The organism is Lichenicoccus sp. (assembly GCF_965277665.1).
Lineage (GTDB): Bacteria > Pseudomonadota > Alphaproteobacteria > Acetobacterales > Acetobacteraceae > Lichenicoccus.
Genome location: NZ_OZ255835.1, coordinates 1033710 through 1149052, shown reverse-complemented (window position 1 = coordinate 1149052; position 115343 = coordinate 1033710). Strand labels below are relative to the sequence as shown.

Sequence of the window (115343 nt, the reverse complement as noted above, 5' to 3'; positions counted from 1 at the left end):
TCGATGCCGGTCGCCTCCGCCAGGCCGCGCCCATGCTCGCCGAGCACCCCCAGCGAGTGCGCCTCGTCCACCAGCAGCCAGGCGCCGGTCTCGCGCTTGACGGCGGCGATCTCCTGCAGCGGCGCGGTGTCGCCGAGCATGCTGTAGATGCCCTCCACGACGATCAGCTTGTCGCCGGGGCGGTCGGCCAGGAAGCGCAGGCGGCGATACAGGTCGTCCGGATCGTTGTGGCGGAAGCGGGTGACGGCGGCGTCGCTGAGCTTGGCGCCGTCATAGATGCTGGCGTGGCTGTCGGCGTCGAGCAGCAGGTAGTCATCGGCGCCGGCGAGTGCGGGCAGGATGCCGACATTGGCCTGGTAGCCGGTGGTGAAGAGCATCACCTCGCGGCGTCCGAGGAAGCGGGCGAGACGCCGCTCGAGCAGGGCATGGCCGCCATAGGTCCCGTTGGCGATCCGCGAGCCGGTGGTGCCGGTGCCGTCGGCGCGCAAGGCGGCGACGGCGGCGTCGACACAGAGCGCATCGAAGGTCAGGCCGAGGTAATTGTTGGTGCCGAACAGCAGGACCTTGCGACCATCGAGGATCGCCTCGGTCGGGCCCAGGATGGTCTCGAAGCGGACATCGAAGGGATCGACCGCGGATTGCAGCAGTTGCGCACGTGCTTGTTTCAGCGCGCCGTATTTTTGCAGCACTATCGATCAGACCTGCGCAAGATTGCGAACCAGTATATCTGCCAGATCGCCGACGGTCTGCACATCCGCGATGGCATCGAGCGGCACAACGGTGTTGAACTTCGTCTCCAGCTCCATGATGAAATCCATCACCGCGATCGAGTCGAGCTTGAGGTCCCGGACGATATTGGTATCGCGCCCGATGCTGTCGCAAAGCTCCGGCGACACGTCCCCGAGCGACCTGACGACGCTGACAATTTCCGCAATCACTTCTTCTTGAGGTGTAACCAACCCCAATCCCCCGGGTCACGCCGATCGACAGAGCGACGACGATAGCGCGATGGCGCTGTCCCGGCAATTCGAGCCGGGCATGCAGGCTACCCGCGATAAACCTTCGTGATCCAGGCATGCGGCTCGACAGGAACTTGTCGCTCGTGCCGCGCGAAAACCATGTGCTAAATTGGACCTTCAGCCATGCGCCGCACGAAAACGCAACGGGTCTCGCTCGTGTCGAAGCGAGCCTTGTAGGCGCCGCCGCCGCTCACTATACCAATCGGTACGGAATCTTGCAGTTCGTGCGGTCAGGTCGGAGCAGCGATGAGTGAAGCGAGCAATCGTCTGGGCAGATCGGTGCCGCGCCGCGGGCGGGGAGCCCTGACGACATCGGCCACGATCGTCGCGCTGGTCGCCGCCGCCATTCTGCTCGTCGCCTGGTGGGAAACGCCGCATGTCAAGGCCAGCGCCTTTGCGCCGCCGCCGCCCGCGGTAACGGTCAGCGTGCCGCTGCAGCGTTCTGTCGCGGGACGCCAGGGTTTCCTCGGCCAGTTCTCTCCGGTCGATCGGGTCGAACTGCGCGCGCAGGTCGGCGGCATCCTGACCGACATCGATTTCAAGGACGGCCAGATCGTCAAGAAGGGCGACCTGCTGTTCGTGATCGATCCGCGTCCCTACGAAATCAAGCTTGCCCAGGCGAAGGCGCAATACAAGACGGCATTGGCCCGGCTCGCGCTGGCGAACAGCGAGTTCTGGCGCGCGCAGCAGCTCAAGCGCACGGATTTCGGCACCGCGGAGAATGTGGATCAGCGCAGTGCGGACCAGCAATCGGCGCAGGCGGCGCTCGACCAGGCCGCGGCCGCGGTCCAGGATGCCGGCCTCGACCTCTCCTATTGCCGGGTGGTCGCGCCGTTCACCGGCAAGATCGGCGACCATCAGATTTCGGTCGGCAACCTGATCAGCGGCAGCCGGGCGGGCAGCAGTGCCACCAGCCTGCTCGCCACCATCGTCTCGCTCGATCCGATCCATCTCGACTTCGACATGAGCGAGTCTGACTTCCTGACCTTCAGCCACGCCCGCGAGCACGAGTCCGCGGCACTCGCCGACCGGGTCGAGATCAGCCTGAGCGACGAAGGCCGCTACACCCGCCTCGGCACCCTCGACTTCGTCGATAACAGCCTCAACCGGGCAAGCGGCACCATCCATGCCCGTGCCACCGTGCCGAACCCGGATTTGTTCCTGACCCCGGGCGAGTTCGCCCGGCTGCGCCTGACCATCTCGGCGCCGCGACCCGAGCTTCTGGTCCCTGCGGCCGCCGTGGTGCCGGACCAGTCCCAGCACATGCTGCTGGTCGCCGCGGCAAACGGCACCGTCGTGCCGCGTCCGGTGCAGACGGGCGAGCTGCGCGGCGGCCTGCGCGTCATCACCGCCGGGCTCAAGCCGACCGACCGGGTCATCATCGAGGGGCTGATGCACGCCATGCCGGGCACCAGGATCTCGCCGCAGGACGGCACGATCCGGTTCAATGACGCCGCCGACGCCGAGAATTAGGCCGGCATCAGATCATGCGTCTCACGCACCTCTTCATCGACCGGCCGATCCTGGCGACCGTGTTCAGCGTCTTCATCACGCTGATCGGCCTGGGTGCGCTGATGACGCTGCCGATCGCGCAGTTCCCCGAGATCGTGCCGCCGACGGTGCAGATCACCACCACCTATCCGGGCGCCTCGGCCGAGACGGTCGCGCGGACGGTCGCAACGCCGCTCGAGCAGGAGGTCAACGGCGTCGAGAACATGCTCTACATGAGCAGCCAGTCGACCGGCGACGGCAAGCTCACCCTGACGGTCACGTTCCAGATCGGCACCGACCTCAACGTGGCGCAGATGCTGACGCAGAACCGCGTCCAGGATGCGCTGCCGCGTCTGCCGCAGGATGTGCAGCAACTCGGCGTCCAGGTCAGGAAGTCGACGCCGAACATCCTGCTCGCGGTGCACCTGGTCTCGCCGGACGGCTCGCGAGATGCGCTCTACATCTCGAACTACGCCACCCTGCACGTGAAGGATGCGCTCGCCCGCCTGCCCGGCGTCGGCGACGTGCAGGTGTTCGGCAGTCGTGACTATGCCATGCGAATCTGGCTCGATCCCGACAAGGTCGCCGCCTACAACCTCAATGCGAGCGAGGTCCTCGCGGCACTCCGCGCGCAGAACGTCCAGGTTTCCGCGGGCATCCTCAACCAGCCGCCGATCCCGTCGCACGAAGCCTTCCAGCTCAACGTGCAGACACTCGGCCGCCTGTCGACGCCGGCGGAGTTCGGCGACATCGTGGTGAAGTCGGACGGCGGCGGCCGCGTCACCCGCATACGCGATGTCGGTCGCGTCGAGGTCGGCGCGCAGGATTACGGCTCGGCCGGCTTCGTCGATCATGGCGAGGCGACGGCGCTGCTGATTTTTGCCCAGCCGGGTGCGAATTCCCTCGCCGTCGAGCACGCGGTGCTGTCCACCACCGACGCGCTCTCCAAGGATTTTCCGCCCGGCCTGGGCTACAAGATCGTCTATGACCCGACCATCTTCGTGGCGAAGTCGGTGCACGAGGTCATCAAGACGATCTTCGTGGCGATCCTGCTGGTGGTCGGCGTCGTCATCATGTTCCTGCAGAACTGGCGCGCCTCGATCATTCCGGTGATCGCGATTCCGGTCTCGCTGATCGGCACCTTCCTGGTGCTCGCGGTCCTGGGCATCTCGCTCAACAACCTGTCCCTGTTCGGACTGGTGCTGGCGGTCGGCATCGTCGTCGATGACGCGATCGTCGTGGTCGAGAATGTCGAACGCAACCTCCGGCTGGGCATGAGCCCGTCCGAGGCCGCGCACCGGACGATGGATGAGGTCGGCGGGGCGCTGATCGCCATCGCCCTGACCCTGTGCGCGGTGTTTGTGCCGTCGGCGTTCCTCTCCGGGATTTCCGGGCAGTTCTTCCGGCAGTTCGCGGTCACCATCGCCGCCTCCACCGTCATCTCCTGCCTGGTCTCGCTGACCCTGAGCCCGGCGCTCTGCGCGGTCCTGTTCAAGCCACACGACGAATATTCCGTGCCGCGTCCCAACCTCGCCACACGTTTCGCCAGGGTGATCTTCGGCGGCTTCAACTGGGCATTCTCGCGTCTGTCCGAAGGCTACGCCCGGCTCACCGCGCGTCTCGTCAGGATGCTCGGCCTGGTGATGGTGATCTACGTGCTGCTGATCGCCTTTGCCGGCTTCCAGTTCTCGCGCGCGCCGACCGGGTTCATCCCGGAGCAGGACCAGGGCTACCTGATCACTGTCCTGCAGTTGCCCGCCGGCGCCACGCTCGATCGCACCGAGGCCGCGGTGCGCGAGGCCAGCAAGATCATCCTGGCCACCCCCGGCATCGAGCATGTCGTGCCGTTCGCCGGCCTGGATGCGACGACCTTCACCGTCGCCTCGAACGACGGCACGATCTTCTCCGGCCTGCCGTCGCTCTACAACCACTCCACGGCGCATGGCCTGAACGCCCAGGCCGTGCTCGCAAGCCTGCGCGCCCGGCTGTCGCACATCCAGGATGCCTACGTGCTGACCATCCCGCCGCCGCCGGTGCAGGGGCTCGGCAGCGCCGGCGGCTTCAAGATGATGCTGCAGGACCGCAGCGGCCTGGGCTCCGAGGTGCTGTCGAAGGCGGCGCAGACGCTGGTGGGTGCGGCCAACCGCGATCCCGACTTCGCCGGCGTGTTCACGCTGTTCAGCACCGGAACCCCATCCGTGTATGCCAGCATCGACCGCGAGAAGGCCGAGAAGGTCGGGCTGACGCCCAGCGACGTGTTCAACACGCTGGAGGTCTATCTCGGCTCGCAATACGTCAACGACTTCAACTATCTCGGCCGCACCTACGAGGTCGTGGTGCAGGCGGACGGACAATTCCGCCGCGGCGTCGGCGATATCGGCCGGCTGCGGGTGCGCAATGTCGGCGGCCTGATGGTGCCGATCGGCACCGTCGCGCGCTTCACCGATATCACCTCGCCCTACCGCGTCCCGCGCTACGACCTGTTCCCGGCGGCCGAGGTCATGGGGGCGGCAGCGCCCGGTATTGCCAGCGGCACCGCGCTGCACCGCATGGAAGAGCTGGCCCACCAGGTGCTGCCGAAGGGCATCGGCTTCGAGTGGACCGAGATCGCCTTCCAGCAGCAGGAACGCGGCACGCCCACGCTGCTGGTGTTCGGCGCCGCCGCGTTGTTCGTCTTCCTGGTGCTGGCGGCACAATATGAAAGCTGGAAGCTTCCGCTCTCCATCATCCTGATCGTGCCGATGTGCCTGCTGGCCTCGGTCACCGGCCTGCTCGCGCGCGGCATGTCGATCGACATCCTGGCGCAGATCGGCTTCGTGGTGCTGGTCGGGCTGGCCGCGAAGAACGCGATCCTGATCGTGGAGTTCGCGCGCCAGGCCGAGGATGCAGGCGCGACCCCGGCGGATGCCGCGGTGCATGCCGCCCGGACCCGGCTGCGGCCGATCCTGATGACGTCGTTCGCCTTCATCCTCGGTGTGGCACCACTGGCGGTGGCGACCGGCGCCGGCTCGGAGATGCGCCAGTCGCTGGGCACCGCGGTGTTCTTCGGCATGCTCGGCGTCACCGGGTTCGGCCTGCTGTTCACGCCGGCCTTCTATACCGTGGTGCGCAAGCTCGGCGGCCGCGCGGTGACGCGCCAGGAGCGCACCCGCCAGGTCCGCTCGACCGTGCCCGAGTGACATCCCGCGGCGAGGCCGTCTTCTCCTATGGCACGCTGCAGGATCCGGCCGTGCAGCAGGCCTGCTTCGGGCGGCGGCTGCCGGGAGACGCCGACGCCATCGCCGGCTACCGGCAATCGGCCATCGCGGTGGCCGAGCCGGATCGGGCGGGCACCCGGTCCTACCCGATCCTGGATCCATCCTCCGACGCGTCCGACCTGATTGCCGGCATGGTGCTGCTGCTGACCGAGGCCGAACTGGCCCAGGCCGACGAGTACGAGGGACCGGACTATCGGCGGGTGTGGGTTCGGACCCGGGCCGGCCGGGACGCCTGGGTCTATATCCGGGCCTGAGCGGCTCCCTTGTCGGCGCCGGATCGGCGCGCCATGCTCGATCCTTCAAGAGCTGCTCCAGCCGAAAGGATCCCGTTGTCCCCAGGAGCCACGCTCGCGGCCGACGGCCTCGGCAAGTCCTATGGCGGGGTTGCGGTGCTGTCCGAGGTCAGCCTGTCGGTCCGGCCAGGCGAACTGCGCGCCGTGCTGGGCGAGAACGGCGCCGGCAAGTCGACCCTGATGCAGCTGCTGTCCGGCCACCGGCAGCCCGACCACGGCCGCGTGCTGCTGGACGGCCAGCCCGTGCACCTCGCCAGCCCGATGCAGGCGGAGCGGCTCGGCATCGTCCTGGTGCACCAGGAACAGCTTCTCGCCGAGCAGCTCACGGTGGCGGAGAACCTGTTCCTGGGCCGCGAGCTGCGTCGTGGGCCGTTCCTGGACCGGGCCCGCATGCACGAGCTGGCGGCCGAGCGGCTGCAGGCGCTCGGCTGCCACGCCGCGCCAGGCGCGCCGGTCGGAAGTCTCTCCATCGCCGAACGCCAGATGGTGCAGATCGCGCGCGCTTTGCTGGTGCCGCGCCGCGTGGTGATCCTGGACGAGCCGACCGCGGTGCTGACGCCGCACGAGGTGGGCGCGCTGTTCGCCGCGATCCTGTCGCTCAAGGCCTCGGGGGTCGCGCTGCTGTACATCTCGCACCGGCTGGCCGAGGTGGCGATGATCGCCGACAGCGTCACCGTGCTGCGCGACGGCCGGCTGGTCACCTCGCGCCCGGCAGCCGGCCTCGGCGAGCTCGAGATGGCCCGCCTGATGGTCGGCCGCGACATGTCGACGCTGTTCCCGCCGAAGCCTCCCCTACCGGAACCATCCGACGCTCCTATCCTGCAGGTGCGGCGCGCCCGCGTGCCCGGCCATGTCGTCGAAGCCAGCTTCAGCCTGCAGCGAACAGAAATCCTCGGCTTCGGCGGCCTGGTCGGGGCCGGCCGCACCGAGCTGTTCGAGGGCCTGATCGGCCTGCGTCCGGCGTACATCGAGGCGGTCGCGGTGCATGGCGAGCCTTTCGCGCACCTGACGCCGCGTGGCGCGCTGCGGGCCGGGATCGCCTACCTGACCGAGGACCGCAAGGGCCGCGGGCTGCTGCGGCACCTGCCGCTGGCCACCAACCTCACCCTGGTCGCACCCTTCCAGCGCTTCGGACTGCTCGACGCGGCGCGCGAGTCCGCCGCCATGCAGCAGGCGCGCGACGAGTTCGACATACGCGCCGGCCGCAGCAGTGCGCTGGCCGGCCAGCTCTCCGGCGGCAACCAGCAGAAGCTGATGCTGGCCAAGACCATGCTGACCCGGCCGCGCATCCTGGTGATCGACGAGCCGACCCGCGGCATCGATATCGGCACCAAGGCGCAGATCTACCGCTTCATCGCGGCCCTCGCCGCGGCCGGCACGGCGGTGGTGGTGATCTCGTCCGAGATGCAGGAGCTGATCGGCCTGTGCCACCGGGTGCTGGTGATGCGCCACGGTCGCATCGTGGCCGAGCTCGAGGGCGATGCGATGACCGAGGATGCGATCGTGGTGCATGCGACCGGTGTCGGCGAGCGGGCCGCGTGAGCACCATGCCCGCGCGCGGCTGGCGCATGCGCCGCATCGATCCCGCCTCGCTGGCGCCGTTCGCCGCGCTGGCCTTTCTCGTCATCATCGGCACGCTGCTGAACGGGCGCTTCCTGGCGCCTGACAACCTCGCCAACGTGGTGACCCGCGCCTCCTTCATCGCGGTGATCGGCATCGGCGCCACCTTCGTCATTGCCGCCGGCGGGCTGGATCTCTCCGTCGGTTCGATGTCCGCCTTCATCGGCGGCAGCGCCATCCTGCTTGCCAATGCCAGCGCCTCGCATGGCTACGGCACCGCGCTGGCGGTCGGTGCGGCGGTGGCGATCGGCGGCGGCGCGCTGTGCGGTCTCGCCAACGGCCTCGTCATCACGGTCGGCCGGCTGGAGGCGTTCATCGTCACCCTCGGCTCGATGGGCATCTTCCGGGCGCTGACCACATACCTCGCCCAGGGCGGCTCGCTCTCGCTCACCCCGGACGACCTGCAGGACCTGGTGCGACCGGTGTATTTCGGCACCGCGCTGGGCATCCCGGTGCCGGTGCTGGTGTTCCTGGCTCTCGGCGCGCTGGCGTGGGTGGTGCTGCATCGGACGCCATTCGGCCGCCACGTGGTGGCGATCGGCGCCAACGAGGAGGTCGCCCGCTACTCGTCGGTCGCGATCGGCCGGGTGCGCACGATCACCTACGTCATCCAGGGCGCCTGCGTCGGCATCGCCACCATCCTGTACGTGCCGAGGCTGTCCTCGGTGACGCCGACCTCGGGCCTGCTGTGGGAACTGCAGGCGATCACCGCGGTGGTGATCGGCGGCACCTCGCTGCGCGGCGGCAACGGCCGGATCTGGGGCACCATCGCCGGCGCCCTGGTGCTCGAGTCGGTTGCGAACATCATGGTGCTGTCGAATATCGTCAGCGAATATCTGATCGGCGCCGTGCAGGGCGCGATCATCATCGTGGCGATGCTGGTGCAACGAGGCCTCAGGCGAAACTGAGGCGCGCGAGGAGGGGACGACTCATGACGCACAGGTTTATCGGGATAGTGGCCGCGGCAGCGCTAGCCGGAGGAATAGCCGCGGCATCCGCGCATGCCCAGGCCGGGAAATTTACCATCGCGGTCTCGCTGCCGACCGCCGACCATGGCTGGACCGGCGGCCTGCTGTACGACGCCAAGCAGGAGGCAGCGCTGCTCGAGCACGCCTATCCGGGGCTGACGGTGATCGTGAAGCCCTCGTCCAGCGCCGCCGACCAGGCCAGCGCACTCGAGGATCTGACCGCCGGCACCAGGCCTGATGCGCTGGTGGTGCTGCCGTATGATTCGAGCCAGCTCACCGGCGCAGTGCGCCGGGTCAAGGCGAAGGGCGTATTCATCACGGTGGTGGATCGCGGGCTGACCGACCCCGCGATCCAGGATGTCTATGTCGCCGGCGACAATCCCGAATTCGGCCGCGTGGCTGGCAAGTATTTCGTGCACGCACTCGGCGGCCACGGCGACGTGGTGGTGATGCGCGGCATCCCGACCGTGGTCGACACCCAGCGCGTCACCGGCTTCCAGCAGGCGATCGCCGGGTCGGGCGTCAAGATCATGGACATGCAGTTCGCCAACTGGAGCCGCGACGAGGGCTTCAAGGTGATGCAGGACTTCCTCGCCAAGCACGGGCATATCGACGCGGTCTGGGCCGCCGACGACGACGTGGCGCAGGGCGCGCTGCGCGCCATCGCGCAGGCCAAGCGCACCGACATCAAGTTCGTCGTCGGTGGCGCCGGCATGCGCGAGGTCATCAAGGGGGTGATGGACGGCAATTCCCTGATGCCGGTCGACGTGTCCTATCCGCCCTCGATGATGAAGACGGCGATGGATGTGACCGCAGCCCATCTGATCTCGAAGGCGGCGGTGCGCGGGACCTTCCTGCTCTCGACGGTGCTGATCACCAAGCAGAACGCCGCGGAGTATTACGACCCGAACTCGCCATTCTGACGATGGCCCTTACTCGTCGGCGTGCAGTTCCAGCACGCCGCCCGGCCGGATGACGACCGAGAGACCCCGGTAGTCCGGGATTGTCACATGCCGGGTCGCGATCGGGTGCGGATGGGTCGCGGTCACGACCACCACCGCGGCGGCGGCGGCGTCGGCAGCAGCGATGCCCGCCGGCGCGTCCTCGAACACCAGGCAATTCGCCGCCGGAAAGCCGAGCCGGCCGGCGGCCAGCAGGAAGCATTCCGGCGCCGGCTTGCCGTGCGTCACATCCTCGGCCGCAATCAGCAGCCTCGGTGGCGCGAGGCCCGCCGCCTGCAGCCGCCGGAGCGCCAGGGCGCGCGGCGCCGAGGTCACGATCGCGTGGCGTTGCGGCGGGATCGAAGCCAGGAACCCGGCCGCACCTTGGATCGGCACCACACCCTCGACATCGGCCATCTCGGCGCGCGTGATGGCGAGCGCTTCCGCTTCGGGATCCACACCCGGCAGTGCGAGCCGGCGGATCGTCTCGACAGAGCGCACGCCGTGGATGGTCGGCAGAAAGCTTGCGACATCGAGACCATGACGCTGCGCCCACGCCGTCCAGACCCGTTCGGCGGCTGCGATCGAACTCAGCAGCGTACCATCCATGTCGAACAGGAAGGCCGCGAAACCTTGTCCCGGGAACAGCGTCTGGGTCATTACGTGGCGGCCTCCGTGTTGCGATGCGGCAGCGGCAATGCACCGCAGGTGACGGCCTACTTCTAAGGCAGCATCCGATTATAGGGTATCGCTTCGCGTCGCCACGCCGATCCAGGGCAACACAGGCTTCGATCGAGGGCAGCCGACATGACCGAAATGCGTATCGAGACCGACAGCCTCGGACCCATCGAGGTCGCTGCCGACCGGCTGTGGGGAGCGCAGACCCAGCGCTCGATCCTCTACTTCAGCATCGGGCACGACCTCATGCCGCGCGAAATGATCGACGCCTACGCGATCCTGAAGCGGGCGGCGGCACTGTCCAACCGCGACAGCGGCCGGCTGGACGACACGATAAGCGGCCTGATCGGGACCGCCTGCGACGAACTGCTCGAAGGCCGGCACCGGGACATGTTTCCGCTGCATGTCTGGATGACCGGCAGCGGCACGCAGTTCAACATGAACGTCAACGAGGTGGTCTCGAACCGGTGCTGCCAGCTGGCCGGAACGCCGCTCGGCAGCAAGCGGCCGGTGCATCCGAACGACCATGTCAACATGTCGCAATCCTCGAACGACAGCTTTCCCTCGGCGATGTACATGGCGGCCGCGATCGGCGTCACCGGGCGCCTGATCCCGTCGGTCGCGGCCCTGCGGGATGCGATCACGGCCAAGGCGCGCGCGTGGGACGATATCGTCAAGATCGGCCGCACCCACATGCAGGATGCCACGCCGATCACCCTGGGCCAGGAATGGTCCGGATTCGCCGGCCTGCTCGAGGACGGCCTCGAGCGGCTGGCCGACGCGCTGCGCGGCGTCTACCGGCTTGCTCTGGGCGGCACAGCGGTCGGCACCGGCATCAACGCGGCGCCCGGCTTTGCCGAGGCGGTGACGGCGGAGGTCGCGCGTGCGACCGGGCTGGCGTTCGTCAGTGCCTCGAACAAGTTCACCGTGCAGGGCTCGCACGATGCCCTGGTGCAGCTTTCCGGCACGCTGCGGACCCTGGCAGCCTCGCTGTTCAAGATCGCCAACGACATCCGGCTGCTGTCCTGCGGGCCGCGTGCCGGACTCGCCGAATTGCTGATCCCGGAGAACGAGCCGGGCTCCTCGATCATGCCGGGCAAGGTCAACCCGACCCAGGTCGAGGCGATGACGATGCTGGCGGTGCAGGTGATGTCCAACGACGTGGCGGTCGGCTTCGGCGGCGCCGGCGGCCTGCTGCAGATGAACGTGTACAAGCCGCTGATGATCGCCAACATCATGCAGTCGATCACGCTGCTTGCCGACGGCTGCACGAACTTCCGGAAATTCCTCATCGAGGGCACCGAGCCGAACCGCAGGAAGCTCGCAGCCTATGTCGAGCAGTCGCTGATGCTGGTCACCGCCCTGGCCCCGGTGATCGGCTACGACCGCGCCTCGGCAATCGCGCACCATGCCATGCAGCACGACCTGACCCTGCGCGACGCCGCCCTCGGCCTCGGCTATGTCAGCGCCGAGGATTTCGACCGCATCGTCGTCCCGATCAGGATGACGCAGCCGTACGTGGCGTCAGCCGTCTGACGTCACGGTTTCAGTCCCCGTCATAGCCATACACTTCCGGCAGCAGGAAGATCGCCGCCAGCAGGCCGATCAGCGGGAAGATCGCCACGAACAGGGTGGCGTTGCCGTGGCCGATCGCGCTGAACAGCACCGGGAACAGGAAGATGGCGAGGAACGACGGCAGCTTGACGAAGATGTAGGCAACACCGGACGCGACGCCGCGATATTCCGGGCGCGCCATCATCGAGGCGATGGTGATGCCGTTCTCGGCGTCCCAGTAATGGCCCCAGAGCATGACCGCGGCGGCGAACGGCAGGATCAGCGTGTGCCCGGACTTGATCGCGTAGCCGGCGACCAGCAGCGACACCAGCACGATCCCGAAGCCGGAGATGCTCAGGCCGCGCTGCCCGATGCGCGGCGTGATCAAGGGGCCGACCCAGCCGGAGATCGCGGCAACCATGTAGAGCAGCATGGTCACGAGATCGGTGCCGAGCACGCTCGACACGCCGACCAGCACGAACAGCACCGGAATGTAGAACGCGAAGGTGGAGAACTCGCTGCCCTGCGCGAAGCACGAGATCCAGCCGAACAACGTGGCCCGCCTGCGGATCGGGTCGCGCCAGATATGCTTGAAGAAGTCGCGCGCGCGCGGCTGCGCAATCACGATGTCCTGGTCGGGCAGGAAGTCGAGCGGATCGTGGTACATCTGTGCCGAGACCTGCTTGGCCTCGCGGAACCGTCCGCGCCGGATCAGCCAGATCGCGGTTTCCGGCAGGTTGTAGCGCAGCGCGAAGATGATCGCGGCCGGCACCGCGCCGAAGCCCAGGGTCAGCCGCCAGACCAGCCAGTGCGGCAGGGCGAAGGCGAGCAGCACCGCGATCAACGCCAGCGCGAACACCTCGCCGACCGCGAACATGAACTGCCAGCGGTTGCCCATCACCTCGCGTTCGCCCTTCGGCAGGAACTCCATGATGTAGGTGTAGCCGTTCGAGATATCGCTGCCGAGCGGGATGCCCAGGATCAGCCGGACCACCACGAGCCAGATCATCCCCGGGACGAAGGCCTGGGCCAGCGCGAACACCACGAACATGACCATGGTGGTGAGAAAGATCGCCCGCCGCCCGATCCGGTCGGACAGCCAGCCGCCGAGCAGCGAGCCGACGATGGCGCCGCCCTGGGTGCCGGCGCCGGCCAGGCCGAGCAGCGCCGGAGACGGATGGAACTGCTCGCGCAGGAAGATCAGCACGAAGGCGATCGAGTACAGGTCCCAGGCCTCAACCAGGATCGAGGCGATCATCAGCCAGCCGACCCGCGTGCCGTTCGGGCTGTGATGGGCCACCAGGTGCTTCACCGCCCGATCCATCAGCGCCTGCTGCTGCGCATCGACCGGCGCGGTGATCGGTATATCCATCCGAGTGCCCCTTCTCGAGTCGGCGCCGCCCGACGGCCTGTCAGACCCGACGACGCTCGACTGCAGCGCAGATCGGGGCGCCCGGCAACCTCTGGCCCGACAAAGAGTGGCCTGCGGTTTGCAAAGCCCGACCGGGTTTCGGAGGCTCCGGATGAAGCGCCAGGTCTGTCTCGCCGTCCTGCTGCATGGCGGCCGCTTTTCGTGGAAATACCCGGCGGCGAAGGCCGAGGGCGACCACGACATCGAGATGTACAAGGCCTTGGCGCAGACCGCCGAGCGCGGTCGCTTCGACATCATCTTCATGGCGGACGGCTACTCCACCAAGGATGACGGGCTCGCCCCGGACGCGCTGCGCTCGATGAGCACCCTGGTGCATTTCGACCCGCTGAGCCTGCTGGCGGTGCTGTCCACCGTCACCACCCGGATCGGCCTCGTCTGCACCGGCTCGACCACCTACAACGAGCCCTACGACCTCGCCCGGCGCCTGGCCACGCTGGACCATATGAGCGGCGGCCGCATCGGCTGGAACGTGATCACCTCGCAGATGACCAGCGAGGCGCTCAATTTCGGCTATGATGGGCCGCTCTCGACCGAGGCGCGCTACGCCCGAGCGCGCGAATTCCTCGATGTGTGCCTGGGGCTCTGGGACAGCTGGGAGGACGACGCCTTCCCGCGCGACAAGGCCTCCGGCACCTATGCCGATCCCGCGAAGATGCATGTGCTGAACCACAAGGGCCGGTTCTTCAAGGTGCGCGGGCCGCTCAACGTCGCGCGCATGCCGCAAGGCTATCCGGTGATCTGCCAGGCGGGCGAATCCGAGGAAGGCCGCGAGTTCGCGGCGCAGTCCGCCGACATGATGTACGGCAAGGCCACGTCGCTCGCGCACGGCCAGGCCTTCTACGGGCCGATGAAGGCGCGCCTCGCCAAGTACGGCCGCTCGCCCGACAGCCTCAAGATCATGCCGGGCCTGTGCTGCGTGGTCGGCCGCACCCTGCAGGAGGCGCGCGACAAATTCGACGCCGTGCAGGCGACCATCAGCACGGTCGAGGCGCGCGCCTTCGCCGTGCAGTTCATGGGGCCGGAGTTCGATCTGGACATGGATCCGACGCAGCCGATGCCGGACCTGCCGCCGCTGACCGCGATCGCCGCGCGCAAGCGCATCGGGATCGACCGCGACGGCAGGCGCCTGTCCCTGGTCGAGCTTGGACGCTGGATCGCCGCCTGCATGGGACATCTGACGCTGATCGGCACGCCCGCCAGCATCGTCGACGAGATGGAGCGCTACATCGACGAGGGCGGCTCCGACGGCTTCGCGCTGATGCCGCACTATCTGCCGGGCAATCTCGATGACTTCGTGGCGCTGGTGGTGCCGGAACTGCAACGTCGCGGGCGCCTGCGCACGGACTATACCGGAACCACGCTGCGCGACACGCTCGGCCTGCCGCGTCCGCCCAACCGCCACGCCGCCGGCGCCGGAGCGCACGCCGCGGAATGAGCCCCGTGCTGGGCCGCCCCGTGCTCGGCCGTCGCGCGCTGGGCATGGGTCTCGCTACCCTGGCGATGCCGGCGGTGCTGCGTGCTCAGGCGGGGGCAGCGCAGGCGGCGCGTCCGCCCGATCTCGGCCCCTACGCCATACGCCTGACCTGGATCCGCAATGCCCAGTTCGCCGGCGAGTATTTCGCCGACAGCCGCGGCTACTATCGCGACGAGGGCTTCTCCGCGGTGGACCTGCAGAGCGGCGGCCCCGGCGCCCCGCCGACCGAGATCGACCTGTCCCAGGGCAAGTGCCTGATCGGCATCTCGGCGATCGACCTGACCGCGGCGGCCATCGCGCAGGGAGCAGGCCTGCGCACGATCGGCTGCCTGTTCCAGAAGAGCGCCTTCTGCCTGCTGTCGCTCGCCGGCCGGCCGATCGAGGGTCCGAAGGCGATGATCGGCAAGCGCATCGGCGTGCAGGGCGGCAACCAGGTCATCTTCGCGACCTTCCTGCAGCTGAACGGCATCGATCCCGACCGCGTGACCACCGTGCCGGTGCAGTTCGATCCGACGCCCCTGGTGGCCGGCGAGGTGGATGGCTGGGTCGGCTACATCGCCAACGAGCCGAACCAGCTGAAGCGGCGCGGCATCGCCGCCACCAGCTTCCTGTTCGCCGACCACAACTATCCGCTGCTGATGGAGACCTACGTCGTCCGCGCGGACTCTGCCCTGCACGACCGCGAGCGGCTGAAGGCGGCGCTGCGGGCGGAGCTGCGCGGCTGGAAGGACAATCTCCGCGACCCCGTGGGCGGTGCGGCACTGGCACTCGATCGCTACGGCCAGCGCCTCGGCCTGAACCGCGATTCCGAGATCATGCAGTCCAGAACGGAGAACACCCTGATCACGTCGCCGGAGACCGAGGCGAACGGCCTGTTCACGCTGACCCCGGAGCGCATGGAGCGCAACGTGAAGGTGCTGCGCGATCTCGGCAACGAGGTCAGCCAGGAGAGCCTGTTCGACATGTCGTTGCTTGCCGAGATCTACCACGAAGACCCCACCCTTATCCGTGTCTAGCGTCGCCTCCGTGGTCGCGGCGCGATTCGAGGCCGGCCTGCGCCCGGCTGGATCCGGGATCGACATGACCGGCGTGTCCAAGGGCTTCCGGGTCGGACGACGTTCGCTGCCGGCGCTGGACCGGCTCGACCTGCAGACGTCCGAGAACAGCTTCGTGTCGCTGCTGGGCCCGTCGGGCTGCGGCAAGTCGACGGCGCTGCGCATCCTGGCCGGGCTCGAGCAGGCCGATGCCGGACAGGCGCTGGTGCATGGCGAGACACCGGCCGAGCTGGTCTCGCAGCACCATCTCGGCATCGCCTTCCAGGACAGCGCACTGCTGCCCTGGCGCTCGGTGGAAGCGAACATCCGGCTGCCGCTGGAGGTCGCGGGCCAGCGGCCGGCGCCGGGCCTGATCGCCGATCTGGTGGCCCTCGTCGGGCTGGTCGGCTTCGAGCGGGCACGCCCGGCGCAGCTCTCGGGCGGCATGCGCCAGCGCGTCGCCATCGCGCGCGCGCTGGTGCTGCAGCCGCGTGTGCTGCTGCTCGACGAGCCGTTCGGGGCGCTGGACGACATGACGCGGCAGCGGCTCAATCTGGAGCTGCAGCGGATCTGGACCGAGCGTCCGGCCACCACCCTGATGGTGACGCACGGGATCGCGGAGGCCGTGCTGCTGTCCGACCAGGTGGCGGTGATGAGTGCCCGACCCGGCCGCATCATCGCCCTGGTGCCGATCGGGCTGAAGCGGCCGCGCACCGCTGCCATGATGCGCAGCCCGGAATTCCACGCCTACCACGACCGGCTAAGCGAGCGGCTGTTCGGGACAGAGGGCGAAGCCGAATGATGCGGGCAGTCCGGCTGCTGGCCGCCCCCCTCGTCCTGCTGGCGTTCTGGAGCGTGGCTGCCCTGTTCGATGCCGGGCCGGCCGGTCTGGTGCCGGCGCCATGGGTCGTCCTGGCGCAGATCATGCGCGACGGCTGGGCATTCTACGGCCCCAATATCTGGCCCACCCTCGGCGAGGCCGCGCGCGGCTTTCTCTGGGGCAACGGGCTGGCGATCGGCATCGCCCTGCTGGTGCTGCTGCTGCCGGCCCTGCAGCGCGTCGTGCTGCAGCTTGCTGCGGTGAGCTACTGCATTCCGGTGATCGCGGTCGGTCCGTTGCTGACCCTGGTATTCGGCGGACGCACCCCGATGGTGGCGCTCTCGGCGCTGTCGGTGTTCTTCACGACGCTCGTCGGCCTGCTGATGGGCGTGCGTGCCACCGACCCGACCAGCCTGGAGCTGGTGCGCGCCTGTGGCGGCGGCCGCTGGCACTGTTTCCGACGGGTGCAGCTGCCATCCTGCCTGCCGGCGCTGTTCGCGGCGCTGGGCATCGCGGCACCCGCCTCGCTGCTGGGCGCCATCCTCGGCGAGTGGCTGGGCGCGGTGCAGAGCGGCCTCGGGGTGGCGATGGTGGTCTCGATGCAGCAGATGGCGGCGCCGCGCTCCTGGGGCATCGCCCTGGTCAGTGGCGCGCTCGCCAGCCTGGCCTATGGGCTGGTGGCGCGGATCGGTCGCTGGCTGACGCCCTGGCGACAGGAGGGCCGCGCGTGAGTCGCCTGCTGTCGCCGCTGCTGGCGCTGGCCATCGTGCTGCTGGCCTGGACCCTGTTCCTGCACATCTTCCAGGTCAGCCCGCTGATGGGCAAGTCTCCCGCCGCCGTCGCGCACTACCTGTTCGGCATGCCGGCCTCGGGCCGCAACCGCGCCGCCCTGTTGGCGGCCCTCGAGATCACGCTGGCGCATGCCGCTTCGGGGTTCCTGCTCGGCCTTGTCCTCGGCCTCGGCAGCGCGATCCTGTTCGTGCTGTCGCCGTCGCTGGCGCGCAGCCTGCTGCCGCTCGCGACGATCCTGCGCGCGATCCCGCTGGTCGCGATGACGCCGCTCATCGTGCTGGTGTTCGGCCGCGGTCCGGCTGCGGTCGCGGTGATCGGCGGCCTCATCGTGTATTTCCCGACCCTGGTGAACAGCGTGATGGGCCTGCGCGCAGCACCCCGTTCGTCCGCGGAGCTGATCCGGGCCTACGGCGGCGGCAGCCTCGCGATGCTGCGCAAGGTGGGCCTCCCAAGCGCCCTGCCGGCGATCCTGGCCTCGATGCGGCTCTCCGCACCGGCCGCCCTGGTCGGCGCGCTGCTGGCGGAATGGCTCGCGACCGGCGACGGCATCGGCTACCGCATGCAGCGCGACATCACGTCGTTCCGGGCCGCCGACCTGTGGAGCGCGCTCGTGCTGGTGACGCTGTGTTCGCTGCTGCTGTACGCCGCGATCGCAGCGATCGAGACCGCGGTGATCAGGCGGTATGGGACCCTGGAAAGAGGCTGAGCCGCGTTGGCCGCCTGACTATGCCTGCGATGATGGAGGCCTGCGACCGGCACGTGTGCGCACGGCTTTTGCCGCAGCGGCGTTTAATCCGGCTCGTCCCAGGCTAAGGTTGCGCTTGAGGCTGGCGATCCGCCGTCGCTGAAGGAGCAACGCCTTCCCCGAAAGCGTTAGGGAAATCGTTTCCGCCGCGGCAAGGCGCTCGCGCTGCGCAGATAGCCAGGTGTCCGCGGGCTCTGCATCCTTTCGCAACGGGTATCCGATCCTATCGGCAGCGCGCCTCGACGAAACTGGATGATCGGCCCTATTGCTGCGTTCGACGGCGGCACGCGCAAACGTCAGGTAGAGTTCCTCACCCCACTGGCCCATGCCGAAATTGACGGCGATGCAAACCAGCCGGACGTTGCCGGGAATATATCCACGGAGCGATGAAATGCGATCGAGGCTTGGCGCGAAGGGGTGCTTTACCAGCACGCCCGCAAACTCATCCAGCCTGAACCGCACTCCCGAGACAGCGCAAAGCCCGTCCTGCGCCTGGAATAGTCGTTCGCCTTCGTCGTTCGGGAGATCGTGCGCGAACTGCGCCCGCTCCGCTCGAAGACGGCTGCGCGGAACCAGGGCACGGAGCCACCTGGTCATGGTCGGATCGCAGGGTGCGGCTTCCACCATATCGAAACGGCGAGGCTGCTCGACCGTCAAAACCCGAACATGTGGTCCAGCGAGACGCGACCGCCGTCCTGCATCAGCCCGTGATAGCCGAACAGCCGGCAGGTGGTGTCGCGGATCAGCACGTAGCCGCGCGGACCGGCCTGCTGCAGCAAGGCGTCACCGAAAACCAGGTGCGGCCAGACCATCATCGAGCCGCAGCAGGCGATCTCGATCGGGCGTTCCGCCACCACCTCGCCCTCGCCGTCATGCAGCACCAGCCGCGTGCTCGACCGTGGGCGCCAGGGCGCCGAGGCCGGATAGATCAGCGCCGAGAAGCTGCGCTTCTCACCGGAGCCGAGCTTGAGGAACAGTCGCGTCGACAGGCCGGGCGGCGGCCCGGAATAGGATTGCGGCTCGTCGCGATAGGTCATCGCGGTGTTGAAGATATGCGCCCCGAAACTGGTCTCGGCGACATGCCCGCTTGCCACGTGCTCGTAACGGACCAGGGCGTGCATCCAGCCATCCGCCTCGCCGCCGTCGCGAAAGTCATAGACCAGCTCGGCATGGCCTTCGGGTGCCGCCAGCGTGCCGAGATCCAGTGCGATGTCATGGTCGCGCGGCAGGCAGCCGAGGAAATGCTCGCCGGATTTGTGGCCCTCGGCATCGAACAGGTCGATGCGCAGCGGCAGCGTGCGCTGGCTCGGCGCCATCGGCGCCGGCTGCACGATGGAGCGGAAGTTCCGAGGATCCAGCACCGGGAACGGCAGGATGTAGCCGCGCCCCAGCAGCGAAGCCAGGGTGGGGATGCCGGAATCGGGCACGAGGTCGGCGCGCTCGACATTCATGTGCGCGATCCGGGTGCGGCCGGCGCGCACCACCTCGTAGCGCGGCCGCACCATGTGCCGCCCGCAGCGCAGCTCGATCTGTGCCGGCCAGCGCAGCCCGGGCAGCAGGCCCGCGACATCCACGGCGACGCTCGCGTACGGCGCCACCTCGAACGGGAGTGCTGCCGGCCGCTCGCGCCCCATGCGGTCAAGCTGGATCGCACCGGGTGGGATCGGCGCCGCGTGGCTGTTCTGCACCCAAAGCAGCACCCGCTCGTCGAGGCGCGGCGCCGGCAGGTTGGCGTAGCGGTCGGACGGCCAGGCATTGGCGTCGTGCGTCACCGACAGGCTCTGGTTGCCGTCATGGCCGTAGGTATCGAGCGCGTACTTCACCACGTCATGGCCGGCGACCCCGATGGCGTGCACGAACAGCTGGCCGCTGAACGCCGGCAGGCCGAACCGCTCGCGCACCTCGCGACTGTCGATCCCGATGCCGGCCGCCCCTTGCGGCACCGCCTGCTCCCAGGTCGCCAGTGCGTGGCCGGCGCCGTCATAGAGGCGCAGCCAGAGCCGCACGGTGGTGGCACCGTAGGCTTGCCAGTAGTTCGCGGTGACCAGGCTCGTCGAGAGGCCGCCCGCGTCGCGGAAGAAGGCGAAGTTGGTGGCGAAGTTCAGCCGGTCGAGATAGCGCCTCGGATTGGTCAGCATGCCGTCGGGCAGCCGCGCCGCGTCCAGCGTCAGCACCTCGATATGGGCCGGCACCATGTGGGCGATGCGGGCCAGGATCCGGTCCGCGTCGAAGGCAGCGACCAGCAGCACCGACGCCTCGGAGCGCGTGATCCCGGTCAGCGCGCGGGCCGCGACCCCGAGCGTTTCCCTCCCGACCAGCGTCACGTCGTGCACGTAGAGTTCGCGCGGCGCCGGCACGTCCGGATGCAGCGCATAGAGCATCGCGCAGGCGCCGTCCGGATCATAGACCGCGAGACGGCCCCTCTCCTGCAGGTGCTGCGCGAGACGCGCCACCGCCTCCGCCGCCAACGGGTGCGCCAGCGCCTTGTAGAGCACGTTGCCCCCCTGGCGGGCGTCATAGGTCTGGATGTCCAGCATCTCGTCTCACTCGTGTCCAAGGCCGCGCGGAGCAACCGGGTCGGCCATCCCCAGCCGCCGCCGCATCTCGTGCGCCACCGCGGGGGTATCGTCCAGCGGCTCGGTCGGCCAGTGCTGCAGGCGGCCATCGAACATGCGTATGCGGCCGGCCTGCTGCAACGTGCGCAGGAACAGGCCGATCCTGCGTGACCGGCCCGGCAGTGGCGCCACCAGCACCGGAACGGTGGTCGCCGCCGCCTCGGACACCATCGACACGCTGTCGGCGGTGACCACGATGGCATCCGCGCAGGCCAGCAGGCCGAAATAGGGATTGTCGCCCTGCATGTCCCAGATCCAGGCGCCCAGCGGCGACAGCGCCGCGGCCAAAGCCGCCCGCACCTCGGGCGCGGTGCGCCGCGACGGCGTCAGGGCAAGCCCGACCCGTTCGCTGCGCATGATGCCGGCGAGCTGCGCCGCCAGCGCCTGTCCGGTGGGCAAATCGAGCCGGAACCGGCCGTTGGAGCCGCCGACCAGCACCGCCACCAGCGGCCGCGGCAGATGCGCGAGGTGCTGCGCCCAGACCTCGCGCGCCGCCGCCAACACCGTTGGGCCGACGCGGTGCAGCGCGTTGCGCGACAGCAGCACGTTCGCGCCCACGATCTCGTCATGCGTGTTGGCAACCACCAGGTCGAAGCGGTCGAAGCGCATGCGCGGGTTCTGGATCTGCACCACCTGCCGCCCCTGCCGTCGCAGCGCGGCACCCACCGCGGCCGCCACGCCACCGACCCCGAGCACGAGCCCCTCCGGCAGCTGGCCGAGCGGTGCGATGGCATGCAGCGGCGCCGGCCAGCGCGCCGCCGGCAGCCAATGCCACGGACGCCGCGCCACCAGCGCATGCACGCTCGGCACCAGCCCGGCCCGCTCGGCAAGGCCGCGCGCCTGCGCCTCCAGCCCGGCATAGGGCTGTGCCAGGATCACTGCATGATCAACGTCCATGCGGATGCATGTGCGAGCCGGTCCCCGTGCGCGTCAACGTCCGCTTGACCGCGTTTGCCGCCGTCTGCGAAGAGCGGGCCTCAGAAAGGCCTCTCCCATGAGCAGCTTTGCAGAGCTTGGCCTCGCGGCGCCGATCCTGGCGGCGCTGCGCCAGCAGGACTATGCCGAACCCACGCCGATCCAGGCGCAGGCGATCCCGCCGATCCTGCGCGGACGCGACGTGCAGGGACTGGCGCAGACCGGCACCGGCAAGACCGCGGCCTTCGCCCTGCCGATCCTGCATCGGCTGCTGGCCTCAGCCCTACCGGCCCCGCCACGCTGCTGCCGCGCTTTGCTGCTGGCGCCGACACGCGAACTCGCCAGCCAGATCGCGGGCAGCCTGCGCGCCTACGGCCGCGGCACCGGCCTGCGCGTGGCCTTGCTCTATGGCGGCGTGCCGAAGCAGCGGCAGACCCGCACGCTGGCTGCCGGCATCGACATCGTCGTCGCCACTCCGGGACGCCTGCTCGACCATCTCGGGGACCGCACGCTCAACCTCGACGCCACCGGCATCTTCGTGCTGGACGAGGCCGACCACATGCTCGCTCTCGGCTTCATCGCCGACATCCGCCGGATCGTGGCGCTCCTGCCGCCCGATCGGCAGAACCTGTTCTTTTCCGCCACCATGCCGGCGGAGATCGCGGCCCTCGCCCGTGACCTGCTGCGCGATCCGGTGCAGGTGGCGGCGGCAGCCGCGGCGATCACCGCGGACGGCATCGAGCAGCGCGTGATGTTCACCGACACCCAGCGCAAGCGGCCGCTGCTGGTCGAGATCCTCAGCCGGCTACAGCGCGGCCGGCGGCAGCACAGCCGGATCCTGGTGTTCACCCGCACCAAGCAGGGAGCGGACCAGGTCGTGGCGTTCCTGGACCGCGCGCGGCTGCCGGCGACCGCGATCCACGGCGACAAGAGCCAGGCGGCCCGCGAGCGGGCGCTGGCCGCCTTCCGCGACGGCGAGGTCATGGTGCTCGTCGCCACCGACGTCGCCGCGCGCGGCATCGACATCGACGACGTCACCCACGTGATCAATTTCGACATGCCGAACCTGCCGGAGACCTACGTGCACCGGGTCGGCCGCACGGCCCGGGCCGGTCAGCGCGGGGTCGCGATCTCGCTGTGCGATCCCTCCGAGCGCGCCTTCCTGCGCGCCATCGAGAAGCTCACCCGCATTCGCATGATCGTCTCCGAACCGTTCCAGCTCGCGGCCTGATTTCAGACCGGCGCCGGGTCGGATCGCGCAGCATCCTGCGCCCTGGGCCGCTCGTGCGTCACGCCGGGGAGCAGCAACTCGATCTGGCGGCTGAGGCTGCGCGCCATCTCCAGCCACAGCCCGAGCGGATCAGGCGCCATCGCCGGCAGCGCGGGCGGGTCGTCCAGCAGCCGCGCCAGGCAGGCCCCGATGCTGCCGGCATCCGGCTCACACAGCAGCGCCATCGCCTCGCCACGGAACTGCTCGACCAGGCCGCCGACCCGGGTCGCCACCACCCAGCGTCCGGCCGCGAGCGCGATCGCCGCCACCCCGCTCTGGCTGGCCTCGCGATAGGGCAGCACCACCGTGTCGGCCCACGCCACCAGGCGGCCGACCTCGTCCTCCGGCACCCAGCGATTCTCGACCTGCACGCCCGGCAGCCGTGCCAGCGCGTCGAGCGTCGGGGTATGCGGCCCCTCGCCGACCACGCGCACCTCGAGCCGCCCGCGCCCGAGACCGGCGGCCTCCAGCCCGCGCAGCGCGGCCTCGAACAGATCGAGCCCCTTGTACGGCAGCAGGCGGCCGAAGCAGAGCAGACGCATCGGGCCGTCGTGCGAAAGCGGCGGCGGCGGCCGGCTTGCCTGGAACACCAGGGGCGGCAGCCTGGCCTCGAGCAACGGCCGGCCGCGCGCCGCCGGCTGCTGCCGCAGCCGGGCGGCGACGTGACCGGTCAGGGCCACCAGGGCGGCGGCACGGCGGATCAGGGCGCGCTGCAGCGCCATCTGCAGCGGCAGCCCGTCCCCCGGATGCAGCTCGGCATCATGCACCGTGACCACCATCGGGATGCGAAGCCGGCGCAAGGCCAGGGCCATCGGCAGGTCGAGCGGTCCCGGCATCGCACAAATGGCGACATCGGGTGCGAGGGCACGCAGCCGCCGCACCAGCCACGGGATCGAGACCGGCGCCAGCAGCAGGCGCCAGGCATAGCCCGCGGCGCCGGCGTAGGTTGCGACCGGCAAGGCGCAGGCGGGCGCGTCGGACGCCGCGAGGATCTCGGCGCGGTTCGAGAGCGACAGGAACACCGTGTGGCCGGGCAACGCGCGCAGGGCGGCGGCAAGCTCGGCGGCCATGCGCGGGCCGGCCCCACGACGTCCCCATTGCCACACCAGGACGCGCATCTCAGTCCGAACCAGGCCCGGAGTGCTGATACCCGGAGAGCTGGGGCTCGGAGAGCTGGGGCCCGGAGAGCTGGGGCCCGGCATAGCCGATCGCCGCCAGGGCCCGCCGCAGACCCTCGGCGCCGAAGCGTTCACCGGCCACCAGGCGGGCGCGCTCGCCGAGCGCCTTCCGCCACTCCGGCGCGTCCGCCAGCCGGCGCAGCGCCTGCGCCGCCGCGTCGGTATCGGCGTCCGCCCAGACGGCGCCGGGCGCCTGGAACACGCCGCGCGGATCCCGCGCCTCGACCAGGCGGCAGGCGACCGGGACGCCACAGCTCTCGTCGAGGAACTCGGCGGTGGCCGACCAGTCGGTGGCAACCACCGCGCGGCCGAGCAGCATCGCCTGCGCCGGTACCAGTCCGAACCCCTCGCTGCGATGCAGCGACAGCACGATGTCGGCGCTGCGGGTCAGGGCGTGCATGTCCGCCTCGGCCAGCATCCGTGTCTCGATCCTGATATTGTCGCAGCCATCGATCGCCTCGCGCAGCCGGTCCATGTCGCCGGGATAGTGACCTGCATGCCCAGCCTTGATTAGCAGTATGCGGTCAGGCCGGTCACCGAAGGCTTTACGAAACGCAACGATGGCGGCGAGCGGGTTCTTGCGCTCGAAGGCCGAGGCAACGCTGAACGAGACCAGCACCACCAGCGCCGCCTCGGGCAGCCCGAAGGCGGCGCGTCCGAGGGGCGCCGGCGCCGGCGGGCTGAGCGCCAGCGGGATCGGCACCACCCGCACGCGTCCCGGCAGCAGCGTCTCCAGTGCCGCGGCGGTGAATGCCGACGGCGCCCACACCTCGTGCACGCAGGAAGCGGCCGGGCGCCAGCTCGGCGGCACCGACTGCAGCTCCCACGCCCAGTAGCCGATCACGCGCCGGCCGCGCACCAGGCCGCGTGGCAGCCGCAGCAGGGCCGCCGGCAGCACCGGCGCATTGACGTGCAGCAGCAACGCCAAGCCGTCCGGAAGATCGGGCGCCACCGGGGCCGAGGCGCTACCCGGCGCCTTCTCCCCGGGCACGTCGAGACCGGCTTGTAATGCCGCCGTCGGCACGCCGATCCGGTCCAGGGCGCGATGCATGATGCGTGCGGCCTCGCCGAGCCCGGAGGCGCGCCCGACCTCGCCACCGACGATCACACCGCGGCAATGCTCCGGCGGCCGCCGGTCCGGCTTCGGCGCCAGCCGGGCGCCCAGACGTGCCAGCAGCAGGCGCCGGCCCTCGGGCGGGAACCGGCGCCAGAGCCGGTGCAGCGGATGCAGGCCAGTCTGGTTCGGGCCAGTCTGGTGCGGGCCAGTCTGGTGCGGGCCAGTCTGATGCGGGGCATTCGGAGAGGCAGGCATCGTGACCCTTGATCGGCAGGGTGCCGGCTTGCCGGCATCCACGGCCACCCGCACAGACACCATTGCCGCGCCGGTCGCCCCGTATAGACTGCCGCGATGGCTGTTACAGACCAAATGAGCACGCCGGAAATCCTGGAGGCGCTGGTCGGCTTCGATACGACGAGCCGCCGGTCCAACCTGCCGCTGATCGACTGGGTGCGGACGTATCTCGACCGGCAAGGCGTCTCCTATCGCCTGACCCATGACGAGACCGGCGAAAAGGCGAACCTGCACGCCATCATCGGCCCCCAGGTCGAAGGCGGCCTCGCCCTCTCCGGCCATGTCGATACGGTGCCGGTCGATGGCCAGGCCTGGAGCACCGACCCGTTCCGGCTGACCGGCAAGGACGGAAAGCTGTATGCGCGCGGCGCCGTCGACATGAAGGGCTTCGTCGCCTCCTGCCTCGCCGCCGTGCCCGACCTGAAGGCGCTGCCGCTGCAGCGGCCGGTGCACCTGTTCATCTCCTACAACGAGGAGGTCGATTGCGCAGGTGCCAGGGTTCTGGTGCGCGACCTCGAGGCCGGTCGCCTCAGGCCCGCTGTCTGCGTGGTCGGCGAACCCTCCGGCATGAAGCCGATCACGGCGCACAAGGGACGGCTGTCCGTGCGGGTCACGGTGCGCGGGCGGCCCGGCCATTCCAGCGTGCCCGCGAACGGGGTCAATGCGATCCATGCCGGCGCCGAGGCGATCGCCTGGATCGCCGCCGAAGCCCGCCGCCTGCAGGCCGAGGGCCGGCGCGAGGACGGCTTCGATCCGCCGCACAGCACCATCCATACCGGGCTCGTCGAGGGCGGCTCGATCCTGAACATCATTCCCGGGCGCGCCAGCTTCGAGATGGAATGGCGCACCATTCCCGGCGATGACGCCGAGGTGGAACTCGCCCGCCTGCAGCGCCATGCGCGCGAGGCCATCGAAAGCTGGATGCATCGCGTCGATCCGGCGACCGGCTTCACCTTCGAGCCGCTCGACACGCTGCCGCCGCTGTCGCTCTCGCCGGAGCACGCGCTGGTGGCGCTGGTCAAGCAGGCCTCCGGCGCCAACCATCACGGCAAGGTCTCCTACGGCACCGAGGCCGGCATCTTCCAGAATGCGGGGATCGCCAGCATCGTCTGCGGCCCGGGCGACATCGCCCAGGCGCATCAGCCCGACGAGTGGATCGCGCGTGACCAGCTGGTGGCCTGCGACAGCTTCATCCGCCGCCTCGGCTCCAGCCTCACACGGGACGCCAGCCTTACGCCGGAAGCCAGCCTGGCACGGGACACATGAGTGGCGACCTGCCTCCGTATCCGCTGCCCGGCATAACGGCGTCCGGGCTGGCCGCCGCCGGCCTGCCCCGCTTCGAGGTTCGCCTGGCCGCCCCGGATCTCTCGGACTGGCTGCCAGGCAATTGCGGCGTCGCCGGCTTCATGCATTTCGAGTCGGTCCGCCCGGGCCCGCATGTCGCCATCACCGCGCTGATGCACGGCAACGAGATCGCCGGTGCGATCGCGCTGGACGGGCTGCTGCGCAGCGGCATCCGCCCGCGGCTGGGCAGGCTGACGCTGGGCTTCCTCAACCTCGCCGCCTTCGGGCGCTTCGATCCGGCGCACCCGACGGCGTCGCGCTTCGTCGAGGAGGACATGAACCGGCTCTGGGACCGCGACGTGTTGGCCAGCAGCCGCGAGTCGCTCGAACTCACGCGGGCCCGCGCGGTGCAGCCGATCATCGACAGCGCCGACATCCTGCTCGACCTGCACTCCATGCTGTGGCCGTCCGATCCGCTCATCCTCAGCGGCCCGACGCAGAAGGGCCGCCGGCTCGCCCGCAGCGTCGGCGTGCCGGCGCTGGTGGTGGCCGACCGCGGCCATAGCAGCGGCCCGCGCCTGATCGACTATGCGGGCTTCGCGGACGAACGCGACCCGCGCATCGCCTGCCTGGTCGAGGCCGGGCCGCACTGGGAAGCGGCCACGGTCCGCACCGCGCGCCTCTCGGTGGCAAGCCTGCTGCGCCAGACCGGCCTGAGCGACGAGGCGCCCACGCCGGCGCCCCCCGACCTGGAGTTGGCAACCCCAGACTTGGAAACGCCAGACTTGGAAACGCCAGACTTGGAAACCCCAGACTTGGTATCCGACGCGGCCTCGGTCCCGACCGGGCGGTGCGCCGAGGTGACCCACGCGGTGACCGCCGCCACCAGCAATTTCAGCTTCGTGCGGCCCTATCGCGGCGGCGAGGTGATCGCGCGGCAGGGCACCCTGATCGCCCATGACGGCACCGTGCCGATCTACACCCCATACGATGACTGCCTGCTGGTCATGCCGAGCCTGCGCCCGACACGCGGGCATACCGCCATGCGGCTCGCCCGTTTCCTGGCCGAATAGTGCAGCAACCCAAACAGACCGAACCGGTCTGTTTGGGTTAAAGCTGCACTATATCAATATTCTAGTGCAGCTTTAACCCAGACAAAGCTGCTCGCTTTGTCTGGGTTGGTGCACTAGCCCGACCTCAGCGCGGATAGATCGGGTACCGCCCGCACAACGCCTTGACCTGCTCGTGCACCGCCGCCTCAACCGTCGCGTTGGCGCCGTCATTGGAGCCGCTCAGGCCATCCAGCACGTCATTGATCATCAGCCCGACGGCGCGGAACTCGTCCGGTCCGAACCCACGGCTGGTCGCCGCCGGGCTGCCGAGCCGGATCCCCGAGGTGATCGCCGGCTTCTCCGGATCATACGGGATGGCGTTCTTGTTGGCGGTGATGCCGGCCCGCTCCAGGCTCGCCTCCGCCGCCTTGCCGGTGACCCGCTTCGGCCGCAGATCGACCAGCAGCAGGTGGCTGTCGGTGCCCCCGGTCACGATCGCCAGCCCCTGCTCGATCAGCGTCTCGGCCAGCACCTGCGCGTTCTCCACCACCGCTTGCTGGTAGAGCTTGAACTCCGGCTGCAGGGCCTCCCCGAACGCCACCGCCTTGGCGGCGATCACGTGCATCAGCGGACCCCCCTGGAGGCCCGGGAACACCGCCGAGTTGAACTTGCGGCCGAGCTCGAGGTCGTTCGACAGTATCAGGCCGCCACGCGGGCCGCGCAGGGTCTTGTGCGTGGTGCTGGTCACCACATGCGCGTGCGGCAGCGGACTCGGATACAGGCCGGCCGCCACCAGGCCGGCGAAATGCGCCATGTCGACCATGAAGCAGGCGCTGACCTCGTCCGCCACCCGACGGATGCGGGCGAAGTCGATGATGCGCGGGTAGGCCGAGCCGCCGGCGATGATCAGTCGCGGCTTCTCCTCGCGGGCCAGCCGCTCCAGCTCCTCGTAATCGAGCAGCCCGTCATCGCGCCGCACGCCATATTGCACCGCGCGGAACCACTTGCCGGAGAGGTTGGGTGCCGCGCCATGCGTCAGGTGGCCGCCGGAGGCCAGGCTCATGCCCAGGATGGTGTCGCCGGCATTCAGCAGCGCAAGGAACACCGCCTGGTTGGCCTGCGCGCCGGAATGCGGCTGCACGTTGGCGTACTGGGCCGAGAACAGACGCTTCACGCGGTCGAGCGCCAGCGTCTCGGCGCGATCGACCTCGACGCAGCCGCCATAGTAGCGCCGGCCCGGATAGCCCTCGGCATACTTGTTGGTCAGCACGCTGCCCTGCGCCTCGAGCACCGCCCTGGAGACCAGGTTCTCGCTGGCGATCAGCTCGATGCCGTCCTGCTGGCGGACCATCTCGGCGTCGAGTGCCGCCGCCAGTTCGGGGTCCGCCTGGTGCAGCGAGGCCGAGAAGAACCGTTGCAGATCCGGGTGTCGCGCGGCGTCGGTCGGGTGGCCAGGCAGGGAATGATCGGGCATCGGACGGCTCCTGGCTGCCGGGGGCTGGCATGCGGGGTGCAAGTGCGTTCAACTAGTGCGTTCAACTGATGCCGCCATCCTAGCGCGGCAAGGCTGCCGGCGGAACCGCCCGGGCCCGCCCGGCCCGGCAAAACACGAAACGTCCGGCGTCCACGCCGGGGGATCAGGGAGACAGGTCGAATGTCGCAGGCCACCGCAACCAACGGCTCGCTCTGGCGACGCAAATCGATCGAGAGCCTGCAGGCGACCGACGACAGCCACGCGCTGCGCCGGGTGCTCGGACCGGTAAACCTGATCCTGCTCGGCATCGGCTGCACCATCGGCGCCGGCCTGTTCTCGCTCACCGGGATCGCCGCGTCGGAGAATGCCGGTCCGGCGGTGGTGATCTCCTACCTGGTCGCCGCCGTCGGCTGCGGCTTCGCCGGGCTCTGCTACAGCGAGCTGTCCAGCATGATCCCGATCGCCGGCAGCGCCTACACCTATGCCTACGCCACCCTGGGCGAGCTGGTTGCCTGGATCATCGGCTGGGACCTGGTGCTGGAATATGCGGTCGGTGCCGCGACGGTGGCGGTGAGCTGGTCGCGCTACGTGAATTCGCTGCTGCGCGACTTCGGCCTGTACCTGCCGCCGCGCCTGCTCGCATCGCCATTCGAGACCGTGAAGCTCGCCGACGGCAGCACCGCCGCCGGCCTGATCAACCTGCCCGCCGTGTTCGTCATCGTCGCCATCTCGTTTCTGCTGATGCGCGGCATCTCGGAAAGTGCCCGCGTGAATGCGGTGATCGTGGTGATCAAGGTCGCCGTCATCCTCGCGGTGATCGGCTTCGGCATCCCGTACATCAACACCGCCAACTACACCCCGTTCATCCCGCCGAACGACGGCACCTTCGGGCATTTCGGCTATTCCGGCATCATGCGCGCCGCCGGCACGATCTTCTTCGCCTATGTCGGCTTCGACGCGGTCTCCACCGCGGCCCAGGAGACCCGCAATCCCTCGCGCGACATGCCGATCGGCATTCTCGGCAGCCTGGTGGTGTGCTCGCTGGCCTATGTCGCCTTCTCGTTGGTGCTGACCGGGCTGGTCAACTACAAGGCGATGCTGAACGACGCCGCCCCGGTCGCCAGCGCCATCGACATGACGCCGTACCACTGGCTCAAGGAGCTGGTGAAGTTCGGCATCATCTGCGGCTTCACCTCGGTGATGCTGGTGCTGCTGCTGGGCCAGAGCCGGGTGTTCTACGCGATGTCGCGCGACGGGCTGCTGCCGGGCTTCTTCTCCGACATCCACCCGACTTGGCGCACGCCCTGGCGCTCCAACCTACTGTTCATGGGCCTGACCGGCGTGCTGTGCGCCTTCCTGCCGATCAGCGAGCTTGGCCACATGACCTCGATCGGCACCCTGCTCGCCTTCGTCATCGTCTGCGGCGGCGTGCTGGTGCTGCGCCGGCGCGACCCCGACCGCCCGCGCGCTTTCAAGGTTGCGGGGGGACCGATCATCCCGATCCTGGGCATCCTGTCCTGTCTTGCCCTGATGGTGTCGCTCGACGGGCTGACCTGGGTGCGGCTGTTCGTCTGGCTGGCGATCGGCTTCGTGATCTACTTCGGCTACAGCCGGCAGCACGCCCGCATCATCCAGTGAGCCTCGGTGTCCCGCATGCGATCGGCGCCGGCACGGTCTCGAACGGATCGAGCGCCGGCACGCCGAGCCTGCCGAAATGCCGCAGGTTGCGGGTCAGGATGGTGTAGCCACGCGCCTCGGCCGTGCCGGCGATGGCGAGGTCGGCGAACCCGGGCGCCTGCCCCGCGGCGCGCGCCCGGTCGGCAAGCGCTCCGGTGAGCCGCGCGACGTCCAGGTCGACGGGAAGCACCCGGGCACCGTAGAGATGCAGCAGGGTCTGCAGCCACTCCGCGAGCCGGTCGGCCTTGCGGGTCGCTCCCAGCCTGCGGCTCTTGGCAATTCCGTCTTCCAGCTCGGCCACCGTGATCACCGATAGATACAGGCCGAGGCTGTTGCGATCCATCCAGGCCGACAAGGCCGGCGAGGCAACCGCCTTGGTCGGCGCGCCGGCCGACAGCACGTCGGTATCGACGAGATACACAAGCTCAGAGCTCGACCTGTCGCAACCCGTCCTGGCGGGGCGGCACGTCGTCCGCATCGAGGGGGGCCGCCATCAGCAAGCGGCCGAACGACGGCACCTGCGAGAGACGCTGCCACTCGTCGAAACCGAGCACGACCGCCTCCGGCCTGCCATGCCGGGTGATGATGCAGGGCTCGCCCTGCCGCGCCTGGTCGATCACCGCCGACAACGTCGCCTTGGCATCCCGAAGCTGGATCTGCTGCATCACCTGTCCCCTGCGACCACTGTAGTCACCATATTCGCTTCCATTCGGCGCAGCAAGCAGTCAGTGCGGCAGTCGGAGCGCATCCGCTAGAGCATGATCCGATCGATCATGCTCTGCTTGTCGTTTGATAGAGCAGCGTCCGATCAATTGGCATCGCGAGGCGATCCCAATTGATCGGACGCTGCTCTAGGTCATGTGGACGGAATCGGCCAGGGATTCACAAGACGGTCGATCAGTGATTCATAGCGGGTCGGCAGAAGTGGACCTGTTTGATGCTGACGCGGATGAGCGAGGAGGATTGGGAGATCGTTCTGGAGGTCTTCCGGGGCTGTCTTCCGAGGCGGGGCGAGAAGGCTCGTGATGACAGACGCTTTCTCGAGGCGCTGCATTTCTTCACGCTGCAGAACGTCTCGTGGCGGGCGCTGCCAGCCGAATACGGGCTCTGGAACACGGTCTGGAAGCGGTTCTCGCGGCTGAGCAACAGCGGTGTCTTCGAGGCATTCTTTCAGTCGCTGGCCGAACTCAGCCCCAGAGCGCACCTCGTGCAGATGTTCGACAGCACTACGGTTCGCGCTCATGTCTCGGCCGCAGGTGCAAAAGGGGGCAGCAAAATCAGGCGCTTGGCCGGTCGCGCGGCGGCTTCTCGACCAAAATCCACCTCAAGACCGACTTCGATGGGCAGCCACTCGCCTTCCATCTGACCGGCGGCGAGGCCAACGACAGCCCGCAGTTCCCCCTGTTGCTCGGCATCGGTCCCGACATCAAGCCGCGTGCCGTGCTGACTGACAAAGGCTACGACGCCAAGAGCAACCGAAGCGCAGCACGAAAGCTTGGCATCGTCCCACTGATTCCGGTCCGCAAGATCACCGTCCACAGCCCCAGGCACTTCCCGAGGCTGCTCTACAAAACTCGCGCCCGTATCGAGCAGGCAGTCGGCAAGCTCAAGCGCTTCAAGCGAGTAACATTGCGATGCGAGAAAACCCGGCAGAACTACGAGTCAATCGTGGCCTTCGCCTGCGGCCTCATCTTGTCCAAATCCGTCCACATGACCTAGAGCAAGACCGGCTCAAGTTGAGCCGGTAAACTTGCTCTACCAGATTGATCTAGAGACTGCTTCACGTCTCAGGCTGGTTCAGCCTGAGACGATCAGGCTCTAGTGTCCTGCCTTTGAAATTCGCACGCGAATTTTGGAGACAAGGAGGCCACTATCTTGTTGATAAGCCTAGTGTCCACTGAGAACCAGAAGTCCTACGAACTTCTGGTTCGGGACACTAGGTGGGGGGTCGCTTTGCGTCGTCGGCTGACGGATAAAGCGGCTTCATCAGACGACCAGTCAGGGCACCGCATGACCATCGGCCGCTATCCGAGCACCCGCCTGCGACGCAACCGCCATGACGGCTTCACCCGCCGGCTGGTCGCCGAGACCCGGCTCTCGGTGGACGACCTGATCTGGCCGATCTTCGTCACCGAAGGCAGCAATACCGAAACCGAGGTGTCCTCGATGCCGGGCGTGAAGCGGGTGACGCTGGACCGGCTGGCGGCGCATGTCGCACCGGCCGCAAGGCTCGGCATTCCGGCGATCGCGCTGTTCCCGATGACGCCGCTGGACAAGCGCGACGACGAGGGCACCGAAAGTGGCAATCCGGACAACCTGATCTGCCGCAGCGCCCGGCTGCTGAAGTCCGAGTTCCCCGAGATGGGCCTGATCGGCGACGTCGCACTCGACCCCTATACAAGCCACGGCCATGACGGCGTGCTGCGCGAGGACCCCGTGCTGCGTGAAGCCTACGTGGCCAACGACGCCTCCGTCGCCGTGCTGGTCCGGCAGGCGCTGAACCAGGCGCACAGCGGCATCGACATCCTCGCCCCCTCGGACATGATGGACGGCCGCATCGGCGCGATCCGCGCAGCACTCGATGCCGAGGACCTGATCCACACCCGCCTGATGTCGTATGCGGCCAAGTATGCGAGTGCGTTCTACGGCCCGTTCCGCGACGCGCTCGGCTCCGGCGGCCTGCTGCGCGGCGACAAGAAGACCTACCAGATGGACCCGGCGAACAGCGACGAGGCGTTGCGCGAGGTCGAGCTCGACCTGCTCGAAGGTGCGGACATGGTGATGGTCAAGCCGGGCATGCCGTATCTCGACATCGTCCGCCGGGTGCGCGACCGCTTCTCGGTGCCGACCTTCGCCTACCAGGTCTCGGGCGAGTACGCGATGATCATGGCCGCCGCCGGCCGCGGCTGGCTCGATCGCGACCGCGCGATGATGGAGAGCCTGCTGGCGTTCAAGCGCGCCGGCGCCAGCGGCGTGCTGACCTACTTTGCCGTCGACGCCGCGGAGCGGCTCGCCTGAAAACGATTCCTCACGCCGCGGAGCGGCTCGCCTGAGGACGTCCCTCGCGAGACCGGTGCTGCGTCTCGCCGGCGCGGCAGCGTCAGTCGTGGTCCTGCTGCTCTGCGGCGTGGCAGGCGCGCTCTGGTGGACGCTGCCGCCGACCCGCCAGACCCTGCGCATCGCCGGCCTGTCGCATCCGGTGAGCATCAGCCTCGACGGCTACGGCATTCCGCGCATCACCGCCGCCAGCGCCGAGGATGCCGCCGCCGCCCTCGGCTTCCTGCATGCCCGCGACCGCATGTTCCAGATGGAGCTGATGCGCCGGGTCGGCTCCGGGCGCGTCGCCGAGATCGCCGGGCCAGCCGCACTCCCGATCGACCGCATGATGCGGGTGCTGGGCGTGCGCCGGCGGGCCGCGGCCGCCTATCCGGCGCTGCCCGCCGCCACACGGGCGCTGCTCGACGCCTATGCGCGGGGCGTGAATGCCGAGATCGCCGCACGCGGCCGCCTCATCGCGCCCGAGTTCCTGCTGCTCGGCGCGCCCGAGCCGTGGACGCCGGTGGACAGCCTGCTCTGGGGCCGGCTGCTGGCGCTGACGCTGGCCGGCAACTGGCGCACCGAGCTGGCGCGCCTGGCGCTCTCCGACCGCATTCCGCTGCAGCGCCAGCTTGCCCTGCAGCCGGTGCAGGACGCGGCATTGCCGCCGCAGTCGTCGCTCCCGGACCCGGCGCTGTCTCGCCTGGCGGCAGACCTCGACCGAAGCCTGCCGCGTTATCCGGCTGCCTACACCCTGCCCGCGGACGCCTCCGACGAGTGGGCGGTGGATGGCGCGCACAGCGCCACCGGCGCGCCGCTGCTGGCCGGCGACCCGCACCTCGCCCTGGGCTTTCCCGGGATCTGGTACCTCGCCCGGATCGCCCGGCCCGGCGGCGTGCTGACCGGCGCCACCGCGCCCGGGGTGCCGTTCCTGGTGCTCGGCCAGAACACCCACATCGCCTGGAGCTTCACCAGCAACGAGGCCGACTGCCAGGACCTGTTCATCGAGCGGCCGGCGCCCGGAGGCCCTCAAGGCCCGGGCGGCGGCTACCTCACCCCTGACGGCCCGCGCCCGTTCCTCACCCGCACCGAGCGCATCCGGGTGCGCGGCGGCCCGGACGTGGTGATGACGGTGCGCGAGACCCGGCACGGCCCGGTGATCAGCGACGCGCTGAGTGACGCACTCCCCGGCCGGCATGGCCGGCTGCTGGCGGTCGCGATGGAGGCGCTGGCCCCGACAACGCCGGAGCATGAGGACATCGCCGCCGGCCTCGCTGCCCTCGACGATGCCACGAGCATCGAGCAGGCCGGACGGGCCGCCGCCGCCAGCGCCGCCCCGGTGCAGAACCTGCTGGTCGCCGACCGCAGCCGGATCGCGCTGTTCACCACCGGGATGGTGCCGCTGCGTCGCGCCGGCGACGGCAGCTTTCCCCAGGATGGCGCCGATGGTGCGCATGACTGGGTCGGTGCCGCCTCCGGAGAGGCGCTCCCACACATCGTGGCGCCCGCCAGCGGCCACCTGCTCAACGGCAACGAGCGCACCGCCGGGTCCGATTTTCCGGTCTATATGGGGCGCGACTGGCCGGGCGACTGGCGGGCGCGACGCATACGTGCGCTGCTCGCGCAGACGCCTCGGCACGACGTGGACGATTTCGTGCGCATGCAGACCGACATCGCCAGCGCCTTTGCCGCGGCAACGCTGCCGGGACTGCTCGAGCGCCGCCTGCAGCCGGCCAGGGCAAGCCGCGCCGCCGCGGCGCTCGGCCTGCTCGCCGGCTGGGACGGGCGCATGACCCAGGGTGCGCCGCAGCCGCTGATCTTCAATGCCTGGATGCAGCGCTTTGTCGCCGACCGGCTGCGCGAGGGCGGCATCGACCAGGCCGTCATCGGACCCTGGCCGGATTTCGCGACATTCCTGCTCTCGGATGCCGGCCGCGCCGCCTGCCCCGACTGCGACCGGGCCCTGCTGCGCGCTCTCGAGGACGCCACCGCCGCCATCGCGGCAAGCCAGGGCGACGCCCCGCGATCGTGGCGCTGGTCCGGGCCGCATGCGGCGGTGTTCGAGAACGCCTTCCTGCACGCCCTGCCGCTGGCCGGCCGCGTGGCACGGCGCAGGATCGCGATCCCCGGCGACGACACCACCTTGTTTCGTTCCGGAAATGGCATGCTCGGCGACTTCACCGCGAGCCACGGTGCGGCGTATCGCGGTGTCTATGACCTCGCCGCCCCGGAGCGCAGCCGCTACGTCGCAACACCCGGACAATCGGGAAACTGGCTGTCCGGCGACGCGTGGAATTTGATGCACCGATGGGCAAGTGGCGATAGCATGCTGATCCCCGAGCAGCCCGGCACCCTATCGGCTGCGGCGACACTGCTTCCGTAAGTTCGAGTTCAACGCGTCAACGAGGTTTTGCCAGACCTATGAGCCCCAGACACTTGAAGTGGGCCCGAGCATGATCCCGGTTGCTGCATGACCTATACGGCGCCGCGGCGCCCGCAATTCTTCTACACGACGGCGCCGCTGCCCTGCCCCTATGTCGCCGGCCGCACCGAGCGCAAGGTGGTGACCGAGATCACCGGGCCGGACGCGGAAAACCTGCATGACCGGCTGTCGCGCGCCGGATTCAGGCGCAGCCACAACATCGCCTATGCGCCGGTCTGTCCGGCCTGCAACGCCTGCGTGCCGATACGCATTCCGGTGGCGCTGTTCACGCCCGGCCGGACGCTGAAGCGCATCATGCGGCGCAATGCCGGCGTCGAGGGCTTCGAGGTCCCGGCGCGCGCCACCACCGAGCAGTACGCGCTGTTCCAGCGCTACCAGCAGGCGCGGCATGGCGACGGCGACATGGCCGGCATGAGCTTCTACGACTACCGGGCGATGATCGAGGACACCCCGATCGAGACCTTCCTGGTCGAGTTCCGCGAGCCCGACGACAGCCTGATCGGCGTGTGCCTGACTGACCGGCTCGGCGACGGCCTGTCCGCAGTGTACAGCTTCTTTGCCGCCGACCGCGCCAGCCGCTCGCTCGGCAGCTTCGCGATCACCTGGCTGATCGAACGCGGCCGCCTGCTCGACCTGCCCTACGTCTATCTCGGCTACTGGGTCGCGGACAGCCGCAAGATGGCCTACAAGGCGCGCTTCCGCCCGACCGAGATCCTGGCCGGCGGGGCCTGGCGCCTGCTGGAGCAGCCTCCCGGCAGCTAGCCGGCCGCAACCTTCGTCACGCTGCTGGCCCAAGCGACTCGAGGGCGGCCATCGCCTCCGCCAGCGTCCCTGCATCCGACGCGCGGCCGACATAGCCGAGCCAGGCGATCACCGGCGGGTAGTATGCGATCTCGATCGGAAACAACATGATCGCGCGCTCGCCCCAGCAAATGGCCTGCGCGACATCGCCGTTGGCCCCGAGATAGCGTGCGAAATTGAAGCACAGCGTGTGGTCGCCGGGCTGCGCCTGCAGCGCCGCGACGCTGGCCAGCACCAGATCGGCGTGCAGCCTCGCCGGCGGCGGGGGCACGGCGAGGTCCGCCTCGGTGAACACCATCAAGGCAAGCCGCAGCATGATGATGTCGGTCGGGTCCACATACAGCGCCTGCGCCAGGATCTCGCCGGCCACGATGCGGTGCCCGTGGTCCATGAACAGCCGGGCGGCGGCGCGCGACACCGCCGTGCCGGGTGTGCCGGCCTGTGCCAAGGCCTCGAACAGCCCCTTCGCGGAGGGCAGGTCGCCGACCAGCAGCAGGCATTCGATGCATTTGAGCGTCAGCGGCACCGAGCCCGGCCGCAGCCGCAGCACCATGCGCAGCAGGTCGATGCTGCGGCCGAGGTCGCCGTCATTCTGGTGGATCTCGGCAAGCGCCAGCACATCGTCGTCGCGCGGCGCCGGCACCGCGACCACACGCTCGTAGTATGAACGGACCGGCGTGAAATCCATCTCCGGCCGGGTCAGCCGCCCGGCCCAGACATCGAACACGCTGCCGATGTCGATCGCGATCCCGCCGCGCCGCTTGATCACGTCGCAATAAATCTTCCCGCACGGGCCGGCGCCGACCAGGAACACCGCGCCCTGGAACGGCACCTCGATGGAAGCGCAGAGGAAATCGAACATTTCCGGAAAATGCCGCGGCAGGTGCGGCTCGTAGCAGAACAGCGCCTGCTCCGGCACGCGGCACCATGCGCTGCGGCGTGGCTCCAGCATGTGCCGCACCACGCCGCGCACGTCGCGCGAGGTCACCAGGCCGAGGAAGTCGATGCCGGTCAGCGTCTTCTGCAGGAACCCGTCCAGGATCATCGCCTGCGGGAAGTTCACCAGCACGGTGGCGAGCGGATGCCCGGCGGCGAGCGACGCCAGCACCGCATTGGCCCGCGCGAACTCGGCCGGCCAGTCGGCATCGGGACAGCCGACCACGTCGGCATTGCGGATCGCCGCCGCCAGGCCGGCGCGCAGCCGTTCGAGCTGATCGAGGCTCAACCGGTTGTCGCGAAACCAGCGCTCCAGCATGCGGGTGAGCTGGCTCTGTGCATAGAAGGCGGGCGTGCCGAGCAGCTTGGCCTCGCCGTCGTTGAAACGGACGATCGAAGCCGGGCGCCGGCGCGCGATGCGCTCGAGCAGCAGCATCTCCAGCTCCGGCACGCTCATTCGCCGGCCGATGGACGCCAGCGTGCGCTCGTTCATCCTGCACCCGCCATCCTGCACCCGGCCGTGACGGCCGCGCTTGTCCGCCGGCTGCTGAAACCTATCCCGGCACGGCGCCCCCAGGTGGGTAATTCGGCGCGCTACCGAAACTTCTACGGCGGGTCACGCCTTGCGCGTCACCCAGACCGGCGCTGCGCGGCCCGCATCGCCACGCTTGCCGACCCAGTCTGCAAGATCGGCCATGCCGCGTGGCCGCACACCCTCGTGCCAGACCAGGCCCGAAGCGCGGTCGAAGGTGCGCATGTCCTTCAGGCTGCCTTCCTTGTACTTCTGTAACGCAACGCCGGTACCGCGCGCCAGCTCCGGCACCTCGCCCGTCGGAAAGATCAGCAGCCGGCGGTTGCTGCCGAGCAATGCGACGTGATCGCCGGCTGCGCGCACGCACAGCGCCGCGCGTTCGCCCGGCTTGAGGTTCAGCACCTGCCGCCCGGTGCGGCGCTCCGCCAGCAGGTCCTCGGACTTCACCATCAGGCCGCGGCCGGCGGCGGAGGCGACCAGCCAGCGCTCGCCGTCGGCAGCCACGAAGAGGGCGATCAGCTGCTCCTCGTTGGACAGTTCGACCATCAGCCGGATCGGCTGGCCGTCGCCGCGCCCGCGCGGCAGGTCAGAGGCACGCAGCGTGAAGGCGCGGCCGTCGCTGGCGAACCCGCACAGCCGGTCGGTGGTCCAGCATTCCAGGCTGCGACCCGGCGCGTCGCCCTCCTTGAACTTCTGCCCCGCGAGATCGACCGCGTGGCCGCGCACCGCCCGGATCCAGCCCTTCTCGGACAGGATCACCGTCACCGGCTCGCGCTCGACGGCGCTGATCTGCGAGATGTCCACCGGCGCCGGCGGCTCGGCTAGCGTGCTGCGGCGGGTGCCGAGCGGGCCCGAGCCGAACTTCTTGCGGGTCGCCTCGAGTTCGGTCGCGATCCGCTTCCAGCGCAGCGGCGGGCACTCCAGCAGGGTGGCGAGTTCGCCGCGCTCGCGGGTCAGCGCGGCATGCTCGCGTTGGATCTCGATCTCCTCCAGGCGCCGCAGCGAGCGCAGCCGCATGTTGAGGATCGCCTCCGCCTGGGTCTCGGTCAGCGCGAAGGCGGCGATCAGGGCGGCCTTGGCATCGTCCGCCTCGCGCACGATGCGGATCACCTCGTCGAGGTTAAGATAGACCGCGAGGAACCCGTCCAGCACCTCCAGGCGCCGGTCCAGCGCCGCCAGGCGATGCCGCGAACGGCGCAGCAGCACCTCGTGGCGATGGTCGAGCCAGGCGCGCAGCACTTCTGGCAGGCCCATCACGCGCGGCACCCGGTCGGCGCCGAGCACATTCATGTTGAGCCCGAAGCGCGTCTCCAGCTGCGTTGCACGGAACAGCGTCTCCATCAGCACTTCGGGCTCGACGCCGCGAGTCTTCGGCTCCAGCACGAGGCGCACCTCGGTGGTGCTCTCGTCGCGGACGTCGCCCAACAGCGGCAGCTTCTTCTGTTCCAGCAGCTCGGCGATCTGCTCGATCAGCCGGGATTTCTGCACCTGGTACGGGATCTCGGTGACCACCACGGTCCAGGTCCCGAACCGGCCCTGCTCGACGCTCCAGCGCGCCCGCAGCCGGAAGCCACCGCGCCCGGTCTCGTACGCCTGCCGCATCGCGCGGGCGTCCTCGACGATGACGCCGCCGGTCGGGAAATCCGGACCCGGCATCGCCGCCAGCAGCGCATCGAGTGCGACCGCGGGGTCGCGCACCATCAGCAGGGCGGCGGCACATACCTCGCCGGCATTGTGCGGCGGGATGCTGGTCGCCATGCCGACCGCGATTCCGGCGGCGCCGTTCGCCAGCAGGTTGGGGAAGGCGCCGGGCAGCACCACCGGCTCCCGCTCCTCGCCATCGTAGGTCGGGCGCAAATCGACCGCGTCGTCCTCGATGCCGTCGAGCAGCGCGCGCGCGACCTCGGTGAGACGGGCCTCGGTGTAGCGCATGGCCGCCGCGTTATCGCCGTCGATGGAGCCGAAATTGCCCTGCCCCTCGACCAGCGGGAACCGCTGGGCAAATTCCTGCGCGAGCCGCACCAGCGCCTCGTACACGGAGGCATCGCCGTGCGGATGGTACTTGCCGATCACGTCACCGACGACGCGGGCGCATTTCTTGAAGCCGGCGGTGGGGTCGAGGCGGAGCTGCTGCATGGCGTACAGCAGCCGGCGATGCACCGGCTTGAGTCCGTCGCGCACATCCGGCAGCGAGCGCGACATGATGGTGGACATCGCGTAGGCGAGGTAGCGCTCGCTCAGCGCGTCGGCGAGCCTGGTATCCTCGATATGCCCTGCCAGCGGATCGGCCATCTGCGCTCCCTGCTCCACGATCAGTCCCAGGAACAAACCATGAAAGCCAACCCGCCGGCAACTTCGGGCCCGGCGGCCGACTTCGATGCCTCGCGCGCGGGGCCTCCGGTCCGCGCCGAACCTGCCGACCTGGAGCCCTCGCCGATGTCCATGAAGTTCGTCCCGGGCGTCATCGCCGCGCTGTCGATGGCGCTCGCGCTCGCCGCCTGCACCACCCCGCAGGAGCGCGTCCAGCAGCGCGAGGACCTGCTCGCCGCCGCCGGCTTTGCCGTCCGCCCGGCCAACACGGCGGCGCGCCAGCAGGCCTTGGGCCGCCTGCCGCCGCACCATTTCGTCCAGCGGACGCATGGCGACACGGTGGTCTATCTCTATGCCGACCCGCTGGTCTGCGACTGCCTCTATCTCGGCAGCCAGGAAGCCTACGGGCGCTACCGCCAGGAGCGGCTGCAACAGCGCCTGCTCGACCAGCAGCAGCAGATCGCCGACGAGCAGCAGATGAATGCGGACCGCTTCGAGGACGGCGCCTGGGACTGGGGCCTGTGGGGCCCCGGCTTCTACCGGTGAGGGCTTGGCGGCCGGTCGCGCCAGGTGGCCGCGCGCGATGACGCTGTCGCCCCGCGTGCGCCGCATGCGTGTGACCGCCCTGATCCTGCTGATGGTCGCGGGCACTGTGAACTACCTCGACCGCTCGGCACTCTCGATCGGCAACTCGGCGATCCGCACCGACCTGCATCTGTCCGATACGCAGATGGGGCTGCTGCTGTCGGTGTTCGCGCTGGCCTACGGCCTGGCGCAGTTGCCGATCGGCATCCTGATCGACCGCTTCGGACCGCGCCGCCTGCTCGGCGGCGGCCTGGTGCTGTGGTCGCTGGCCCAGGCGGCCAGCGGCTTCGTCGGCAGCCTCGGCCAGTTCGTGGGCGCGCGCGCGGCGCTCGGGATCGGCGAGTCGCCGATGTACCTCGCCGGCACCAAGGTCTTCACCAACTGGTATCCGCCGGCCGAGCGCTCCTGGCCGATCGGGCTGTTCAACGCCTCCTCGGCGCTCGGTCCGACGATCGCGCCCGGCCTGCTGACGCTGCTGCTGCTGGCGTATGGCTGGCGCCCGATGTTCATCCTGATCGGCATCGGCGGCATCGCGATCGCGCTGCTGTGGGAACTGCTCTACCGCGATCCGGCGCATGCCGGTCTTGACGCGCGCGAACTGGCGTCGATCAAGGCCTGGGACGACGAGGCGGCAGCCGGCCAGGCCGCCGGCTCCTGGCCGGTGCTGTTCCGCCAGCCCACCACCTGGGGCATGGCGATCGGCTTCTTCGGGGTGATCTACCTGACCTGGCTCTACGGCACCTGGCTGCCGGACTACCTCGAGCGCGAACGGCATCTCAGCGTGCGCGCCGCCGGGCTGTGGACCGCGGTGCCGCAGGCCTGCGGCTTCCTGGGCGCGGTGCTGGGCGGCCTCGCCTCGCGGCAGCTGGCGCGGCGCGGCATGGCGCCGGTGGCGTCCTGCAAAGCGCCGCTGATCGCCGGCATGCTGGTCACCGCCGCCTGCACCGCGGGCGCCGCCGTGGTGCAGGGTGCGGCACCCGCCATCGCGCTGATCAGCTTTGCCCTGTTCGCAGCCACCCTCGCCTCCTCCTGCGGCTGGGCGATGGCAGCGGTCGCCACCAGCCCGGACAAGGTGGCAACCCTGGAGGCGATCCAGAATATCGGCGGCTCGCTCGGCGGCGCCTGCGCGCCGGCCATCACCGGCGGCGTGGTGCAGGCCACCGGCTCTTTCACCCCGGCGCTGCTGCTGGCCGCCGCGATCGCCGTGCTGTCGGCCGTCATCTACGGCGTCGCGGTACGCGAACCCCGCCTGCACCAAGGCGCCCCGACACCCGAAAGGAGATAAGCTGATGAAGATCGGTTTCGTGGGCCTCGGCCCGATGGGAACGCCGATGGCCGGGCGTCTGCTCGCAGCCGGCCACAGCCTTGCGGTGTTCAACCGCACGCAGGCCAGGGCCGACGACCTGGTGGCGCGTGGCGCACGGCGGGCCGGCAGTCCCGCGGAGGCAGCACGGGACGCCGACATCGTGTTCTCGATGCTGGCGAACGACGCCGTGGTCGAAAGCCTGAGCTTCGGCGAAGCCGGCATCCTCGCCGGGCTGCCGAAGGATGCGGTGCATGTCTCGACCAGCACGATCTCGCCGGATCTCTCCACCCGGCTGCAGCGGGCGCATGACCAACGCGGCCAGCTCTACGCGGCGGCGACCGTGCTCGGGCGTCCGCCGGCCGCCGAGGCCGGCGAGCTGTTCATCGTGCTCGCCGGCGCCGAGACGGCGCGCAGCAAGATATCAGGACCGCTGGCAGCGCTCGGCCAGCGCGTGTTCGATATCGGCGAGGATCCGGCGCAGGCAAACCTCGTGAAGCTGTCGCTGAACTTCATGATATTCTCGACCATCGAGCAGATGTCGGAGATGTTCGCGCTGAACGACAAGGGCGGGATCGCGCCCGCCACCCTGTTCGAGATCATGACCAGCAGTTTCTTCACGGCGCCCGTGCACAAGAACTACGGCCGCATCATCGTCGAGCAGCGTTTCGAGCCGCCGGGCGCCGCGGTGCCGCTGGCGCTGAAGGACAACCGGTTGCTGCTGGAGGCGGCAGCCGATCTGGCGGTCCCGTTGCCGATGGCGTCGCTGCTGCGCGACCGCTTCCTGGCGATGACCGCCAAGGGGGAAGCCGGCCTCGACTTCGCCGCCCTCTCCCGGCGCTCCCGCGACGATGGCGGCCTGCCCTTCTGAGGACGGCCCGGACGCGCTACGCGATCTCCGCCAGCCGTTCGAACAGCCGCGCCACTGCCTCGGCGCCCGGGTCGGTGACACCGTCGAGATTGCTTTGCGGCACGTAGGCGGCGCGTCCGGCGCGGGCGGCCATGGCCTGGGTAGCCTGCGCGCCGGCCCGCGCCGCACGGGCTGCGTCCTGCAGGCTGCCACTATCGTGCAGGGCCCTCAGCGCCGGCTCGAGCGCGTCGATCAGCGTCCTGTCACCGGCGGCGGCCCCGCCGTCGCGCTGCACGCGGACCAGGCCGGCCTCGAACGCCGCCGTCCAGTCCGCATCCGCGACCAGCGCGTTGCCGGCGGCGGTGAACAGCGTCGCCATCAGCACCCCGCTCGAGCCGCCGGCGCGACGCTGCAGCAGCGCACCGATCCGGCGCAGCAGCGCGGCTCCATCCGCATAGGGCAATACCTCCAGATGCCGACGAACGCTGTCCGCCGCCTGTGCGAAGGTAGTGCCGGTATCGCCGTCGCCGACCCGGGCGTCGAGCGCGTTGAGGTCGCCTTCGATCGCGATGAAGAGCGCGGTGCCGGCTTCGACAAGCGCTTGCACCCGCGGCGCGCGCGACGGCGACGGCACCTGATCCTCGAGACCCGCGGGGACCGGCACGATGGCCGCCGACGGGCCAGGCCGCGCCTGCTGCCAGGCGACCAGGGCGGTCGGCGCCAGCAGCAGCGCCTCGCGCGCCGCATCCAGTTCCAGCAGCGAGAGCGAGAAGCCGGCCATGTCCAGGGAGGTCATGAACGAGCCGGGCCCGATCACCAGCGCCAGCTGCGACGGCGGCACCACGCGCACCACGCTGCCCATCAGGATCGCCATCTCGAGCGGCGGCGTGCTGCCCAGGTTGTTCAGCAGCAGGGCATAGCGCGCGTCGGGATCGTGCCCACGCCCTCGCAGCCGATCGAACGCCTGCGCGACCAGTGCGTCGGCGCTGCCCATCGGGATCACCGCGGCACCCGGCTCGCCATGGATGCCGAGGCCGAGCTCGGCGTCCTCCGCGCCCAGCCGGTCCGACGGCTCCGAGCCGGGCGGCGTGCAATCGGACAGCGACAGACCGATTGAACGCACATGCAGCGCCGCGTCGCGGGCCACCGCGGCCACCGCCTCGAGTGACTGGCCGGCCTGCGCCGCGGCGCCTGCCAGCTTGTGCACGAACAGCGTGCCGGCGAGCCCGCGAGCACTGATGCCGTCCGCCAGTGCCACGTCGTCGGCCGCGATCACGGTCTCGACCGCGAGCCCTGCTGCACGCGCCCGCTCGGCGGCCAGGCCGAAATTCAGCCGGTCGCCGGTATAGTTCTTCACGATCAGCAGGCAGCCGGCACCGCCTGTCACGGCCAGGATCGCCGCCAGCACCGCATCCACGCTGGGGGACGCGAAGATGTCGCCACAGACCGCCGCGGTCAGCATGCCGGGGCCCACGAAGCCGGCATGCGCCGGCTCATGGCCCGACCCGCCGCCCGAGACCAGGGCGACCCGGTCGCGTTTCCAGTCCCGCCGCAGCACGACATTGATGTCGGGGTCGTCGAGGCGGCAGAGCCCGGCGCCGGCGGAACCCAGCAACAGCCCGTCGATGGCATCCCGCACCACCGCCTGGCGGCTGTTGATGAAGCGCTTCATGGCCTGCTCCGATAGACCCGCAGGCGCGCCACGTCACGCCCCCAGTGCCCGAGGTTGGCCGTATGCCTCAGGACGGCATGGCCTCGATCAGTTCCTGCAGGCGCGACCGGGCGGCCGGCAGCGGCTGGTGCCGGGCGCCGAAGGCATCGCGCGCCAGGAAATGCCCGGTCAGCCGCAGCCCCTGGCTCCAGGAGACCGGATCGCCCGACTCCTGCTCGTCGACCAGCAGGCGTGGCAGCGGCAGCAGGCGGTCGCGCCACGCGCCCGCGCCGGCCTCGGACACGCCGCGGCCGCTGCGTGGCGAGACGAAGCGAAGTTCTGCCGCCTCCCCGGTCACCGCACAGGCGGAGAGGTCGAGGCCGTAGCCAAGATCGGCGAGCAGCACCGCCTCCCACCGGATCAACGCCGCCGGACCGGTCCGGGCCGCGTCCTCCGCATCCAGGCTGAGCAGGGTCAGCAGCCCGAGCAGCCCGTCGAACACACGCGGATGCGGCTCGCGCTCCGGCAGGGCGCCGTCCGCGACGGCGCAGCAGGCCGACAGCAAGGCCAGCGGCAGACGGCTCTGAAGGATGCGGGCCGCCGATGGATGCACCAGTTCGGCGCTGAGGTTGCCGAGCTGCTCGGGCAGCCGTGCGAACCAGCGCGCCGACACCAGGTTGCCGGCCTGCCATAGGGCAATGTGCTTGCGTGAGGCCCCGCCGCGCACCAGGCCACGATACGCGCCATGCTCCCCGGTCAGGACATGCGCCACCACGGCGCTTTCGCCGTACGGGGCGGCCGACAGGACGAGGGCGGGAGCCTCCCATTCCATGGATGCTCCCGCCCTCTAGCTGGGTTGCGGCCCGGTCAGGCCGGCTCCAGGTCCGGATCGGGGTCCTTCCTGACCCCGGACGCGGCAGCGACCTCGGCCGCGAAGTCGCTGCTTTCCTTCTCGATACCCTCGCCCAGCTTGAAGCGGTCGAAGGCGACCAGCTTGCCGCCGGCCTTCTGCACCACCGCCTTCACCCGGCTCTCGCCGTCATGCACCCAGACCTGCTCGAGCAGCACCACTTCCTCGTAGTACTTGCGCACCCGGCCCTCGACCATCTTCTCGATGATCGCCTCCGGCTTGCCGGACGCGCGCGCCTGCTCCGTCAGCACGGCCCGCTCGCGCTCCAGCGCCGCCGGATCGACGGCATTGACATCGAGCGCGCTCGGGCTGGTCGCCGCGACATGCATGCCGACCTGGCGGCCGAGCAGCTCGAGCGCCTCGCTCTCGCTCGGTGCCTCGATCGCCGCCAGCACGCCGATCTTGCCCAGGCCGGGACGCAGCGCACCATGCACATAGGTCGCCACCACGCCGGACGGCACCCGCAGCACACGCGCCCGGCGCAGCGACATGTTCTCGCCGATGGTCGCGATCAGATGGGTGATCTCGTCGGCGACGCTGCGGCCGGTCGGCAGCACCGCGGTCTTGATCGCCTCGACGTCGTCGCCGATCTGCAAAGCGATCTGGGCCACGCTGTTCACGAACTCCTGGAAGCTCTCGTTGCGGGCCACGAAGTCGGTCTCGGCATTCACCTCGACCATGGCGGCGATGCGCGGCCCCGAGGCGACACCGATCAGGCCCTCGGCGGCCACACGCCCTGACTTCTTGGCGGCGGCCGCCAGGCCCTTCTTGCGCAGCCAGTCGATCGCCTGCTCGACGTCGCCGCCGGTCTCGTTCAGCGCCTTCTTGCAATCCATCATGCCCGCGCCGGTCTTCTCGCGCAGATCCTTCACCAGGGCAGCGGTGATCTCGGCCATCGGCCTCTCTCCTCAAGCAGGGATCACGCCCCTGCCGACGAGGCGGCCGGGCGTGACGTCAGCTTCGAAACAGTAGGACCGGAACGCGTGTTCGCATGCCGGCCCCGGTTCAGGTCCGGCTCACTGCGCCGGAGCGGCGTGCGCCTCGGCCGCCGGAGCGGCGTGCGCCTCCGCCACGGGGGGCGACGCATCGCCCTGGCCGGGCACGTCACCCTGCAGCTCGGACGCCGACACCTCGGGCGCCATCTCGATCGGCAGTTCCTCGGCGGCACCGTAATCCTGGCCCGACGCCCCGAGCTCGGCGCTGATGCCGTCCAGCACCGCGGAGGCGATCAGGTCGCAATACATGGTGATGGCGCGGATCGCGTCGTCGTTGCCCGGGATCGGGTAGGTCACGCCGACCGGATCGGAGTTGCTGTCGAGCACCGCGATCACCGGAATGCCGAGCTTGGTGGCTTCCTCGACCGCCAGCTTCTCCTTGTTGGTATCGATGATGAACAGGATGTCAGGCAGCCCGCCCATCTCCTTGATGCCGCCAAGCGAGCGCTCCAGCTTCTCCTGGTCGCGGGTGATCTCCAGGATCTCCTTCTTGGTCAGGCCCTGGGTGTCGCCGGAGAGCATCTCCTCGATCTGGCGCAGCCGCTTGATCGAGCCGGTGATGGTCTTCCAGTTGGTCAGCATGCCGCCGAGCCAGCGATGGTTGACATAGTACTGGCCGCAGCGCTTGGCCGCATCCGCGACATGCTCGGAGGCGGCGCGCTTGGTGCCGACGAACAGCACGCGGCCGCCATTGGCGACCGTGTCGCGCACCGCGCGCAGCGCACGGTCGAGCATCGGCACGGTCTGCTGCAGGTCGATGATGTGGACCTGGTTGCGTATGCCGAACAGATACGGCGCCATACGGGGATTCCAGCGGCGCGTATGGTGGCCGAAATGGACACCGGCTTCGAGCAGTTGACGGAGCGTATAGTCGGGCATCGCCATCGGCGTGTCCTTTCCTTCTGGTTGTGCCTCCGCGGGGCCGTTGTCCGTGTGGACACCAGAGGCGCTCCTGTCCATCCGGACACCAGAGCCGCCCCGCGTGCGAATTTTCCGACATGCCATGCCTTGACGGCACGGCCTGACCGGATGGCGCCATATGGCCAGGTTGCGCGCCGAAAGCAAGCGCGGGCAGGTGCGAACCGAAGCCGATCTGGTATGCTCCGCGCATGAGCCAGACCACCGTGATCCCCGTCCCGCCCGCCATCCTGTTGCCGACCGCCCTCGGCGCCGCCTTCCCGGTCCGGCGCGTCTATTGCGTCGGCCGCAACTATGCCGAGCATGCGCGCGAGATGGGCGCCGACCCCGACCGCGAGCCGCCGTTCTTCTTCAGCAAGCCGGCCGACGCGCTGCTGGCGGCAGGGGCCGACATGCCCTATCCGCCCGGCACCGACGAGTTGCACCACGAGATCGAGCTGGTCGCCGCCCTACGCTCCGGCGGCAGCGACATCGCCGTCGAGGATGCCCCCCGCCATGTCTGGGGCTACGGCGTCGGCCTCGACATGACCCGGCGCGACATCCAGGCCGCCGCCAAGAAGCAGGGCCGCCCCTGGGACATGGCCAAGGGGTTCGACCACTCCGCCCCGATCGGGCTGCTGGTCCCGGCGGCGGATATCGAGGAAGCCGGACGCGGCGCGATCACCCTGCGGGTGAATGGCGGCATCCGCCAGCAGGGTGAACTCGGCGACATGATCTGGCCGCTCGCCGAGACCATCATGTTTCTCTCGCGCCTGGTCCGGCTCGAGGCGGGCGACCTGATCTTCACCGGAACCCCGTCGGGAGTCGGACCGGTCAAACGCGGCGACCTGCTGGAAGGCCACATCCACGGTGTCGGCGAGGTGAAGGTCCGGATCGTCGACATCCAGAGCAGCATCCGATCAGACGGAACCGGCTGATCGGATCGAGCGCTCGCGAGGCTCGACAAGGGGGTTGAGCTGCCCACACCTGCGGTGGCCGCCGCACGTGGGAGTGACACCTCAAGGCTATTGCCTCAGCTCTTCAAGCCGCGCCTCGGCTCCCCAGCCATAGGCCGTAGGCTTGATATGGCCATCCGCCCCTAGCCATGTGTTGCCGACCGCAAGCACGATATCGTTCGCGCCTTGCCGCAGGGCGATCGGCACGGACGCGTTGTCCGCTTCGAGGCGACCGTTCGGCGACAGGCGGCGGTCCTCGGGGCGATACGGGTTGTCTCCCGCAAACACCGCCTTGCCGTTGAGAAAGACGGTGATCTGACGGGCCCAGCCGATCCGGAGCACCCGGTGCATAGCTGTTCCGGCGGTTATGGTGGTCTTGAGCCAGCCGACCGACAGGCGCCGCACATTGAAGTTGCGGCTCAGGTTGACGAGGCCGGTCTGTTCCGCCGCGATCGCGTGCCAACTGCGCGAAGCCGGGATATCCGCCGCTCCCACGGGACGGTCGACGGGAAGCGCAGACGGTGTTGCGGCGAGCCAGGTCATGACGGTGTCGGCAGCAGGCACGCCTTCGTGCACATCCGGCAATGCGGATGCCGGACCGGGCCGGATGACGAGGTTTGCGTAGATCGCCGGCCCCTTGAAAGCTATGCCACCCTCTGTCGTTGTGCCCTGCAGCCTTGGCACGACGAGGGTTGGGTCGGCTGCGTGATTGACCGTCACGGTCAGCTTCTCGCCAGCGACGACGAGATGCACATGGTTCCATCCGGCGGGGTTGATCGGTGCCTGCCCCTGGTAATTCGAGTAGGTGTCCCATTGCATCCGCTGATGAGTGATCGGGGCGTACTGGATGCAGTCATCGGCAGCGGGACAGTCCGGGTTTGCGCGGAGATACACCATCTCGCCCGCATCCTCGCCGTGCCGACGAAAGATGATACCGGTATCGTCGTAGGCGAGCGGCTTGATGTCGAAGTCGATCGTGCCGCTCGAAAAACGCGCCTGGCGCGACACCGCGATGCCCGGGGACACGGTCATCGCGCCATCCGGCATGCCCTCGTAGCGAGCGAAGCGCAGTGGCTCGCTCGTCTCGGGAATCCAGTCGACGTGCGGGCCGAGCTGCCAAGCTCCAGGATCCATGGGGTACGACGCAACCTGAGTCACTGGATCCGCAGCTGCGCGATCCACCCTCATCGCGAACGGCGCCATGAGCAGGACGATGACAGCAGCAAAAAGCGGCGGCCGGACCGGGCGAACATGTCGGGCCGGAGAGACGGGGCGTAGAGGCGACATGCTCGTGAGCATGCTGCGAACGGGAAGCAAGGACAAGGCACCGGATGCGGACTTCCGGTTCGGGAAATTGGTGGGTAAAATCTGACGCTTCATACCCGCTGAGTTGGGCCGCTCTCGACCCAAAGCTGACTCAATCTGCAGACAGTATTACCAGACAGTTGGCACGCTGATGCGGCGGGCTCGGTTCAAGCCTTGCGATCTAGCTAGCTGTGGAACACTGCTCGGGATTAGAGGCTTGATGACCCGTCGACTATTGCTCACCATTGCGGGAGCCACGCTTTGTTCAGTGGTGATGACTGCCGCTGCCGCTCCGATGAAGAGCAATGCGCTGCTTCGTACGCAGGAGGGCCCGATGCAGGCCCTGCTCGTCCATAGCCCGTTCCTAGGCCCGAGCGGTATGGACACCGCTGCGGTCGGTCCTAATCCAGCGCGGCTACAAAGTTGTCGTTCCCGACCTGCGTGGAAGCCTGCAGGATGCCTCGAACCCGTATGCGGCCATCGCAAAACATATTGCGGCTTCCGCGCCGTCCTTAAATACGCACGTTGTCCTACATAGCGGTGCCGGTGCATTGGCGCCCTAGATCTGGTCGGCCGACAAGCGCCTGACCAGGATGGTCTTCCTCGACGCATTAATGCCGCACCCGAACCTGAGTTGGCTAGACACTCTGCCGCAAGACATGAAGCATCAGCTCTTGGCGGCCGCGGTCGACAGACGGCTCCCTCCTTGGCCAACTTGGTCACCTAAGGGACTTCTTGAGCAGCTAGTTCCCGACACCTACCTGCGGCGTTCGATTGAGGCAGAAGCCGGCGCCGTCCCACTCTCCTACGTGGAGGCAAACGCCCCGGAGATTCCAAATTGGGAAGAGTTCACAATGTCCCGCTACATCCAGCTCAGCGACGCCTATGCCGACCAGGCTCAAAGAGCTGTCCAGGCGGGTCTCCCCGTGGACCGATTTAGAGGTAATCACCTAAGTATGGCAACGGCGGCTCCAGCAGTCGCAGATCTCTTGGTCGCCTGAACGTGCTCAAGGCCATGGCGGCTGTAGATGTCGCGGCGGTTAGCCATCAGGACCATGAAAGCTACCCCAGCCTTCCGCGCCTGCCCCTCTCCCTCCTCTAGAAGTCTTGATCCGATACCTCGCCCACGGCAGTGCTTGCGAACGCAGAGGTCGATTAGGCCACATATGCAAACCCCTTCTGCGCCGACCCTAATCACTCGGTAATCCAACTCAACCCGCGTGATGAGATTACCCCGCTGGTGCGTGACGATACGAAAGTGCGGCTGCTGCTTGATATGGGTCCGACCGTTGAAGAAGCCAGGGAACGCCTCGTCGAGCAGGATTCGAAGCTCGTCTTGCACTGCGGCTGGAAGCGTCGGCTCGGCGAAGATATGGATCATCTTATCGGCGTCCAGTCCATGTATTTGGACGGGTTTAAGAAACGCCATAGGTCCCAGAAAGCTCGGCCCCGAGAACCGTGCCGCAAACGGTCGATTTCGGACCCCTATGACGTCATCGCGTACCCTGGTGGGCAATCGGCCTGACCGCTCAACCGTTCCATCAACACCGTCTTGATGACAAGCCCCGATTTTCGCCGCATTTCTCCCTCCCCGATCCTCTGGAAGCCAAACCTCTCGTAGAACGGGACCGCGTTGAGCAGAGCCTCAAGACTGATGCGACCTTTCTCGCCTGGCATCTCGGACAGCGCGAACTGCAGCCGCCGCCGCCCTATGCCTTGGCCTGCGTAGCGGCTATCGACATACAGCATCGAAATCGTCTTGGTGAAGAACTCTATAAATCCGACCGGCTCCTGGTCCAGGTAAGCGATCCAGTCTCCGCCCCACTCTATTGCCCCCGTGTAATCGTTGAGCGATCGGCCTTCGAACCATCCCGCAAGCTGCTCCTTCGAGTAGTGCGTTCCGCACAGCGCCGTCGTGGAGTCGACGTGGATGCGATAGATCGTCTCGCGGTCGGCAAGTGTAGCTTTGCGGAGTGAAAGCCCATCACACATCATCACCCCTCCCTCCAATCACTGTCGTCCAGCATCAGTTGCCGCAGTAAAAACGGCAAATGGCTTCCTTACCTCCGGTCGATCCTGGGATTCCTGCAGCGGCCCCGAGAACCGCTTTCGACCCCAAAGCGGCCATACGGCTGTGCTACGCTCACCCTATGTTTGAACCATACTTGAGCTACTGGAACCTAACCCCTGACGGTGATCCCATCGCGACGCGTGCCGCCCGCCTGCTGCCGGTACTGTGGGACGGCCAGAAGGCCATGCTCAAGCTTGCCGTCGAGGAGGAAGAGCGCGCAGGCGGCGTGCTGCTGGTCTGGTGGGATGGGGTCGGCGCCGCACGGGTTCTGGCAAATGAGGGTGGTGCCCTGCTAATGGAGCGCGCCGCGGGGCTGGGCTGTCTTTCCGACATGGCCCGTACCGGGCGGGACGACGAGGCCTGTGACATTCTCTGCGCCACGGCCGCTCGACTACACGCGCCGCGCGCCAAGCCGTTTCCGGAGCTGATCCCCCTGACGCATTGGTTCCGCACGCTAAGCCCGGTGGCGGCAGCCCGCGGCGGACTCCTGAGGCGCTGCGACATGGCCAGCCGTAAACTGTTGGCCACGCCGCAGGAGGTCATCCCGCTGCACGGGGACCTGCACCACGGCAATGTGCTGGACTTCGGCTCCCGCGGTTGGCTGACTGTCGACCCTAAGTGCCTCATGGGCGAGCGGGGCTTCGACTTCGCCAACATCTTCTGCAATCCTGACTTGTTGGTGGCCGCCGAGCCCTACCGCTTCTTGCGCCGCCTCACAGTCGTCGCCGAAGCGGCACGGCTGGAGCGGAGGCTCCTGCTGCTCTGGATCCTCGCCTGGTGCGGTCTGTCCGCGGCTTTTTCCCTGGAGGACGGTGATGCACCGCCGCTCGACTTGTTGCGGGTGGCCGAACTAGCAGCAGCGGGACTGGACCGATGATCCCCGCGGCGTGCGATCCCGGGGAGTCCGAACTCCGCTAGCCCCGACGGTAGGTCTGGCCGGGAGACTGTCGCTGAGAACGACCCAAAGCTTATCTTCCGTTGAAGCAACAACGGATTTAGGCAACTATGGCATTGCACCTAAAAAGCCGACCGATAATGATCCAGACCTTCACTGAGCCGACGCTTCCAGCTGCAGTGCAAGATCAGCTTCGCCCCTTGCTCGATCAGGCGTTCCCCGGCTTCTTCAATGGCCGAACCTATGTCAAGCAGCAGCCTCACTTTCGTATCATCATGCACGCCGGGAGCGACGTCGTCGGACACGTGGCCTTGGATTATCGAGTGATCAGGATCGGCGCAGAAGTCGTCCGGATATGCTTCGTCATCGATCTTTGTGTCCGGAAGGATCGTCGCGGGCAAGGAATAGGGTCTAAACTTCTGGAAGAAGCGGAGGTGCAGGCGCGCGAAGCTAATGTATGCTTCATGGTCCTGATGGCAGACCTTCACGACTTCTATGGCCGCCACGGCTTTCTCCGCATTCAAGGCGTCTGGACTAAGTGGCTTGCGATCAGCGATCGCGCTTCACACTCGCTGATTGAGGAAGACCTATCAGACCAGCTCATGGCAAAGCCTCTGGCCGAGTTCGGCTGGCCGGACGGTCCTATCGACATGTTGGGCTACTTGCCGTGAGGACCTCATCCATCGAAATGTCTGCTTTCCACCACAAGCCGATCTACAGGACGACGGGTATCAAGCGTCAGACTTTATTCACGAGATGAGCGCGAGGACGGCGTCGGCGAACGCCCGCGGCGCCTCCTGCGGAACGTTATGACCGATCCCGCTCAGGATCCTGTGTCGAACGCCACCCCCGAAGTGCGCAGCATCGGTCTTGAAGGGTTGCGGCGGATCAACGCCGTCATCGCCTCCCTGCAGCACCGAGGTTGGAACATTTATGACCGGCTGTTCCGCCAGACGCTGTTCGATGTGGTCGAGGCGCGTATCGCCGATCACTTCGCCGATGCGATGACGGTATGAGTGGATCACGACAGCGGCGAAATCCGGATTATCGAAGCTTGCGGCTGTCCGCTCGAAAAGCGCATCGGTGAACTTCCAGCCCGGCGACCACTGCGTCCACAGGAATCCGCAAAGCCGCCGCCTGTCCTCGACGAGCGCAGTCCGGCCGCGCTCGGCATTCAGGAAATACCAGTACCAGTGCCGGCTCTCCTGATCGAGCGCAGACGGCCTGCGCGCGGTCCGGACATTATGCAGGTTGTACGCCGTGCCGCAGCTCACCAGGCCGCGCACGCGCTCGGGCCAGAGGGCCGCGACGAGACAGGCCGCGCGACCGCCCCAGTCATAACCGGCCAGCACCGCCGTCGGCAGGTCGAGCGCGTCCATCAATGCCTTGAGATCCGCGCCAAGAGCGGCTTGCTGGCCCGACCGCACGCTGTCCTCGTTCAGGAAACGGGTCGGCCCGTAGCCACGCAGGAACGGCACGATGCAGCGCTTCCCGGCCGCCGCCAGCAGGACGGAGACTTCGTCATACGCGTGCGCGTCGTACGGAAAGCCGTGCAGGAGGATAACCGGTTCTCCGTCGGCGGGGCCGACCTCGAAATAGGCGACGTCGAGCGCGCCCGCAGAAACATGCTTCATCCTGTCACCGCTCCTCGATGCGCGCGACACCCGCCACCAGCTTCAGCGCCTGGGCCAGCCGCGGGGTCACCATGTACGGCTCCGGCAGCGAGACCTCGAGGTCCTGGGTCTCGTCGAGACAGGGCAGCAGGATCACCCGTCCCTTGCCGCCCCGCTCGCGGCCGAGGATCGCGCTGATCGGCGCCAGCGCTTCCGGGCGGTCGAGCCAGATGCGCATCTCGGCCCCCGCATCGGCCGCGGCGCGGTCCAGATCCACCACATCGGCCGCGGTGATGCGCAGCATCTCGCCCTCCAGGCGCAAATCCGCGGTCACCAGTACCGCGCGGCCCGCCACCAGGATGTCACGCGTGCGCCCCAGCACCTCGGAGAACAACGTGACCTCGGTGCCGCCGGACGCATCCGACAGCCGCACCCAGGCCAGGCGGCCGCCGGTGCGCGTCGGCCTTTCCTTGCGATCGACCACGCAGCCCGCGATCTTCACCCGGCTGATGCCGGCCGCGGCGGCGGCTTCCAGCCCGGTGCAGCGGGTCGCCCCCAGCCGGCGCAGCAGCGGCGCGTAGCTGTCCAGCGGATGCGCGGTCAGGTGGAAGCCGACCGCCTCCGCCTCCAGCCCGAGCCGCTCGATCTCCGGCCAGTCGGCCACATCCGGCAGCCGCAGCGTCTCTGCGCGGCCGGCGCCCCCGAACAGCCCGATCTGTCCGCTCGACACCTCCTCCGCCTGCGCCTGCGCGCGCCGCAGGATGGTCTCGGCCCCGATGAACACGCGCGCCCGGTTCGCATCGAGGCTGTCGAAGGCGCCGCATTTTGCCAGGTTCTCGATCTGCATCTTGTTGATCTGGCGCGGCTCGACCCTCGCTGCGAAGTCGGCGAGGTCGCGGAACGGCGCATCACCGCGTGCCGCCTGCACCGCCTGCATCGCGCCGAGCCCGACCTTCTTGATCGCCGCCAGCGCGTAACGGATCGACTGAATGCCGTCCTCGGCGACCTCGACGGTGAAGTCCGCCGCCGAGCGGTTGATGTCCGGCGGCAGCACCCGCACGCCGAGCCGTTCGGCCTCCTGGCGCAGCGCCGCCAGCTTGTCGGTCTTCTCGCGCGCCAGCGACATGCACGCGGCCAGGAAGGCCACCGGATGGTTCGCCTTCATCCAGGCGGTCTGGTACGAGACCAGCGCGTAGGCCGCCGCATGCGACTTGTTGAAGCCGTAATCGGCGAACTTCGCCATCAGCTCGAACACCTCGACCGCCTTGTCGCGATCGATGCCGCGGCCGACCGCGCCTTCGGTGAAGATTTCGCGCTGGGTGTCCATCTCGGCGCGTATCTTCTTGCCCATTGCACGCCGCAGCAGGTCGGCCGCACCCAGGCTGTAGCCGCCCATCTTCTGGGCGATCTGCATGACCTGCTCCTGGTAGACCATGATGCCGTAGGTCTCTCCCAGGATTTCCCGAAGCTCCTCGTGCGGCGGCTCCCACGCCTCGCCGTGCTTGCGGCGGCAATAGTCCGGGATGTTTGCCATCGGGCCCGGGCGATACAGCGCCACCGCCGCGATCAGGTCCTCCAGCCGGGTCGGGCGCATCTGCCTGAGCACGTCGCGCATGCCGGCACCCTCGAACTGGAACACGCCGCCGGTGTCGCCCTTCGACAGCATCGCGTAGGTGCGCTCGTCGCCCTGCGGCAGCATCGCCAGATCGACATCGGTGCCGAGCTTCTGCAGCATCTGCACGCCGCGCTGCAGGATGGTCAGCGTGGTGAGGCCGAGGAAATCGAACTTCACCAGGCCGGCCTGCTCGACGAACTTCATGTTGAACTGCGTGACCAGCATGTCGCTCTTCGGGTCGCGGTAGAGCGGCACCAGCTCGATCAGGTCGCGGTCGCCGATCACCACGCCGGCGGCATGCGTGCTGGCATGACGGTACAGCCCCTCGAGCTGCAGGGCCGTCTTCATCAGCCGCGCGGTCGCCTCGTCGGCGTCGCGCATCTCCTGCAGGCGCGGCTCGCCGTCGATGGCCTGCTTCAGCGTCACCGGCTTGGCGGGATTGTTCGGGATCAGCTCGGCGACCTTGTTGACCATGCCGAACGGCAGGCCCTGCACGCGCCCGACATCGCGGATCGCGGCGCGCGCCTGCAGCTTGCCGAAGGTGATGATCTGCGCGACCCGGTCGCCGCCATATTCCTGCCGGACATAGGCGATCACCTCGTCACGCCGGTCCTGGCAGAAATCGATGTCGAAATCCGGCATCGACACGCGCTCGGGGTTCAGGAACCGCTCGAACAGCAGGTTGAACGGGATCGGATCGAGATCGGTGATGGTGAGCGCCCAGGCGGCGAGCGACCCGGCGCCGGACCCGCGTCCGGGCCCGACCGGAATGCCCTGGGCCTTCGCCCACTGGATGAAGTCGGCGACGATCATGAAGTAGCCGGCAAACCCCATCTTCGCGATCACATCGAGCTCGAACGCAAGACGCGCCGCGTAGAGCGCGCGCGTTGCGGCATCCGCGCGCATGGTGTCGAGCCGCGCCGCCAGCCCTTCGGCCGCCATCGCGCGCAGCGTCTCGTCCTCGCTGCTGCCGAGGCGGACCTTGGGGCAGACCGGCAGCAGCGGCTTGCGGGTCTCGACCATCACTGCGCACATCCGGGCGATCGCCAGCGTGTTGTCGCAGGCCTCGGGCAGGTCGGCGAACCGGCTGCGCATCGCCGCCGCCGGCTTGAACCAGTGCTCTTGCGTGACCCGCCAGCGCTCGCGCTCGGCCAGCGTCCGGCCCTGGGCAATGCAGAGCAGGGCGTCGTGCGCCTGGTGCATCGCGGGGGTGGCAAAGAAGCACTCGTTGGTGGCGACCAGCGGCAGGCCGAAGCGGTCGGCGAGCGTGACCAGGCCGGGCTCGATCGCCGCCTCCACCGACAGGCCATGCCGGTGCAGCTCCATGACCAGCCGGTCGCCGAATGCCTCCTTCAGCGTCGCCAGCAGCCGCTCCGCCTCGTCCTGCTGGCCCTCGGCGAGCAGCCGCGCGATCGGCCCGCGGGTGCCTCCGGTCAGCAGGATCAAGCCCTCGGCGTGTGCGCACAGGGTGTCGAGGCTGATACAGGGATCGGCCGGATCGCCGTGCAGGAACCCGATCGAGGAGAGCCGCTGCAGGTTGTCGAGGCCTTGCGCGTCGCGCGCCAGCGCCACCACCGGCTCGGGCACGGCACCGGGACGGCCGTGGCGGGCGGCCAGCGAGACCTGGCAGCCGATGATCGGCTGTACGCCTTTGCCGGTGCAGTACTGGGAGAACTCGAGCGCGCCGAACAGATTGCCGGTGTCCGCGATGGCGACCGCCGGCATGGCTTCGGCCTGCGCCAGGGCGGCGATGTCCGGAACCCGTATGGCGCCCTGGCTCAGCGAGTAGGCGGAGTGGACGCGCAGGTGGACGAAGTCGGCGATCGGCATGGCGGGATCGTAGCATCCCGCCCGCCATGCGGCCCACCGGCGCGTGCTAACGGGGATGATGCCGAGGATGATCCTGCCGCGACTCGCCGTCCCAGCCGCCGGCGTCATGCTTGCGATCCTGGGCCTGCACGTGGCCCTGCTGCCGGAGGCGCACTGGCAGGGCGACGACTTCCTCTGCAGCGCCTTCGCCCGCGACGACGGCCTCGCCTATCTGTGGCAGGCCCGGATCGGCGGCTGGAGTCCGCGCCCGTTATCCGAGGTCGTGTTCTACCTCTACGGCCGGCTGGCGGCATCGCTGCAGCGCCCGCTCACGGTGCCGTTCCTGGCCCTGCTCTGGACGCTGCTGTTCGCCTCCACCCTGGTCGGCATGCGAAAATGGCAGTGGCCCAGGGTCGTGATCGGCCTCGCCGCCTGCTGCCTGTACCTGCTCGGCCACCCGGTCGGCGAGATGTTCTACTGGCCGGCCGGCGCGGTCGCCTATGTCTGCACGCTGACCGCCAGCAGCATGGCGGTGTTCCTGCTCATCGACGGGCGCGACCGCTCCTGGGCCGGCACGGTGGCGGCTTCGGCGAGCCTCGCCGCGTGCGCCGCCTGCAGCGAGGCCGGCGCCTGCCTGGCCGTGCTGCTGGCGCCGGCCCTCGCCACGCTGCGATGGCGCAGGCCGGGCAAGGCGCTGACCCTCGGACTCCCCGGCCTGTGCGTCGCCGGGTTCGTGTTCTGGGAGGTGGCCCACCATAGGCTGGTCTCGGCCGAAGCCGTCGGCCACCTCACCCTGCTGCACAGCCTGCGACTGGCGCTGCGCGATCTCGGGCGCGAACTCCGCCAGTTCTGGACCGCCAAGCTCGCCTTCCTGCTCGGCGTGCGCTGCTGCGCGGCCGGCGCGCGCCCGCATGCGCGCGGCCTGGTGGCCTGCGCCGTCGCGCTGCCACTGGCCGCCGCGGCCGTCACCGTCGCCGCCTGGCACCAGTTCGGGGCGCCATGCTGCGAACGGCACGAGAGCCTGCGGCAAGGCTGGGTGGTGCTGATGCTGGCGGCGTCCGGCGTCGCTTCAGTACGCCGGTGGCCGGTCGGCGCCCGCGCCGCACGTTTCGGCCCGGCGGCGCTGCTGCTCGCCTGCCTGATCGAGGCGGCTCCCCGGCTGCACCCGATCCTGCATGACCTACGGCTGATGGGTGCCATCACCGCCACCCAGCGTATGGACTGGCGCCGCGGCCGCGCCGCGTCCGAGATGATGCAGTTCCGTCTGCCGCCGCCTGCCGAGGTCGCCGGCATGCCCGGCATCCCGACCGGGCAGTTCGCCGAGCCGGCGCTGAACTCGTGGAGCGCGCACGGCCTGATGCAGTTCTTCCACAAGCGCCGCATCACCATCCTGCCACCGCGCTGATCGTGACCTCGCCCTCGTGGCCACGCGCCGGCTTGTCGAGGCCGCGACTGAGGAACGCCATCACCGCCACCTCGTCGGCGGTCAGCGTATGCGGCGCCTGCTTCGGATCGAGTGCCGCTTCCGCGCGCTGCTTCAATGTCGCCGCCAGACTGCCATCGAGATAGCCGTCTAACACCGCCGGATGGATATAGCATTTGCGGCAGATCGCCGGCGTGTTGCCGAGCAGCTTGGCGACGCTCTCCACCGCACGCAGCACATTCTTCTTGGCAACGGCCTTGGTGTCGTACTGCGCGAACTGGCGCAGCGCGAGGGCCGCGAGGTTGGTCGCCGCCCAGGTCCGGAAATCCTTCGCGGTGATGTCCTCGCCGGTGATCTCGTGCAAATACTCGTTCACGTCGGACGAACTGATCGAATGCCGCTCGCCGGCCTCGTCGAGATACTGGAACAGGTCCTGGCCTGGAATGTCCTGCAGGCGCTTCATGATGCCGGCAATGCGCCGGTCGCGCACCTCGACATGCTGCTGGATGCCGTGCTTGGCGCGAAAATCCAGCGTCAGCGCCTCGCCTTGCACGCGCAGGTGGCGGCGGCGCAGGGTGGTCAGGCCGAAACTCTTGTTGGTGCGGGTGTATTCCTCGTTGCCCACCCGGGCCAGCGTCCGTTCCAGCAGCGTCACCACGGTGGCGAGCACCCGGCGCCGGGTCAGCCCGCGCTCGGCAAGATCCTCGGCCACGCGCACCCGCAACTCCGGCAGCTTGCGACCGAACAGTAGCATCTTGCCGAACTTCGCCTCGTCGCGCACCAGCCGCCAGTCCGGATGGTAGCGATATTGCAGCCGACCGCGGGCGTCGCGGCCGACAGCCTGCAGGTGCCCTTTCGGATCGGCGCAGATCCAGACATCACGATAGGCAGGCGGGATGGCCAGCTTGCGCAGCCGCGCGATGGTGTCCTCGTCGGCGACGATCCCGCCCTTGGGGTCGCGGTAGCAGAACCCGTCGCGGGCGGCTTCGCGGGTGTAGCCTGGCTTGCGCGCGCTGACGTAATGCAGCCGGGCCGCCTTCGCCTGCGCTCGTACTTCGCTCTCGTCATCCGCCATGCTGCCGGAACCGGCAGCATCGGCACCGGTTGCAGGCCCCCGCCTTCACGCAACCGCGACGATGCGGCCGTCCCTCAGGGTGACGATGCGGTCCATGCGGCGCGCCAGCTCGGTATTGTGGGTCGCGATCAGCCCGGCGAGGCCCTCGTCGCGGGCCACCCGCAACAGCTCGTCGAACACCTGGTCCGCCGTCGCGACATCGAGATTGCCGGTCGGCTCGTCGGCCAGCAGCACACGCGGGGCGTTGGCCAGCGCGCGTGCGATCGCCACTCGCTGCTGCTCGCCGCCGGACAGCTTGCCGGGCAGATGGTCCATGCGATGGCCCAGGCCGAAGGCGCGCAGCAGCGCTTCCGCCCGCACCCGTGCTTTGCCACGCGCGCCGCCGCCGATCATCTGCGGCAGCACCACGTTCTCGAGTGCGGTGAACTCGGCCAGCAGGTGGTGGAACTGATACACGAAACCGATGGCGTTGCGCCTAATCGCGGTGCGCTCCCCGTCCGACAGCCGGCCGGCGTCGCGGCCGTCGACCAGCACGGCACCGTCCTGCGGCGTCTCCAGCAGCCCGGCCAGATGCAGCAGGGTGGATTTCCCGGTGCCGGACGGTGCGACCAGCGCCACGATCTCGCCCGGCCGCAGCGACAGCTCCGCTCCCTGCAGCACCTCGAGCCTCCCCTCGCCGCTCTGGTAGCCATGAAACAGCCCGCGCAGGGCGAGCGGCAGTGGAGCCGACAGCCGGGGGCCCTCACTCATGGCCCCCCTACTCATGACGCAATGCCTCCACCGGGTCGGTGCGGGCCGCGCGCCAGGACGGATACAGCGTCGCCAGCAACGACAGCACCAGCGCGATTGCGATCACCTGGATCACCTGCGGCCATTCCAGCTTCGCCGGCAGATGCTCCAGATAATACACTTCCGGATTGAACAGGTTGGTGCCGGTCACCGACTGCAGCGCCTGGCGGATATGCTCGATGTTGAGCGCGAACACGATGCCGAGCAGGGTACCGAGGATTGTTCCGGTGACACCGACCGAAGCGCCGCACATCAGGAAGATACGCATCACCGCGCCGCGCCCGGCACCGATGGTGCGCAGCACGGCGATGTCACGCGTCTTGTCCTTGACCATCATGATCAGCGACGACACCACGTTGAACGCCGCCACCAGGATGATCAGCGTCAGGATCAGGAACATCACGTTCTGCTCGACCTGCACCGCGCCGAAGAACGCGTTGTTGCTCTGCGTCCAGTCGAGCACCCGCAATGGCTGGTCGGGCAGTGCCGCGCGGATGCGCCGTGTCACCGGACGAACAGTCTCGGCGTCGCGCGTCATCACCTGGATGAGCGAGACCGCCTGCGGCATCTGGAAGAAGACCTGCGCGGCCTGCAGCGGCAGGAAGGCGTACGAGGCGTTGTAGTCGTTCACCCCCGCATCGAAGATGGCAACGATGCGATACGCCCGGACCCGCGGCATGGTGCCGAACGCGGTCGCCGCCCCGTTCGGCGAAACCAGGGTCAGGTGCGAACCGATGGTCAGGTTGGCGCGCTCGGCCAGCGTCACGCCGATCGCGATCGCATCGTCGCCCTTGAAGTCGGCAAGGCTGCCGCTGATGATGTTGCCGCTGATCTCGTGCAGGCGCTGCAGGTCGGCCTGCGTCATGCCGCGTATCAGGCCGCCGGCACTGTAGCTGCCGACACTGAGCAGCACCTGGCCCTCGACCAGCGGCGTCGCCGAGACGACGCCCTGGATGCCGGCAACCTTGGCGGACAGGGCGTCATAGTCGCGGATCGGCACACCGGTGCCGGTGATGCTGAGATCGCCGTTCAGCCCCAGGATGCGGCTCATCAGGTCGGCCTTGAAGCCGTTCATCACCGACATCACGATGATCAGCGTGGCGACGCCCAGCGCAATCCCGATCAGGGAAAAGATGGCGATGACGGAGACGAACCGCTCCCCGCGCCGTGCGCGCAGGTAGCGCCCGGCGACCGCCCGCTCGAAGGCGCCGAACATCAGGCCCCCGTACCGCCCAGGTGACCTGCGGCAGACACTCCGATCCGCGCCGGCGCCGCCTCCGGCGACAGGATCCGCGCCGGCGCCGCCTCCGGCGACAGGATCCGCGCCAGCGCCGCCTCCGGCGACAGCTCGATACGCTCTCCCGTCGCCCGACGCTTGATCTCGACTTGGCCGGCCGCGGCCCCGCGCGGACCGACGATGATCTGCCAGGGATGGCCCATCAGGTCGGCATCGTTGAACTTGACGCCGGCGCGCTCGCTGCGGTCGTCGAGCAGCAGCGCGTCGGGTTCTGCCGCATACAGACGCTCGCACAACGCATCGCAGGCCGCGTCGCCCGGCTTGAGGTTGAGGATCGCCGCCTTGTACGGCGCCACCGCGTCCGGCCAGATGATCCCGGCCTCATCGTGGCTTGCCTCAATGATCGCGCCGACGAGCCGCGACACGCCGATGCCGTAGCTGCCCATTTCCGGATGCAACGGCGTGCCGTCCGCGCCGCTGACCGCAACCCCCATCGCCGCGGTGTATTTCGTGCCGAAATAGAAGATGTGCCCGACCTCGATGCCGCGGCCCTCGCGCCTGCGATCCGCCGGCACCGCGGCCCAGGCCGCCCCGTCGTGCTTCTCGTCGGTCGCGGCATAGAGTGTCGTGACGCGCGCGAAGAAGCCGGCGAGCGCTGCGCGATCCTCGAGATCGACATCGCTCGCCAGCCAGTCCTGTTCCTCGAGGGCGGCGTCGTAGAACACGCCGCTCTCCCCTGTCGGGGCCAGGATGATGAATTCATGGCTGAGATTGCCGCCGATCGGCCCGGCATCGGCGGCCATCGGGATCGCGCTAACGCCCAGGCGCTGGAACGTGCGCAGGTAGGCCAGCAGCATGCGCCGGTAGGTCGCGACCGCGGCGTCGTAGTCGGCGTCGAAGCTGTAGGCATCCTTCATCAGGAATTCGCGGCCGCGCATCACACCGAAGCGCGGCCGCATCTCGTCGCGGAATTTCCAGTGGATCTGGTACAGCACCTGCGGCAGCTCGCGATACGACCTCACCGACTGTCCGAACAGGTCGGTGATCATCTCCTCGTTGGTCGGCCCGTACAGCAGGTCGCGCTCGTGCCGGTCGGCGAGGCGCAGCATTTCCGGCCCGTAGGCGTCGTAGCGTCCGGACCGGCGCCACAGCTCGGCCGGCTGCAGGGTCGGCATCAGCACCTCCTGGGCGCCGATCGCGTCCTGCTCCTCGCGGACGATCTGCGCGATGCGGCGCAGCACCCGCAGCCCCGCCGGCAGCCACGCATAGATGCCGGCGGAGGTCTGCCGGATCAGCCCGGCGCGCAGCATCAGCCGGTGCGAGGCGATCTGTGCCTCGGCCGGGTTCTCCTTCAGGGTGGGCACAAAGCTTCTGGACAGGCGCATCGGCGGACAGACCTCGAACGGCGAACGGCGGGTGCCGCGGACCGTAGAGCATCATCCGATCGGACGGAACCGGCTGACCGGATCGCGATAGGGCCGTCCCGTGCTGGCGCCGCGCGATCGCGAAACGGGGCTCACCCGGCTGTCCTCGTCTCCGCCGCTGATTACTGTCCTCATTATAATTGTGCATCGCACAATGATGCAGCGCACAAGTAACAGCTCGCAGAAATCGTTGTTCCAATGCATCTTTATTAGCTTGCAGGGCGTGACAAACCGCCGATGCACGCATAAAAAAAGCCCACGCGACGACTTGGTCATCCGCGTGGGCCAAGTTTAGGGAGAAAACGCCAGTCACACGGCAGGATGAGGGAGACCTCATCCTGCCGTTAATGATTGCGGAACCGATTGCAGATAGCCAGACAAAACGCATGACAATCATGCAAAAGTTATTGGCGACTCGTTTGGCAACTGGCAGCTACCCGCCGAATGCCAAAATCCCGTGCCGAAACGATAAGTAGCTACTGCTGATCAGCAGGTCGCAGCCGATCCACAGCAGCGCCGAAACCAGCGTCGTGATCAGGACGATGCGACCGATCCGCGGCCGGCTCGGCAGCCCGCGCACGCCGGACACTTCGTCGGCCTCGGGCCGCACCTGCTGGCCCAACGGCAGCACCGCGAACAGGGCAGTCCACCAGATCAGCACGAACAGGATGATCCCGGTGAACCATCCCATCAGTGCAGCATCCGATCAACCGGCGTCGCGTCGCGATGTCGATCATCGGGTGAAGCTGCCCTGACCGACAACAAGGCGAGCATGATCGATCGGATCATGCTCTTGCCGTCAGACGCGCAGGAGGTGCACGTCCACCATCGGCCGCTTCTGCAGCTTGCGTCCGAGCGCTCGGCGCAGCGCGCTGCGTGCCGCCTCCTTCAGGCCGGCCTCGTCGGCACGCACCGCGTCCGACAGTTCGGCCAGGTTCTGCGCGAAGCTCGCCGTCACCCGGACCGTCTCCGCGTCGTCGGGCTCCAGCAGTCCGGGCGCGCTCACCTTGGGCGCACCGAGGAAGCGGCCACCCTGGTCCATCACCACGCTGCCCAGCACCACGCCGTTGAACAGCATCTTGCGCCGCGCCGCCAGCACGCCGCCCTCCATCGGCAGCACGCGATTGCCGTCCAGCGCCAGCTTGGCGACCGGGACGCTGTCCACCACCTCGATGGCGTTGCCGGACAGGCTGAGCACGTCACCATCCTCGAGCAGCACCGGCCGCGCACCCTCCTCGCGGGCCAGCGCCGCGTGCGCCGCGAGATGCCGCCACTCGCCATGCACCGGCACCGCATAGCGCGGCTTCACCAGCCCATACAGCCGCCGCAGATCGTCGCGCGCCGCGTGTCCGGACACATGGACCATGTGGTCGGCATCGGTCAGCACGCGCACGCCGCGGCGCACCAGGTTGTCCTGCACCATCATGATGGCGCGCTCGTTGCCCGGGATCATGCGCGACGAGAACACCACCGTGTCGCCCTCGCCGAGCGAGATGTTCGGATGCGTGTCGAGCGAGATACGCGACATCGCCGAGCGCGGTTCGCCCTGGCTGCCGGTCACGATCATCAGCAGGTTGTCGTCCGGGATGTCGTCCGCATCCTGCTCGGAGAGGAACATCGGCACACGCTCGAGATAGCCGCAGTCGCGCGCCGCCGCCTCAAGGTTGCGCAAGCTGCGGCCCACCACCACCACCGACCGCCCGGCCGCCTCGGCGGCGAGTGCGATGCTCTCGACGCGCGCGACGTTGCTGGCAAAACAGGTCACCGCCACCCGGCCGCTGATCGCCGCGATCAGGCTGGTCAGGCTGCGGCGCACATCCGACTCCGAGCCGCTCTCGCCTTCCACCATCGCGTTGGTGCTGTCGCACACCATCGCCAGCACGCCTTCGCGGCCCAGCTCGGCGAGCGCCTCGAGATCGGTGGGAGGTCCCACCAGCGGATGCGGATCGAGCTTCCAGTCGCCGGTATGCAGCACGATGCCGTGCCGGGTTCGCACCACCAGCGCCTGCGCCTCCGGCACCGAGTGGGTCACGCTGATGAAGCGCAGGTCGAACGGATCGAGCCGGAACGCGCCGCCTTGCGGCACCACATGCAGCTTGACCTGCGACAGCAGTCCCGCCTCGCCCAGCTTGCGTCGCAGCACCGCGGCGGCGAACTGCGTGGCATAGATCGGGCAGCGCAGCCGCGGCCAGAGATGCGCCACCGCGCCGAGATGGTCCTCGTGCGCATGGGTGATCACCAGCCCGACCAGGTCGCGGTGCCGTTCCGCGATGAAGGACGGGTCCGGCATCAGGATATCGACCTCGGGGCTGTCATTGCCCGAGAAGCCGATGCCGCAATCGACCGCCAGCCAGGCACCGTCGCACCGGTACAGGTTCAGGTTCATGCCGATCTCGCCCGTCCCGCCCAGGGGCAGGAAGGCCAGGTCGCCGTTCAACACATTCATAGTTCGCCTTTAATCACTCGAGGTTCTGTCGACAGGATGCGTGGGATGCGGGTTGCGCGCCGACAGCAGGCGCAGCCCGTCCAATGTGAGTTCGGGGTCGACCCGCTCGATGACCGTGGTGCCCTCCGCGATCAGCGGCGCCAGGCCGCCGGTCGCCACCACCTTCATCGGGCTGCCGAATTCGGCGATGATCCGGGACGAGATGCCCTCGATCAAACCGACATAGCCCCAGAAAATTCCGGATCGCATGGCCGCGATCGTGTTCGTGCCGATGACCGGCCCCTGGGAGCGGCCGATGCCGATACGCGGCAGCCTTGCTGCTGCCCGATGCAAGGCTTCGACCGACAGGGTGATCCCCGGCGCGATGACGCCGCCAATGTAGCAGCCTTCGTGGTCCACCACATCAAACGTGGTAGCGGTGCCGAAATCGATCACCAGCAACGGGCCGCCATAGCGCCGGTGCGCGGCCAGCCCGTTGACCAGACGGTCCACCCCGACCTCGGCCGGGTTGTCCATGCGTATCTCGAAGCCCCAGTCCAGCCGGGCGGACGCAATCAGCGGCTCGACGTCGAACCAGTCCCGGCACAGCCGGCGCAGGTGATACAGCGCCGCCGGCACCACGGTGCCGATCACCGCGCGGTCCACCATCCCGCGCTCCAGGCCACGATGCGCCAGCAGCGCCAGCAGCCAGACCGCATACTCGTCGGAGGTTCGCCCGGTTTCGGTGCCGATGCGCCAGATGCCGCGCCACTCGGTGCCGTCATGCAGGGCAAACACGATATTGGTATTGCCGGCATCGACGACAAGCAGCATCGGCTTCAGGTTCCTCGGCATGGTCTGGCCTTCACGGATCGGCACCTTGCCCCGCGAGCACGACGTCGCCGGTCGAGATCCGGGTCAGCGATCCGCCGACCCGCAGCAGCAGCGTGCCATCCTCGGCAATCGAGGCGAACGATCCGACGGTCTCGCCAGCCGGCGTGCGCACCGCAAGCGGCGTGCCTGCCGGATACGCGCGCGCCAGCCACGCCTGCCGCACGGCATCGAACCCGTCCCTGTGCATCTCGTCGCATCGCGCCGCCAGGGCGTCGAGCAGCCGGTCGGCGATGACCCGCGGCCCCGGCGCCGCGCCGAGTTCGGCGAGGCACGCGGTCGGGCGGTCGGCCAGCTCCGGCGCGCCGGCGAGATTGGCGCCGAAGCCGAGCACCAGCCACCCCGCATCGCCGCCGGCGGCCGGCGAGCGCTCGATCAGGATACCGGCCAGCTTGCGCCCGGGCACTGGGGGCGCGCTCAGCATGACGTCGTTCGGCCATTTGAGCCGCAGCGCCTGGCGGTGGCGGGGCGTCAGCGCGAGGGCGTCATGCAGCGCCACCGACGCCACGAACGGCCAGACCGAGGCGCGTGCCGCATCACCCGTGCCGGGTCGCAGCAGCACGGACAGCGCCAGGGCGCCATCGGCCGCCAGCCAGCCGCGTCCGCGTGTCCCGCGCCCGCGTGTCTGCGCCCGGGCCAGCACCGCAAGCCCGGCCGGCTCGCCCGCCCGCGCGCGCTCCAGGCAGAGATCGGACGTGGAGGCCAGCGTCTCGTGGCACTGCAGGCGCCAGACCTGAGCGCTGAAGATCGGCGCTGTCACCTGAACAGCACGCTGGCCGCGGCCTGGGCCGCGCTGCTCACCGGGCCCAGGATCAGGATGAACAGGCCGGTCACCAGCCCCATGCCGGCCGAGACCAGCGAGACGGAGGCCGCCGGCCGGTCGAAGGCGACGGCGGCGACATCGAAATACATCACCTTCACGACGCGCAGATAGTAGTACGCCCCGATCACGCTCGACACGATGCCGACCACCACCAGCACCCCCAGCCCGGCCTGCAGTGCCGCGCTGAACACCAGCAGCTTGCCGAAGAACCCCGACAGCGGCGGCACGCCGATCATGCTGAACATGAAGATCGCCATCGCGAGTGCCAATCCCGGGTCGGTGCGGGCGAGGCCGGCGAGGTCGGCGATCCGCTCGACCGCCCGGCCGCGCCGGCGCATCGCCACGATCACCGCAAAGCTGCCGGCATTCATGAACAGATAGATCGCGAGATAGATCAGCGTGCCGCGCATGCCGGCCGGCGTTGCCGCCGCCAGGCCCATGAGCGCATAGCCCATGTGGCCGATCGAGGAATATGCCATCAGCCGCTTGATGCTGGTCTGCGGGATCGCGGCGAGTGCCCCGAACAGCATGGACGCCATCGAGATCAGCTCGATCAGCAGCTGCCACTGGTGCGAGACCGCGCCGAACGGCCCGGCCATGACACGCAGCAGCAGCGCGAACGCGGCGATCTTCGGAGCCCCCGCCATGAACGACGTCACCGGCGGCGGCGCCCCCTGATAGACATCCGGCGTCCACATGTGGAACGGCACCGCGGAGATCTTGAAGGCGAGGCCCACGATGATGAACACGATGCCGATCACCAGCCCGGTCGGGATCTCGGCCGAGGCAGCAAGCGCCGTCTGCAGGCCACGATATTCCATCGTGCCGGCGAACCCGAACACCAGCGAGATGCCGTACAGCAGCAGGCCGGAGGCCAGCGAGCCGAGCACGAAATATTTGAGCCCGGCTTCGGCCGAGCCGAGCCGGTCACGGTCGAACGCGCACAGGATGTAGATCGCCAGCGACTGCAGCTCGAGCCCGATAAAGAGCGTCATCAGGTTCTCGCTCGACGCCATCACCATGGTGCCGACGGTCGAGAACAGCAGCAGCACCGGGAACTCGAAGCGCCCGATCCCCTCGCGCCGGTTGTAGTCCATCGACAGGATCAGGCTGAGCGCCGCGCCGATCAGGCTGAGGATCTTCATGAACCGCGCAAAGTCGTCACCGACGAACACGGCGTTGTAGCCGATGCCATCGGGTGCCGCGATCACCAGCAGGCCGGTCACCACGAAGGCCGCCAGCGTCAGCATCGAGCAAAGCTGCGTGGCGTCACGCCGCTGCAGCACCCCGAACACCAGGATCGCGAGGCCTGCGACCGACAGCACGATCTCCGGCAGCGCAAGAGTCCAGTTCATCAGCGAAACACCAGAAACGTCGAGATCAGGACGACCAGCCCGATCAGCATGGTAAAGGCATACACCGCGATTGAGCCGGTCTGGATGCGCACCAGCTGCACGGAGCCGCCGGCGGTCAGCCGGCCGATCTCGTCCGGGACGCCCTCGGCAATGTCCTCCTCGCCGACATGCCACAACAGCCGCGCGATGGCCTCATAAGGTCGCACGAGGATGCGGTCGTACAGCTCGTCGAAATACCACTTGTTCAGCAGGAACCGGTGCAAAGCGGCATAGCGCGCGGCCAGGGTCGCCGGCAGCTCGGGGCGGACCATGTAGGCGTAGTACGAGACGGCCGCCCCGAGCAGCGCCAGGATGGTCGGCACCAGGGTGATCAGCACCGGCACCTGCTCCAGGGACGCCAGCACGGCATTGCCGGGCGCGTTGAAGATCGAGCCGTTCCAGAACCCGGCCTGTCGGCCGCCGATGAACCAGGGCGCGAACGCCGCACCCGCGAAGGCGGCACCGAGTGCGAGCACCAGCAGCGGTCCGAGGATCACCGGGCCGCTTTCATGCGCCGGCGCCTGCAGGTCCGCATCGCGCGCCCGGCCGTGGAACACCAGGAACAGCAACCGCCCGCTATACAGCGCGGTCAGGAATGCGGTCACCGAGCCCAGCACCCAGCCATAGTAGCCCGGCCCGGTCCCGGCGATGAAGGTCGCGTCGATGATCGCATCCTTCGACCACCATCCCGAGAACGGCGGAATGCCGGCCAGCGCCAGCGAACCGACCCACATCACCGCACAGGTCACCGGCAGCTTGCGGGCGAGGCCGCCCATGCGGCGCATGTCCTGCTCGTCGTGCAGGGCGTGGATCACCGAGCCCGCGCCCAGGAACAGCAGCGCCTTGAAGAAGGCGTGCGTGGTCAGGTGGAACATGCCGGCCTGGTATACGCCGACGCCGCACGCCATGAACATGTAGCCGAGCTGCGAGCAGGTCGAGTAGGCGATGGTGCGCTTGATGTCCGGCTGCACCAGCCCGACGGTGGCGGCGAAGAAGCAGGTCGAGGCGCCGATCAGTACGACGAGGTCCTTGGTGACCGGCGCGAACTCGATCAGCGGCGACATGCGCGCGAGCAGGAACACACCGGCGGTCACCATGGTGGCGGCATGGATCAGCGCCGAGACCGGCGTCGGCCCCTCCATCGCGTCCGGCAGCCAGGTATGGAAGAACAGCTGCGCCGACTTGCCCATCGCGCCGATGAACAGCAGCACCCCGATCACCTCGTACGCCCGCATGTCGGTCCCGAACAGGTGATACAAAGCCTGCTGGTGGTCGGGCACGAGGGCAAAGATGTTGTCGTAGCTGACGGTGCCGAACTGCGCGAACAGCAGCGCGATGCCGACCATGAAGAACAGGTCGGCGATGCGGTTCACCACGAAGGCCTTGATCGCCGCGGCATTGGCGCTCGGCCGGTCATACCAGTAGCCGATCAGCAGGTAGCTCGCGAGGCCCACCCCCTCCCAGCCGAAGAACAGCTGGATCAGGTTGTCCGAGCTCACCAGCATCAGCATGGCGAAGGTGAACAGCGACAGGTAGGCGAAGAAGCGCGAGACCGGATTGGTCTCATGGCTCATGTAGCCGACGCTGTAGATGTGGATCAGCGTCGAGACCAGGGTGACCATCGCCACCATCTCGACCGACAGCATGTCGAACCGCAACGTCCAGGGTGCGCGGAAGCCGCCGGCCTGGATCCAGTCGGAGACCGGCACCGCCAGCACCGGAGAGCCGTCCATCAGCGCGCCGGCCAGGGCGCCGAAGCCGCACAGCGTCGCCAGCAGCATGCATGCGATGCTGACCGCGCGGGCGGCGCGATCGCCGATGCTGCGCCCGAACAGGCCGGCGATCAGCGCGCCGAACAGCGGCGCGAACACCGCGACGGTAAACAGGGGAGCGGCCGCGTTCATCTCAGCCCTTCATCAGGGTCACGTCCTCGACCTCGATCGAGCCGCGGTTGCGGAAATAGACGGTGACGATGGCAAGCCCGATCGCGGCCTCGGCGGCGGCGACGGTCAGCACGAACAGGGTGAACACCTGCCCGGACAGGTCGCCGAGTGCGGCGGAGAACGCGACGAGGTTGATCTCGCCGGCGAGCAGGATCAGCTCGATCGACATCATGATGGTGATGACGTTCTTGCGGTTCAGGAAGATACCGAACACGCCAAGCACCAGCAGTCCGGCGCTCACGGTCAAGTACGGGCCGAGGCCCACATTGGCGATGCCAGGCAGCATGCGTGTCAGCCCTCCCGGTCCGGACTGGTCTCGACGACCATGGCGGGGGGGCCGTGCCGCTTCTCGGCGGAGCGCCCGACCGGCCGGCGGAAGCCGCCATTGCCGGTGGTGCTTTCGCCTAAGGCCAGCGTCATCATCTGCAGGGTATCGGCCGGAACCCGCGCGTGCTGGACCGCGACATCCTGGCGCTTCGCACTCGGCCGGTCGCGGAGCGTCAACACGATCGCGCCGATCATCGCCACCAGCAGCACCAGCCCGCACGCCTGGAACAGGAACACGTAGTCGGTATAGATCAGCCGCCCCAGCGCCTCGGTGTTGCTGGCCGCATCCGGCACCCGCGCATGCGGAATGTCGCGCACGTTCGGTGCGATCCGCCAGGCGGTGGCGCTGAGCACCAGCTCGACCAGCAGCACCAGCCCGACCGCGGCGCCGACCGGTGCGTAGCGCTGCAGGCCTTCCCGCACCTGCGAGAAGTTCACGTCGAGCATCATGACGACGAACAGGAACAGCACCGCGACCGCGCCGACATAGGCGATCACCAGGATCATCGCCAGGAACTCGGCGCCGGCGATCAGGAACAGCCCGGCCGCGTTGAAGAATGCCGCGATCAGGAACAGCACCGAATGCACCGGATTGCGTGCGCTGACCACCATGACCGCCGAGGCGATCAGCACCGCCGCGAAGAAATAAAAGGCGATCTGCGTGATCATCGGTAGGGGGCGTCCTGCTTTGTCATCATCGGTAGGGAGCATCCTGCTCCAGGCGCCGGGCCAGCACGCTTTCCCAGCGGTCGCCGTTCGCGAGCAGCTTATCCTTGTTGTACATCAGCTCCTCGCGCGTCTCGGTGGCGAACTCGTAGTTCGGCCCCTCGACGATGGCATCCACCGGGCAGGCTTCCTCGCACAGGCCGCAATAGATGCACTTGGTCATGTCGATGTCGTAGCGCGTGGTGCGCCGGCTGCCATCCTCGCGCGGCTCCGCCTCGATGGTGATCGCCTCCGCCGGGCACACCGCCTCGCACAGCTTGCAGGCGATGCAGCGTTCCTCGCCGTTCGGATAGCGGCGCAGCGCGTGCTCGCCCCTGAAGCGCGGCGACAGCGAGCCCTTCTCGTTGGGATAGTTCAACGTCGCCTTCGGCTTGAACATGTAGCGCAGCGTCACCCCCATGCCTGCCACCAGCTCGGCCAGCAGGAAGGTGCGCGCGGTGCGATCCAGAATCGCCATGCTCAATCTCTCCGGGAATGAAAGGGACCGTTCGAGAATGCGCTACGGCGAGTCAGAGGCGCCATCTCGGCGCCGGCCGGCGTGGGTGTCGAGAACCGGAGCGGAGCGGCCGCCTGGCCGTGAGCACCGGAAGCGCAGACAGCCGCGTCGGATGACCGCTGTAGTAGCATTATCGAACGGTCCCGGGCAGTAGGCCGGTCGCCATCAGGAATCCTGCGGTGAGCACCATCCAGGCCAGCGAGAACGGCAGGAACACCTTCCAGCCGAGCCGCATGAGCTGGTCGTAGCGGTAGCGCGGGAAGGTGCCGCGCACCCAGATGAACACGAACAGCACGAACAAGATCTTGGCGATGAACCAGAGCGGCCCGGGGATCCAGGTGAATGGCGCGATGCCGACCGGCGGCAGCCAGCCGCCGAGGAACAGGATGGTGGTCATCCCGCTCATCAGGAACATGTTGGCGTATTCGCCGAGGAAGAACAGCCCGAACGACAGCGAGCTGTATTCGACGAAGAAGCCGGCCACCAGTTCGCTCTCACCTTCCGGCAGGTCGAACGGCGCCCGGTTGGTCTCGGCGAGCGCGGAGATGAAGAACACCACGAACATCGGGAACATCGGCAGCGCGAACCAGACATGCCGCTGCGCCAGCACGATGTCGTTCAGGTTGAGGCTGCCGACCGCGAGCAGTACCGACACCATCACCAGCCCGATCGAGACCTCATAGCTGACCATCTGCGCCGCCGAGCGCAGGCCGCCCATGAAGGCGTATTTCGAATTGCTGGCCCAGCCGGCGATCAGGATGCCGTACACCCCGAGCGAGGAGATCGCGAACAGATACAGGATGCCGACATTGATGTCGGCGACCGCCCAGTGGTTGTTGGTCGGGATCACCGCCCAGGCCGTCATCGCGAGGCCGAAGCTGAGCACCGGCGCCAGCAGGAACAGCGCCCGGTTGGCGCCGGACGGGATGATCGTCTCCTTGGTGATCATCTTGATGGCGTCGGCAAACGCCTGCAGCAGCCCGAACGGCCCCACCGTGTTCGGGCCGCGGCGCAGCTGGATCGCGGCCAGCACCTTGCGCTCGGCATAGGTCAGGTAGGCGACGCCGATCAGCAGCGGCACCAGCATCGCCAGCGCCTCGAGCGCGGTCAGGATGACCAGCCCGAGCGTGGTGTCGAGAAAGAAGTGCTGCACAGCCCTACTCCGCCGCCTGCACGAGGGGGGCGTTGTACACGCGCGAGCATTCCTGCATGGTCGGGCTGGCCCGGCTGATCGCGTTCGTCAGGTAGTAGTCGCCGATGCCATGCGCGAACGCCGCATTGCCCAGGCTACCAATTTCACCTGCGGGACCGTCCAGGTTGCCGGCGCCGAAGCGCGGCAGACCCTGCACCGCAAAGACCGGGTACGCTTCGACCAGACGCGCCCGGATCGCATCCAGGTTGTCGTACGGCAGGGTGTGGCCGATCACCTCGGAAAACGCGCGGATGATGCGCCAGTCCTCCTTGGCCTCGCCGGGCGGCATGATCGCCTGGAACGCCCTCTGCACCCGGCCCTCGGTGTTCACATACGTGCCCGGCTTCTCGGCGTAGGTGGCGCCGGGCAGGATCACGTCGGCGCGCGCCGCCCCCGCATCGCCGTGATGGCCCTGGTAGATCACGAAGGTGTCCGGGCCGATCCGCGCCGGATGGAACTCGTCCGCCCCCAGCAGCCAGAGCAGATCGACGCCGCCGCTCATCATGCCGGCGACCGAGCGGCCGCCCTGGCCCGGCACGAAGCCCAGATCCAGCGCGCCGACGCGCGACGCCGCATGATGCAGGACATTGAAGCCATGCCAGTCCGGCGCCAGCGCGCCGACATCGGCGGCGAGCTTCCAGCACGCCGCCAGGATCGCGGCGCCGTCCTCGCGCGCCAGCGCCGCCTGGCCGAGCACGATCATCGGCCGCTTCGCCGACTTCAGGATCTCGGCGAAGGGGTGACCACCTTCGAGCAGCCCGGTCAGCGCCCCCGGACGGTCACCCAGGCTTTCTGCCGCGTAGGTCAGGTCGGCCGCCCGATGCGCGATCACCCCGACCGGGTAGCGCCCGGCCAGGTAGCGCTTGCGTATGCGGGCATTGAGCACCGGCGCCTCGTGCCGTGGATCGCAACCGACCAGCAGCAGCGCATCGCTGTCCTCGATGCCGGCGATCGTGGTGTTGAACATATAGAACTCGCGCCGCGAGGTGTCGTAGCGCGCCCCGTCCTGCCGGCAATCGAGGTTGGGCGAACCCAGCGAGACCATCAGGTCGCGCAGCGCCACCAGGCTCTCCGCGTCGCAGAGGTCGCCGGCAATCGCACCCATGCGGTCGCCATGCATGCCTTGCATCGCGCGGGCAATCGCCACGAACGCGTCCTGCCAACTCGCCCGGTGCAGCTTGCCGTGCGCACGCACCCAGGGATGATCCAGCCGCCTTCTCCTGAAACCATCGAACGAGAAGCGGCCCTTGTCGGCCATCCACTCCTCGTTCACCGCGTCGTTGGTGCGCGGCAGGATGCGCAGCACCTCGGCGCCGCGGGCATGGATGCTGATGTTGGTGCCAACGCCGTCCATCACGTCGATGCTGTCACTGCGCTTGAGCTCCCACGGACGCGCCACGAACGCATACGGCTTGGAGGTCAGCGCGCCCACCGGGCAGATATCGATCAGGTTGCCGGACAGCTCCGAGGTCAGCGCCTTCTCGACATAGGTGGTGATCTCCATGTTCTCGCCTCTAGACGTCGCCCCCAGCTCCGGGACGCCGGCCACTTCGGTGGCGAAGCGCACGCAGCGGGTACACTGGATGCAGCGGGTCATCACCGTTTTCACCAGCGGGCCGAGATACTTGTCCTTCACCGCGCGCTTGTTCTCGGCATAGCGGGAATGGTCGGCGCCGTAGGAATACGCCTGGTCCTGCAGGTCGCACTCGCCGCCCTGGTCGCAGATCGGGCAGTCCAGCGGATGGTTGATCAGCAGGAATTCCATCACCGCCCGGCGCGCTCGGCGCACCACCGCGGTGTCGGTCTTCACCACCATGCCGTCCATCACCGGATAGCCGCAGGAGGCCACCGGCTTCGGCGCCTTTTCCACCTCGACCAGGCACATGCGGCAGTTGCCGGCAATCGACAGCCGCTCATGGTAGCAAAAGCGCGGGATCTCCTTGCCCGCGGCTTCGCAGGCCTGCAGCACCGAGGAGCCGTTCGCGACCTCGACCTGGATGCCGTCGACAGTGACCCGTGCCATCGGCCGCTACTCCGCCGCGACCGGGATGGTGTTGCCCGGTATGTTGCTCGGCGTCGGCGCCAGCCCGGCCCCCTTGGCCCGTGCCGGATGCCCGGCCTTGTAGGCGGTGATGCGCGCCTCCATCACCGGCCGGAAATGCCGGATCAGGCCCTGGATCGGCCACGCCGCCGCATCGCCGAGCGCGCAGATGGTATGCCCCTCGATCTGGCGGGTGACCTGCTCGAGCATGTCGATCTCGTCGATCTCGGCGCGGCCCTTCACCATGCGGTCCATCACCCGCATCATCCAGCCGGTGCCCTCGCGGCACGGCGTGCACTGGCCGCAGCTCTCATGCTTGAAGAAGCGCGCGAAGCGGGCGATCGCCTCGACCACGTCGGTGCTGCGGTCCATGACGATCATCGCCGCGGTGCCGAGGCCGGAGCGCTCGGCCCGCAGCGCGTCGAAATCCATCAGCACGGTGTCGCACACCGGCTTCGGCAGGATCGGCACCGAGCAGCCACCCGGGATCACCGCGAGCAGGTTGTCCCAGCCGCCGCGCACCCCACCGGCATGGCGCTCGATGATCTCGCGCATCGGCAGGCCGAGTTCCTCCTCGACCACGCAGGGCCGGTTCACGTGCCCGGAGATCGCGAACAGCTTGGTGCCGACATTGTTCGGCCGCCCGAAGCTCGAGAACCACGCTCCGCCGCGGCGCAGGATGGTGGAGGCGACCGCGATGCTCTCGACATTGTTCACCGTGGTCGGGCAGCCATACAGCCCCATCGCCGCCGGGAATGGCGGCTTCATCCGCGGCAGCCCCTTCTTGCCCTCGAGGCTCTCCAGCAGCGCGGTCTCCTCGCCACAGATATAGGCGCCGGCGCCGCGATGAATGAAAAAGTCGAAGTCCCAGCCCGAGCCGCAGGCGTTGCGGCCGATCAGCCCGGCCGCGTAGGCCTCGTCGATCGCCACCTGCAGGTTGCGTGCCTCGTTGTAGTATTCGCCACGGATATAGATGTAGGCGGCGTGCGCCGCCATCGCGAACGAGGCGATCAGCGCGCTCTCGATCAGCTTGTGCGGCTCGTGCCGGATGATCTCGCGATCCTTGCAGGTGCCGGGCTCGCTTTCGTCGCCATTGATCACCAGGTAGTGCGGCCGCCCGTCCGACACCTTCGGCATGAACGACCATTTCAGCCCGGTCGGGAACCCGGCGCCGCCGCGTCCGCGCAGGTTAGACTCCTTCATCTCCGCCACGATGCCGTCCCGGCCGCGCGCCAGGATCGCCGCCGTGCCGTCCCAGTCGCCGCGTTTGCGCGCACCGGCCAGCCGGAAATCCTCCCGGCCGTAGATGTTGGTGAAGATGCGGTCGCTGTCTTTAAGCATTTGGGTCGCTGAGCATCGGGGTGTTCCTCAGGCCTCCGGACCGTGCGGGTCGGGAGTACCTTCATCATGTCCTGCCGCGGCAGGCTCGCGGTTCGGCACTTCCAGCAATGTCGTCCGGCCGCCGATCGGCTCGGAGCCGAAGCGGTCGATGGTGGTGCCCGGCGGCGGCACCTCGCCGCGCTTGAGCGCCTCGATCAACCCCGCCGTACGCGGCCCGTCGAGATCCTCGTAGTAGTCGTCATTGACCTGCAGCACCGGCGCGTTCACGCAGGCGCCGAGACATTCGACCTCGGTCATGGTGAACAGCCCGTCCGCCGAGGTCTCCTCCCAGTGGCGGATCCCGGCCGCCGACTTCACCGCCGCCACCACATCGGCGGACCCACGCAGCCAGCACGGCGTCGTGGTGCAGACCTGCAGATGGTAGCGCCCGACCGGCCTGGTGTTGAACATCAGGTAGAAGGTCGCGACCTCGTACACCCGGATCGGCGCCATGCCGAGCCTGGCCGCGACCACATCCATCGCCACCCGCGGCAACCAGGCGCTGCCGGTATGCCGCGCCATCTGCTGCTGGGCGATGTACAGCAGCGGGATCACCGCGCTGGCCTGCTTGCCCTCGGGATACTTGACCACGGTGGCCGCGATCTGCGCCTCGCTGTTGGCGTCGAAGGCGAACTGCGCCGGCTGCTGCGATGCCGCGTCGCGCGGCACATGCCCCGGCGTGCCGTGGCCGATATTCTCCGCGGAGAAATGTCCGGACATCCGCCGCCCTACCTGTCGATCTCGCCAAACACCAGGTCGATCGACCCGATGATCGCCACCGCGTCGGCCAGCATGTGCCGCCGCGCCATCTCGTCCATCGCCTGCAGATGCGCAAAGCCGGTCGGCCGGATCTTGCAGCGATACGGCCGGTTGCTGCCATCGGCCACCAGATACACCGCAAACTCGCCCTTCGGGCTTTCCGTCGCCGTGTAGGTGGCCCCCGGCGGCACGTGATAGCCCTCGGTGAACAGCTTGAAGTGATGGATCAGCGCTTCCATCGAGCGTTTCATCTCGCGCCGGGTCGGCGGCGAGATCTTGGTGTCCTGCACCTTGATCGGCCCCGGCGGCATCTTCGCCAGGCACTGCTGCACGATCTTGACGCTCTCGCGCATCTCCGCGACACGCACCAGGTAGCGGTCAAAGCAGTCGCCGTTTCGGGTCACCGGAATACCGAACTCGACCTGGTCATACGCATCGTATGGCTGCGACCGGCGCAGGTCCCACGGCACCCCCGAGGCGCGCAGGTTTGGCCCCGAGAAGCCCCAGGCCAGCGCCTGCTCGGCGGTGAACACGCCGATGCCGACGGTGCGCTGCTTCCAGATCCGATTGCCGGTGAGCAGCGCCTCGAGATCGTCGACGAAGTTCGGGAATTCCTCGGCCCAGGCGGCAATCCGCTCGGCGAGGCCCGCCGGAAGGTCACGCGCGACGCCGCCAGGCCGAAAGTAGTTCGCATGGTAGCGCGCGCCGGACGCGGCCTCGTAGAATTCGAGCAGCTTCTCGCGCTCCTCGTAGCCCCACAGCGCCGGCGTCAGCGCCCCGACATCGAGGCCGAACGAGGTCACGTTGAGCAGGTGGTTCAGCACCCGGGTGATCTCGGCGAACATCGTGCGGATCCACTTGGCGCGGTCCGGGATGGTGATGCCGAGCAGCTTCTCGGTCGCGAGCGCGAAGGCCTGCTCCTCGCACATCGGCGAGACGTAATCGAGCCGGTCGAAATACGGCAGCGCCTTCATGTAGGTCTTGTATTCGATCAGCTTCTCGGTGCCTCGATGCAGCAGCCCGATATGCGGCACCGCCCGGGTCACCACCTCGCCGTCCATCTCCATCACCAGCCGCAGCACGCCGTGCGCGGAGGGATGCTGCGGACCGAAATTCAGCGAGTGGCTGTCGATCTCGACCGTCTTGACGCGCTGGTCCTGCGGCCCGGCCTGTTCGTGTGCGCCCGGCTCGCCCGGGCTCGCTGCGCTGGCTGGCGGCTGCAGGCTGTCCGGAATATCCTCCCGGAGCACGATATCGCTCATCGCGGTTTCCCCGGGCCCGGCCGCGGACCCTGCCGCAGCTCGTGCGCCTTTTCATCGCCGGGCAGCGTCAGCACGCCCTCCCAAGGCGACTCGAAATCGAAGTTGCGGAAATCCTGGGTCAGCTTCACCGGCTCGTACACCACCTGCCGCCGGTCGATGTCGTACCGCACCTCGACATAGCCGGTCAGCGGGAAGTCCTTGCGCAGCGGGTGCCCCTCGAACCCGTAATCCGTCAGGATGCGCCGCAGGTCCGGCTGGTCGGAGAACAGCACCCCGAACAGGTCATAGCATTCGCGCTCCCACCAGGTGGCGCAGGGCCAGATCCGATGCACCGACGGCACCGGCTGGACCTCGTCGGTGCTGACGATCACCCGGACCCGCTGGTTCAGCGTCACGGAAAGCAGGTTGTACACCACGTCGAACCGCTCGGCGCGCTCCGGGAAATCCACTCCGCACAGATCCATCATCTGCTCGAAGCTGAATCTCGGGTCGTCGCGGAGCCGGGTCATCACCGCGACCAACGACCCGCGATCGGTACGCAGCACCAGTTCACCCTGCTCCACCCCGGCGCCGCGGACGCCCGGGATCGAGGTCGAAAGGGTGACAGCCAGCGATCCGAGCCGCGCCTGGCTGTTCCAGCGGACGCTGGCGACGGTCGCGGCCTCAGCCACGCAGGATGGTTCCGGTGCGGCGGATCTTCTTCTGGAGCTGGATGATGCCGTAAACCAGCGCCTCCGCGGTGGGCGGGCAGCCGGGGACATAGATATCCACCGGCACGATCCGGTCGCAGCCGCGCACCACCGAGTAGCTGTAGTGATAGTAGCCGCCGCCGTTGGCGCATGATCCCATCGAGATCACCCAGCGCGGCTCGGCCATCTGGTCGTACACGCGACGCATCGCCGGCGCCATCTTGTTGGTCAGCGTGCCGGACACGATCATCACGTCGGCCTGGCGCGGCGATCCGCGCGGAATGATGCCGAACCGGTCGAGGTCGTAACGCGGCATGAAGGCGTGGATCATCTCCACCGCGCAGCAGGCCAGCCCGAACGAGAGCGGCCAGAGGCTGCCGGTGCGGGCCCAGTTCACCAGCTTGTCGACGTTGGCGACCACGAAGCCCTTTTCGGTGATCTCGCCGGTAATCCCCCGGATGACCGCCTCCTGGTCCGGACCAGGCGCCAGGGCCTCGCGATTCCAGGCCGTCGTCGTCGAGAGCTCCGTACTCATGCCTGATCCGTTCCCAATGGAGACCTATTCCCAGTCCAGGGCGCCTTTGCGCCATTCATAGATGAAGCCCACCGTCAGGACGCCGAGAAAGCCGAGCATCGACAGGAACCCGAACAGCCCGATCCGGCCCAGGCTCACCGCCCAGGGGAACAGGAACGCGACCTCGAGGTCGAAGATGATGAACAGGATCGACACCAGGTAGAACCGGACATCGAAACGCCGCCGCGCGTCGTCGAAGGCGTCGAAGCCGCACTCGTAGGCAGTCAGCTTCTCGGCGTAGGGCTTCTGCTGTCCGGCCAGCAGCGAGCCGCCGAGCATGGCGCCGGCGATCCCGAATGCGATCACCACGAACACCAGCACCGGGAAGTAGTCCGCCAACACGACACGCATGACCCGCACCTCCTTGTGGCTCCAGGACGCCGATCCCGAGGAAGATCCATCTCCGCAGAGAAGGCGGCCTCGCGCCGGCGGGACCCTGGAACGTCCTGTCCGAGCAGCTTGTTCCGGATCGCGACCGGACAAGTGATGACGCAACACTAGGCTCGGGACAAGGCCGCCGCCAGAGTGCGCTGCAGCATTTTATGGAGAGGATCTTGATGACCGAGCCACGCCCGCGCAGGCCTGGACAACTGCCGCGGTGGCGCGAGTGACGGGGCTCGAACCCGCGACCTCCGGCGTGACAGGCCGGCGCTCTAACCAACTGAGCTACACCCGCATTCGGCGTGAGCGGCGGTGTAAGGCGCGCGATGCGCGTCGTCAACCCGGTTCGGCAGGTGCCCGAGGCACCGCTAGAGCAGCATCCGATCAATTGGAATCGCTTCGCGATGCCAAGTGTCGGATAAAGCTGCTCTCTCGAACGAAAAGCTGAGCCTGATCGATCGGATCCGGCTCTAGCGCCCGGCATAGGCGGTGACGGTTTCGAACCGCCGACCCTCTCGGTGTAAACGAGACGCTCTACCGCTGAGCTAACCGCCCCGACGCCGTGATCCGCGGAGGCCTGTCAAAGGTTAGCAAAGGCCAGGGCTCTGCCCTGGTCCCGCTGGGGCCTGAGGCCCCAGACCCCCATTCTTGAATTGTTGGATTTCAAAGGCTTGCCTTTGATGGGGTCCAGGGGCAAAGCCCCTGGCCTTTCACGCGTTGCGCTACAAAGACAACTCGTGTCCGAGACGCTCTAGCTGACCGCGTCCTTCAACGTCTTGCCGGGCTTGAAACGGACCGATGTCGAAGCCGGGATGTCGATCTCCTCTCCCGTGCGCGGATTGCGGCCCTTGGCCGCCTTGCGGGACGCCGTCACGAACGTGCCGAAACCGACCAGCCGGACTTCCTGCTTGTTCTTGAGCGCCTTCTCGATGGAGGCAAACACGGCGTCGACCACCTCGCTCGCCTTGGCCTTGGGCAGGTCCGCTTCGTCAGCGACCGCCGAGACGAGTTCCTGCTTGTTGAGTGGCTTGTCTGCCATAGTACGCCTTTCTGTCTTGGGCGCGTTCCACTCCGCCAGTCGGAACGCACCATTCATTTCAATGACCAACCGAGAGGGGGCCGGCGGCCCGGCAGACTAAGGGCCTCTGTTCTGCCCCGTCAACGAAGCATCACCTCTCGATAATGCTCCGCTTCAGGTTTGGCCGTTCAACCACGAGGCGCGACCGGGGCGTGCCCCGGCAACCCCGGGCGAGGCTATGCTCCGGCGTTTGCAACCATCCGTCGACGTGGACTGGCGAGGTGCCGCAAGGCCGCTCAGTGTGGCAGCTGTGCTCCGGTATCGGCGCCGGCGGCGGCCGCGACCGGTTCGGCCGGCTCTGCCCATTCGATCGGCTCCGGAGCACGCACCAGCGCCTTGCTGATCACCGCATCGACATGCGCCACCGGGATCAGCTTGAGATGCTTGCGCACGCTTTCGGGGATGTCCGCCAGATCCTTCTCGTTGTCTTTCGGGAAGAACACCGTGGTGATGCCGGCGCGCAGCGCCGCCAGCAGCTTTTCCTTGAGGCCGCCGATGGGCAGCACCCGGCCGCGCAGCGTGATCTCGCCGGTCATGGCAACATCGCGGCGGATCGGGATGCCGGTCATCACGCTGATCAGCGAGATCGCCATCGCCACACCCGCGGAGGGTCCATCCTTCGGGGTCGCCCCCTCCGGCACATGCACGTGGATGTCGCGCTTCTCCAGCAGGGTCGGCTTGATGCCGAAGGTGATCGAGCGGCTGCGCACATAGCTCAGCGCCGCCGACACGCTCTCCTGCATGACGTCGCCGAGCTTGCCGGTGGTCTTCACCACCCCCTTTCCCGGCACCATCACGCTCTCGATCGTCAGGATCTCGCCGCCAACCTCGGTCCAGGCCAGGCCGGTGACCACGCCGACCATGTCTTCCGACTCGGCCTCGCCATAGCGGAAGCGCTTCACCCCGGCATATTTCTCCAGGTTCTTGCGGGTGATCGCGATCCGCTTGGCCTTGCCGGTGACGATCTCCTTGACGACCTTGCGGGCGAGGTTGGCGATCTCGCGCTCGAGGTTGCGCACCCCGGCCTCACGCGTGTACGTACGCACCAGCTCGCGCAGCGCGTCCTCGCTGATCGACCACTCCTCGGGCTTGAGGCTGTGCGCCTCGGTCTGCTTGGCCAGCAGGTGGCGCTTGGCGATCTCGACCTTCTCGTCCTCGGTATAGCCGGGGATGCGGATGATCTCCATGCGGTCGAGCAGCGGCTGCGGCATGTGCAGGCTGTTCGCCGTGGTCACGAACATCACGTCCGACAGGTCGTAATCGACCTCCAGGTAGTGATCGGCGAAGGTCGAGTTCTGCTCCGGATCGAGCACCTCGAGGAGGGCTGCCGACGGATCGCCGCGCCAGTCATTGCCGAGCTTGTCGATCTCGTCGAGCAGGAACAACGGGTTCGAGCTCTTGGCCTTCTTCATGCCCTGGACGATCTTGCCGGGCATCGAGCCGATATAGGTCCGGCGGTGGCCGCGTATCTCGGCTTCGTCGCGCACGCCGCCGAGCGACATGCGCACGAAGTTGCGCCCCGTGGCCTTGGCGATCGACTTGCCCAGCGAGGTCTTGCCGACACCCGGCGGCCCGACCAGGCACAGGATCGGCCCCTTCAGCTTGTTCGCCCGCGACTGCACCGCGAGATATTCGAGGATGCGTTCCTTGACCTTGTCCAGGCCGTAATGATCGATGTCGAGCACCTTTTCGGCCTCGGCGACATCGGTGCGGACCTTGGAACGCTTCTTCCACGGAATGCTCAGCATCCAGTCGAGATAGTTGCGCACCACCGTCGATTCCGCCGACATCGGGCTCATGCCGCGCAGCTTCTTCAGCTCGCCCATCGCCTTGTCGTGGGCTTCCTTGGACAGCTTGGTCTTCTTGATGCGGTCCTCGAGCTCGGACGTCTCGTCGCGGCCGTCCTCGCCCTCGCCCAGCTCCTTCTGGATCGCCTTGAGCTGCTCGTTTAGGTAGTACTCGCGCTGCGTCTTCTCCATCTGCCGCTTGACGCGGTTGCGTATGCGCTTCTCCACCTGCAGGACGCCGATCTCGGCCTCCATATGCGCGAACACCCGCTCGAGCCGCTCGGCGACCCCGGTGATCTCCAGCAGCTCCTGCTTTTCCGAGATCTTGAGGTTGAGGTGGCTGGCGATCGTGTCCGCGAGCTTGGTCGGCTCCTCGATCTGGTTCAGTGAAACCAGCACCTCGGGTGCGATCTTCTTGTTGAGCTTGATGTATTGTTCGAATTGCCCCACCACGGTGCGGCCGAGCGCCTCGAGCTCGCTGGTCGCCCCCTCCTCGGGCACGATCTCGGGCATCTCGTCGATGACCGCCTCGAAATGGCTCTCGGTCTCGCGGAACTCGCGGATGCGCGCGCGGCGGCCGCCTTCGACCAGCACCTTGACGGTGCCGTCGGGCAGCTTGAGCAGCTGCAGGATCGTCGACACGGTGCCGCAGCGATAGATGTCATCGGCGCCCGGATCGTCCTGCGCCGCATTCTTCTGCGCCACCAGCAGGATCTGCTTGTCCTCCTTGGTCACCGCTTCGAGCGCCCGCACCGACTTCTCGCGCCCGACGAACAGCGGCACGATCATGTGCGGAAACACGACGATGTCGCGCAGCGGCAGCACGGCGAGGGTCTCATCCGAAGCTGGACGCGCCCGCGCCGCCGTCCGGCCGGCCTCCGAGGCCGCCTTGCCGGCGGCCTTGGCGCCGAGCGACGCGGCGCTGGGCCCGGGACCGCCGGCCGCCTGAACCGCGCCCGGGCCAGACTTCTCCGGGCCCGGCTTCTCCGGTAGGGGCTTCGCCCGGGATGTCCTGGCCGGCTTCTTGATGTCAGTCATGCAGATCGACCTCCTGATGGACAGTCGAAGACCGTGTACCCGTTCCGGCGCACGCGGACCTCTCGATGCAGCCGATGCTGCAGCCTGTTGCGATGCAATATCGGCACCACCCGGAAGCGCCGCAAGGGCGTCCCCGTGGCGGGTGAAAGCCGGTCAGGCGGATTGTTCCGCCGGGCGCTCCTTGCCGTACACGAACACCGGCTCGGCCTTGTTCTCGGCAACCTCACGGTTGATGACCACCTCGTCGACGTTCTCCAGGCCGGGCAGGTCGAACATCGTCGAGAGCAGGATGCTCTCCATGATCGACCGCAACCCGCGTGCCCCGGTGCGGCGGGCGATCGCCCGCAGCGCCACCTGTTTTAGCGCGTCGTCGGTGAAGGAGAGCTTAACACCCTCCATCTGGAACAGCCGGCCGTACTGCTTGATCAGCGCATTCTTCGGCTTGGTCAGGATCTCGATCAGCGCCGGCTCGTCGAGGTCCTCCAGCGTCGCCACCACCGGCAGGCGGCCGATGAACTCCGGGATCAGGCCGAACTTGAGCAGATCCTCGGGTTCCACCTCGCGCAGGATGTGGCCCATGCGACGCTCGTCCGGCGCCTGCACGTCGCTGCCGAAGCCCACTCCCGACCCCTTGCCACGGGCCGCGATGATCTTCTCGAGGCCGGCGAAGGCGCCGCCGCAGATAAACAAGATGTTGGTGGTATCGACCTGGAGGAACTCCTGCTGCGGGTGCTTGCGCCCCCCCTGCGGCGGCACCGACGCCACCGTGCCCTCCATGATCTTGAGCAGGGCCTGCTGCACGCCCTCGCCGCTGACATCGCGGGTGATCGAGGGGTTGTCCGACTTGCGGCTGATCTTGTCGACCTCGTCGATATAGACGATGCCGCGCTGGGCGCGCTCGACATTGTAGTCGGCCGACTGCAGCAGCTTGAGGATGATGTTCTCGACATCCTCGCCGACATAGCCCGCCTCGGTCAGCGTGGTGGCGTCGGCCATGGTGAACGGCACGTCGAGGATGCGCGCCAGGGTCTGCGCCAGCAACGTCTTGCCCGAGCCGGTCGGGCCAACCAGCATGATGTTCGACTTGGCGATCTCGACGTCGTTGTTCTTCGCCCCGTGTGCCAACCTCTTGTAATGGTTGTGTACCGCCACCGAGAGCACCTTCTTGGCGTGGAACTGGCCGATGACGTAGTCGTCCAGGACCTTGCAGATCTCCTTGGGCGTCGGCACCCCGTCGCGGGACTTCACCAGGTGCGTCTTGTGCTCCTCGCGGATGATGTCCATGCAAAGCTCGACGCACTCGTCGCAGATGAACACGGTGGGGCCAGCGATGAGCTTGCGCACCTCATGCTGCGATTTGCCGCAGAACGAGCAGTACAGGGTGTTCTTGGAATCGCTGGACTTGCTCATGGCTGCTCCTACCCACCATGGATGCGCGAGCAGCCACGGGTCACGCTCGAAACACTAGACCTGTCCAGGAAGCCGCATCAAGGACGTAACACGTCCCGGCCGATGGCCGCCGGCCCAACCGGCCGCCTGGCGCTGCGTCGCTTCAGGTCTTGGTGCCGTCCTCGGCCGCCGGAACCGGGCGGTTCTGCAGCACCTCGTCGACGATGCCGAAGGCCTGCGCCTCGACGGCCGACATGTAGCTGTCGCGCTCGAGCTTCTGCTCGATCGCCTCCAGGGTCTGGCCGGTATGCTGCTCGTAGATCTCGTTCAGCCGCTGCCGGAGATAGAGGATCTCCTTGGCCTGGATCTCGATGTCGCTCGCCTGGCCCTGGGCGCCGCCGGACGGCTGATGCACCATGACCCGGGCGTTCGGCAGCGCCAGCCGCTTGCCCTTGGCTCCTGCGGCCAGCAGCAGCGAGCCCATCGAGGCGGCCTGCCCGATGCACACCGTGTTCACCGGGCTGCGGATGTACTGCATCGTGTCGTAGATCGCCAGGCCCGCCGACACCACGCCGCCCGGGCTGTTGATATAGAACGAGATGTCCTTGTTCGGGTTGACGCTCTCGAGATGCAGCAGCTGCGCGCTGATCAGCGAGGCGACGCCGTCATAGACCGGTCCGGTCAGGAAGATGATCCGGTCCTGCAGCAGCCGAGAGAAGATATCGAACGCGCGCTCGCCGCGGCTGGTCTGCTCGACCACCATCGGCACCAGCGCGTTGTTGTAGATCTCGACGGGATCGCGATCCCACATAACCTGTCCCCTGGCTTCGGGGTTGGCGATCGGCTCCCGTGAGACCCGCCGCGAACCGACATGCTGCGAGAGATGATCCCTCGAACGGAAGGAAACAAGATAGACCGAAGCGGTCCGGTTGGAACCCCTGCCTCGACAGGGAGTCGGAGCTGCGCCTCAGGCTGCCGCCGGCGGGATTTCCGCCAGTTCCTCTGGCGTCACCGTCCGTTCCTCGACGCTGGCCTGGTCGATGATGTAGTCGACCACCTTGTTCTCGAAGATCGGCCCGCGCAGCGTCTCGGCCGCCTGCGGATTCTTGCGGAAGAAGTCGATCACCATCTGTTCCTGCCCCGGATACCGGCCGGCCTCGGCACGCATGGCGCGCCCCAGCTCCTCCTGGGTCACCGAGACATTGGCGACGCGCCCGATCTCGGCCAGCAGCAATCCGAGGCGCACCCGCCGCTCGGCGATCCGGCGATAGTCGGCACGCAGCGCCGCCTCGTCCTTCTCCTTGTCCTCGTCGTCGATGCGGCCCTCCTTGCGGTCCGCCTCCACGCGCTGCCAGATCGAGCCGAACTCGGTCTCGACCATGCCCTGGGGCGCCGGGAAGTCCGCCTTCTCGGCCAGGATATCGAGCAACTCGCGCTTGATGCGCATGCGCGAGAGCTGGTCGTATTCCTGGCGCACCTGCTGGCTGATCACCTCGCGCACCTGCTCCAGCCCCTCGAAGCCGATCGTCTTGGCGAGGTCGTCATCGATCGCGCAGTCGATCGGCCGCTTCAGCGCCTTCGCGGTGACGTCGAAAGCGGCTTGCTTGCCGGCCAGTTCCGCCGCCTGGTACTCCTCCGGGAAGGTCACGTTGATCGTGCGCTCCTGGCCCGGCTGCAGTCCCTCGAGCTGCTCGGCGAAGCCCGGGATGAAGCCGGAGCCACCGATCTCGACATCGACGTCCGACGCGGTGCCCCCCTCGAAGGCGACGCCGTCGACACGGCCGACGAAATCCACCGTGAGCGCTTCGCCCGGCGCGGCACCTCGCTGCTCCTCGATGGTCTCGAAGCGCCGGTTGCGCTTGGCGATGTCGGCGAGCGCGCGCTCCACGGTCTCGGCATCCGGCTCCGCCTTCAGCCGGGTCAGCGACAGGCCGGCGAGGTCGGGCGGCGTGATCTCGGGCAGCAGTTCCAGCTCCACGGTGAATTCGAGGTCGTCCGCCGCCTGCTTGCCGGCTGTCGCCGCGGTGTCGCCACGCACCAGATCGACCTTCGGCTGCGTCGCCGACCGCAGGCCGCGCTCGGCCAGCAGGTCACGGGTCGCATCGTTGACGGTCTGCTCGAGGATCTCGCCGGTGACCGCGGTGCCATAGCGCTGCCGGACCAGGGAGAGCGGCACCTTGCCGGGGCGGAACCCGGGCAGGTTCATCGACCGGCCGAGTTCGGTCAGGCGCGCCTGGCGGCGGCCTTCCATTTCCGCGCCCGGCACCACGACGGTGAAGCCGCGCTTGAGGCCCTCGGAAAGCGTCTCGGTCACCTGCATCTGCCAGGCCATCCTCTTGTTTCGTTTCGGGTTCGGGTTGCGCTAGTCATGCGAAGCGCACGCCGGAGGCCTGGTGCGGGCGGAGGGACTTGAACCCCCACGGCTTGCGCCACCAGAACCTAAATCTGGCGTGTCTGCCAATTCCACCACGCCCGCCGGCACGCCCGCAGCAGCCGCAGCCGTCAGCGCGCGCCTTTAGCTTATGGTGCGGCTGTTGGCAAACCGGTGCGGGCAGCCCGCACCGATGCCGGCAGGCAGCGCAGCAGGTCCTCGGCGAGCAGCCCCTCGCCCGCGATGTTCGCGGCTTCGCCATGGATCCAGACGCCGGCACAGGTCGCCTCGAACGGCGCCATCCCGCCCGCCAGCAGCGCCGCGATCACCCCGGACAGCACGTCGCCGGCGCCCGCGGTGCCGAGCCAGGGCGGCGCATTGCCGTTGATCGCGGCCCGCCCATCCGGCGCCGCGATGATGCTGTCCGAGCCCTTCAGCAGCACCACCGCGCCGACCCCGGCCGCCGCCGCGCGGGTGGCGCCCAGACGATCGGTGCCCGTGGCCCCGAACAGCTTGGCGAACTCGCCGGCATGCGGCGTCAGCACGGCCGCACCGCGCAGCTTCTCGGGGGCACCGGCATGCTCGGTCAGGGCGCCTGCATCCGCGATGACCTGCCTGCCGCTGCGGAGCAAGGCCGGCAGGCTGGCCCGGACCTCGTCGGAGGCGAGCCCCGGCCCGCACACCCAGACCCGGCGGCGCTCGTCCGCCAGCAGATCCTCCAGCGGCGCCTCGTCGACGATCAGGCCTGGCGCGCCGGTGCGATACAGGTCGGCGCCACGCTCGGCGGCAATCCGGACCAGCCCGGCGCCGGCGCCACGCGCACCACCCGAGGCGAGACGGGCGGCACCCGTCATGCTGGCGCCGCCGCAGATGCTGACCACGCCGCGGCTGTATTTGTGGTCGTGCGCGGTCAGCGCGCGCAGGCGCCAGAGCCCCGGACGGTTGGCCCAGCTCCGCGGCGCGAGTGCGCGCAGCACCTGATCCGGCATGCCGATATCGGCGACCACCAGGCGGCCCAGATGGTCGCGCCCGGGCAGCAGCCAGTGGCCGGGTTTGGCGCGGACGAAGGTCACCGTCAGTTCGGCGATCGGCGCCATGCCGAGGACCGCCCCGGTGGCGCCGTCGATCCCGCTCGGCACATCCACCGCGAGCACGCGCCGCGCCCGCGCCAGCGTTTCGGCCGCCAGCCCCTCGACCGGCCGGCTCAGCCCGGCGCCATAGACCGCATCGATCACCAGGTCCGCCTGCGCCGCGCGCTGCGGATCGAAGGCGCGCACCGGGCCGTGCCAGCCAGCGCGTGCCCGGGCCGCGTCGCTGTCCAAACGCGGCTCGGCGAGCGCCGCCACATCGACCGGCCAGCCCTGCTGCGCCAGCAGCGTCGCGGCGACATAGCCGTCGCCGCCATTGCCGCCGGGTCCGCACAGCACCAGCGTGCGCCGCGGCCCGAGCCCCAGGGCCGCGCGCGCCACCGCCCGGCCGGCGTTCCGCATCAGGGTGAAGGACGGCATGACGGAAGCGGCCAGCCGGTCCGCATCCGCCATCTGGTCCGGCGTGAACAGCACCAGGTCGTCGGGTCCGGGGTGCATCGTCAGCCTCCGATCTCGTGTTCGCCAAGCAGGGCGCCGCAGCTGCCGGCTTGGCGCGGCTGGTGGCAGTGCTTAATGAGGCATCCGCTCATCGGAGAGACCATCATGCAGTCAGCGCCCGGAACCATTCTCTCACCGATCTTCTCATCGATCTTCTGGGGCCTGGTGCTCGCGGTGCATCTCGCCGGCATGGCGATCTGGGTCGGCGGCATGGCGTATGCGCTGTTCGTCCTGCGCCCGAGCCTGGGGCTGCTCGAAGCCACCCAGCGCACATCGGTGCATCTGCAGACGCTCAAGCGCTTCTTCCGGCTGGTCTGGCATGTCATGCCACTGGTCCTGGTCACCGGATGGGCGATGGAGATCTTTCGCGAGGGCGGCGTCACCGGTGCAGACTGGCACATCAACGTCATGCAGGGCCTCGGCATCCTGATGGCGGCCCTGTTCGCCGCCACCTATTTCGGGCCGTTCCAGAGGGCCCGTCGGGCGCTGCGCCCGCAACCCGCAACCCTCGAACGCATCCGCTCCCTGGTCAGCATCAAGCTCCTGCTCGGGGTGGTCATCGTCGTCGTGGCGTCGCTGGGCCACAGCTTCTGACGACCCACCCCTCCGTGGCCGGTCTCGCGGCCTACTCCGCGGCCTCCGCCTGCGGTTCCGGCTCCGCCTCCCCGCGCATCGCCACCGCACGCTGGTGCAGGTTCAACGCCGAGTGCACCAGGCCGACATGCGAGAAGGCCTGCGGGAAGTTGCCGACCAGACGCTTCGCCTGCGGATCGTATTCCTCCGACAACAGGCCGAGATCGTTGGTCAGCGACAGCAGCCGCTCGAACAGCGTGCGCGCATCGTCGAAGCGGCCCTGCAACACGTAGGTGTCGACCAGCCAGAAGGTGCAGGCGAGGAACGCCCCCTCGCGCCCGGTCATGCCGTCGATGCTGTGCCCATCCTCGTCCGGGTCCGTGCGGTAGCGCAGCACGAAGCCATCCTCCAGCAATTCGCGCTCGACCGCCTGCACGGTGCGGACGATGCGTGGATCCTCCGGCGGCAGGAAGCCGCTCACCGGGATCAGCAGCAGCCCGGCATCGAGCGCCTCGGAACCGAAGGCCTGGGTGAAGCAGCCCCTGGCCTCGCTGTAGCCATTGCTGCAGACGGTAGCGTGGATCTCGTCGCGCACGCCGCGCCAGCGCAGGGTCGGCCCCTCCAGACCGTAGGTCTCGCAATCCTTGAGCGTGCGGTCGAACGCCATCCAGGCGAACACCTTGGAGACGGTGAATTGCTGGCGGCCGCCGCGCACCTCCCACATGCCTTCGTCGGGCTCACGCCAGATCGTCTCCAGATGCTCCAGCAGCGCCACCTGCAGCGACCAGCCGTAGGCCGGCTCGCGCAGGTTCTCGTTGCGTGCCAGGTGCAGGGCCGCGATCACCTCGCCATAGACATCGAGCTGCAGCTGCCCGGCGGCCTCGTTGCCGACACGCACCGGGACCGCCCCCTGGTAGCCGATCAGCCAGGGCACCTCCCATTCCTGCAGGCCACGCTCGCCGGCGAGGCCATACATGATCTGGATCTGGTCGGGGCTGCCGGCGACGCTGCGATGCAGCCAGTCGCGCCAGAGCAGCGCCTCGTCGTAGTAGCCGCAGGACATCATGGCGAGCAGCGTCAAGGTGGCGTCGCGCAGCCAGCAGAAGCGGTAGTCCCAGTTGCGCGCGCCGCCGAGCTGTTCCGGCAGCGAGGTGGTCGCCGCCGCCACGATGCCGCCGGTGGCCGCGAAGGTCAGGCCCTTCAGCGTCACCATCGAGCGGACCACCACGTCGCGATGCGGCCCGTCATAGGCGCAGCGGCTCGACCATTCGGTCCAGAACCGGTCCGTGCGCTCGAGCGCCGCCTCGACGTCGAAAGCCTCCGGAGCCGGCAGATGCGATGCGCCGTAGCTCAGGGTGAAGGCAACGCGCTCGCCCTGCACCACGCTGAACTCGCCGACGGTCGCCATCTGCCTGCCCTCGAGCCGGACCACGGTATGCAGCACCGCCAGCGACGGACCCGCGATCGCCACGATCCCGGCCTCGTCCGGCAGCCGCGTCACCCAGGGGATCGAGTTGCCGTAGTCGAAGCGGATCACGCCCTCGGTGCGCATGTCGACCCGCCCGCGCCGGCCCTCGACGATCCGCACCACGCTTGGCACCGGGTTGTTCACCGGCATAAAGTCGATCAGCGCCACGCTGCCGGTCGCGGTCTCGAACACCGTCTCCAGCACCAGGCCGCCATCCCGGTAGGACCGCGTTGAGGTCCACTCGATCGAGGGCGCGATCAGCCAGCGGCCGTTCTCCCCGGTGCCGACCAAGGCGGCAAAGCAGGCCGCGCTGTCGAAGCGCGGCCAGCACAGCCAGTCGATCGACCCGTTGCGGCCGACCAGCGCGCAGCTGCTGCAGTCGCCGATCAACCCGTAATCCTCGATCGCCAGGGGGGTATAGGCCACGCACACCTCTCGAACCGTTCCCGCCGCAAACGATAGCTGACATGCGGGGTTGCAACCCGTCGGCAGCACCCGGGCCGGCTTGCAGCTTGACTTCCCCGCGCTTTCTGTCGATACGGCTGTGCAGCCGGACGCTCGAGGAGCGTGAACCCGGCCGATGGGCCGCGAACCGAAGGCCCAGACGTCGCCTCCAGGCGGCAGGCCTTGGCCTCGCAACCCTGACATTTCGAGAGAGACTTGAACGACAACAATGACCATCCGGCCGCACTGCCGGACCACAACGCCCCGCATGGCGCTTTCACAGACACAAATCCGGATCTCGACGCGACCGCCGAGCCTGCGACGGCTTCCGATGCAGGGTCCTACGCCGCCCCGGCGGAGGTGATCGAGGAGGTGGCCGACGAGGTGGCCGCGTCACTGCCGCTCTTTTCCGAGCTCGGCCTGTCCGAGCCGATCCTGCGCGCCATCGACGAGATGGGCTACAAGCATCCGACGCCGATCCAGGCCCAGGCGATCCCGATCGTGCTGATGGGGCGCGACGTCCTCGGTGTCGCCCAGACCGGGACCGGCAAGACCGCCGGCTTCACCCTGCCGCTGCTCGACATCCTGTCCGGCTCGCGGGCGCGGGCCCGCATGCCGCGCTCGCTGATCCTGGAGCCGACGCGCGAGCTGGCCCTGCAGGTGGCCGAGAACTTCCTGCTGTACGGCAAGTACCTGAAGCTGAGCCACGCGCTGCTCATCGGCGGCGAGAGCATGGCCGAGCAGAAGGAGGCGCTGAACCGCGGCGTCGACGTGCTGATCGCAACGCCGGGCCGGCTGCTCGACCTGTTCGAGCGCGGCGGCCTGCTGCTGACGCAGACCAGCACGCTGGTGATCGACGAGGCCGACCGCATGCTCGACATGGGCTTTATCCCCGACGTCGAACGCATCGTCTCGCTGCTGTCGCCGAACCGGCAGACGCTGTTCTTCTCGGCGACGATGGCGCCCGAGATACGCCGGCTGGCGGACGTGTTCCTCAGCAATCCGAAGGAAATCACCGTCAAGCGCACCGCGGCGACGGCGCCGCTGATCGAGGAAGGCCTGGCGATCGTGGCCGAGGCCGACAAGCGCCGGGCGCTGCGCCGCATGCTGCGCACCCAGGAGGTGCAGAACGCGCTGATCTTCTGCAACCGCAAGCGCGATGTCGACATCCTGCAGAAGTCGCTGGTCAAGCACGGCTTTTCCGCCGGCGCCCTGCATGGCGACCTGCCACAGCCGGTGCGCTTCGCCACCCTGGAGAAATTCAAGGCCGGCGACCTGCAGCTGCTGGTCTGCTCCGACGTGGCCGCCCGCGGCATCGATATCGGCGGCCTCAGCCACGTGTTCAATTTCGACGTGCCGATCCATTCCGAGGACTACATCCACCGGATCGGCCGCACCGGACGCGCCGGGCGTACCGGCCATGCCTACAGCATCGCCAGCCCGTATGACCGGCAGTTCGTCGATGCGATCGAGAAGCTGATTGGGCGCGCGATCCCGCACGTCTTGGTCGAGGGCATCGAGACCCTGGACTGGGCCGAGGATGATCGCCGCGGCCGTGGCCGCGGCCGGGGCGGCAGGCCGCAGAGCGGGGCCAGGCCGGAAGCCGCGCGCGAGCACCGCCGCGACCATGGTGGCCGGGCGAAGACCGCGCGCGTACCGGCAGAGATCGCGATCGAGACCGCTTCCATTGCCCCTGCGGCCATTACCCAAGCGGCAACCGGGCCCGCGGCGACCACGCCCGCCGAGGCGGGCCCGGCCGAACCGCAACGGCGCGACCGGCCGCGCCGCGAGCGCGGCGGCGCGCGTGCGGCGGCGGAGCGTGCGGCGGCGGAGCGTGCGGCGGCGGAGCGTGCGGCGGCGGAGCGTGCGGCGCCGGATCGGGCACCAATGCGGCGCGACGAGCCGCGGCGCGAGGAGATCCGGGACCGCGGCCCGCGCCCCGAAGATCAGGCTGCGCCGGTGATCGGTTTCGGCGACGAGATCCCCGCCTTCATGCTGCTGCCGACCCGCGCCAGCCGGCCCGACGATGGCGAACGCGACGGCCGCGCCGGCGAGGATCCAGACGGGCTTCTTGCCGACGACTGACCTGCAGTCCTGCGAGGCGGTGGTGGCCGCCCTCGGAGCCGAGGGGGACGGCATCCTCCATGCGGACGGCCGGACCCTGTTCGGGCCGTACGTGCTTCCCGGCGAGCTGATCCGCTACCGGCACGGCGAGGCTGGCCGGGCGATCGTCGAGCGGCGGCTGAGCGACAGCCCGGACCGCGCGCAGCCGCCCTGCAGCCTCTTCGGGCGCTGCGGCGGCTGCAGCCTGCAGCACATGCGCGCAGCCGCCGCGGTCGCGTTCAAGTACCAGCAGGTCGCGGACGCCCTGCGCGGCGCGGGCTTCGCCCTGCCCGAGACGGTCACGACGCATAGCAGCCCGCCAAGCACCAGGCGGCGCATGGACCTGGCACTGCGCCGCAACCGCGAGGGCCTGCTGATCGGGCTGCACGAGCCGCGCCGCGGCGAGATCGTGGACATGACCGAATGCCATGTGCTGCATCCACGCCTGTTGCGCCTGGTCGAGGACATGCGCCCCGTGCTGATGCGGCTGGCATCGCTGCGCGGCAGCGGTTCGGCGATCGTCAACCTGCTCGATAGCGGCCCAGACCTGGTGCTGGCCACCGATGCGCCGCCGGATACCGCCGATCGCGCCCGCCTCGCCGATTTCGCGCGCGAGGCCGGCGTGCCGCGCATCGCCTGGCGTCCGCTCAAACCGGGCGGCACACCGGAGACCGTCTGCGCCGTCGCCCCGGTGCGGCATACCCTGTCAGGTGTTGCTGTGAGGCCGCCGCCGGATGGTTTCCTGCAGGCGACGCGCGAAGGGGAAGCGGCCATCGTCGAAGCCGTGCTGGACGCCATGCCGAAGGCCTGGCCGCGTCGCGGGCGGGTCGTCGAGCTCTATGCCGGCTGCGGCACGCTGACCTATGCGCTGGCGCGACGCGGCTGCGTCCTTGCAGCCGAAGGCCATCCCGCCTCCGCCGCTTGCCTGCGCGCCGCATCCGGCGGGCTGCCGATCACGGTGCTGGCCCGCGACCTCAACCGGCAGCCGATCCTCGCCGCCGACCTCGCCCGGGCGAGTGCCGTCGTGCTCGACCCGCCGTTTGCCGGCGGCGGTCCGCAGATGCACGAAGTCGCCCGCTCGGGGGTCGAGCGGATCGTGATGGTAAGCTGCAATCCCAAGGCCTTGCGACGGGACGCCGAGATGTTGCAGGAAGCCGGCTACGCCCTGGAGCGGCTCAGCGTGATCGACCAGTTCGTCTGGTCGACGCAGGTGGAGAGCGTCGCCTGCTTCGTCAGGCCCCGCCAACCCCGGCATGTGAAGCATCGATGAGGCGCCGCCTGCTGACGAGCGCGGTTGAACCGTTCAGACGTGGAAGCTCTCGCCGCAACCGCAGCGGCCCTTCTCGTTCGGATTGACGAAGGTGAAGCCGGCTTCCAGGTCCTTGACCTGGTAGTCCATCACCGTCCCGATCAGGAACAGCGACGCCTTGCGGTCGACCAGCACGGTCAGCCCGCGATCAGTGACGACCTCGTCGTTCGGCCCGGCCGCGTCCACCCAGCCCATGTCGTAGGAGAGGCCGGAGCACCCCTTGGTGCCGACGCTGATACGCAGCAACTGCCCCGCATGGGCCGTTTCATAGAGCGCCTGCAGCCGCGCCGCCCCCGCATCCGACAGCGACATCAAAGGCGGCAGCGCACGCACGGGACGACAGCTGGTCTGGGTCGAGGAGGTCGCATTCATCGGTTGTCTTCCATCGTGCCGAGATCGTTCGACAATGCGCTACGCTGAGCAAGAGTGCCGCATCGCGGCACGCCCGGCGTGGCTTTCGAGAACCGGAGCGGAGCGGCCGTGTGGCCGTGAGCACCGGAAGCGCAGAAATCCGCGTCGGATTGCCAGCGTAGTAGCATTGTCGGACGATCTCTCAGAACATGTTCAGGGCTAGGCGTGCATCCTCACTCATCCGGCTCGGATCCCAGGGCGGATCCCACACCGTCTCGACCTCGCAGCCGGAGACGCCGGGCAGCGCCAGCACCGCGTCCCGCACCGCGACCGGCAGTTCCTGCGCACTCGGGCAGCCCGGCGCGGTCAGCGTCATCTCCACCTTGATCTGCCCGTCATCATGCAGGTCGATGGCGTAGATCAGGCCGAGCTCGTAGATGTTGACCGGAATCTCGGGGTCATAGACCGTGGCGATGGCCGCGATGACCTGGTCCTCGTACGGTACCGCCAGAGTCTCACCTTCCGGCGTCCAGCTGCCCTGGCTGCGCGCCGTCTCGGAGCTGTCAAGCGAGAACCCGCCGCCCGGTTCAGCCGGTGTCATCCCGGTCTCCGCGATCCCGGTCTGTGCGATCTCGTTCTCCATCATCCGTCCTTTCCCGGTGGCCCGGCCATTGCGTCGAGCAATGCCGTCCAGGGCAAGGTCGCGCAGCGGATACGCGACCGGTATTCATGTAGGGTCTCGAACGCCGTCAGCAAACCGAGGCGGCCCGGCATATCGTCACCGGAATCTGACCGGCCGTCGCGCAGCATCGCACCGAACCGCTCGTACAGCGAGACAATAGCCGGCCGCTGCAGGCCGTCCACGGCGTCCGCCATCAGGTCGGCGGATGCCATGCAGATCGCACAGCCGCGGGTCCGGTGCCGCAGCTCCGCGACACCGCCTTGCGGCGCCAGGCGCAGGGTCACATGCACCCGGTCGCCGCAGAACGGGTTGTCGCCATCCGCCGCGCCGTCGGCCGGCTCGAGCACACCGGCATGCCGCGGCGCCCGGGCACGATCGACGATCATCTCCTGGTAGAGCGCGGCCATGTCCTGGGACAGGGGCGCCTGCATGCCTTCCATCAGTCGCTGCCCCGCTGCCTGCGTCAGGCGAAGAACACGCGAACCTGCTCCAGCGTCTCCGCCAGCAGGTCGATCTCGCGCATCGTGGTGTAGAGGCCGAAACTGGCGCGCGCGGTGCTGTTCACCCCCAGTCGCCGCATCAGCGGCTCGGCGCAATGGTTGCCGGCCCGCACCGCGATGCCGTTGCGGTCGAGTAGCGTCGCCACGTCATGCGCATGCGCGCGGGCCAAGGTGAAGGCAATGACGCCGCCGCGATCGGCAGCGTGCCCCAGCACCTGCAGCCCCTCGATCGCCTCCAGCCGCGCCAGCGCATGCGCGGTCAGCGCCGCCTCGTGCGCCTGCAGCGCCGGAAAGCCGATCGCCTGTACGTAGTCGATCGCCGCCCCCAGCCCGATGGCCTCCACGATCGCCGGCGTGCCGGCCTCGAAGCGATGCGGCAGCTCGGCCCAGCGGCTCTCCTCGAAGCTCACGCTGCTGATCATGTCGCCGCCGCCCAGGAACGGCGGCATCGTCTCCAAAAGCGCCCGCCGCCCCCAGAGCACGCCGATGCCGCTCGGACCGTACAGCTTGTGGCCGGTGAACACATAGAAGTCGGCATCCAGCGCCTGCACGTCGACCGCCCGGTGCACTACCGCCTGCGAGCCGTCCAGCATCAGGCTCGCGCCATGCGCGTGCGCCAGTCGCGCGATCGCCGCCGCCGGCGTCACCGTGCCGAGCACGTTGGACATGTGGGTGACCGCGACCAGCCCGACCCGGCCATCCGCCAGCAACTCGCCCAGATGCTCCAGGTCGAGCTCGCCCGCATCCGTCACCCGCGCCACGCGCAGCGCGATGCCGGCGCGGTCGCGCAGCATCTGCCAGGGCACGATGTTGGAGTGGTGCTCCATCTCCGAGATCACCACCGCCTGACCCGGCTTGAGCGTGGCGCCGAAGGCATGCGCCAGCAGGTTGATCGCGCCGGTGCTGTTCTGCGTGAAGATGATCTCGTCGCGCGAGGGCGCGTTGATGAGGCGGGCAACCTTGTCCCGGACGCCCTCGTAGGCATCCGTGGTGCGCTCGCTCATCCAGTGCAGCCCGCGATGCACGTTGGCGTACTGATGGCGCATGGTGTCCGACATCGCGTCGATCACCTGCACCGGCTTCATCGCGGAAGCCGCGCTGTCCAGGAACACCAGCGTCTTGCCGTGCACTGGTTCCGACAGGATCGGAAAGTCGGCGCGCAGCGCTTCGAGAGTGCCGACGATGCGCTCCGGCACCGCGAGGGGCGTCATCTGGTTCATGCGACTTTCCTGGCCCATGACGCATCGAGCGCGCGTTCCAGCACCGCGCGCGACACCGCGTCGTCGATCAGCCCGAGCGCATCGGCCAGGAACGCGCGCACCAGGATCGCCCGCGCGAGGCCGGCCGGCACGCCGCGGCTGCGCAGATAGAACAGCTGGTCCTCGTCGAGCGCGCCGGCGGTGGCGCCGTGGCTGCATTTCACGTCATCGGCATAGATCTCGAGTTCCGGCTTGGTGTCGATCTCGGCCTCGTCGGACAGCAGCAGCGCCTGGTTCATCTGGTAGCCGTCGGTCTTCTGGGCGATCCGGTCGACCACGATCTTGCCCTGGAACACCGCGCGCGAACGACCCGAGAGCACGTTCTTCACTGTCTGGCGCGAAATGCAGGACGGCGCCTGGTGCATGATCACGCTGGTCAGGTCGGCATGCTGCTGGCCGTCGAGCAGCTGCGCGCCGTTCACCTGCACCTCGCCGCCACGCCCGCGCATCGTCGCATGCACCTCGTGGCGCGCCAGCCGCGCTCCCAGCGCCAGGCTGAAACTGTCATACGAGCCGCGCTCGGCGACCGCGGAATGCACCGTCGAGAGATGCAGCGCCTCGATCGCCTCGTCCTGCAGCCGCACATGCGTCAGGTGCGCGCCAGCCCGCACGTCGATGTCGAGCACCGGGTTGTTGACATAGAGGCCGCTGCCGTGCGCGATCTCGAGCAACGAGAGACGCGCATCGGCCTCCAGGACGATGCGATGGTGCGGATGTCCGGTCACGGCCTGCGCGCCGGTGCCGACGCCAAGTGTCACCAGCAGCACCCGGCCGGCATCGACGCCCGCCGACACCAGCAGCGACGCTCCGTCACGGCTCAGCATCGCGTTCAGCGCGGCCATGGCACCCGGCGCCAGCAAGCCGTCGGTCGGCGCATCATGCCACGTCATCCCGGCCAGCTCCGGCAGGAGCGAGAGCGAGGTCGCGAAGCAGCCGTTGACGAACACCAGCCGCGGTGTCCCAGACAGACCGGCGGACTCCAGGTCCAGAGTCCGCAGCAGGCCTGCGGCTGTCTCCAGGGTTGCCTCGGAGCACGGCTCGTCGGCCGACACGGCGAGCGCCGTGAGCGGACGCAGATCGGTGTATTTCCAGGCTTCGACGTCGCGCCTCGGCAGCCCGGCGCGACGAAGATAGGCAGCACCTGCCTGGTTCAATGCCGAACCTTGTGCCCGGCCATCGTAGAGTGCGAGGAACTGAGCCGCGTTGTTGCTGTCGATCGCGTTCACGCCGCCTCCGCGATCAGGTGGGCGTAGCCTTCCGCCTCCAGCTGGCGCGCGAGTTCCGGGCCGCCGCTGCGGATGATGCGTCCGGCCGACATCACATGCACCTGGTCCGGCACGATGGTGTCGAGCAGCCGCTGGTGGTGGGTGATGATCAGGGCCGAGAAGTCCGGCGCCCGCAGCGCGTTCACCCCGTCGGCCACGATGCGCAGGGCGTCGATATCGAGCCCGCTGTCGGTCTCGTCGAGGATCGCGAAGCGCGGCCGCAGCAATGCCATCTGCAGCACCTCGTTGCGCTTCTTCTCGCCGCCGGAAAAGCCGACATTGACCGCGCGCTTGAGCATGGCATCCGGGATCCCCAGCCGCCTGCACTCGGTGCGGGCCAGCTTGAGGAAGCCGACCGCATCGAGTTCGGGCTCGCCGCGCGCGCGCCGCACCGCGTTCACCGCGGTGCGCAGGAAGTTCGCGTTGTTCACGCCCGGCAACTCGATCGGCGCCTGGAAGGCCAGGAACAGCCCTGCCGCCGCACGCGCCTCGGGCTCCAGCGCCAGCAGGTCCCGCTCGCCGAACCGCACCGTGCCGGCGGTCACCTGGTACTCCGCGCGACCGGCCAGCACGTAGGACAAGGTGGACTTGCCGGAGCCGTTCGGACCCATGATCGCATGCACCTCGCCGGGATGCACCGTGAGGTCCACGCCCTTCAGGATCGGCTTCTCGGTCCCGGCATCGTCGATCCGGGCGTGCAGGCCGGTGATCGTGAGGGTCGTGCTCATCCGACGCTGCCCTCGAGGCTGATCTGCAGCAGCTTCTGCGCCTCGACGGCGAACTCCATCGGCAACTCCTTGAGCACGTCGCGGCAGAAGCCGTTCACGATCAACCCGACCGCGTCCTCCTGCGACAGGCCGCGCTGGCGGCAATAGAACATCTGGTCCTCGGAGATCTTCGAGGTCGTCGCCTCGTGCTCGACCCGCGCGGTCATGTTGCGGTTCTCGATGTACGGCACCGTATGCGCGCCGCAGCGGTCGCCGATCAGCAGGCTGTCGCACTGGGTGAAGTTCCGCGCCCCCGACGCCTTCGGCATCATCCGCACCAGCCCGCGATAGGTGCTGTCCGACTGTCCGGCGCTGATCGTCTTGGCGACGATGGTCGAGCGCGTGCCGCGGCCGATATGGATCATCTTGGTGCCGGTATCGGCCTGCTGGTGGTTGTTGGTCACCGCCACCGAATAGAACTCGCCGACGCTGTCCTCGCCCTGCAGGATGCAGGAGGGATACTTCCAGGTGATCGCGGAGCCGGTCTCGACCTGGGTCCAGGAGATGTGGCTGCGCGCGCCCCGGCACGCCCCGCGCTTGGTGACGAAGTTGTAGATCCCGCCGACGCCGTTCGCATCACCCGGATACCAGTTCTGCACCGTGCTGTACTTGATCTTGGCGTCGTCCATCGCGACCAGCTCGACCACGGCGGCGTGCAGCTGGTTCTCGTCGCGCATCGGCGCCGTGCAGCCCTCCAGGTAGGACACCGAGGCGCCCTCCTCGGCGATGATCAGCGTGCGCTCGAACTGGCCGGTATTGCGCGCGTTGATCCGGAAATAGGTCGACAGCTCCATCGGGCAGCGCACCCCCTTCGGCACGAAGACGAACGAGCCGTCGGTGAACACCGCCGAGTTCAGTGCCGCGAAGAAGTTGTCGGACGCCGGCACCACGCTGCCGAGGTAGCGCTGCACCAGTTCGGGGTGCTCGCGCACCGCCTCGCTGATCGGACAGAAGATCACGCCCGCCTTCATCAGCGACTTGCGGAAGGTGGTCGCCACCGACACGCTGTCGAACACCGCATCGACCGCCACCCGCGGTCGCACGCCGTCGCCCGGCTCGCCGCCATCGTCACCACCGTCATCGCTGCCGGCGGCCTCCCCGGCCCCCTCTACTCCGGCCCCCTCTACTCCAGCTAGAATCGCCTGCTCGCGGATCGGGATGCCCAGCTTGTCGTACGTCGCGAGCAGCTGCGGATCGACCTCGTCGAGCGACTTCGGCCCCGGCTTGCGCTTGGGCGCCGCATAGTAATAGGCGTCCTGGTAGTCGATCGGCGCGTAGCCCACCTTGGCCCAACGCGGCTCGGCCATCTGGCCCCAGGCCGCGAACGCCTTCAGCCGCCAGGCCAGCAGCCATTCGGGTTCCTCCTTGCGCGCCGAGATCAGCCGGATGGTGTCCTCGTTCAGGCCTTTCGGCGCGAAGTCCATCTCGATGTCGGTCTCGAAGCCCCACTTGTAGGTGGAGGCGTTCAGGGTCTCGACGGCAGAGATCGTGTCGGCAACAGCAGGCATTCAGAACCTCACTCGGCAGCTAACGACGCGTCGGCCCGCGTCGGCTGGTGATCGATATCGAACAGGTGGCTCGCAGCCCCGGCTGGTGGCCTGTCTGCAGGGCGCATGTCGGCCAGCGTGATCCGGGTCAGCGCCTCGCGGATCGCCTCGTTCACCGGGTCCCAGCGGCCGCGTACCGGGCACAGTCGCTGCGCCTCGCAGCCGGTGGCGCCATCGACGCAGGCGGCCAGCGAGATCGGCCCGTCAATGGCGCTGATCACCTCGGCCACCGGGATGCGGTCGAGCGGCACGGCCAGGCGATAGCCGCCGCGCGCGCCACGCTGCGACACCACCAGCTCCGCCGCCGCCAGCGCCTTCAGCACCTTGGCCACCGTCGGCTCGGGAATGCCGGTATCCTGCGCCAGCGACGGCGAGGTGGTCACGCCGTGGCAGGCATCCAGCCGCACCAGCACGACGACGGCATAATCCGTGAGCTTCGACAGCCTCAGCATCGCTTCCGCCAAATTGAGGACCGAGCCGGTCCTGTTTCCCTACGGCAGATGACGCTCCGGGCCGGTCGCGTCAAGGCCGCCGCCGCCGGAACCGCCAGTTTTCCGTCACAACGCGGCCAGACCGCCTCAGTGCAGACCGCTCAAGATTGCACCGCGCCGAACATCGCCCGCAACGCCATGTAGAACAGGCCGCCCACCAGCGCGCCCACCAGCGTGCCGTTGACCCGCACATACTGCAGGTCGCGACCGACGCGCAGTTCGAGCTTGTCGGTGATCAGGCGCGCGTCCCAGCCGCCGACCACGGCGCCGATGAAGCCCGCCATGCGCTCGCGCAGCCCCGGCAGCAGGCGCAGCGCCGCCCGGCGCACCGTCGCATCGGTGCGCAGCCGCGCCGCCTGGTCGCGGTTCAGCATCGCACCCAGCCGCGGGCCCGCATCGGCGACCAGCAGCACGACCCAGCCATCCGGCCGCTCCAGGTCCGCCTCGATCATCTGGCGGGCGCGCTGCCAGATATCCTGTCCCCAGCTGCGCACACTCTGGTGCCCGAACAGCCCGCGCAACCCGTCGCCCAGCTCGCGCGCCCGTTCCGGGTCGGTCTCGATGCGGTCGATCTCGCGGCGCACCCAGACCGTGAAGGCCTCGCGCAAATCCGAGTTGGCCGGATCGGTGCGGTCGAGCTCCTGGCTCATGGCGCTCATCACCCGCGTTGCGATCGAGCCGCCGATCGCCCAGCCGATCAGCCGGCCGCCCTGCTCGCGCACCCGCTCCTCGATCATCACCCGCAGGCTCTCCTCCTTGGCGCGCAGCACCGACTTCAGCTCGGCCAGCAGGAAGCTCAGCACCTCCTGGTGGCGGTCGCCTTCCACCAGGGCACGCAGCACCCGGGCGATCACCGGCGCCAGCGTCTCGCCGCTGAGCAGGTGCTGCATGGCGCGGGCCAGCAGCTCGCCCGCCCGGCCATCCTCGAGCCGGTCCAGCAGGTGCGGCAGCGCGGCGGCGCACGCACGTCCGGCCAGCGCGCCGTTCTCCGGGTCGGCCAGCAGCCGCGCCAGCAGGCCGGGCATGTCGAGCCGCACCAGGGCGCGCTCGATATCGGCCTCGGTGAAGACGTGGTTGGCGATGAAGTTGCCCAGCGCCCGGCCGAGCCGCTCTTTCTGCGCCGGCAGGATGGCGGTGTGCGGGATCGGCAGCCCGAGCGGATGCCGGAACAGGGCGGTGACGGCGAACCAGTCGGCCAGGCCGCCGATCAGGCCGGCCTTGGCGGTGGCCTGCAGCAGGCCGGGCCAGAAGCCGCGCCCCAGCGCATATCCCGCAACGGCGAGCGCCGCCATGCCGACCAGCAGCCCGGTCGCGACCCTCCGGTAGCGTCGCAGCGACCGCCGCGCGGCCGCGTCGGGGTCAGGCTCGCCGATGCCCGGCCTCGGTGTGCCCGGCCACGGTGTACTCGTCGTCATCGCGCCGCCATGCTCATCGGCTGCCGCCTTTAGCATCACGCGAGGCGGTATCGAAATTGGCGGCACCAACCGTGCGCACGGCAGTATCCTTGCACGGCACACGGTCAGTTGCGGGGCCGGCCCGGACATGGAACCCTGCCGCCCCTGTCCGCCGCCGCCCTGTCCCCAACCGCCCTGGCGCCCCAGCCTTCGAGCCCAGCCTTCGTACGACGCCTTCATGACTTCAGCAGAGCGAGACCTGTCCATGGATGATCTCTCTCCGGATGATCTCGCTTCGGCGGGTGCTGCCGGCCCCGCCGGCGCGAAGACGCATGACCGGCTGCACGCCCTGATCGAGCAGGCAAGCGGCGTGGTCGAGCGGCAGGAGGACGATCCGTTCGGCAACCCGGTGCTGGCGGTGGCACTCCTGGTGTCGCGCCGGCTCGACGAGGGCATCCTCGACATCGACGAGATCGCACTCCTGGTGCAGCAGCTCCGCGACGAGGCGTTCCTGGCCCGTGCGCAGCGGCTGCGCGCCTATGTCGGCGTCGCCGCGGCAAACGGCTCCCCCGCCAGCGTCGACAGCCGCCTGGGCCTGATCGCCGCGCGCCTGGTGCGGCCGGATCCGAACGACAGCCCGGTGCCGCTGGCGCAGTTCCGCGCCGCGGTGCAGCGGGTGCGCTTCGCCGCCGTGTTCACCGCGCATCCGACCTTCGCCCTGGCACCCGAGGCCTATCGCGCGCTGGCCCGATCCGCCACCGGAACGCCGGAGTTGCCGGATCCGGACGGCCCCAACCTGAACAGCCAGCGGCCGCCGGTGCCGACCCTGGAGGACGAGTTCGGTTTCGCCGTGGACGCGATCCTGCTCGGCCGCAACGCCATCGACAAGCTGAACGCCGCCCTGCTGCGCGAGGCGGCCAAGCTGTGGCCGCAGGCCTGGAGCACCCTGAGCCCCTGCCCGATCGTGCTCGCGAGCTGGGTCGGCTACGACACCGACGGCCGCACCGATATCGGCTGGTGGGACACGCTGCGGCTGCGGCTGCGCATGAAGCTGCTGCAGCTGCAGCGCCTGGAACGCCAGCTCGGCGCCCTCGAGCAACCGGCGGACGCGCTCGCCGGCCGCGTCGCCCAGGCGGCGGAGGCGGTGCGCGCGCAAATCGAGGCCTGTCCCGCCTCCGCCGAGCCCTCCCAGGTGGCAGCGTTCGCCGCCGCCCTGATCGACCGCCGGGCGGAAGCCATCCACGACCCGGCGCAGCTCGAGCAGGCGTTCCGCGCGGCCATCGCCGGCGCTCCCGAGGCGGACCGGCTGCCGCTCGCAGTGGCGCATGCCGGCTTCGTCAGCCACGGCATGGCGATCGCGCACACCCATACCAGGCTGAACTCGACGCAGATCCACAACGTCGCCCGCCAGCGGCTCGGCATCGAGGACAGCCCGGAGAACCCGGCGCAGCGGCGCGCGCTGCTGACCGCGATCAACGACGCGCTTGACGACGTGCAGCCGACGCCGGTGGATTTCGGCGCGCTGCTGACCGAGCAAGCGTCGGCCGCACGGCTGATGATGACGGTGGCGCAGATCGCAAAGCATGTCGACAGCGCGAGCAGCATCCGCTTCCTGATCGCCGAGACCGAGAGCGGCTATACCCTGCTGGTGGCGCTGTGGCTGGCGAAGCTGTTCGGCATCGAGGACAATATCGAGATCAGCCCGCTGTTCGAGACCCAGGAGGCGCTGGAGCACGGCGCCCAGGTGGTCGAGGAGGCGCTGCGCTCGCGGCACTGGCGCTCCTACCTGCGCCGCACCGGCCGGATGGCGCTGCAGTTCGGCTATTCCGATTCCGGGCGCTATGTCGGGCAGCTGGCGGCCACCTACCTGGTCGAGCGGCTGCGTCTCAAGGTCGCCGACCTGCTGCTCCGGCGCGGCATGACGGATGTCGAGGTGATCCTGTTCGATACCCATGGCGAGAGCATCGGCCGCGGCGCGCATCCGTTCCGGCTGGCGGACCGGCTCGACTATCTGTCGCCGGCCCGTTCCCGCGCGACCTTTTCCCAGGCCGGCATCGCCTATCGCGAGGAGGCGGCGTTCCAAGGCGGCGACGGCTACCTGCTGTTCGGCACCCAGCCGCTGGCGGATGCCACCATCGGCACCATCGCCGAGCACGCCTTCGCCAGCGTGTCGCTCGACGAGGACCCGATCTACGACGAGCCGGACTTCTCGGCCGACTTCTTCGCCACCATCGTCTCCGGCATGACCGCCCTGGTCGAGGATCCGGGCTACGCGGCGCTGCTGGGCGCCTTCGGGCCGGCCCTGATCGACCGCACCGGCTCGCGGCCGCCGGCGCGCCAGAGCGACAGCAGCGGCGCGCCCGCGCGCATCAAGCACCCGAGCGAGCTGCGCGCGATCCCCAACAACGCCATCCTGCAGCAGCTCGGCTGGTGCGCGAACACCCTGCAGGGGCTGGGGCTCGCCGCGGCGCGGCATCCGGAGACCTTCGAGGAGTTCCTGCTCAAGAGCGCGCGCTTCCGGCGGGCCTTGGACTTCGCCAGCCACGCGCTCGCGCATTCGGACCGCGACGTGCTGCGCGCCATCGTGCTGACGCTCGATCCCGGCGTCTGGCTCGACCGCGCAGCGCACGAGAGTGATCCGCACCGGCGCGAGGCGCTGGTGCTGCTCGCCACCGGGCTGGAGCGGCTCGACCTGTGGGCCACCACCCAGTCGATGTTCCGCCGCATCCAGGCCGACCATCTGGCGCTGCGCGTCGCCTGGCCGGATGCGCCGCGCATGCAGCTCAAGGAGCTGCTGCTGCACGCCATCCGGCTGGCGCTGATCGAGCGGATCTGGCTGCTCTCCACCCGTATTCCCTATTTCTCGCCACGGCACGGCTTCACCCGGCAGGATCTCGACGACCAGATCCTGCGCCTGGAGATCCCGTCGGCGCTGAAGACCCTCGGCGAGATCTTCCCGAAGGCGCCGGACCGCTCGGTGAGCCTCGATTTCCGCGAGCCGCGGGGCCCGCGCGTCGACCACGCCTATTCGCGCGAGGATGCCGAGATCTTCCAGCCGATGGGCCGGCTGTTCGAGCTGCTGCGCGAGATCAGCATCGCGGTGATGCACGATGTCGGAGCCTTCGGCTGATCGAACCCGGATTTGCCCGAGCCTGATGTGCCCGAGCCTGATGTATCTGAGCCTGGTGTGCCCGAGCGTGGCCGGCCATCACCCGGACAAGCCGGGAGGCCGCCGGCGCGGCGGCGCGCCTGGCGGGTGACCGAGGCAGTCCCGCCGCGGGGCGTGCCGCTCGTCGTGCAGCCCGGCATCCGGCGCATCGTGGCCCCCAATCCGGGTCCGATGACCTATCACGGCACCAATACCTGGCTGGTGGACTGGGCGGGCGGCACCGTCGCGATCGATCCCGGCTCGGAGGACGAGCGCCATCTGGCGGCGATCCTGCGCGAGGCGGCGGGTCGTCTCACCCACATCCTCGTCACCCACACGCATCGCGACCATCTCGACGGCGCGCAGACCCTGGCCCGACGCAGCGGGGCGCGCACGGCGGGCTACCGCATCAGCGGCGACGCGTCGTTCGCGCCCGCGATCCGGCTCGATGACGGCGAGAGCATCGGCGGCCTCACCACGCTGTACACGCCCGGCCACGCCATGGACCATCTGTGCTTCGCGCATCCGCAGGGCATCTTGTTCAGCGGCGACCACGTGATGGGCTGGTCCACCTCGGTGGTGCCGCCGCCGCCGCATGGCGATCTCGACCTGTTCATCGCCAGCCTGCAGCGCGTGCGTGATCGCGGCGACCGCCTGATGCTGTCGGCGCATGGGGCTGCGATCGACGACCCGGCCGGACTGGTGGCCGCCCTGCTGGAGCACCGGTTTGCGCGTGAAGCCTCGATCGCCGGCACGCTTGATGCCGCCGCGCGCTCGCTCGAGACCTTGCTCGCGCGCGCCTATGTCAGTCTCAAGCCCGAGCTTCTCGGTGCAGCGCGCGCGAACCTGCTGTCGCATCTGATCCGGCTGGAGCGGCACGGCCGGGCGGTGCATACCGAGGCGGGCTGGAGCCTGCCGCCCTGATCCAACGAGATACCGACCAACCAGGAGACACACCATCTTGAGACCCGCCGCCTTGCTGCTCGCCGCGACCTGCCTCGCGAGTGCCGTCCTGCTCGCGCCGCCCGGCGCAGGCTTCGCGGCCGCTGCCGACACCAGCCCTTCCGGCGATGCTGCTCCAGACAAGCCGCACAAGGCGGGAGGCGCCCAGCACCCGGACCAGAAGCCAGGCCTGCAGCCGACCGAGAGCCTGACCGACGGCAGCGTCACGCTCGGCGGCGCGAGGCTGGACTACAAGGCCGCCGCCGGCACGCTGGTGGTGCATCCGAAGGGCTGGGACGACACCGCCAGCCTGACGAAGGCCAGCCTTTCGAACAATGGCGACCGCGACGAGGACAAGGATGACGACGGCAAGGCGGCCGACAAGAGCGCCGAGGCCTCGATGTTCTATGTCGCGTATTTCAAGAAGGGCGCGCACCCGGAGAACCGCCCAATCACCTTCCTCTATAATGGTGGCCCGGGTTCATCGAGCGTCTGGCTGCACATGGGCGCGTTCGGCCCGCGCCGCGTCATCACCGCCAATGACAGCCATACCGATGCGGCGCCGTACAACCTGGTCGATAATGACCAGAGCCTGCTGGACAGCACCGACCTGGTCTTCATCGACGCCCCGGGCACCGGGTTCTCGCGCATCTCCGGGCCGGACAAGGAGAAGTCGTTCTACGGCATCGACCAGGACGGGCACGCCTTTTCCGACTTCATCGCCGCCTTCCTGTCGAAATACGGCCGCTGGAATTCGCCGAAATACCTGTTCGGCGAGAGCTACGGCACCACCCGCTCGGCGGTGCTGGCGAACGACCTCGAGAACGACAAGGAGATCGACCTGAACGGGGTGATCCTGCTGTCGCAGATCCTGAACTTCGATGCCAGCATCGACCAGCCGGGGTTCAATCCGGGGATCGACCTGCCCTACGTGGTGGCGCTGCCGACCTTTGCCGCCACCGCCTGGTACCACCACCGGCTCCCCGCCGGTACGAACACCGATCTCACTGCGCTGCTGGCCGAGGTCGAGCACTTCGCCACCACCGACTACCTGCAGGCCCTGGCGCAGGGCGCGGCGCTCGATCCCGCCGCTCGCGAGCATATCGCCGAGCGGCTGCACGCCTATACCGGGCTGCCGGTCGAGTACCTGAAGAAGTCGGACCTGCGCGTCGATGGCGGCCAGTTCGAGAAGATGCTGCAGGACGACAGCGGCACCACCACCGGACGGCTGGACAGCCGCTTCTCCGGGCCCAGCATGGACCCGCTGAGCAAGGAGGCCGACTACGATCCGCAAAGTGCCTCGATCGGCTCGGCCTATGTGTCGGTGTTCAACGACTACGTCCGCCGCACCCTGCATTACGGCCAGGACCGCACCTACAAGCCGGAGATCGACGTGGAGAAGGTCTGGGACGCGCAGCACCAGCCGCCCGGCGCCGACGACAAGCTGCAGAGTTCGGCCAACGTGATGGTCGACCTGGCCACCGCGATGAAATACAACCCCAAGCTGAAGGTGCAGCTCAACGCCGGCTATTTCGACCTGGCGACGCCGTTCTACGAAGGCATCTACGAGATGCAGCACCTGCCGATCCCGCCGTCGCTGCAGGGCAACATCGAGTTCCGGCAATACCAGTCCGGACATATGGTCTATGCCAACCAGGCGGCGCTGAAGCAGCTGCACGACAACGTCGCCGACTTCATCCGGCGCACCGACAACCAGAAATCCACCACGCCATGACACAACTATAGGTTGCATACGTCCTCGACCTGGTATAGGTTTGCCTGGACCTGAGTCGGGTCCGGGACGCCTGCCGCCATGACCTCGATCTCGGGGATGTCCCCGATCACCGCCTATCTGTCGATCGAGAAGAACGAGCCGGCGCAGGTGGCCAGCTACGTCAAGAGCGATCCTGCCCTGAGCCGGACGGTCGCCGCCTTCACCAAGGACATCGTCTCGATCTCCGGCAGTGCCCAGATCCTGAGCAGCAAAAACCTGCAGGCGCTCACCGTGGTGCTCGGCGCCTACAATCTCAGCGGCAGCATCGGCGAGACCGGGCTGCTGAACCAGCTGCTGAAGCAGAACCCTTCGGCCAGCGGCTCCTTGGTGCGCTCGCTCGGCAACACCGACGACCTCAATTTCGTGCAGGCAATGGCGCAGCGCCCCACCGTCTCGCTGAATTTCGGCAACGCCGCGGGCAGCAGCATGAGCTCCAGCGGCAGTGCCGCCTCGACAGTCTCGATGGCGAACCTGCAATACGCCTCGGCGAATTCGGCGCTCACCGCCGCGGCGCCCGCGCAGACCTGGTCGTATCTGCTCGATGACGGGTCGGCCACCGCCTCGATCACCGCGGCGCTGACCACGGCACTGCAGGCGACCGGCACGACTACCGATCCGGTGACCGGCAGCTACAGCCTTGCCTCGGACGGCTCGATCGTCGGCACGCCGGGGGCGCCCCCGGTGGTGACCGGGGCGCTCAGCTCCGGCAGCCCGACCTTCAGCATCGTGCTGGCCAAGACTGCGACCGGCGCCACCTTGCGGCAGGCTACCATCGTCGCCGTCGCGGCACCGACAGCAAGCACCACCGGCACCCAGATCCTGACCAACGAGACCGCGACCGGCCTGCTGAGCGTGGCGCTGGCCAGCACCGGCTTCAACACCACCGTGAGTGCCAACGGCACGCTCAACATCATCAACCCGGGCCTGAACGGCCCGCTGTCGCTGTCGCAGCAGACCTATTCCACCTATGCCACCACCGCGGCAAAAGACATCACCGACACTCAGACCATCATCCCGCTCGGGGTCGCCGGACTGCAGCTGCAGGCGGGCGACGTGCTGATGAGTGGCGGCTCCTCGATCGGCACCATCGCCTCGATCGACAAGCTGGGCAACGCGACGCTCACCGCCGCCTCCTCGCTCAGCCTGGCCGCGGGGGCCCAGATCGATGTCGCGGTCGGCGCCGGGATCAGCAATATCGGCACCACCTTCACTGCCGCCGCCGCGGTCGCTGCCGGCAGCAGCACGATCGCGCTGGGCAGTGGTGCCACATTGCTGCAGCCGGGCCAGATCCTCACCGACGGCAGCGCGGTGCTGGGGACGGTGCAATCGGTCGATGCCAAGGGCAATGTCACCCTCGAGAGCGCCCTCGCCTCGGCGATCAAGAGCGGGGATACGCTGCAGGCGCTGCCCGTGCTCAGCGACACCCAGACCAATGCGCTGAGCGATGCATCCAACGTGTCGAGCATTCTGAAAAACTATGAGGCCACGCAATACGAGACCCAGCAGGGCCAGCAGATCGCCGGCATGGACAGCGCGCTGTATTTCAGCCGCACCATCGGCAGCGTCACCAGCATCGCCGCCCTGATGGCGGATCCCACCCTGCTCCGCGTGGTGACTACCAACCTCGGTGTCTCGGACACCTACAGTTCGATGCCCTACGACCAGCAGGTCAGCTACCTGACCGCCAACGTGAAGCTGTCGAACTACAAGACCACGGCCGGCATCAACCAGGCCTCCGAGCAGTTCCTCGCCCTGACCGCCCAGGCCAACGCCTCGGCCGCCAGCAGCGATGGCTCGGACACCTCGATGCTCTCGATCCTGTATCCGGGCTCAGGCTCCAGCAGCAGCACCGACCCGATCCTCTCGGCGCTCTACCCGAGCAGTTCGTCGGGTGGCTCGTCCGGCAGTTCCGATCCGTTGCTGGCCTTGTTCAGTTAGAGGAAGGCCAATGGCTTCGCCCCCTCGATCCGCTTCGCGGCTCAAGCCCAGCAAAGGCTCGCCTTTGCAACCCTACATCTAAAGAATGGGGGTCTGGGGCCTCAGGCCCCAGCGGGTCCAGGGCAGCGCCCTGGCACGCTCAGGCCGACTTCGACATGATCTCGTCGGCGATGTTGCGCGGCACCGGATCGTAATGGTGGAACTGCATGGTGAACGAGGCCCGACCCTTGGTCATCGAGCGCAGATGCGAGATGTAGCCGAACATCTCCTTCAGCGGCACCTGGGCGCGCACCAGTATTGTCGAGCCCGAGCTCTCCTGGTTCTGGATCATGCCGCGGCGGCGATTGAGGTCGCCGACGACGTCGCCGACATGGTCCTGCGGCGTGGTCACCTCGACATCCATGATCGGCTCGAGGATGACCGGAGACGCCTTCTTCATGCCCTCGCGGAAGCAGGCCTTGGCCGCGATCTCGAACGCCAGCGCGGACGAATCCACGTCATGGTACTTGCCGTCGGTCAGGGTGTACTTGAAGTCCACCGTCTGGAAGCCGGCCAGCACGCCGGTGGAGGACTGCATGCGTATGCCCTTCTCGACCGCCGGGATGTATTCCTTCGGCACCGTGCCGCCGACCACCTTGTTCTCGAACACGATGCCGGCGTTGCGCTCCAGCGGCTCGAACACGATCTTGACCTCGGCGTACTGGCCCGAGCCACCCGACTGCTTCTTGTGGGTATAGGTCTCGGTGTGCGGCTTGCTGATGGTCTCGCGATAGGCCACCTGCGGCGCGCCGATATTGGCGTCCACGCCATATTCGCGGCGCAGCCGGTCGATGATGATCTCGAGATGCAGCTCGCCCATGCCGGACAGGATGGTCTGGCCGGTCTCCTGGTCGGTCTTCAGCCGCAGCGAGGGGTCCTCGCCGGCGAGCTTCTGCAGCGCCAGCGTCATCTTCTCGACCGCATCCTTGGTGCGCGGCTCGACCGAGATGTCGATCACCGGCACTGGGAACGCCATGCGCTCCAGGATCACCTGGTCCTCTGAGGCGGCCAGCGTGTCGCCGGTGCCGGTATCCTTGAGCCCCACGAACGCCGCGATGTCGCCCGCCGTCACTTCCTTGATCTCGGCGCGCTTGTCGGCGTGCATCTGGAACATGCGTCCGATGCGCTCCTTGTGGTCCTTGGTCGTGTTCATGACCATGTCGCCGGACTTCAGGGTGCCGGAATAGACCCGCACGAAGGTGAGCGTGCCGTACTTGTCGTTGATGATCTTGAAGGCGAGGCCGGCGAACGGCGCCTTCGGATCGATCCTGATCAGGCGGCGCAGGGTCGGGTCCTCGTCCTCGTGACCCTCCTCGGCGGCGACGCGAATGCCCTCCACCTCGTCCGGCGCCGGCAGGTAGTCCAGCACGGCATCGAGCAGCGGCTGCACGCCCTTGTTCTTGAACGCGGTGCCGCACAGCACCGGCCGGAACTCGCCTGAGATGGCGCCCTTCTTGATCGCCCGCTTCAGGGTCGCGACCGAGACGTCGCCCTTCTCGAAATACTCCTCCATCGCCTCGTTGTCGGCGGCGAGCGCGGTGTCGAGCAGCAGTTGGCGGGCCTCGTCGGCGCGCTCCTTCAGGTCGGCTGGAATGTCCTGGTAGCCGAACTTGGCGCCGAGTTCGCCGCCTTCCCAGACGATCGCCCGCATCTCGACCAGATCGACGACGCCGACGAAGCTCTCCTCGATGCCGATCGGCAGCTGCAGCGGCAGCGCCACGATGTCGAGCTTCTCCTTGAGCGTATCGAACGCGCGGTAGAAGTCCGCACCCGTGCGGTCCAGCTTGTTGATGAAGATGATGCGCGGCACCCGGTAGCGGTCGGCGAGACGCCAGTTGGTCTCGGATTGCGGCTGCACGCCGGCGACGCCCTCGATGATGAACACCGCGCCGTCGAGCACGCGCAGCGAGCGGTTCACCTCGATGTTGAAGTCGATATGGCCGGGCGTGTCGATGATGTTGATGCGGTGGTCCTTCCACTCGCACGTCACCGCCGCCGAGGTGATGGTGATCCCGCGCTCGCGCTCCTGGTCCATGTAGTCGGTCGTGGTGTTGCCCTCATGCACCTCGCCGATCCGGTGCGACACGCCGGTGTAGTACAGGATGCGCTCGGTGGTGGTGGTCTTGCCGGCATCGATGTGCGCGGTGATCCCGATATTGCGGATCTTCGAGAGCTCGGAAATGACGGACACGCGGACCTCCCACGGGATTGGCGACGACGAGCGGGCGCCGTCGGAGCCCTACAGCACCGTGCGCCCGCCCGGGGGGCCGAATGGTATCCGCCGCTTACCCGCGAGGCGGGATCATGCAGCGCGACGCCGACCGGCGGACAGCTGTTGGTCCTGACTTGCGTCAGGACCCTCGGCATTGCAAGCCCGCCCTCTGCCTCAGGACGGACCTGAG

The 115343-nt window shown here is 68.4% G+C and carries 94 protein-coding genes, 3 tRNA genes and 2 pseudogenes (1 of these 99 only partly in view); 35 read left to right on the top strand and 64 right to left on the bottom strand.

Annotated elements, in window-relative coordinates; all coding sequences use genetic code 11:
* Together spt and ACQY4O_RS05100 are read right to left on the bottom strand one after the other, a co-directional pair.
* Positions 1 to 689, bottom strand: partial view of a serine palmitoyltransferase gene (gene spt, locus ACQY4O_RS05105; RefSeq protein ID WP_428375130.1) — the 5' portion only. The gene continues 532 nt to the left of window position 1, outside the view; only the first 689 of its 1221 coding nucleotides appear in the window; the start codon lies at positions 687 to 689; its stop codon lies off the left edge, out of view.
* Between the two features lie 6 nt (positions 690 to 695).
* Positions 696 to 959, bottom strand: coding sequence for an acyl carrier protein (locus ACQY4O_RS05100; RefSeq protein WP_428375129.1), 264 nt, complete (start codon positions 957 to 959; stop codon positions 696 to 698).
* Positions 960 to 1265: 306 nt separating this feature from the next.
* Between ACQY4O_RS05100 and ACQY4O_RS05095 the strand changes: the two genes are divergently transcribed.
* The 6 genes from ACQY4O_RS05095 (at position 1266) to ACQY4O_RS05070 (ending at position 9571) form a co-directional block, all read left to right on the top strand.
* Positions 1266 to 2492, top strand: a complete 1227-nt coding sequence (locus ACQY4O_RS05095) for an efflux RND transporter periplasmic adaptor subunit (RefSeq protein ID WP_428375128.1) — start codon at positions 1266 to 1268, stop codon at positions 2490 to 2492.
* 14 nt (positions 2493 to 2506) lie between these two features.
* A complete protein-coding gene (locus tag ACQY4O_RS05090; RefSeq protein ID WP_428375127.1) occupies positions 2507 to 5689 on the top strand; it encodes an efflux RND transporter permease subunit in 3183 nt (1060 codons plus the stop codon).
* Positions 5686 to 6021, top strand: coding sequence for a gamma-glutamylcyclotransferase family protein (locus tag ACQY4O_RS05085; protein ID WP_428375126.1), 336 nt, complete (start codon positions 5686 to 5688; stop codon positions 6019 to 6021). The genes ACQY4O_RS05090 and ACQY4O_RS05085 overlap by 4 nt, the downstream gene beginning before the upstream one ends.
* A gap of 75 nt (positions 6022 to 6096) precedes the next feature.
* Positions 6097 to 7602, top strand: coding sequence for a sugar ABC transporter ATP-binding protein (locus tag ACQY4O_RS05080; RefSeq protein ID WP_428375125.1), 1506 nt, complete (start codon positions 6097 to 6099; stop codon positions 7600 to 7602).
* Between the two features lie 5 nt (positions 7603 to 7607).
* Positions 7608 to 8588, top strand: a complete 981-nt coding sequence (locus ACQY4O_RS05075; RefSeq protein ID WP_428378112.1) for an ABC transporter permease — start codon at positions 7608 to 7610, stop codon at positions 8586 to 8588.
* 23 nt (positions 8589 to 8611) lie between these two features.
* Positions 8612 to 9571, top strand: coding sequence for a substrate-binding domain-containing protein (locus tag ACQY4O_RS05070; protein ID WP_428375124.1), 960 nt, complete (start codon positions 8612 to 8614; stop codon positions 9569 to 9571).
* A 9-nt stretch (positions 9572 to 9580) separates the two neighbouring features.
* On the opposite strand, the gene ACQY4O_RS05065 is transcribed toward ACQY4O_RS05070, so the two are convergent.
* Entirely contained in the window at positions 9581 to 10249 is a 669-nt protein-coding gene (locus tag ACQY4O_RS05065) for an HAD-IA family hydrolase (protein ID WP_428375123.1), read from the bottom strand.
* Positions 10250 to 10396: 147 nt separating this feature from the next.
* On the opposite strand from ACQY4O_RS05065, the gene fumC reads away from it, so the two are divergent.
* Positions 10397 to 11803, top strand: a complete 1407-nt coding sequence (fumC, locus tag ACQY4O_RS05060) for a class II fumarate hydratase (protein WP_428375122.1) — start codon at positions 10397 to 10399, stop codon at positions 11801 to 11803.
* A 10-nt stretch (positions 11804 to 11813) separates the two neighbouring features.
* Here fumC and ACQY4O_RS05055 read toward each other — a convergent pair whose 3' ends face one another.
* Positions 11814 to 13193, bottom strand: a complete 1380-nt coding sequence (locus ACQY4O_RS05055) for an MFS transporter (RefSeq protein WP_428375121.1) — start codon at positions 13191 to 13193, stop codon at positions 11814 to 11816.
* Between the two features lie 151 nt (positions 13194 to 13344).
* Between ACQY4O_RS05055 and ACQY4O_RS05050 the strand changes: the two genes are divergently transcribed.
* Genes ACQY4O_RS05050 through ACQY4O_RS05030 form a run of 5 tightly spaced genes read left to right on the top strand, consistent with a single transcriptional unit; the run spans position 13345 to position 18079 of the window.
* Positions 13345 to 14688, top strand: coding sequence for an LLM class flavin-dependent oxidoreductase (locus ACQY4O_RS05050; RefSeq protein WP_428375120.1), 1344 nt, complete (start codon positions 13345 to 13347; stop codon positions 14686 to 14688).
* A gap of 5 nt (positions 14689 to 14693) precedes the next feature.
* Positions 14694 to 15743 carry an ABC transporter substrate-binding protein gene (locus tag ACQY4O_RS05045; RefSeq protein WP_428375119.1) on the top strand — a complete coding sequence of 350 codons (1050 nt, stop codon included), beginning with the start codon at positions 14694 to 14696 and terminating at the stop codon, positions 15741 to 15743.
* Complete coding sequence (locus ACQY4O_RS05040; protein WP_428375118.1) at positions 15736 to 16563, top strand: ABC transporter ATP-binding protein; 828 nt, start codon at positions 15736 to 15738, stop codon at positions 16561 to 16563. The genes ACQY4O_RS05045 and ACQY4O_RS05040 overlap by 8 nt, the downstream gene beginning before the upstream one ends.
* Positions 16560 to 17312 carry an ABC transporter permease gene (locus ACQY4O_RS05035; protein WP_428375117.1) on the top strand — a complete coding sequence of 251 codons (753 nt, stop codon included), beginning with the start codon at positions 16560 to 16562 and terminating at the stop codon, positions 17310 to 17312. The genes ACQY4O_RS05040 and ACQY4O_RS05035 overlap by 4 nt, the downstream gene beginning before the upstream one ends.
* On the top strand, positions 17309 to 18079 hold the full coding sequence (locus tag ACQY4O_RS05030) for an ABC transporter permease (RefSeq protein ID WP_428375116.1): 771 nt from the start codon (positions 17309 to 17311) through the stop codon (positions 18077 to 18079). The genes ACQY4O_RS05035 and ACQY4O_RS05030 overlap by 4 nt, the downstream gene beginning before the upstream one ends.
* An 18-nt stretch (positions 18080 to 18097) precedes the next feature.
* Here ACQY4O_RS05030 and ACQY4O_RS05025 read toward each other — a convergent pair whose 3' ends face one another.
* Genes ACQY4O_RS05025 through ACQY4O_RS05015 form a run of 3 tightly spaced genes read right to left on the bottom strand, consistent with a single transcriptional unit; the run spans position 18098 to position 21630 of the window.
* Entirely contained in the window at positions 18098 to 18775 is a 678-nt protein-coding gene (locus tag ACQY4O_RS05025) for a hypothetical protein (protein ID WP_428375115.1), read from the bottom strand.
* Entirely contained in the window at positions 18772 to 20655 is a 1884-nt protein-coding gene (locus tag ACQY4O_RS05020) for a hypothetical protein (protein WP_428375114.1), read from the bottom strand. The genes ACQY4O_RS05025 and ACQY4O_RS05020 overlap by 4 nt, the downstream gene beginning before the upstream one ends.
* Before the next feature lie 6 nt (positions 20656 to 20661).
* Positions 20662 to 21630, bottom strand: a complete 969-nt coding sequence (locus ACQY4O_RS05015; protein ID WP_428375113.1) for a mitochondrial fission ELM1 family protein — start codon at positions 21628 to 21630, stop codon at positions 20662 to 20664.
* 97 nt (positions 21631 to 21727) lie between these two features.
* On the opposite strand from ACQY4O_RS05015, the gene ACQY4O_RS05010 reads away from it, so the two are divergent.
* Positions 21728 to 22879, top strand: a complete 1152-nt coding sequence (locus ACQY4O_RS05010) for a DEAD/DEAH box helicase (protein WP_428375112.1) — start codon at positions 21728 to 21730, stop codon at positions 22877 to 22879.
* Positions 22880 to 22881: 2 nt separating this feature from the next.
* On the opposite strand, the gene ACQY4O_RS05005 is transcribed toward ACQY4O_RS05010, so the two are convergent.
* Positions 22882 to 24036: a glycosyltransferase gene (locus tag ACQY4O_RS05005; RefSeq protein ID WP_428375111.1), complete on the bottom strand. Its 1155-nt coding sequence runs from the start codon at positions 24034 to 24036 to the stop codon at positions 22882 to 22884.
* Between the two features lies 1 nt (position 24037).
* Positions 24038 to 25408: a glycosyltransferase family 4 protein gene (locus tag ACQY4O_RS05000; protein ID WP_428375110.1), complete on the bottom strand. Its 1371-nt coding sequence runs from the start codon at positions 25406 to 25408 to the stop codon at positions 24038 to 24040.
* A gap of 114 nt (positions 25409 to 25522) precedes the next feature.
* Between ACQY4O_RS05000 and argE the strand changes: the two genes are divergently transcribed.
* Together argE and ACQY4O_RS04990 are read left to right on the top strand one after the other, a co-directional pair.
* A complete protein-coding gene (gene argE, locus ACQY4O_RS04995; protein ID WP_428375109.1) occupies positions 25523 to 26713 on the top strand; it encodes an acetylornithine deacetylase in 1191 nt (396 codons plus the stop codon).
* Positions 26710 to 27804, top strand: a complete 1095-nt coding sequence (locus ACQY4O_RS04990; RefSeq protein WP_428375108.1) for a peptidase M14 — start codon at positions 26710 to 26712, stop codon at positions 27802 to 27804. The genes argE and ACQY4O_RS04990 overlap by 4 nt, the downstream gene beginning before the upstream one ends.
* Before the next feature lie 124 nt (positions 27805 to 27928).
* Here ACQY4O_RS04990 and glyA read toward each other — a convergent pair whose 3' ends face one another.
* Positions 27929 to 29257 carry a serine hydroxymethyltransferase gene (gene glyA / locus ACQY4O_RS04985; RefSeq protein ID WP_428375107.1) on the bottom strand — a complete coding sequence of 443 codons (1329 nt, stop codon included), beginning with the start codon at positions 29255 to 29257 and terminating at the stop codon, positions 27929 to 27931.
* A 180-nt stretch (positions 29258 to 29437) separates the two neighbouring features.
* On the opposite strand from glyA, the gene ACQY4O_RS04980 reads away from it, so the two are divergent.
* Complete coding sequence (locus tag ACQY4O_RS04980) at positions 29438 to 30895, top strand: amino acid permease (protein WP_428375106.1); 1458 nt, start codon at positions 29438 to 29440, stop codon at positions 30893 to 30895.
* Here the strand turns inward: ACQY4O_RS04980 and ACQY4O_RS04975 are convergent.
* Positions 30885 to 31355 (bottom strand): type II toxin-antitoxin system VapC family toxin, encoded by a 471-nt coding sequence (locus ACQY4O_RS04975; protein WP_428375105.1) that lies wholly within the window; start codon positions 31353 to 31355, stop codon positions 30885 to 30887. The two genes, ACQY4O_RS04980 and ACQY4O_RS04975, sit on opposite strands and share 11 nt — an antisense overlap.
* A gap of 4 nt (positions 31356 to 31359) precedes the next feature.
* Positions 31360 to 31599, bottom strand: coding sequence for a type II toxin-antitoxin system Phd/YefM family antitoxin (locus tag ACQY4O_RS04970; protein WP_428375104.1), 240 nt, complete (start codon positions 31597 to 31599; stop codon positions 31360 to 31362).
* Between the two features lie 284 nt (positions 31600 to 31883).
* Here ACQY4O_RS04970 and ACQY4O_RS04965 point away from each other — a divergent pair, with 284 nt between their 5' ends.
* From ACQY4O_RS04965 to ACQY4O_RS04945, 5 genes and pseudogenes are all read left to right on the top strand, one after another.
* Positions 31884 to 32300, top strand: coding sequence for a transposase (locus ACQY4O_RS04965; RefSeq protein WP_428375103.1), 417 nt, complete (start codon positions 31884 to 31886; stop codon positions 32298 to 32300).
* Positions 32234 to 32653, top strand: a pseudogene (locus ACQY4O_RS04960) (transposase); the annotation flags it as partial. The gene ACQY4O_RS04965 and the pseudogene ACQY4O_RS04960, both read left to right, overlap by 67 nt.
* Before the next feature lie 291 nt (positions 32654 to 32944).
* Positions 32945 to 33952, top strand: coding sequence for a porphobilinogen synthase (gene hemB / locus ACQY4O_RS04955; RefSeq protein WP_428375102.1), 1008 nt, complete (start codon positions 32945 to 32947; stop codon positions 33950 to 33952).
* 55 nt (positions 33953 to 34007) lie between these two features.
* Complete coding sequence (locus ACQY4O_RS04950; protein WP_428375101.1) at positions 34008 to 36353, top strand: penicillin acylase family protein; 2346 nt, start codon at positions 34008 to 34010, stop codon at positions 36351 to 36353.
* Between the two features lie 87 nt (positions 36354 to 36440).
* Positions 36441 to 37175, top strand: coding sequence for an arginyltransferase (locus tag ACQY4O_RS04945; protein WP_428375100.1), 735 nt, complete (start codon positions 36441 to 36443; stop codon positions 37173 to 37175).
* Between the two features lie 16 nt (positions 37176 to 37191).
* Here the strand turns inward: ACQY4O_RS04945 and ACQY4O_RS04940 are convergent, their stop codons facing one another.
* Both ACQY4O_RS04940 and parC read right to left on the bottom strand, forming a co-directional pair.
* A complete protein-coding gene (locus ACQY4O_RS04940; protein WP_428375099.1) occupies positions 37192 to 38643 on the bottom strand; it encodes a hypothetical protein in 1452 nt (483 codons plus the stop codon).
* 123 nt (positions 38644 to 38766) lie between these two features.
* Positions 38767 to 40974 carry a DNA topoisomerase IV subunit A gene (parC, locus tag ACQY4O_RS04935; protein WP_428375098.1) on the bottom strand — a complete coding sequence of 736 codons (2208 nt, stop codon included), beginning with the start codon at positions 40972 to 40974 and terminating at the stop codon, positions 38767 to 38769.
* 39 nt (positions 40975 to 41013) lie between these two features.
* On the opposite strand from parC, the gene ACQY4O_RS04930 reads away from it, so the two are divergent.
* From ACQY4O_RS04930 to ACQY4O_RS04920, 3 genes are read left to right on the top strand one after another with little or no spacing between them, the layout of a single operon-like run.
* On the top strand, positions 41014 to 41538 hold the full coding sequence (locus tag ACQY4O_RS04930) for a hypothetical protein (RefSeq protein ID WP_428375097.1): 525 nt from the start codon (positions 41014 to 41016) through the stop codon (positions 41536 to 41538).
* A 37-nt stretch (positions 41539 to 41575) separates the two neighbouring features.
* Positions 41576 to 42862, top strand: coding sequence for an MFS transporter (locus ACQY4O_RS04925; RefSeq protein WP_428375096.1), 1287 nt, complete (start codon positions 41576 to 41578; stop codon positions 42860 to 42862).
* Between the two features lie 4 nt (positions 42863 to 42866).
* Positions 42867 to 43751 carry an NAD(P)-dependent oxidoreductase gene (locus ACQY4O_RS04920; RefSeq protein WP_428375095.1) on the top strand — a complete coding sequence of 295 codons (885 nt, stop codon included), beginning with the start codon at positions 42867 to 42869 and terminating at the stop codon, positions 43749 to 43751.
* A 16-nt stretch (positions 43752 to 43767) separates the two neighbouring features.
* Here ACQY4O_RS04920 and ACQY4O_RS04915 read toward each other — a convergent pair whose 3' ends face one another.
* The 4 genes from ACQY4O_RS04915 to rpsB all read right to left on the bottom strand — a co-directional run bounded on the left by ACQY4O_RS04915 (position 43768) and on the right by rpsB (position 48171).
* Positions 43768 to 45402, bottom strand: coding sequence for a dihydroxyacetone kinase subunit DhaK (locus tag ACQY4O_RS04915; RefSeq protein ID WP_428375094.1), 1635 nt, complete (start codon positions 45400 to 45402; stop codon positions 43768 to 43770).
* A 67-nt stretch (positions 45403 to 45469) separates the two neighbouring features.
* Positions 45470 to 46213 (bottom strand): DNA repair protein RecO, encoded by a 744-nt coding sequence (gene recO / locus ACQY4O_RS04910; RefSeq protein ID WP_428375093.1) that lies wholly within the window; start codon positions 46211 to 46213, stop codon positions 45470 to 45472.
* Positions 46214 to 46248: 35 nt separating this feature from the next.
* The gene (gene tsf, locus ACQY4O_RS04905; protein ID WP_428375092.1) at positions 46249 to 47187 is read right to left on the bottom strand and encodes a translation elongation factor Ts; all 939 of its coding nucleotides are present in this window, start codon (positions 47185 to 47187) and stop codon (positions 46249 to 46251) included.
* A gap of 120 nt (positions 47188 to 47307) precedes the next feature.
* The gene (rpsB, locus tag ACQY4O_RS04900) at positions 47308 to 48171 is read right to left on the bottom strand and encodes a 30S ribosomal protein S2 (RefSeq protein WP_428375091.1); all 864 of its coding nucleotides are present in this window, start codon (positions 48169 to 48171) and stop codon (positions 47308 to 47310) included.
* A gap of 224 nt (positions 48172 to 48395) precedes the next feature.
* On the opposite strand from rpsB, the gene ACQY4O_RS04895 reads away from it, so the two are divergent.
* Positions 48396 to 49121 (top strand): fumarylacetoacetate hydrolase family protein, encoded by a 726-nt coding sequence (locus ACQY4O_RS04895; RefSeq protein WP_428375090.1) that lies wholly within the window; start codon positions 48396 to 48398, stop codon positions 49119 to 49121.
* Positions 49122 to 49208: 87 nt separating this feature from the next.
* Here ACQY4O_RS04895 and ACQY4O_RS04890 read toward each other — a convergent pair whose 3' ends face one another.
* From ACQY4O_RS04890 to ACQY4O_RS04880, 3 genes are all read right to left on the bottom strand, one after another.
* Positions 49209 to 50342 carry a hypothetical protein gene (locus ACQY4O_RS04890; protein WP_428375089.1) on the bottom strand — a complete coding sequence of 378 codons (1134 nt, stop codon included), beginning with the start codon at positions 50340 to 50342 and terminating at the stop codon, positions 49209 to 49211.
* Between the two features lie 1048 nt (positions 50343 to 51390).
* Positions 51391 to 51825 (bottom strand): GNAT family N-acetyltransferase, encoded by a 435-nt coding sequence (locus ACQY4O_RS04885; protein ID WP_428375088.1) that lies wholly within the window; start codon positions 51823 to 51825, stop codon positions 51391 to 51393.
* Positions 51826 to 51929: 104 nt separating this feature from the next.
* Positions 51930 to 52439, bottom strand: a complete 510-nt coding sequence (locus ACQY4O_RS04880) for a GNAT family N-acetyltransferase (protein ID WP_428375087.1) — start codon at positions 52437 to 52439, stop codon at positions 51930 to 51932.
* A 170-nt stretch (positions 52440 to 52609) separates the two neighbouring features.
* Here ACQY4O_RS04880 and ACQY4O_RS04875 point away from each other — a divergent pair, with 170 nt between their 5' ends.
* The gene (locus tag ACQY4O_RS04875; RefSeq protein ID WP_428375086.1) at positions 52610 to 53392 is read left to right on the top strand and encodes an aminoglycoside phosphotransferase family protein; all 783 of its coding nucleotides are present in this window, start codon (positions 52610 to 52612) and stop codon (positions 53390 to 53392) included.
* A gap of 158 nt (positions 53393 to 53550) precedes the next feature.
* Entirely contained in the window at positions 53551 to 54081 is a 531-nt protein-coding gene (locus tag ACQY4O_RS04870; RefSeq protein WP_428375085.1) for a GNAT family N-acetyltransferase, read from the top strand.
* A 78-nt stretch (positions 54082 to 54159) separates the two neighbouring features.
* On the opposite strand, the gene ACQY4O_RS04865 is transcribed toward ACQY4O_RS04870, so the two are convergent.
* Positions 54160 to 55044, bottom strand: coding sequence for an alpha/beta fold hydrolase (locus tag ACQY4O_RS04865; protein WP_428375084.1), 885 nt, complete (start codon positions 55042 to 55044; stop codon positions 54160 to 54162).
* Between the two features lie 4 nt (positions 55045 to 55048).
* A complete protein-coding gene (dnaE, locus tag ACQY4O_RS04860) occupies positions 55049 to 58468 on the bottom strand; it encodes a DNA polymerase III subunit alpha (RefSeq protein WP_428375083.1) in 3420 nt (1139 codons plus the stop codon).
* 67 nt (positions 58469 to 58535) lie between these two features.
* Here dnaE and ACQY4O_RS04855 point away from each other — a divergent pair, with 67 nt between their 5' ends.
* Positions 58536 to 59852, top strand: a complete 1317-nt coding sequence (locus ACQY4O_RS04855; RefSeq protein WP_428375082.1) for a hypothetical protein — start codon at positions 58536 to 58538, stop codon at positions 59850 to 59852.
* Here ACQY4O_RS04855 and ACQY4O_RS04850 read toward each other — a convergent pair.
* From ACQY4O_RS04850 to ACQY4O_RS04705, 30 genes and pseudogenes are all read right to left on the bottom strand, one after another.
* Positions 59830 to 60945 carry a DNA topoisomerase IB gene (locus ACQY4O_RS04850; protein ID WP_428375081.1) on the bottom strand — a complete coding sequence of 372 codons (1116 nt, stop codon included), beginning with the start codon at positions 60943 to 60945 and terminating at the stop codon, positions 59830 to 59832. The two genes, ACQY4O_RS04855 and ACQY4O_RS04850, sit on opposite strands and share 23 nt — an antisense overlap.
* A 45-nt stretch (positions 60946 to 60990) precedes the next feature.
* Positions 60991 to 61695 (bottom strand): ABC transporter ATP-binding protein, encoded by a 705-nt coding sequence (locus ACQY4O_RS04845; protein WP_428375080.1) that lies wholly within the window; start codon positions 61693 to 61695, stop codon positions 60991 to 60993.
* 7 nt (positions 61696 to 61702) lie between these two features.
* Complete coding sequence (locus ACQY4O_RS04840; protein WP_428375079.1) at positions 61703 to 62950, bottom strand: lipoprotein-releasing ABC transporter permease subunit; 1248 nt, start codon at positions 62948 to 62950, stop codon at positions 61703 to 61705.
* Positions 62951 to 63051: 101 nt separating this feature from the next.
* Positions 63052 to 64356 (bottom strand): annotated as a pseudogene (proS, locus tag ACQY4O_RS04835) (proline--tRNA ligase); the annotation flags it as partial.
* 472 nt (positions 64357 to 64828) lie between these two features.
* Positions 64829 to 65086: a DUF1467 family protein gene (locus ACQY4O_RS04830; RefSeq protein WP_428375078.1), complete on the bottom strand. Its 258-nt coding sequence runs from the start codon at positions 65084 to 65086 to the stop codon at positions 64829 to 64831.
* A gap of 108 nt (positions 65087 to 65194) precedes the next feature.
* Positions 65195 to 66841 carry a ribonuclease J gene (locus ACQY4O_RS04825; protein WP_428375077.1) on the bottom strand — a complete coding sequence of 549 codons (1647 nt, stop codon included), beginning with the start codon at positions 66839 to 66841 and terminating at the stop codon, positions 65195 to 65197.
* Between the two features lie 9 nt (positions 66842 to 66850).
* Positions 66851 to 67654: a type III pantothenate kinase gene (locus tag ACQY4O_RS04820; protein ID WP_428375076.1), complete on the bottom strand. Its 804-nt coding sequence runs from the start codon at positions 67652 to 67654 to the stop codon at positions 66851 to 66853.
* A gap of 31 nt (positions 67655 to 67685) precedes the next feature.
* The gene (locus tag ACQY4O_RS04815; RefSeq protein ID WP_428375075.1) at positions 67686 to 68471 is read right to left on the bottom strand and encodes a biotin--[acetyl-CoA-carboxylase] ligase; all 786 of its coding nucleotides are present in this window, start codon (positions 68469 to 68471) and stop codon (positions 67686 to 67688) included.
* On the bottom strand, positions 68468 to 69889 hold the full coding sequence (nuoN, locus tag ACQY4O_RS04810; protein WP_428375074.1) for an NADH-quinone oxidoreductase subunit NuoN: 1422 nt from the start codon (positions 69887 to 69889) through the stop codon (positions 68468 to 68470). Before nuoN ends, ACQY4O_RS04815 begins: the two co-directional genes overlap by 4 nt.
* Positions 69889 to 71832 (bottom strand): NADH-quinone oxidoreductase subunit L, encoded by a 1944-nt coding sequence (gene nuoL / locus ACQY4O_RS04805; protein ID WP_428375073.1) that lies wholly within the window; start codon positions 71830 to 71832, stop codon positions 69889 to 69891. The genes nuoN and nuoL overlap by 1 nt, the downstream gene beginning before the upstream one ends.
* Position 71833: 1 nt before the next feature.
* The gene (gene nuoK, locus ACQY4O_RS04800; protein WP_428375072.1) at positions 71834 to 72157 is read right to left on the bottom strand and encodes an NADH-quinone oxidoreductase subunit NuoK; all 324 of its coding nucleotides are present in this window, start codon (positions 72155 to 72157) and stop codon (positions 71834 to 71836) included.
* Positions 72158 to 72162: 5 nt separating this feature from the next.
* Positions 72163 to 72867, bottom strand: a complete 705-nt coding sequence (locus ACQY4O_RS04795) for an NADH-quinone oxidoreductase subunit J (RefSeq protein WP_428375071.1) — start codon at positions 72865 to 72867, stop codon at positions 72163 to 72165.
* A 25-nt stretch (positions 72868 to 72892) separates the two neighbouring features.
* On the bottom strand, positions 72893 to 73381 hold the full coding sequence (gene nuoI, locus ACQY4O_RS04790) for an NADH-quinone oxidoreductase subunit NuoI (RefSeq protein WP_428375070.1): 489 nt from the start codon (positions 73379 to 73381) through the stop codon (positions 72893 to 72895).
* 169 nt (positions 73382 to 73550) lie between these two features.
* Positions 73551 to 74573 carry an NADH-quinone oxidoreductase subunit NuoH gene (gene nuoH, locus ACQY4O_RS04785; protein ID WP_428375069.1) on the bottom strand — a complete coding sequence of 341 codons (1023 nt, stop codon included), beginning with the start codon at positions 74571 to 74573 and terminating at the stop codon, positions 73551 to 73553.
* Between the two features lie 4 nt (positions 74574 to 74577).
* The gene (gene nuoG / locus ACQY4O_RS04780; RefSeq protein ID WP_428375068.1) at positions 74578 to 76635 is read right to left on the bottom strand and encodes an NADH-quinone oxidoreductase subunit NuoG; all 2058 of its coding nucleotides are present in this window, start codon (positions 76633 to 76635) and stop codon (positions 74578 to 74580) included.
* A gap of 6 nt (positions 76636 to 76641) precedes the next feature.
* The gene (gene nuoF, locus ACQY4O_RS04775) at positions 76642 to 77994 is read right to left on the bottom strand and encodes an NADH-quinone oxidoreductase subunit NuoF (RefSeq protein ID WP_428375067.1); all 1353 of its coding nucleotides are present in this window, start codon (positions 77992 to 77994) and stop codon (positions 76642 to 76644) included.
* A gap of 27 nt (positions 77995 to 78021) precedes the next feature.
* Positions 78022 to 78753, bottom strand: coding sequence for a complex I 24 kDa subunit family protein (locus tag ACQY4O_RS04770; protein WP_428375066.1), 732 nt, complete (start codon positions 78751 to 78753; stop codon positions 78022 to 78024).
* 8 nt (positions 78754 to 78761) lie between these two features.
* Positions 78762 to 80054, bottom strand: coding sequence for an NADH-quinone oxidoreductase subunit D (locus ACQY4O_RS04765; protein WP_428375065.1), 1293 nt, complete (start codon positions 80052 to 80054; stop codon positions 78762 to 78764).
* Positions 80051 to 80665, bottom strand: a complete 615-nt coding sequence (locus ACQY4O_RS04760; protein ID WP_428378111.1) for an NADH-quinone oxidoreductase subunit C — start codon at positions 80663 to 80665, stop codon at positions 80051 to 80053. Before ACQY4O_RS04760 ends, ACQY4O_RS04765 begins: the two co-directional genes overlap by 4 nt.
* Positions 80666 to 80717: 52 nt before the next feature.
* Positions 80718 to 81278: a NuoB/complex I 20 kDa subunit family protein gene (locus tag ACQY4O_RS04755; protein WP_428375064.1), complete on the bottom strand. Its 561-nt coding sequence runs from the start codon at positions 81276 to 81278 to the stop codon at positions 80718 to 80720.
* Positions 81279 to 81302: 24 nt separating this feature from the next.
* Positions 81303 to 81668 (bottom strand): NADH-quinone oxidoreductase subunit A, encoded by a 366-nt coding sequence (locus ACQY4O_RS04750; RefSeq protein WP_428375063.1) that lies wholly within the window; start codon positions 81666 to 81668, stop codon positions 81303 to 81305.
* A 248-nt stretch (positions 81669 to 81916) separates the two neighbouring features.
* A tRNA-Asp gene (locus tag ACQY4O_RS04745) sits at positions 81917 to 81993 on the bottom strand.
* 188 nt (positions 81994 to 82181) lie between these two features.
* Positions 82182 to 82253, bottom strand: a tRNA-Val gene (locus ACQY4O_RS04740).
* A 196-nt stretch (positions 82254 to 82449) separates the two neighbouring features.
* Positions 82450 to 82737 (bottom strand): HU family DNA-binding protein, encoded by a 288-nt coding sequence (locus tag ACQY4O_RS04735; RefSeq protein WP_428375062.1) that lies wholly within the window; start codon positions 82735 to 82737, stop codon positions 82450 to 82452.
* Between the two features lie 275 nt (positions 82738 to 83012).
* Positions 83013 to 85601, bottom strand: coding sequence for an endopeptidase La (gene lon, locus ACQY4O_RS04730; protein ID WP_428375061.1), 2589 nt, complete (start codon positions 85599 to 85601; stop codon positions 83013 to 83015).
* Positions 85602 to 85754: 153 nt separating this feature from the next.
* Positions 85755 to 87011 (bottom strand): ATP-dependent Clp protease ATP-binding subunit ClpX, encoded by a 1257-nt coding sequence (gene clpX, locus ACQY4O_RS04725; protein ID WP_428375060.1) that lies wholly within the window; start codon positions 87009 to 87011, stop codon positions 85755 to 85757.
* 142 nt (positions 87012 to 87153) lie between these two features.
* Positions 87154 to 87801 (bottom strand): ATP-dependent Clp protease proteolytic subunit, encoded by a 648-nt coding sequence (locus ACQY4O_RS04720; protein WP_428375059.1) that lies wholly within the window; start codon positions 87799 to 87801, stop codon positions 87154 to 87156.
* 156 nt (positions 87802 to 87957) lie between these two features.
* Positions 87958 to 89310 carry a trigger factor gene (gene tig, locus ACQY4O_RS04715; protein ID WP_428378110.1) on the bottom strand — a complete coding sequence of 451 codons (1353 nt, stop codon included), beginning with the start codon at positions 89308 to 89310 and terminating at the stop codon, positions 87958 to 87960.
* A gap of 71 nt (positions 89311 to 89381) precedes the next feature.
* Positions 89382 to 89466, bottom strand: a tRNA-Leu gene (locus ACQY4O_RS04710).
* Positions 89467 to 89510: 44 nt separating this feature from the next.
* Complete coding sequence (locus ACQY4O_RS04705; protein ID WP_428375058.1) at positions 89511 to 90947, bottom strand: NAD(P)H-hydrate dehydratase; 1437 nt, start codon at positions 90945 to 90947, stop codon at positions 89511 to 89513.
* Positions 90948 to 91052: 105 nt separating this feature from the next.
* Between ACQY4O_RS04705 and ACQY4O_RS04700 the strand changes: the two genes are divergently transcribed.
* Entirely contained in the window at positions 91053 to 91541 is a 489-nt protein-coding gene (locus tag ACQY4O_RS04700; protein WP_428375057.1) for a CopD family protein, read from the top strand.
* A gap of 31 nt (positions 91542 to 91572) precedes the next feature.
* Here ACQY4O_RS04700 and ACQY4O_RS04695 read toward each other — a convergent pair whose 3' ends face one another.
* On the bottom strand, positions 91573 to 93414 hold the full coding sequence (locus ACQY4O_RS04695) for a glycoside hydrolase family 15 protein (protein WP_428375056.1): 1842 nt from the start codon (positions 93412 to 93414) through the stop codon (positions 91573 to 91575).
* Between the two features lie 471 nt (positions 93415 to 93885).
* Here ACQY4O_RS04695 and ACQY4O_RS04690 point away from each other — a divergent pair, with 471 nt between their 5' ends.
* Positions 93886 to 95517 (top strand): DEAD/DEAH box helicase, encoded by a 1632-nt coding sequence (locus ACQY4O_RS04690; RefSeq protein WP_428378109.1) that lies wholly within the window; start codon positions 93886 to 93888, stop codon positions 95515 to 95517.
* Positions 95504 to 96805: a class I SAM-dependent RNA methyltransferase gene (locus ACQY4O_RS04685; protein WP_428375055.1), complete on the top strand. Its 1302-nt coding sequence runs from the start codon at positions 95504 to 95506 to the stop codon at positions 96803 to 96805. Before ACQY4O_RS04690 ends, ACQY4O_RS04685 begins: the two co-directional genes overlap by 14 nt.
* Positions 96806 to 96838: 33 nt before the next feature.
* Here ACQY4O_RS04685 and ACQY4O_RS04680 read toward each other — a convergent pair whose 3' ends face one another.
* From ACQY4O_RS04680 to ACQY4O_RS04640, 9 genes are all read right to left on the bottom strand, one after another.
* On the bottom strand, positions 96839 to 97216 hold the full coding sequence (locus ACQY4O_RS04680; RefSeq protein WP_428375054.1) for a HesB/IscA family protein: 378 nt from the start codon (positions 97214 to 97216) through the stop codon (positions 96839 to 96841).
* A 181-nt stretch (positions 97217 to 97397) separates the two neighbouring features.
* Positions 97398 to 97841 (bottom strand): SUF system Fe-S cluster assembly protein, encoded by a 444-nt coding sequence (locus ACQY4O_RS04675; RefSeq protein ID WP_428375053.1) that lies wholly within the window; start codon positions 97839 to 97841, stop codon positions 97398 to 97400.
* Positions 97838 to 98308 (bottom strand): Fe-S cluster assembly sulfur transfer protein SufU, encoded by a 471-nt coding sequence (sufU, locus tag ACQY4O_RS04670; protein ID WP_428375052.1) that lies wholly within the window; start codon positions 98306 to 98308, stop codon positions 97838 to 97840. Before sufU ends, ACQY4O_RS04675 begins: the two co-directional genes overlap by 4 nt.
* 32 nt (positions 98309 to 98340) lie before the next feature.
* Positions 98341 to 99588, bottom strand: coding sequence for a SufS family cysteine desulfurase (locus tag ACQY4O_RS04665; protein ID WP_428378108.1), 1248 nt, complete (start codon positions 99586 to 99588; stop codon positions 98341 to 98343).
* Between the two features lie 5 nt (positions 99589 to 99593).
* Complete coding sequence (sufD, locus tag ACQY4O_RS04660; protein ID WP_428375051.1) at positions 99594 to 100862, bottom strand: Fe-S cluster assembly protein SufD; 1269 nt, start codon at positions 100860 to 100862, stop codon at positions 99594 to 99596.
* Positions 100859 to 101629 carry a Fe-S cluster assembly ATPase SufC gene (gene sufC, locus ACQY4O_RS04655; RefSeq protein WP_428375050.1) on the bottom strand — a complete coding sequence of 257 codons (771 nt, stop codon included), beginning with the start codon at positions 101627 to 101629 and terminating at the stop codon, positions 100859 to 100861. The genes sufD and sufC overlap by 4 nt, the downstream gene beginning before the upstream one ends.
* A complete protein-coding gene (gene sufB / locus ACQY4O_RS04650) occupies positions 101626 to 103176 on the bottom strand; it encodes a Fe-S cluster assembly protein SufB (protein WP_428375049.1) in 1551 nt (516 codons plus the stop codon). Before sufB ends, sufC begins: the two co-directional genes overlap by 4 nt.
* Positions 103177 to 103184: 8 nt before the next feature.
* The gene (locus ACQY4O_RS04645) at positions 103185 to 103667 is read right to left on the bottom strand and encodes an SUF system Fe-S cluster assembly regulator (protein ID WP_428375048.1); all 483 of its coding nucleotides are present in this window, start codon (positions 103665 to 103667) and stop codon (positions 103185 to 103187) included.
* Between the two features lie 140 nt (positions 103668 to 103807).
* A complete protein-coding gene (locus ACQY4O_RS04640; RefSeq protein ID WP_428375047.1) occupies positions 103808 to 105121 on the bottom strand; it encodes a DUF445 domain-containing protein in 1314 nt (437 codons plus the stop codon).
* 244 nt (positions 105122 to 105365) lie between these two features.
* Between ACQY4O_RS04640 and ACQY4O_RS04635 the strand changes: the two genes are divergently transcribed.
* From ACQY4O_RS04635 to ACQY4O_RS04620, 4 genes are all read left to right on the top strand, one after another.
* Positions 105366 to 108230, top strand: coding sequence for a phosphoenolpyruvate carboxylase (locus ACQY4O_RS04635; protein WP_428375046.1), 2865 nt, complete (start codon positions 105366 to 105368; stop codon positions 108228 to 108230).
* Positions 108231 to 108356: 126 nt separating this feature from the next.
* On the top strand, positions 108357 to 109172 hold the full coding sequence (locus tag ACQY4O_RS04630; protein ID WP_428375045.1) for an MBL fold metallo-hydrolase: 816 nt from the start codon (positions 108357 to 108359) through the stop codon (positions 109170 to 109172).
* 88 nt (positions 109173 to 109260) lie between these two features.
* On the top strand, positions 109261 to 110925 hold the full coding sequence (locus ACQY4O_RS04625) for a S10 family peptidase (protein ID WP_428378107.1): 1665 nt from the start codon (positions 109261 to 109263) through the stop codon (positions 110923 to 110925).
* 78 nt (positions 110926 to 111003) lie between these two features.
* Positions 111004 to 112902: a DUF1217 domain-containing protein gene (locus ACQY4O_RS04620; protein ID WP_428375044.1), complete on the top strand. Its 1899-nt coding sequence runs from the start codon at positions 111004 to 111006 to the stop codon at positions 112900 to 112902.
* A 139-nt stretch (positions 112903 to 113041) separates the two neighbouring features.
* Here ACQY4O_RS04620 and fusA read toward each other — a convergent pair whose 3' ends face one another.
* Positions 113042 to 115132, bottom strand: a complete 2091-nt coding sequence (fusA, locus tag ACQY4O_RS04615) for an elongation factor G (RefSeq protein WP_428375043.1) — start codon at positions 115130 to 115132, stop codon at positions 113042 to 113044.
* Positions 115133 to 115343: the final 211 nt, after the last annotated feature.

Bases quoted from the DNA above. Each gene is read 5' to 3' on its own strand.
- ACQY4O_RS05055 (WP_428375121.1), bottom strand. From the start codon at position 13,193: ATGGATATACCGATCACCGCGCCGGTCGATGCGCAGCAGCAGGCGCTG.
- tig (WP_428378110.1), bottom strand. From the start codon at position 89,310: ATGCAGGTGACCGAGACGCTTTCCGAGGGCCTCAAGCGCGGCTTCACC.
- ACQY4O_RS04645 (WP_428375048.1), bottom strand. From the start codon at position 103,667: ATGCTGAGGCTGTCGAAGCTCACGGATTATGCCGTCGTCGTGCTGGTG.
- ACQY4O_RS04675 (WP_428375053.1), bottom strand. From the start codon at position 97,841: ATGATGGAGAACGAGATCGCACAGACCGGGATCGCGGAGACCGGGATG.
- ACQY4O_RS05010 (WP_428375112.1), top strand. From the start codon at position 21,728: ATGAGCAGCTTTGCAGAGCTTGGCCTCGCGGCGCCGATCCTGGCGGCG.
- sufB (WP_428375049.1), bottom strand. From the start codon at position 103,176: ATGCCTGCTGTTGCCGACACGATCTCTGCCGTCGAGACCCTGAACGCC.
- nuoN (WP_428375074.1), bottom strand. From the start codon at position 69,889: ATGAACTGGACTCTTGCGCTGCCGGAGATCGTGCTGTCGGTCGCAGGC.
- ACQY4O_RS04825 (WP_428375077.1), bottom strand. From the start codon at position 66,841: ATGAATGTGTTGAACGGCGACCTGGCCTTCCTGCCCCTGGGCGGGACG.
- ACQY4O_RS05015 (WP_428375113.1), bottom strand. From the start codon at position 21,630: ATGGACGTTGATCATGCAGTGATCCTGGCACAGCCCTATGCCGGGCTG.
- nuoI (WP_428375070.1), bottom strand. From the start codon at position 73,381: ATGGCGATTCTGGATCGCACCGCGCGCACCTTCCTGCTGGCCGAGCTG.
- ACQY4O_RS05020 (WP_428375114.1), bottom strand. From the start codon at position 20,655: ATGCTGGACATCCAGACCTATGACGCCCGCCAGGGGGGCAACGTGCTC.
- ACQY4O_RS04880 (WP_428375087.1), bottom strand. From the start codon at position 52,439: ATGATGTGTGATGGGCTTTCACTCCGCAAAGCTACACTTGCCGACCGC.
- ACQY4O_RS04930 (WP_428375097.1), top strand. From the start codon at position 41,014: ATGAAAGCCAACCCGCCGGCAACTTCGGGCCCGGCGGCCGACTTCGAT.
- ACQY4O_RS04915 (WP_428375094.1), bottom strand. From the start codon at position 45,402: ATGAAGCGCTTCATCAACAGCCGCCAGGCGGTGGTGCGGGATGCCATC.
- fumC (WP_428375122.1), top strand. From the start codon at position 10,397: ATGACCGAAATGCGTATCGAGACCGACAGCCTCGGACCCATCGAGGTC.
- ACQY4O_RS04765 (WP_428375065.1), bottom strand. From the start codon at position 80,054: ATGAGCGATATCGTGCTCCGGGAGGATATTCCGGACAGCCTGCAGCCG.
- ACQY4O_RS04865 (WP_428375084.1), bottom strand. From the start codon at position 55,044: ATGAAGCATGTTTCTGCGGGCGCGCTCGACGTCGCCTATTTCGAGGTC.
- ACQY4O_RS04770 (WP_428375066.1), bottom strand. From the start codon at position 78,753: ATGTCCGGACATTTCTCCGCGGAGAATATCGGCCACGGCACGCCGGGG.
- ACQY4O_RS05065 (WP_428375123.1), bottom strand. From the start codon at position 10,249: ATGACCCAGACGCTGTTCCCGGGACAAGGTTTCGCGGCCTTCCTGTTC.
- ACQY4O_RS04920 (WP_428375095.1), top strand. From the start codon at position 42,867: ATGAAGATCGGTTTCGTGGGCCTCGGCCCGATGGGAACGCCGATGGCC.
- parC (WP_428375098.1), bottom strand. From the start codon at position 40,974: ATGGCCGATCCGCTGGCAGGGCATATCGAGGATACCAGGCTCGCCGAC.
- ACQY4O_RS04720 (WP_428375059.1), bottom strand. From the start codon at position 87,801: ATGTGGGATCGCGATCCCGTCGAGATCTACAACAACGCGCTGGTGCCG.
- ACQY4O_RS04830 (WP_428375078.1), bottom strand. From the start codon at position 65,086: ATGGGATGGTTCACCGGGATCATCCTGTTCGTGCTGATCTGGTGGACT.
- ACQY4O_RS05005 (WP_428375111.1), bottom strand. From the start codon at position 24,036: ATGCGCGTCCTGGTGTGGCAATGGGGACGTCGTGGGGCCGGCCCGCGC.
- ACQY4O_RS04795 (WP_428375071.1), bottom strand. From the start codon at position 72,867: ATGATCACGCAGATCGCCTTTTATTTCTTCGCGGCGGTGCTGATCGCC.
- clpX (WP_428375060.1), bottom strand. From the start codon at position 87,011: ATGAGCAAGTCCAGCGATTCCAAGAACACCCTGTACTGCTCGTTCTGC.
- ACQY4O_RS04970 (WP_428375104.1), bottom strand. From the start codon at position 31,599: ATGCAGCAGATCCAGCTTCGGGATGCCAAGGCGACGTTGTCGGCGGTG.
- ACQY4O_RS04820 (WP_428375076.1), bottom strand. From the start codon at position 67,654: ATGCTGCTTGTCGTCGATGCCGGCAATACCAATATCGTGTTTGCCCTG.
- ACQY4O_RS04705 (WP_428375058.1), bottom strand. From the start codon at position 90,947: ATGCACCCCGGACCCGACGACCTGGTGCTGTTCACGCCGGACCAGATG.
- hemB (WP_428375102.1), top strand. From the start codon at position 32,945: ATGACCATCGGCCGCTATCCGAGCACCCGCCTGCGACGCAACCGCCAT.
- ACQY4O_RS04925 (WP_428375096.1), top strand. From the start codon at position 41,576: ATGACGCTGTCGCCCCGCGTGCGCCGCATGCGTGTGACCGCCCTGATC.
- rpsB (WP_428375091.1), bottom strand. From the start codon at position 48,171: ATGGCGATGCCCGACTATACGCTCCGTCAACTGCTCGAAGCCGGTGTC.
- ACQY4O_RS05050 (WP_428375120.1), top strand. From the start codon at position 13,345: ATGAAGCGCCAGGTCTGTCTCGCCGTCCTGCTGCATGGCGGCCGCTTT.
- ACQY4O_RS04750 (WP_428375063.1), bottom strand. From the start codon at position 81,668: ATGCGTGTCGTGTTGGCGGACTACTTCCCGGTGCTGGTGTTCGTGGTG.
- ACQY4O_RS04680 (WP_428375054.1), bottom strand. From the start codon at position 97,216: ATGAATGCGACCTCCTCGACCCAGACCAGCTGTCGTCCCGTGCGTGCG.
- ACQY4O_RS04980 (WP_428375106.1), top strand. From the start codon at position 29,438: ATGTCGCAGGCCACCGCAACCAACGGCTCGCTCTGGCGACGCAAATCG.
- ACQY4O_RS04965 (WP_428375103.1), top strand. From the start codon at position 31,884: ATGAGCGAGGAGGATTGGGAGATCGTTCTGGAGGTCTTCCGGGGCTGT.
- ACQY4O_RS04700 (WP_428375057.1), top strand. From the start codon at position 91,053: ATGCAGTCAGCGCCCGGAACCATTCTCTCACCGATCTTCTCATCGATC.
- ACQY4O_RS04890 (WP_428375089.1), bottom strand. From the start codon at position 50,342: ATGGCGCCGTTCGCGATGAGGGTGGATCGCGCAGCTGCGGATCCAGTG.
- tsf (WP_428375092.1), bottom strand. From the start codon at position 47,187: ATGGCCGAGATCACCGCTGCCCTGGTGAAGGATCTGCGCGAGAAGACC.
- ACQY4O_RS04870 (WP_428375085.1), top strand. From the start codon at position 53,551: ATGATCCAGACCTTCACTGAGCCGACGCTTCCAGCTGCAGTGCAAGAT.
- sufU (WP_428375052.1), bottom strand. From the start codon at position 98,308: ATGCAGGCGCCCCTGTCCCAGGACATGGCCGCGCTCTACCAGGAGATG.
- nuoG (WP_428375068.1), bottom strand. From the start codon at position 76,635: ATGGCACGGGTCACTGTCGACGGCATCCAGGTCGAGGTCGCGAACGGC.
- nuoK (WP_428375072.1), bottom strand. From the start codon at position 72,157: ATGCTGCCTGGCATCGCCAATGTGGGCCTCGGCCCGTACTTGACCGTG.
- nuoF (WP_428375067.1), bottom strand. From the start codon at position 77,994: ATGCTTAAAGACAGCGACCGCATCTTCACCAACATCTACGGCCGGGAG.
- sufC (WP_428375050.1), bottom strand. From the start codon at position 101,629: ATGAGCACGACCCTCACGATCACCGGCCTGCACGCCCGGATCGACGAT.
- ACQY4O_RS04690 (WP_428378109.1), top strand. From the start codon at position 93,886: ATGGGCTACAAGCATCCGACGCCGATCCAGGCCCAGGCGATCCCGATC.
- recO (WP_428375093.1), bottom strand. From the start codon at position 46,213: ATGGAATGGGAGGCTCCCGCCCTCGTCCTGTCGGCCGCCCCGTACGGC.
- lon (WP_428375061.1), bottom strand. From the start codon at position 85,601: ATGACTGACATCAAGAAGCCGGCCAGGACATCCCGGGCGAAGCCCCTA.
- ACQY4O_RS04895 (WP_428375090.1), top strand. From the start codon at position 48,396: ATGAGCCAGACCACCGTGATCCCCGTCCCGCCCGCCATCCTGTTGCCG.
- ACQY4O_RS05035 (WP_428375117.1), top strand. From the start codon at position 16,560: ATGATGCGGGCAGTCCGGCTGCTGGCCGCCCCCCTCGTCCTGCTGGCG.
- ACQY4O_RS04635 (WP_428375046.1), top strand. From the start codon at position 105,366: ATGGATGATCTCTCTCCGGATGATCTCGCTTCGGCGGGTGCTGCCGGC.
- ACQY4O_RS05000 (WP_428375110.1), bottom strand. From the start codon at position 25,408: ATGCCTGCCTCTCCGAATGCCCCGCATCAGACTGGCCCGCACCAGACT.
- ACQY4O_RS04640 (WP_428375047.1), bottom strand. From the start codon at position 105,121: ATGACGACGAGTACACCGTGGCCGGGCACACCGAGGCCGGGCATCGGC.
- ACQY4O_RS05075 (WP_428378112.1), top strand. From the start codon at position 7,608: ATGCCCGCGCGCGGCTGGCGCATGCGCCGCATCGATCCCGCCTCGCTG.
- argE (WP_428375109.1), top strand. From the start codon at position 25,523: ATGAGCACGCCGGAAATCCTGGAGGCGCTGGTCGGCTTCGATACGACG.
- ACQY4O_RS04620 (WP_428375044.1), top strand. From the start codon at position 111,004: ATGACCTCGATCTCGGGGATGTCCCCGATCACCGCCTATCTGTCGATC.
- ACQY4O_RS04945 (WP_428375100.1), top strand. From the start codon at position 36,441: ATGACCTATACGGCGCCGCGGCGCCCGCAATTCTTCTACACGACGGCG.
- ACQY4O_RS04735 (WP_428375062.1), bottom strand. From the start codon at position 82,737: ATGGCAGACAAGCCACTCAACAAGCAGGAACTCGTCTCGGCGGTCGCT.
- ACQY4O_RS04665 (WP_428378108.1), bottom strand. From the start codon at position 99,588: ATGACGCCCCTCGCGGTGCCGGAGCGCATCGTCGGCACTCTCGAAGCG.
- glyA (WP_428375107.1), bottom strand. From the start codon at position 29,257: ATGCCCGATCATTCCCTGCCTGGCCACCCGACCGACGCCGCGCGACAC.
- ACQY4O_RS04845 (WP_428375080.1), bottom strand. From the start codon at position 61,695: ATGAGTGAGGGCCCCCGGCTGTCGGCTCCACTGCCGCTCGCCCTGCGC.
- ACQY4O_RS05095 (WP_428375128.1), top strand. From the start codon at position 1,266: ATGAGTGAAGCGAGCAATCGTCTGGGCAGATCGGTGCCGCGCCGCGGG.
- ACQY4O_RS04990 (WP_428375108.1), top strand. From the start codon at position 26,710: ATGAGTGGCGACCTGCCTCCGTATCCGCTGCCCGGCATAACGGCGTCC.
- ACQY4O_RS04940 (WP_428375099.1), bottom strand. From the start codon at position 38,643: ATGAACGAGCGCACGCTGGCGTCCATCGGCCGGCGAATGAGCGTGCCG.
- nuoL (WP_428375073.1), bottom strand. From the start codon at position 71,832: ATGAACGCGGCCGCTCCCCTGTTTACCGTCGCGGTGTTCGCGCCGCTG.
- ACQY4O_RS05090 (WP_428375127.1), top strand. From the start codon at position 2,507: ATGCGTCTCACGCACCTCTTCATCGACCGGCCGATCCTGGCGACCGTG.
- ACQY4O_RS04850 (WP_428375081.1), bottom strand. From the start codon at position 60,945: ATGGCGGATGACGAGAGCGAAGTACGAGCGCAGGCGAAGGCGGCCCGG.
- ACQY4O_RS04755 (WP_428375064.1), bottom strand. From the start codon at position 81,278: ATGAGTACGGAGCTCTCGACGACGACGGCCTGGAATCGCGAGGCCCTG.
- dnaE (WP_428375083.1), bottom strand. From the start codon at position 58,468: ATGCCGATCGCCGACTTCGTCCACCTGCGCGTCCACTCCGCCTACTCG.
- ACQY4O_RS04840 (WP_428375079.1), bottom strand. From the start codon at position 62,950: ATGTTCGGCGCCTTCGAGCGGGCGGTCGCCGGGCGCTACCTGCGCGCA.
- ACQY4O_RS04885 (WP_428375088.1), bottom strand. From the start codon at position 51,825: ATGATCCATATCTTCGCCGAGCCGACGCTTCCAGCCGCAGTGCAAGAC.
- ACQY4O_RS05070 (WP_428375124.1), top strand. From the start codon at position 8,612: ATGACGCACAGGTTTATCGGGATAGTGGCCGCGGCAGCGCTAGCCGGA.
- ACQY4O_RS04855 (WP_428375082.1), top strand. From the start codon at position 58,536: ATGATCCTGCCGCGACTCGCCGTCCCAGCCGCCGGCGTCATGCTTGCG.